At 45.0% G+C, this 115,343-nt stretch carries 92 protein-coding genes, 1 other RNA gene and 1 riboswitch; of the genes, 41 read left to right on the top strand and 52 right to left on the bottom strand.

The window, feature by feature from the left end:
• Positions 1–175: 175 nt before the first annotated feature.
• The gene (fadR, locus tag IRQ95_RS06290; protein WP_194436149.1) at positions 176–1,015 is read right to left on the bottom strand and encodes a fatty acid metabolism transcriptional regulator FadR; all 840 of its coding nucleotides are present in this window, start codon (positions 1,013–1,015) and stop codon (positions 176–178) included.
• 640 nt (positions 1,016–1,655) lie between these two features.
• Between fadR and nhaB the strand changes: the two genes are divergently transcribed.
• Positions 1,656–3,242 carry a Na(+)/H(+) antiporter NhaB gene (gene nhaB, locus IRQ95_RS06295; RefSeq protein ID WP_194436150.1) on the top strand — a complete coding sequence of 529 codons (1,587 nt, stop codon included), beginning with the start codon at positions 1,656–1,658 and terminating at the stop codon, positions 3,240–3,242.
• Between the two features lie 85 nt (positions 3,243–3,327).
• Complete coding sequence (dsbB, locus tag IRQ95_RS06300) at positions 3,328–3,846, top strand: disulfide bond formation protein DsbB (RefSeq protein WP_194436151.1); 519 nt, start codon at positions 3,328–3,330, stop codon at positions 3,844–3,846.
• A 113-nt stretch (positions 3,847–3,959) separates the two neighbouring features.
• Here the strand turns inward: dsbB and IRQ95_RS06305 are convergent, their stop codons facing one another.
• Together IRQ95_RS06305 and IRQ95_RS06310 are read right to left on the bottom strand one after the other, a co-directional pair.
• Positions 3,960–4,538, bottom strand: coding sequence for a DUF1349 domain-containing protein (locus tag IRQ95_RS06305; protein WP_194436152.1), 579 nt, complete (start codon positions 4,536–4,538; stop codon positions 3,960–3,962).
• Between the two features lie 9 nt (positions 4,539–4,547).
• Positions 4,548–5,075, bottom strand: a complete 528-nt coding sequence (locus tag IRQ95_RS06310) for a phosphoribosyltransferase (RefSeq protein WP_194436153.1) — start codon at positions 5,073–5,075, stop codon at positions 4,548–4,550.
• 173 nt (positions 5,076–5,248) lie between these two features.
• Between IRQ95_RS06310 and IRQ95_RS06315 the strand changes: the two genes are divergently transcribed.
• Positions 5,249–6,139, top strand: a complete 891-nt coding sequence (locus tag IRQ95_RS06315; protein ID WP_194436154.1) for a LysR family transcriptional regulator — start codon at positions 5,249–5,251, stop codon at positions 6,137–6,139.
• Between the two features lie 63 nt (positions 6,140–6,202).
• Here IRQ95_RS06315 and IRQ95_RS06320 read toward each other — a convergent pair whose 3' ends face one another.
• Positions 6,203–9,295 carry a DNA translocase FtsK gene (locus IRQ95_RS06320; RefSeq protein ID WP_194436155.1) on the bottom strand — a complete coding sequence of 1,031 codons (3,093 nt, stop codon included), beginning with the start codon at positions 9,293–9,295 and terminating at the stop codon, positions 6,203–6,205.
• 244 nt (positions 9,296–9,539) lie between these two features.
• A complete protein-coding gene (lrp, locus tag IRQ95_RS06325; protein WP_006710825.1) occupies positions 9,540–10,034 on the bottom strand; it encodes a leucine-responsive transcriptional regulator Lrp in 495 nt (164 codons plus the stop codon).
• Between the two features lie 156 nt (positions 10,035–10,190).
• Here lrp and ald point away from each other — a divergent pair, with 156 nt between their 5' ends.
• Positions 10,191–11,315: an alanine dehydrogenase gene (gene ald / locus IRQ95_RS06330; RefSeq protein WP_194436156.1), complete on the top strand. Its 1,125-nt coding sequence runs from the start codon at positions 10,191–10,193 to the stop codon at positions 11,313–11,315.
• Between the two features lie 473 nt (positions 11,316–11,788).
• On the opposite strand, the gene yfbV is transcribed toward ald, so the two are convergent.
• Positions 11,789–12,241 (bottom strand): terminus macrodomain insulation protein YfbV, encoded by a 453-nt coding sequence (gene yfbV, locus IRQ95_RS06335; RefSeq protein WP_194436157.1) that lies wholly within the window; start codon positions 12,239–12,241, stop codon positions 11,789–11,791.
• A gap of 468 nt (positions 12,242–12,709) precedes the next feature.
• Between yfbV and IRQ95_RS06340 the strand changes: the two genes are divergently transcribed.
• Positions 12,710–13,906 carry an acetate kinase gene (locus tag IRQ95_RS06340; RefSeq protein WP_075648663.1) on the top strand — a complete coding sequence of 399 codons (1,197 nt, stop codon included), beginning with the start codon at positions 12,710–12,712 and terminating at the stop codon, positions 13,904–13,906.
• A 136-nt stretch (positions 13,907–14,042) separates the two neighbouring features.
• Complete coding sequence (gene pta, locus IRQ95_RS06345; RefSeq protein ID WP_075648664.1) at positions 14,043–16,208, top strand: phosphate acetyltransferase; 2,166 nt, start codon at positions 14,043–14,045, stop codon at positions 16,206–16,208.
• 66 nt (positions 16,209–16,274) lie between these two features.
• On the opposite strand, the gene IRQ95_RS06350 is transcribed toward pta, so the two are convergent.
• Positions 16,275–17,549 carry an MgtC/SapB family protein gene (locus IRQ95_RS06350; protein WP_194436158.1) on the bottom strand — a complete coding sequence of 425 codons (1,275 nt, stop codon included), beginning with the start codon at positions 17,547–17,549 and terminating at the stop codon, positions 16,275–16,277.
• Between the two features lie 201 nt (positions 17,550–17,750).
• Here IRQ95_RS06350 and IRQ95_RS06355 point away from each other — a divergent pair, with 201 nt between their 5' ends.
• Complete coding sequence (locus IRQ95_RS06355; RefSeq protein ID WP_114766885.1) at positions 17,751–18,002, top strand: DUF3081 domain-containing protein; 252 nt, start codon at positions 17,751–17,753, stop codon at positions 18,000–18,002.
• Between the two features lie 89 nt (positions 18,003–18,091).
• On the opposite strand, the gene IRQ95_RS06360 is transcribed toward IRQ95_RS06355, so the two are convergent.
• Genes IRQ95_RS06360 through IRQ95_RS06370 form a run of 3 tightly spaced genes read right to left on the bottom strand, consistent with a single transcriptional unit; the run spans position 18,092 to position 22,010 of the window.
• Positions 18,092–18,937, bottom strand: a complete 846-nt coding sequence (locus tag IRQ95_RS06360) for a DmsC/YnfH family molybdoenzyme membrane anchor subunit (RefSeq protein WP_194436159.1) — start codon at positions 18,935–18,937, stop codon at positions 18,092–18,094.
• A 1-nt stretch (position 18,938) separates the two neighbouring features.
• Positions 18,939–19,553 (bottom strand): DMSO/selenate family reductase complex B subunit, encoded by a 615-nt coding sequence (locus tag IRQ95_RS06365; protein ID WP_075648668.1) that lies wholly within the window; start codon positions 19,551–19,553, stop codon positions 18,939–18,941.
• 9 nt (positions 19,554–19,562) lie between these two features.
• Entirely contained in the window at positions 19,563–22,010 is a 2,448-nt protein-coding gene (locus IRQ95_RS06370) for a DmsA/YnfE/YnfF family dimethyl sulfoxide reductase (RefSeq protein WP_194436160.1), read from the bottom strand.
• Positions 22,011–22,318: 308 nt separating this feature from the next.
• Between IRQ95_RS06370 and IRQ95_RS06375 the strand changes: the two genes are divergently transcribed.
• Positions 22,319–22,903, top strand: coding sequence for a molecular chaperone TorD family protein (locus tag IRQ95_RS06375; protein WP_194436161.1), 585 nt, complete (start codon positions 22,319–22,321; stop codon positions 22,901–22,903).
• On the top strand, positions 22,903–23,439 hold the full coding sequence (gene napF, locus IRQ95_RS06380) for a ferredoxin-type protein NapF (RefSeq protein ID WP_194436162.1): 537 nt from the start codon (positions 22,903–22,905) through the stop codon (positions 23,437–23,439). The genes IRQ95_RS06375 and napF overlap by 1 nt, the downstream gene beginning before the upstream one ends.
• 270 nt (positions 23,440–23,709) lie before the next feature.
• Here the strand turns inward: napF and IRQ95_RS06385 are convergent, their stop codons facing one another.
• Positions 23,710–26,757, bottom strand: coding sequence for an efflux RND transporter permease subunit (locus IRQ95_RS06385; protein WP_194436163.1), 3,048 nt, complete (start codon positions 26,755–26,757; stop codon positions 23,710–23,712).
• Positions 26,757–27,866 (bottom strand): efflux RND transporter periplasmic adaptor subunit, encoded by a 1,110-nt coding sequence (locus tag IRQ95_RS06390; protein WP_194436164.1) that lies wholly within the window; start codon positions 27,864–27,866, stop codon positions 26,757–26,759. The genes IRQ95_RS06385 and IRQ95_RS06390 overlap by 1 nt, the downstream gene beginning before the upstream one ends.
• A 175-nt stretch (positions 27,867–28,041) precedes the next feature.
• Here IRQ95_RS06390 and IRQ95_RS06395 point away from each other — a divergent pair, with 175 nt between their 5' ends.
• On the top strand, positions 28,042–28,641 hold the full coding sequence (locus IRQ95_RS06395; protein WP_194436165.1) for a TetR/AcrR family transcriptional regulator: 600 nt from the start codon (positions 28,042–28,044) through the stop codon (positions 28,639–28,641).
• 85 nt (positions 28,642–28,726) lie between these two features.
• Here IRQ95_RS06395 and IRQ95_RS06400 read toward each other — a convergent pair whose 3' ends face one another.
• The 14 genes from IRQ95_RS06400 to IRQ95_RS06465 all read right to left on the bottom strand — a co-directional run bounded on the left by IRQ95_RS06400 (position 28,727) and on the right by IRQ95_RS06465 (position 48,142).
• The gene (locus tag IRQ95_RS06400; RefSeq protein ID WP_194436166.1) at positions 28,727–35,584 is read right to left on the bottom strand and encodes a GEVED domain-containing protein; all 6,858 of its coding nucleotides are present in this window, start codon (positions 35,582–35,584) and stop codon (positions 28,727–28,729) included.
• The gene (locus tag IRQ95_RS06405) at positions 35,581–35,970 is read right to left on the bottom strand and encodes an MSHA biogenesis protein MshP (RefSeq protein WP_194436167.1); all 390 of its coding nucleotides are present in this window, start codon (positions 35,968–35,970) and stop codon (positions 35,581–35,583) included. Before IRQ95_RS06405 ends, IRQ95_RS06400 begins: the two co-directional genes overlap by 4 nt.
• Positions 35,945–36,745 carry a PilW family protein gene (locus IRQ95_RS06410; protein WP_194436168.1) on the bottom strand — a complete coding sequence of 267 codons (801 nt, stop codon included), beginning with the start codon at positions 36,743–36,745 and terminating at the stop codon, positions 35,945–35,947. The genes IRQ95_RS06405 and IRQ95_RS06410 overlap by 26 nt, the downstream gene beginning before the upstream one ends.
• Entirely contained in the window at positions 36,745–37,269 is a 525-nt protein-coding gene (locus tag IRQ95_RS06415) for a type IV pilus modification PilV family protein (RefSeq protein ID WP_194436169.1), read from the bottom strand. Before IRQ95_RS06415 ends, IRQ95_RS06410 begins: the two co-directional genes overlap by 1 nt.
• Positions 37,256–37,756: a pilus assembly FimT family protein gene (locus IRQ95_RS06420; RefSeq protein WP_194436170.1), complete on the bottom strand. Its 501-nt coding sequence runs from the start codon at positions 37,754–37,756 to the stop codon at positions 37,256–37,258. The genes IRQ95_RS06415 and IRQ95_RS06420 overlap by 14 nt, the downstream gene beginning before the upstream one ends.
• Before the next feature lie 232 nt (positions 37,757–37,988).
• Positions 37,989–38,933 (bottom strand): glutathione S-transferase family protein, encoded by a 945-nt coding sequence (locus tag IRQ95_RS06425; protein WP_194436171.1) that lies wholly within the window; start codon positions 38,931–38,933, stop codon positions 37,989–37,991.
• Between the two features lie 131 nt (positions 38,934–39,064).
• Positions 39,065–40,099, bottom strand: coding sequence for a histone deacetylase family protein (locus IRQ95_RS06430; RefSeq protein ID WP_075648681.1), 1,035 nt, complete (start codon positions 40,097–40,099; stop codon positions 39,065–39,067).
• Positions 40,099–41,127, bottom strand: coding sequence for an ABC transporter substrate-binding protein (locus IRQ95_RS06435; RefSeq protein WP_194436172.1), 1,029 nt, complete (start codon positions 41,125–41,127; stop codon positions 40,099–40,101). The genes IRQ95_RS06430 and IRQ95_RS06435 overlap by 1 nt, the downstream gene beginning before the upstream one ends.
• A 206-nt stretch (positions 41,128–41,333) precedes the next feature.
• Positions 41,334–42,326 (bottom strand): murein tripeptide/oligopeptide ABC transporter ATP binding protein OppF, encoded by a 993-nt coding sequence (oppF, locus tag IRQ95_RS06440; protein WP_284438299.1) that lies wholly within the window; start codon positions 42,324–42,326, stop codon positions 41,334–41,336.
• Entirely contained in the window at positions 42,323–43,294 is a 972-nt protein-coding gene (locus IRQ95_RS06445) for an ABC transporter ATP-binding protein (protein ID WP_267254496.1), read from the bottom strand. Before IRQ95_RS06445 ends, oppF begins: the two co-directional genes overlap by 4 nt.
• A 26-nt stretch (positions 43,295–43,320) precedes the next feature.
• Positions 43,321–44,223 (bottom strand): oligopeptide ABC transporter permease OppC, encoded by a 903-nt coding sequence (gene oppC / locus IRQ95_RS06450; RefSeq protein WP_194436174.1) that lies wholly within the window; start codon positions 44,221–44,223, stop codon positions 43,321–43,323.
• Between the two features lie 15 nt (positions 44,224–44,238).
• Positions 44,239–45,159, bottom strand: coding sequence for an oligopeptide ABC transporter permease OppB (gene oppB, locus IRQ95_RS06455; RefSeq protein WP_194436175.1), 921 nt, complete (start codon positions 45,157–45,159; stop codon positions 44,239–44,241).
• A 103-nt stretch (positions 45,160–45,262) separates the two neighbouring features.
• Positions 45,263–46,885 (bottom strand): ABC transporter substrate-binding protein, encoded by a 1,623-nt coding sequence (locus IRQ95_RS06460; protein ID WP_194436176.1) that lies wholly within the window; start codon positions 46,883–46,885, stop codon positions 45,263–45,265.
• Between the two features lie 537 nt (positions 46,886–47,422).
• Positions 47,423–48,142 (bottom strand): SDR family oxidoreductase, encoded by a 720-nt coding sequence (locus IRQ95_RS06465; protein WP_194436177.1) that lies wholly within the window; start codon positions 48,140–48,142, stop codon positions 47,423–47,425.
• A gap of 158 nt (positions 48,143–48,300) precedes the next feature.
• On the opposite strand from IRQ95_RS06465, the gene IRQ95_RS06470 reads away from it, so the two are divergent.
• The 5 genes from IRQ95_RS06470 (at position 48,301) to IRQ95_RS06490 (ending at position 60,966) form a co-directional block, all read left to right on the top strand.
• The gene (locus IRQ95_RS06470; RefSeq protein ID WP_194436178.1) at positions 48,301–49,200 is read left to right on the top strand and encodes a LysR family transcriptional regulator; all 900 of its coding nucleotides are present in this window, start codon (positions 48,301–48,303) and stop codon (positions 49,198–49,200) included.
• Between the two features lie 298 nt (positions 49,201–49,498).
• Positions 49,499–52,942 (top strand): ATP-binding protein, encoded by a 3,444-nt coding sequence (locus tag IRQ95_RS06475; RefSeq protein WP_194436179.1) that lies wholly within the window; start codon positions 49,499–49,501, stop codon positions 52,940–52,942.
• Positions 52,943–52,944: 2 nt separating this feature from the next.
• Complete coding sequence (locus IRQ95_RS06480; protein WP_194436180.1) at positions 52,945–54,681, top strand: EAL domain-containing protein; 1,737 nt, start codon at positions 52,945–52,947, stop codon at positions 54,679–54,681.
• Entirely contained in the window at positions 54,682–56,307 is a 1,626-nt protein-coding gene (locus IRQ95_RS06485) for a response regulator (protein WP_194436181.1), read from the top strand.
• Between the two features lie 228 nt (positions 56,308–56,535).
• Positions 56,536–60,966 carry an SslE/AcfD family lipoprotein zinc metalloprotease gene (locus IRQ95_RS06490; protein WP_194436182.1) on the top strand — a complete coding sequence of 1,477 codons (4,431 nt, stop codon included), beginning with the start codon at positions 56,536–56,538 and terminating at the stop codon, positions 60,964–60,966.
• A gap of 67 nt (positions 60,967–61,033) precedes the next feature.
• Here the strand turns inward: IRQ95_RS06490 and IRQ95_RS06495 are convergent, their stop codons facing one another.
• The 4 genes from IRQ95_RS06495 to IRQ95_RS06510 form a co-directional block, all read right to left on the bottom strand.
• On the bottom strand, positions 61,034–61,669 hold the full coding sequence (locus IRQ95_RS06495) for an HD domain-containing protein (protein WP_194436183.1): 636 nt from the start codon (positions 61,667–61,669) through the stop codon (positions 61,034–61,036).
• A complete protein-coding gene (locus IRQ95_RS06500; RefSeq protein ID WP_194436184.1) occupies positions 61,669–62,124 on the bottom strand; it encodes a GNAT family N-acetyltransferase in 456 nt (151 codons plus the stop codon). Before IRQ95_RS06500 ends, IRQ95_RS06495 begins: the two co-directional genes overlap by 1 nt.
• Positions 62,125–62,271: 147 nt before the next feature.
• A complete protein-coding gene (locus tag IRQ95_RS06505; RefSeq protein WP_228481322.1) occupies positions 62,272–63,531 on the bottom strand; it encodes an SLC5/6 family protein in 1,260 nt (419 codons plus the stop codon).
• Positions 63,532–64,408: 877 nt separating this feature from the next.
• Positions 64,409–65,707, bottom strand: a complete 1,299-nt coding sequence (locus IRQ95_RS06510) for an L-cysteine desulfidase family protein (RefSeq protein WP_194436186.1) — start codon at positions 65,705–65,707, stop codon at positions 64,409–64,411.
• Positions 65,708–66,002: 295 nt separating this feature from the next.
• Here IRQ95_RS06510 and IRQ95_RS06515 point away from each other — a divergent pair, with 295 nt between their 5' ends.
• Positions 66,003–66,479 carry an Lrp/AsnC family transcriptional regulator gene (locus tag IRQ95_RS06515; RefSeq protein ID WP_194436187.1) on the top strand — a complete coding sequence of 159 codons (477 nt, stop codon included), beginning with the start codon at positions 66,003–66,005 and terminating at the stop codon, positions 66,477–66,479.
• Between the two features lie 126 nt (positions 66,480–66,605).
• Here IRQ95_RS06515 and ffs read toward each other — a convergent pair.
• The 3 genes from ffs to IRQ95_RS06530 all read right to left on the bottom strand — a co-directional run bounded on the left by ffs (position 66,606) and on the right by IRQ95_RS06530 (position 69,774).
• Positions 66,606–66,702, bottom strand: an RNA gene (ffs, locus tag IRQ95_RS06520) — signal recognition particle sRNA small type.
• A 177-nt stretch (positions 66,703–66,879) separates the two neighbouring features.
• The gene (locus tag IRQ95_RS06525; protein WP_228481323.1) at positions 66,880–68,796 is read right to left on the bottom strand and encodes a GGDEF domain-containing protein; all 1,917 of its coding nucleotides are present in this window, start codon (positions 68,794–68,796) and stop codon (positions 66,880–66,882) included.
• 237 nt (positions 68,797–69,033) lie between these two features.
• Positions 69,034–69,774, bottom strand: coding sequence for a VP0952 family biofilm-associated protein (locus IRQ95_RS06530; RefSeq protein WP_194436189.1), 741 nt, complete (start codon positions 69,772–69,774; stop codon positions 69,034–69,036).
• Between the two features lie 166 nt (positions 69,775–69,940).
• Between IRQ95_RS06530 and IRQ95_RS06535 the strand changes: the two genes are divergently transcribed.
• Positions 69,941–70,243 carry a DNA base-flipping protein gene (locus IRQ95_RS06535; RefSeq protein ID WP_194436190.1) on the top strand — a complete coding sequence of 101 codons (303 nt, stop codon included), beginning with the start codon at positions 69,941–69,943 and terminating at the stop codon, positions 70,241–70,243.
• Between the two features lie 63 nt (positions 70,244–70,306).
• On the opposite strand, the gene IRQ95_RS06540 is transcribed toward IRQ95_RS06535, so the two are convergent.
• The gene (locus IRQ95_RS06540; protein ID WP_075648702.1) at positions 70,307–70,732 is read right to left on the bottom strand and encodes a YbaY family lipoprotein; all 426 of its coding nucleotides are present in this window, start codon (positions 70,730–70,732) and stop codon (positions 70,307–70,309) included.
• A 261-nt stretch (positions 70,733–70,993) separates the two neighbouring features.
• On the opposite strand from IRQ95_RS06540, the gene tesB reads away from it, so the two are divergent.
• Complete coding sequence (gene tesB, locus IRQ95_RS06545) at positions 70,994–71,854, top strand: acyl-CoA thioesterase II (protein ID WP_194436191.1); 861 nt, start codon at positions 70,994–70,996, stop codon at positions 71,852–71,854.
• 207 nt (positions 71,855–72,061) lie between these two features.
• Positions 72,062–73,126 carry a PLP-dependent cysteine synthase family protein gene (locus tag IRQ95_RS06550; RefSeq protein WP_194436192.1) on the top strand — a complete coding sequence of 355 codons (1,065 nt, stop codon included), beginning with the start codon at positions 72,062–72,064 and terminating at the stop codon, positions 73,124–73,126.
• A 56-nt stretch (positions 73,127–73,182) separates the two neighbouring features.
• On the opposite strand, the gene IRQ95_RS06555 is transcribed toward IRQ95_RS06550, so the two are convergent.
• Positions 73,183–73,500 carry a DUF1244 domain-containing protein gene (locus tag IRQ95_RS06555; RefSeq protein ID WP_194436193.1) on the bottom strand — a complete coding sequence of 106 codons (318 nt, stop codon included), beginning with the start codon at positions 73,498–73,500 and terminating at the stop codon, positions 73,183–73,185.
• Between the two features lie 125 nt (positions 73,501–73,625).
• On the bottom strand, positions 73,626–74,501 hold the full coding sequence (locus tag IRQ95_RS06560) for a Tim44 domain-containing protein (protein ID WP_194436194.1): 876 nt from the start codon (positions 74,499–74,501) through the stop codon (positions 73,626–73,628).
• 209 nt (positions 74,502–74,710) lie between these two features.
• Between IRQ95_RS06560 and IRQ95_RS06565 the strand changes: the two genes are divergently transcribed.
• The 3 genes from IRQ95_RS06565 to IRQ95_RS06575 all read left to right on the top strand — a co-directional run bounded on the left by IRQ95_RS06565 (position 74,711) and on the right by IRQ95_RS06575 (position 78,266).
• Entirely contained in the window at positions 74,711–75,301 is a 591-nt protein-coding gene (locus IRQ95_RS06565) for a TetR/AcrR family transcriptional regulator (RefSeq protein ID WP_194436195.1), read from the top strand.
• A 16-nt stretch (positions 75,302–75,317) separates the two neighbouring features.
• Positions 75,318–77,192 (top strand): MFS transporter, encoded by a 1,875-nt coding sequence (locus tag IRQ95_RS06570; protein WP_194436196.1) that lies wholly within the window; start codon positions 75,318–75,320, stop codon positions 77,190–77,192.
• A 150-nt stretch (positions 77,193–77,342) separates the two neighbouring features.
• Entirely contained in the window at positions 77,343–78,266 is a 924-nt protein-coding gene (locus tag IRQ95_RS06575) for a YeiH family protein (RefSeq protein ID WP_228481317.1), read from the top strand.
• A gap of 52 nt (positions 78,267–78,318) precedes the next feature.
• On the opposite strand, the gene IRQ95_RS06580 is transcribed toward IRQ95_RS06575, so the two are convergent.
• From IRQ95_RS06580 to IRQ95_RS06610, 7 genes are all read right to left on the bottom strand, one after another.
• On the bottom strand, positions 78,319–78,492 hold the full coding sequence (locus IRQ95_RS06580) for a hypothetical protein (protein WP_167521309.1): 174 nt from the start codon (positions 78,490–78,492) through the stop codon (positions 78,319–78,321).
• Between the two features lie 79 nt (positions 78,493–78,571).
• Entirely contained in the window at positions 78,572–79,996 is a 1,425-nt protein-coding gene (gene menE, locus IRQ95_RS06585) for an o-succinylbenzoate--CoA ligase (RefSeq protein WP_194436197.1), read from the bottom strand.
• A gap of 25 nt (positions 79,997–80,021) precedes the next feature.
• Positions 80,022–81,008, bottom strand: a complete 987-nt coding sequence (gene menC / locus IRQ95_RS06590; RefSeq protein ID WP_194436198.1) for an o-succinylbenzoate synthase — start codon at positions 81,006–81,008, stop codon at positions 80,022–80,024.
• A 180-nt stretch (positions 81,009–81,188) separates the two neighbouring features.
• Positions 81,189–82,055 (bottom strand): 1,4-dihydroxy-2-naphthoyl-CoA synthase, encoded by an 867-nt coding sequence (menB, locus tag IRQ95_RS06595; RefSeq protein ID WP_194436199.1) that lies wholly within the window; start codon positions 82,053–82,055, stop codon positions 81,189–81,191.
• Between the two features lie 17 nt (positions 82,056–82,072).
• A complete protein-coding gene (menH, locus tag IRQ95_RS06600) occupies positions 82,073–82,867 on the bottom strand; it encodes a 2-succinyl-6-hydroxy-2,4-cyclohexadiene-1-carboxylate synthase (RefSeq protein WP_194436200.1) in 795 nt (264 codons plus the stop codon).
• Positions 82,854–84,545, bottom strand: coding sequence for a 2-succinyl-5-enolpyruvyl-6-hydroxy-3-cyclohexene-1-carboxylic-acid synthase (gene menD, locus IRQ95_RS06605; protein WP_194436201.1), 1,692 nt, complete (start codon positions 84,543–84,545; stop codon positions 82,854–82,856). Before menD ends, menH begins: the two co-directional genes overlap by 14 nt.
• Complete coding sequence (locus IRQ95_RS06610) at positions 84,545–85,855, bottom strand: isochorismate synthase (protein WP_194436274.1); 1,311 nt, start codon at positions 85,853–85,855, stop codon at positions 84,545–84,547. Before IRQ95_RS06610 ends, menD begins: the two co-directional genes overlap by 1 nt.
• 346 nt (positions 85,856–86,201) lie before the next feature.
• On the opposite strand from IRQ95_RS06610, the gene IRQ95_RS06615 reads away from it, so the two are divergent.
• The 3 genes from IRQ95_RS06615 (at position 86,202) to IRQ95_RS06625 (ending at position 89,488) form a co-directional block, all read left to right on the top strand.
• On the top strand, positions 86,202–87,416 hold the full coding sequence (locus IRQ95_RS06615) for a pyridoxal phosphate-dependent aminotransferase (RefSeq protein WP_075648715.1): 1,215 nt from the start codon (positions 86,202–86,204) through the stop codon (positions 87,414–87,416).
• Between the two features lie 97 nt (positions 87,417–87,513).
• A complete protein-coding gene (gene yfbR, locus IRQ95_RS06620; protein WP_075648716.1) occupies positions 87,514–88,098 on the top strand; it encodes a 5'-deoxynucleotidase in 585 nt (194 codons plus the stop codon).
• A gap of 73 nt (positions 88,099–88,171) precedes the next feature.
• Positions 88,172–89,488 (top strand): anti-phage deoxyguanosine triphosphatase, encoded by a 1,317-nt coding sequence (locus IRQ95_RS06625; RefSeq protein ID WP_194436202.1) that lies wholly within the window; start codon positions 88,172–88,174, stop codon positions 89,486–89,488.
• A 73-nt stretch (positions 89,489–89,561) separates the two neighbouring features.
• On the opposite strand, the gene IRQ95_RS06630 is transcribed toward IRQ95_RS06625, so the two are convergent.
• Positions 89,562–90,581, bottom strand: coding sequence for an adenosine deaminase (locus tag IRQ95_RS06630; RefSeq protein WP_194436203.1), 1,020 nt, complete (start codon positions 90,579–90,581; stop codon positions 89,562–89,564).
• A gap of 83 nt (positions 90,582–90,664) precedes the next feature.
• A riboswitch (purine riboswitch) is annotated at positions 90,665–90,764 on the bottom strand.
• A gap of 63 nt (positions 90,765–90,827) precedes the next feature.
• Positions 90,828–91,433 carry a tRNA-uridine aminocarboxypropyltransferase gene (locus IRQ95_RS06635; protein WP_194436204.1) on the bottom strand — a complete coding sequence of 202 codons (606 nt, stop codon included), beginning with the start codon at positions 91,431–91,433 and terminating at the stop codon, positions 90,828–90,830.
• 3 nt (positions 91,434–91,436) lie between these two features.
• Here IRQ95_RS06635 and rrtA point away from each other — a divergent pair, with 3 nt between their 5' ends.
• From rrtA to IRQ95_RS06690, 11 genes are all read left to right on the top strand, one after another.
• Complete coding sequence (gene rrtA, locus IRQ95_RS06640; RefSeq protein ID WP_348541586.1) at positions 91,437–91,985, top strand: rhombosortase; 549 nt, start codon at positions 91,437–91,439, stop codon at positions 91,983–91,985.
• 169 nt (positions 91,986–92,154) lie between these two features.
• Positions 92,155–92,946, top strand: a complete 792-nt coding sequence (gene agaR / locus IRQ95_RS06645) for a transcriptional repressor AgaR (protein WP_194436206.1) — start codon at positions 92,155–92,157, stop codon at positions 92,944–92,946.
• A gap of 425 nt (positions 92,947–93,371) precedes the next feature.
• Positions 93,372–94,148, top strand: a complete 777-nt coding sequence (agaR, locus tag IRQ95_RS06650) for a transcriptional repressor AgaR (RefSeq protein WP_194436207.1) — start codon at positions 93,372–93,374, stop codon at positions 94,146–94,148.
• 8 nt (positions 94,149–94,156) lie between these two features.
• Positions 94,157–95,467 carry a D-tagatose-bisphosphate aldolase, class II, non-catalytic subunit gene (locus tag IRQ95_RS06655; protein ID WP_194436208.1) on the top strand — a complete coding sequence of 437 codons (1,311 nt, stop codon included), beginning with the start codon at positions 94,157–94,159 and terminating at the stop codon, positions 95,465–95,467.
• Entirely contained in the window at positions 95,464–96,621 is a 1,158-nt protein-coding gene (locus IRQ95_RS06660) for an SIS domain-containing protein (protein ID WP_194436209.1), read from the top strand. The genes IRQ95_RS06655 and IRQ95_RS06660 overlap by 4 nt, the downstream gene beginning before the upstream one ends.
• Before the next feature lie 20 nt (positions 96,622–96,641).
• Positions 96,642–97,115: a PTS N-acetylgalactosamine transporter subunit IIB gene (gene agaV / locus IRQ95_RS06665; protein WP_194436210.1), complete on the top strand. Its 474-nt coding sequence runs from the start codon at positions 96,642–96,644 to the stop codon at positions 97,113–97,115.
• Positions 97,116–97,132: 17 nt separating this feature from the next.
• The gene (gene agaW, locus IRQ95_RS06670) at positions 97,133–97,909 is read left to right on the top strand and encodes a PTS N-acetylgalactosamine transporter subunit IIC (RefSeq protein ID WP_194436211.1); all 777 of its coding nucleotides are present in this window, start codon (positions 97,133–97,135) and stop codon (positions 97,907–97,909) included.
• A complete protein-coding gene (agaE, locus tag IRQ95_RS06675; protein WP_194436212.1) occupies positions 97,899–98,783 on the top strand; it encodes a PTS N-acetylgalactosamine transporter subunit IID in 885 nt (294 codons plus the stop codon). The genes agaW and agaE overlap by 11 nt, the downstream gene beginning before the upstream one ends.
• 69 nt (positions 98,784–98,852) lie before the next feature.
• Positions 98,853–99,293, top strand: coding sequence for a PTS galactosamine/N-acetylgalactosamine transporter subunit IIA (gene agaF / locus IRQ95_RS06680; protein ID WP_194436213.1), 441 nt, complete (start codon positions 98,853–98,855; stop codon positions 99,291–99,293).
• Positions 99,283–100,488: an N-acetylglucosamine-6-phosphate deacetylase gene (nagA, locus tag IRQ95_RS06685; RefSeq protein ID WP_194436214.1), complete on the top strand. Its 1,206-nt coding sequence runs from the start codon at positions 99,283–99,285 to the stop codon at positions 100,486–100,488. The genes agaF and nagA overlap by 11 nt, the downstream gene beginning before the upstream one ends.
• Entirely contained in the window at positions 100,479–101,333 is an 855-nt protein-coding gene (locus IRQ95_RS06690; protein ID WP_194436215.1) for a tagatose bisphosphate family class II aldolase, read from the top strand. Before nagA ends, IRQ95_RS06690 begins: the two co-directional genes overlap by 10 nt.
• An 87-nt stretch (positions 101,334–101,420) precedes the next feature.
• Here the strand turns inward: IRQ95_RS06690 and IRQ95_RS06695 are convergent, their stop codons facing one another.
• Entirely contained in the window at positions 101,421–102,128 is a 708-nt protein-coding gene (locus IRQ95_RS06695) for a flavin reductase family protein (RefSeq protein WP_194436216.1), read from the bottom strand.
• A 54-nt stretch (positions 102,129–102,182) separates the two neighbouring features.
• Complete coding sequence (locus tag IRQ95_RS06700; protein ID WP_194436217.1) at positions 102,183–102,683, bottom strand: fasciclin domain-containing protein; 501 nt, start codon at positions 102,681–102,683, stop codon at positions 102,183–102,185.
• Positions 102,684–102,829: 146 nt separating this feature from the next.
• Here IRQ95_RS06700 and IRQ95_RS06705 point away from each other — a divergent pair, with 146 nt between their 5' ends.
• On the top strand, positions 102,830–103,135 hold the full coding sequence (locus tag IRQ95_RS06705; protein ID WP_194436218.1) for a DUF6482 family protein: 306 nt from the start codon (positions 102,830–102,832) through the stop codon (positions 103,133–103,135).
• 90 nt (positions 103,136–103,225) lie between these two features.
• Here IRQ95_RS06705 and sohB read toward each other — a convergent pair whose 3' ends face one another.
• Positions 103,226–104,287 (bottom strand): protease SohB, encoded by a 1,062-nt coding sequence (gene sohB, locus IRQ95_RS06710; protein ID WP_194436219.1) that lies wholly within the window; start codon positions 104,285–104,287, stop codon positions 103,226–103,228.
• 354 nt (positions 104,288–104,641) lie between these two features.
• Between sohB and IRQ95_RS06715 the strand changes: the two genes are divergently transcribed.
• From IRQ95_RS06715 to IRQ95_RS06730, 4 genes are all read left to right on the top strand, one after another.
• A complete protein-coding gene (locus tag IRQ95_RS06715; protein WP_075648723.1) occupies positions 104,642–105,385 on the top strand; it encodes a YciK family oxidoreductase in 744 nt (247 codons plus the stop codon).
• Positions 105,386–105,506: 121 nt separating this feature from the next.
• Positions 105,507–106,184, top strand: a complete 678-nt coding sequence (gene imuA / locus IRQ95_RS06720; RefSeq protein ID WP_194436220.1) for a translesion DNA synthesis-associated protein ImuA — start codon at positions 105,507–105,509, stop codon at positions 106,182–106,184.
• Positions 106,185–106,187: 3 nt separating this feature from the next.
• The gene (locus IRQ95_RS06725; RefSeq protein ID WP_194436221.1) at positions 106,188–107,606 is read left to right on the top strand and encodes a Y-family DNA polymerase; all 1,419 of its coding nucleotides are present in this window, start codon (positions 106,188–106,190) and stop codon (positions 107,604–107,606) included.
• A gap of 14 nt (positions 107,607–107,620) precedes the next feature.
• Entirely contained in the window at positions 107,621–110,695 is a 3,075-nt protein-coding gene (locus IRQ95_RS06730; RefSeq protein ID WP_194436222.1) for an error-prone DNA polymerase, read from the top strand.
• A gap of 240 nt (positions 110,696–110,935) precedes the next feature.
• Here the strand turns inward: IRQ95_RS06730 and IRQ95_RS06735 are convergent, their stop codons facing one another.
• The 4 genes from IRQ95_RS06735 to cydH all read right to left on the bottom strand — a co-directional run bounded on the left by IRQ95_RS06735 (position 110,936) and on the right by cydH (position 114,715).
• A complete protein-coding gene (locus IRQ95_RS06735; RefSeq protein WP_194436223.1) occupies positions 110,936–111,886 on the bottom strand; it encodes a chemotaxis protein CheV in 951 nt (316 codons plus the stop codon).
• A gap of 95 nt (positions 111,887–111,981) precedes the next feature.
• Positions 111,982–113,199, bottom strand: coding sequence for a sugar metabolism global transcriptional regulator Mlc (gene mlc / locus IRQ95_RS06740; protein ID WP_194436224.1), 1,218 nt, complete (start codon positions 113,197–113,199; stop codon positions 111,982–111,984).
• A 256-nt stretch (positions 113,200–113,455) separates the two neighbouring features.
• The gene (locus IRQ95_RS06745; RefSeq protein ID WP_194436225.1) at positions 113,456–114,610 is read right to left on the bottom strand and encodes a patatin-like phospholipase family protein; all 1,155 of its coding nucleotides are present in this window, start codon (positions 114,608–114,610) and stop codon (positions 113,456–113,458) included.
• Positions 114,611–114,622: 12 nt separating this feature from the next.
• Complete coding sequence (cydH, locus tag IRQ95_RS06750; RefSeq protein WP_139312220.1) at positions 114,623–114,715, bottom strand: cytochrome bd-I oxidase subunit CydH; 93 nt, start codon at positions 114,713–114,715, stop codon at positions 114,623–114,625.
• Positions 114,716–115,343 lie beyond the last annotated feature (628 nt).

The raw sequence follows: 115,343 nt of genomic DNA on the forward strand, positions 1-115,343 counted from the left end.
TGTTCCATCGTTACCATTTCCAGTTCGTATTGTTGCGGAGTCGGTTCTTGAAGCATATCGGAGTATCCATATTTCGATACTCCTATTAGATCAAAGGTCTAGCTCAAAAGCTAGACCTTTGTCAGCAGTCTGACGCCCATCAAATGATGGGCGTTTTGTTTATTTGATTAACCGATTAGCTGTCATCTTCAGTGAAGTTAGTTGGCAAGGTGGTTTTCATTTGCTGCCAAATTTGACCACTTTCAATACCATAGTGACGCACTAACACTGGAATGCTCTCACGGTTACCCGACTCACACACTTCAAGTAGGTTACGGTAGAACTGTAATGCAAGCTCACGCGCTTCAGGGTTAGAGAAGTAGTAACTACCTACTCGATCATACAGTTTTCTTAAGCCATTAAAGATCAAGCCATAGATTTGGTTACCCGAATGGAAAGCTAGGCGCTGAAACAGCATGTAATCATATAAATTGAAGGTTTTTGCAATCAAGATCTGTTCGCGCTTAAGCGGATCTTTCTCGCCATCATCTTTGATTTGCTGCTTTATTTTCTCCGCAAAAGGCGAAGACTGCATAAATTGTTCCCACGACTCGGCGTTAACGAGGGCTTCACAAGAATCAATCACACTCTTGATTGTACGCTCCGAGCTCTCTTTATTGGCTTTAAATGCGTAACGCATAAAGATAGGGCTGATATTTGTACGTGCTGCAAGCAAATCTTCAACAATAGAAGTCGCGTTGTCGGCATCGAGTGTCATTAAGGTATCTAGAATATGTAAACCTGATGTTTCCATGAACTGGTTTACCTTAGTTGGCTTTCCGTGCTGAATAGTCAGCCAGCCATCTCTCGCTAAACGTTGCAGTACTTCACGTAGCGTTGTACGTGTCACACCAATCAGCTCTGAAAGCTCGCGTTCAGCCGGAAGAATGGAACCTGGAGGGAAGCGCCCTTTCCAAATACTCTCAATAATGTATTTTTCTGCAAATCCTGCAGGGCTCTTTGCCTTGATGACCATTAAAATGCGTCCAATATTCTATTTATTAGGGGGTTCAGAATTACTCATCATACCACTAGTTATTACTTATCGGAAACAAGCTGATAGTAAAGTTCTCGCAAAATAAATATAGAGTAATAACACTAATTTTATTCTCAAGAGTGTGGCCTATCCCCTATCAGAAAAGCATCAAAAAAGTGCAGTTTACTTACGTTTTTGCAATCAAAGTTCCCGTCAATGCTGAGCCAAACAGGTAATCTAAGTTTTCAAAACTCACAAACTTTGTGGGTGAATTGTGCTAAAAATGTAATATATAACTGTTTTATTCTTTACTTTCGCTTTATGTGAGAATCAAAATGGATTTTTTTACAACTCCAATGTTATGTTTACGTAACTTTGATCGCGTTTTGAAGATAAAAGCATCGAGTATTCAGTCAATAACGAGTTATTCATTGACTACATGGTACTGTGGAGTAGAGTAGCGCACAAAGTATAAATGAGTGCTTGTCATTCTCAGGGAGTGACTTGGCAAGACTACATCACAATTACCGATTGTTGTTTTCCCAGGTTACTGTTGCTTCGGATATTTATTCATTTTTCCGATATAAGGATTTATACGCAAGCAATGTTTCGTCGTAACCATCAATAGAGTAGTTGTATTATGCCAATGTCTCTCGGAAATGCATTTATCAAGAACTTTCTTGGTAAAGCGCCAGACTGGTACAAAGTCTTAATCATCGCTTTCCTCATCATCAACCCAGTTGTTTTCTTTTTCGTCGACCCGTTCGTCGCAGGCTGGTTGTTAGTTGCGGAGTTTATTTTCACCCTAGCTATGGCACTGAAGTGCTACCCACTACAACCGGGTGGTCTACTTGCCATTGAAGCTGTCGCCATTGGGATGACCACGCCAGGGCAAGTGAAACATGAACTCGTAGCAAATATTGAAGTACTACTTCTACTTGTCTTTATGGTTGCTGGTATCTACTTCATGAAGAACCTGCTGCTGTTTATCTTCACCAAGATACTGCTAGGCATCCGCTCTAAAGTTCTACTATCAATGGCATTCTGCTTTGCTGCAGCATTCCTTTCAGCCTTCCTAGACGCCCTAACCGTAATTGCGGTTGTTATCAGCGTTGCAGTCGGTTTCTACGCGATTTACCACAAAGTGGCTTCGGGTAACCCGATCGGCGACCATGACCACAACAATGATGAAACCATTTCAGAACTGACTCGTGATGATTTAGAGAGCTACCGCGCTTTCCTACGTTCATTACTAATGCACGCTGGTGTTGGTACAGCTCTTGGCGGTGTAACGACTATGGTCGGTGAGCCACAAAACCTAATCATTGCAGACCAAGCTGGTTGGTTATTTGGTGAATTCCTGATCCGTATGGCACCTGTCACATTGCCAGTCTTTTTCTGCGGTATCATCACTTGTGCTTTAGTTGAAAAGTTCAAAGTGTGTGGCTATGGCGCTGAACTGCCTGATGCAGTACGCCAAATCCTAGTTGATTTCGATACAGAAGAGCGTAAAACGCGCACGAATCAAGATGTTGCTAAACTTTGGGTTCAAGGCGCAATTGCAGTATTCCTAATTGTTGCGTTAGCGATGCACTTAGCGGCAGTTGGTCTAATCGGCCTTGCGGTAATCATCTTGGCGACATCATTTACTGGCGTTATCGAAGAGCATTCTATGGGCAAAGCATTTGAAGAAGCCCTGCCGTTTACTGCGCTTCTTGCTGTTTTCTTTGCCATTGTAGCGGTAATTATCGACCAACAGCTATTCAAACCAGTTATTGACGCGGTACTTGCAGTCGAAGACAAAGGCACTCAGCTTGCGATGTTCTACGTAGCAAACGGCCTACTTTCAATGGTATCGGACAACGTATTCGTAGGCACGGTATACATCAATGAAGTAAAAACTGCATTGATTGATGGCGTTATCACTCGCGAACAGTTCGACCTGCTAGCGGTAGCAATCAACACAGGTACGAACCTACCTTCGGTTGCAACGCCTAACGGACAAGCTGCATTCTTGTTCCTACTGACTTCTGCACTTGCGCCATTGATTCGTCTATCTTATGGTCGCATGGTGATCATGGCTCTACCATACACGATTGTACTTGCACTCGTTGGTTTGGCAGGCATAGTGTTCTTCCTTGAACCAGCAACTGCGTGGTTCTATGACATGGGCTGGATTGAGCCGCATGTTGGTGGTGTTATTGAAGCTGTTTCAGGCGGCCATTAATATTTCTACTTGATTAGGAAACTAATCCAAGCTAAAAAGCTCTGAACAATCAGAGCTTTTTTTATTTCTGAACAAGGACAGAATTTTGAACTTTCTAGCAACGTTAAAGAGCTTTTCACAAAGCCGTCTTTCATGGGCTATTTTACTTGGCTTCATCATCTTCTTTGAAGCGTGTGCCCTATTCTTCCAGCACGTTATGGAACTGCCACCTTGTGTCATGTGTATTTACGAACGTGTCGCGATGATGGGTATCGGTGGCGCGGCAATTATTGGTCTGATTGCGCCACAAAATGGCGTAGTGCGCTGGGTAGGCTTGGCTGCATGGGGTTATAGCGCTTATCGCGGCCTAGAACTCGCTCTAGAGCACGTTGACTATCAATTTAACCCATCACCATTCGCAACCTGCGATCTGTTTGTACGCTTCCCTGAGTGGGCTCCTCTTAACAAATGGGCACCTTGGATGTTTGAAGCTTACGGCGACTGCTCGAAAATCGTATGGCAATTCTTAACGCTTTCAATGCCACAATGGTTAGTGGTGATTTTTGCCGCTAACTTAGTTGCATTGGCGGTGATCGTTGTGTCGCAATTGGTAAAAAGCAAATAGTGTATACACGAAATTCTTAAACGATAGGCGTGAGCCAGTAAAAGCTTTCGTTTAGCAAAATACAAAGGGTTGGCAAATGCCAACCCTTTCTGTTCAGTACATGATACTTTTAATTAGCTACCATCTCTAAAGTTGCCGACAGTATTAGGTCCCAACTGGATGTGATTGAATTCCATGTTCGCACCTTCAACAAAAGGCGCCTGAGCCGCAATACCGACTTTCAATTTATCTCGCCAGTTGATGGGAAACTTCCTCACAAATCGCCAAACTTGCCCATCGAGACTGTAATGAAAAACAATCACATCTCCTTGCCTTATCACCCTCAAATAACAATTAGCATCAACTAAACATTCGTTATTGGTATCGTCAGACCATACATTCGTCACAACTGAAACAATGGCAATGCTATCGTCTGCGCACCGCTCAATACAGAGTTTTGCCCAGTGTTCAGCGTCGCTTCTTATCATCAACGCCCCTGCATCATATCGACCAACTAACTCGCAATTTACTTGAGCTTGAAAACAGAAATCACCTTCAACTTCGGTAAAATAGAAGCACGCGTTGTCCGCAATCGTTGAATTATAAGAACGAATGAAATCGCTCTTGCCATGTGGGGCGACTTTAAGCCCAATATTATCGAATTCAGACCATTGCGGGGGATTCAACCAACGAAAAGAGTACTTGTTGTCCATCACAGAGACCTATTCAACACGCAATTTGGAAACAAAAGGAACATTTCTTAATCTATCTTTCCAAGGCAGACCGTAACCCACCAATAGATCATCGTTTTCCATCACATATGCGTGGTACTGAGTCACCGGAATATCGACGCGACCGGGTTTGACAAACAGTGTCGCGATGGATAGAGATTTTAAATCGAACTCTTGCTGCAAAAAGTGAGCGATACGTTTCATGGTGCCACCAGATTCAATCGCATCATCAACCAAAATAACATTGCACCCAGCTAAGGAGATATTTTGGTGAAATACGATCTCAGAACTGTTGTTTCTATCTCCAGGAGTATGAGGGCAAGAGATGTAATCCATGCAGATATCAAATGTCAGTTCACGCACTAAATCGGCAGTAAACAGTATTCCACCAGGTACCACACTGACGATCACCGCATCCTGACCAGCAAAACGTTGATTTAACTGCAGAGCAACTTGACTAACACCTAACTTGATTTGCTCCTGACTCAGAACCAAATCGCCAATATATTGCTTACTCATCTCTGTTCCTTTTCACCATCGTTTATTACAGTGATTGCCAAACGCAATCGTCAAGATCATCTCACGATAGAGATATCGTCAAACATGGCATCACTACTTGTTCGCTGACATATTGCCTCAGTGAAGAGATATAAATAAAATAGATTTATTGTATTTTAATATCTAATTTTTCGATGCTAATTCACCTTGCTAGTCACTTACCCTATTTCTCTGCCGTCGCAAAACATCTGAGTTTTTCAAATGCCGCAGATGAGTTGTCGATCTCGCAATCCTCCGTCAGCTATCAGATTAAGAGCTTAGAAGACAAGCTTGGCTTTAAATTATTTCTGCGAGGGCAAGGAAGCAAAGTAGAATTAACGTCGAAAGGAATGGCGCTATACCAAGAATACGCATCTCTCGAACGTAACTTCAATCAAGTTCTCGCCGATACGCAATTGAGTAATACACGAACTCACTTAGAAATGACCGCCCCTCTAGACTTAGGCATTAAATTGCTTACGCCAGCGCTGTCAAAACTCGAAGCGGATCAGTTGATTGTGAACCTCGATTTAACCGATGAAGTCATTGAGCTTAAGCGAAGTCGTTTTGACTTCTCAATACGCAATAAAACCGATGAAAGTGGGCTAGAGTATATCCCTCTAGTGTCGTTAAAAAACATCTTGGTATGCAGTCGTCACTATTCAAATAGCAATCAGATTTTTGCTTTCGAACATATCAATGCCAATCACCGCTTAATCGTCAGAAACCCACTCAGAAGTAATACTTGGGAACAACTGTTTCAGCAATATGGACAGAGTTTCCACCAGCATAACAATATGCAGGTGATCAATAACAGCTTTGGAATTTATCAAGCCATCGTAGCCGATACGGGTATCGCCATATTGCCTGAGTACTTTGTTGATGAAACCAATCATCAACAACTTTATATCTTTGACGAGCCACTTAACGAAACCCAGTTTTATCTAGCTTTTCAACCTTCTTATGTCGCCAAGAGATGGGCAGATCGCATCAAGAGCACTATTTTAAACTCGATAGAAAATCGAAAGCGTTTTGTCTTCCAATAAAAAAACGCAGGAAATTCCTGCGTTTTTCTTGTTACCAAATTGGACAACTGGTACTGGTTTTGATTAGTTCATATCCCGACCAGGAGCCGGGGCCAGTACTTCACGGTTACCGTTATGTCCTGGTGCACTTACAATACCTTGAGCTTCGAGTTGCTCTACAATACGAGCCGCACGGTTGTAACCAATCTTAAAGCGGCGTTGCACACCGGATACTGAGCCTCTGCGCGACTGCACCACGTGCTCTACCACTTGGTCAAACAATGGATCAACGTCTTCGTCTGCTTCCATCGTCTCACCCGGCAGTAAGCTCTCAGGGCCTTGATCACCGCTGATAATCTCTTCGATGTAGTTCGGCTTACCACGTGCTTTCCAGTTGTTTACCACAGCGTGTACATCATCGTCAGATGCAAATGCACCGTGCACACGAATGGTATGACTTGAGCCCGGCGGTAAGTAAAGCATATCACCCATACCAAGTAGCGATTCAGCGCCACCTTGATCAAGAATAGTACGAGAGTCAGTCTTAGTTGATACCGTAAACGCAACACGAGTTGGAATGTTGGCTTTGATCAGACCAGTGATTACGTCAACTGAAGGGCGCTGTGTCGCAAGAATTAAGTGAATACCTGCTGCACGCGCTTTTTGCGCTAAACGTGCAATCAGCTCTTCCACTTTCTTGCCCACTACCATCATCAAGTCGGCAAATTCATCGACAACAACAACGATGTATGGCAGTTTTTCAAGTAATGGCGCTTCAGGGTCCATACTGTCACCCGGCTGCCATAATGGATCGTGAATAGGATGTCCCGCTTCTGCTGCCATCTTCAACTTATCGTTAAAGCCTTTAATGTTACGTACACCTAGCGCCGACATTAGCTTATAGCGACGCTCCATCTCGCCCACACACCAACGCAGTGCATTAGACGCATCTTTCATGTCAGTTACCACTTCCGCAAGCAGATGCGGAATACCTTCATAAATGGAAAGTTCCAACATTTTCGGGTCGATCATGATAAAGCGCAGATCTTCTGGTGATGCTTTATACAGCATACTCAAGATCATCACGTTCACACCCACCGACTTACCTGAACCTGTGGTACCCGCAACCAATACGTGTGGCATTTTCGCGATATCAGCAATCACGGCTTCACCCGCAATGTCTTGACCTAATACAACCGTTGTTGGCGACTTAGCATCAATAAAGGTTTGGCTACCCACAACATCAGAGAAGTAGACCGTTTGACGGCTCATATTCGGTAACTCAAGACCGACATAAGGTTTACCAGGGATAACCTCTACGACACGTACTGCCATCGCGGAAAGCGAACGCGCTAAATCCATCGATAAGCTAGAAATACGACTGACCTTAACACCCGGTGCCAAATCAAGCTCAAAACGCGTGATCACAGGACCAGGGAAAATATCCACGACTGTCGCTTGGATTTTGTAGTCAGCCAGTTTCGACTCAACTAAACGTGCAATCGCTTCAAGTGCGTCACGATCGATAAAGTTCTCGCGCTTCTCCGGATGGTAAAGTAGATCAAGCGTTGGCAACGGCTCGGTTGGTTTAGGCAGGTTAACTTCTTGCTGTACCAAGAATGGGTTCTGCTGAGCAACCACTTTTGCCTGTGCGTCGGCCACGATTGACTGGAACGCTGCAACATCTTGATCACTGTCTTGATCAATCTCTTCGATAAACGACTCTTGCTCAACGACTGGTGCAATGGGTGCTTGCTGATATGACACTTCTGAAACCGTATCAGGTTCAACTGACGGCAACTCTTGCGCTGCCTGTTGGACAAACTCCTGTTGAGTTTCATCTTCGGCGACATCAAATGAACTAATTACAGGTTCAACATGCGAGCTATCTGGCTCTACTTGCTGACTAATTTGCTCTAACGTTGCAGAATCGATCAGCGGTTGAACCTCTTCCTCTGTATTATTCCATGGCAGATCATCCATTAAATCAACTGCCGCAGGTTTATCTTCAACTGGCGTGTGTTGCTCATGAAGTTGTGACAGTGGCGCTTGCTCGTCTACAACGGTGGTTGAAGCAGGCTCATTTTGCCAGTCAGTAAAATTCTGCTCTGCCATATCGTTTGAATTAAGTGCATCTTCTTCTAACTGCTCGATGGTTGCATCTAACTGACGAGTACGTTCAATCTGATTACTTGGTTCTGGGGCAATCTCTGGTGCCGCTGCTACCACTGGTTCAACATAAACAGGTGTTGTCGCCATGACTTCTGCCACAGGTTCAGATTCAACGTGTAAGTTGCTTGGCTCACTCACTACGTTGTGAACTTGCACGTCAGAGTTGGCTACCTGTGCGTTAACTGTATGAGTGGCACTGGTCGCAGCGCTGGCTGTCGCGCTCTCCGGCATATGGATGTTATAACGTCTTGGTTTTGCTGCGACTTGTGGCGCTTCCTCGTTATTTGAAATCATCGGGCTTCGCGGCTGCTCGTAATCTTCCGCCGCTTTTAGCTCAGGCTCCATAAGTTCATCACGCTCACCACGGATCGCGTTCACAGCACGCGTAAAGACTTTAATCGCTAATTCACCTAACGTATCGACGATATTCAACCAAGAGATACCGGTCAGCAATGTAAAACCAGCACCCCATAGAAAGAGCAATACTAAGGTTGTACCAAGTACATTAAGCGTTGGTAACGCTATACTAGTCAGGACGTCACCAATCACGCCACCTGACGAAAAATACCAAATGTCATCAAAGTTGATATCAGCTAAACCGCAACTGGTTAAGATAAGAACCGTCAAACCGAGGAGACGAGTACCCCAAAGCATTAAATCTAATGCTTCATCTTCGCCGCGTTTGCGTAAAAACACCCACGCAACACTCGTAATGATAACCGGTAAGCTATACGCCAGAGAGCCAAAGCTAAAGAACAAGGTATCAGCAAGCCAAGCGCCTGTTGCACCTCCTAGGTTAGCGATATCACCTGCCCATGCCGTTTGCGACCATGAAGGGTCAGCAGGATTAAACGAGAGTAACGCTATCGAAAGGAATAGAGACCCCAGAAATACGATGATCAAGCTGCACTCTTGAATACGCTCAGGCCCTGTCAGTCGAGCTGGTTGAGACTCTTCTCCAGTCTTGATTATTGTTTCGATTTTATTGCTGTTCTTCTTGAACATAACCAACTTATCTTTAATAGAAAAAAAATAGTCCGAGTGGCAGCGCCACTCGGACTATAGATTTAACCATATCAAGGTCAAAAACCCAATTGTCTAACGTCAGAATATGGGAAGGATTTTGCTCTAACGTACTTTTTAATCAGGTCAGAATGAGCCCAAGCCACAAAAGAGCCGAATTAGCACACCTTTCAATCCCTTTACGCTAATTCAAAATTGAGAGGCGACTCACTCTCAACCTCGCTGACTATCGTGTTTTTATAACCAATTGGTTGGTTTGCTTCACTTCTTCCATTACTACATATGTACGGGTGTCGTTAACACCTGGCAAGCGCAGTAGTGTATCGCCTAACAGTTTACGGTATGCACCCATATCCGCTACGCGAGTCTTTAATAAATAGTCAAAATCACCAGAAACTAAGTGACATTCTTGGATATCATCCAGCTTCTGCACCGCTGTATTGAACTGTTCAAATACGTCTGGCGCACCGCGATTCAACGTAATTTCAACAAATACTAAAAGTGATGCATCTAGGTATTGCGGGTTAAGAAGAGCTGTATAGCCCGTGATGTAACCTTGACGCTCAAGTCGACGCACACGCTCCAAACAAGGCGTTGGTGATAGCCCCACGCGTTTTGAGAGTTCAACGTTTGAAATACGACCATCTTTCTGTAACTCGTTCAGAATATTACGGTCAATGCGGTCTAGATCCTTGGACGGCTTCTTATTGTTGTCTGCCATTTTTTATTCCACCTTATTACTTCCTTGCAAATATATATACTACATCTTTTAAATATTTAGCAACAAATGTTAAACATTTGCTTTTATACTAGATATTAACTCGACAATACTACCCCACACATAGTCATTACAACCAAAATATAATGAGGAGTCAGGATGATCATTGGCGTACCTAAAGAAATCAAAAACCATGAGTACCGAGTTGGCATGATCCCAGCCAGCGTTCGCGAGCTAGTATCTCAAGGTCACCAAGTTGTCGTTGAAACCCAAGCCGGGGCAGGCATCGGATTCTCCGACGATGATTACATCGCTGTAGGCGCATCCATTCTTCCTACTGCTGCTGACGTTTTTTCGCAAGCAGAAATGATTGTTAAGGTTAAAGAACCTCAAGCTATCGAGCGTTCAATGCTCCGAGAAGGACAGATTTTATTTACTTATCTGCACCTAGCACCAGATTTTCCACAAACTGATGAGCTAATCAAGAGCAAAGCTGTCTGTATAGCCTATGAGACTGTAACAGATAATATGGGTCGCCTGCCACTTTTAGCACCAATGTCTGAAGTTGCAGGTCGAATGTCAATTCAAGCCGGAGCGCAAACATTAGAAAAATCTCATGGAGGGCGAGGCCTTCTGCTAGGTGGGGTTCCGGGCGTTGAGCCAGCGAAAATCGTCGTTATCGGCGGTGGCGTGGTTGGTGCTAATGCAGCCCGTATGGCAGTAGGTTTACGTGCCGATGTAACAATTCTTGATAGAAATATTGATACTCTTCGCAAATTAGACGAAGAATTCCAAGGCAGAGCAAAAGTTGTGTACTCAACTGAAGATGCGATTGAAAAACATGTAGTTGAAGCTGATCTCGTTATTGGCGCAGTGCTCATCCCAGGTGCAGCAGCGCCTAAACTGGTCACTAAAGCTCATATTGCCAAGATGAAAACAGGGGCTGCGGTGGTCGACGTTGCGATCGACCAAGGCGGCTGTTTTGAGACATCGCACGCAACAACTCATGCAGACCCTACTTATATCGTTGATGACGTCGTTCACTACTGTGTGGCGAACATGCCAGGCGCGGTAGCACGAACCTCTACATTTGCACTTAATAACGCCACATTACCTTACATCGTCAAGCTGGCAAACAAAGGCTACCGCCAAGCTTTACTAGAAGATAAAGGTTTCTTAGAGGGCCTAAACGTTATTCACGGTAAAGTGACTTGTAAGGAAGTTGCAGAAGCGTTTGAACTTGAATACCTTGCTCCAGAAGATGCGATAGCATTGCATAGTTAAAAAGCGAAACGCCTCGCTTCATTGCGAGGCTTGGGATCCGGGAACGCAAAACAAGAATGTTTTGCTATGGATTACGGATTACGGAACGTTAAGCGCGGTTGCGCTTAACTACGGAAACGAGAACGCAGCGAGTTATCTCGCTGCTACGGATAAAAAATCGTAACTCCAACCGTTTTATTTGTTCTTGTTTTTCTCGCAACGTTCTATGACTCAGCACTTGGTGCTAAGCGCTCCCGTATCCCGAACTAAAAAGGTCGGCAAATGCCACCCCTTCCGTTTGTGCGTGTTTTTCTCGCAGCCTAGCGTTCTGTGGCTCGTCACTTGGTGCTGAGCGTTCCCGCATCGCAAACTAAAAAAGGTCGGCAATGCCGACCCTTTCATTTGTTCGTATTTTTCTCGCAGCGCAGCGTTCCGTAGCTCAGCACTTGTTGCTGAGCGTTCCCGCATCCCGACTCCCGAAGCAACGCGTCGCGTTAGAACCATCTCTCTAGCGACGTTTTATCTAACTGGCGAAATGCACGATTCAGAAGCTGTGCAAGCTCTTTATAGCGTGGACGTGATTTCATTGGTTCTAGTGCAAAACCACTTTCAACTATTTTTTGATGTAACTCTCGATACCACCCTGCCAGTGCTGGCGGGAGCTGAGTGTTAGAACGATTACCCAACCACCACATACCTTGTATTGGCATACTAATCGCGAACAATGCGACGATCACCGCTTGAGGCAAGCCTTGGTAGTTAGTAAAAGCCATTTGCGTTAACACGCTGATGGCCGCGACTGCTGGCATCACTTTCATGCCAAAGCGTGTCGCTTTGATGATACGTTGCTCTGGGAATAGTGGAGCAAGTTCTTTGCGCATCGGCCAAGTATCCATGTACTTTTGTCCGTCACGCAAACTGTGAACGATACCGACTTTATTATTCATAATACTCTCTCACTTCCAAATCAGGGCGTTCGAACTAAAAAAGAGTTGAAAGATTCAACTAATCGCGTAAAAATTTGACTAAAGTTAATATTCTTTCAAAATTTTTTTGTTATATTGCTTTATTATCGCTATCCTTTGCAGACCCTCAATCTCATTGTTGCTCTTATTTACAATTTAGGCAACTCTGAGAGACATCTGCAAGGATTGCACAAGTTGATTGCTTGGTAAAGCAACCTCTTTTTATATACGGATTTAAAAGTTATTTAGTCACAAGTAGTACGCAGTTGATAATAGACTCGGCTATTCTTGTGATAATTTTCATCCTAACTGATTTTGATATCTACGGTGATGAGAGCGAAGCCTAGCTCCAAAAGGAGGTTCACAGCGTTAGTTGTGAGCCTTTTTCCAATGAGTTCGCTTTGTGTTTTATTGCCCACGATATTTCAGACGATAAACAGGTAGTCATACATGTCTAAGCTAGTATTAGTTTTAAACTGTGGTAGTTCTTCTCTTAAATTTGCTGTTGTTGATGCAGAAACTGGTGCTGAGCACCTAACCGGTCTTGCTGAGTGTCTTGGTCTACCAGAAGCTCGTATGAAATGGAAACTTGATGGCAAGCACGAAGCTCAACTAGGCGAAGGCGCAGCTCACGTAGAAGCACTATCTTTCATGGTAGAAACTATTCTTGCTTCTAAGCCTGAGCTTAAAGCTAACCTAGGCGCTATCGGTCACCGTATCGTACACGGTGGCGAGCAGTTCACTCAATCTGCACTTATTACTGATGAAGTTCTAAAGGGTATTCAAGACGCTGCGACTTTCGCACCTCTTCACAACCCTGCGCACCTTATCGGTATCGAAGCTGCGAAAGTAAACTTCCCTGGCCTACAAAACGTTGCTGTATTTGACACTGCGTTCCACCAAACTATGCCTGAAGAGTCTTACCTATACGCTCTACCGTACAACCTGTACAAAGAGCACGGCATCCGTCGTTACGGCATGCACGGTACTTCTCACCTATTCATCACGCGTGAAGTTGCAGGTCTACTAAACAAGCCAGTTGAAGAAGTTAACATCATCAACTGTCACCTAGGCAACGGCGCATCTGTATGTGCTATCAAGAACGGTCAATCTGTAGATACTTCTATGGGTCTAACTCCTCTTGAAGGTCTAGTAATGGGTACTCGTTGTGGCGATATCGACCCTGCGATCATCTTCCACCTACACGACGCACTAGGTTACTCTGTAGAGCAAATCAACAACATGCTAACTAAAGAGTCTGGCCTACAAGGTCTAACTGAAGTGACTTCAGACTGTCGTTTCGTTGAAGACAACTACGGTCAAAAAGAAGAAGCAACTCGTGCAATGGACGTGTTCTGTCACCGTCTAGCTAAATACGTAGCAGGTTACACAGCTTCTCTAGAAGGTCGTCTAGACGCAATCACTTTCACTGGCGGTATCGGCGAAAACTCTGGCCCAATCCGTGAAATGGTTCTTAACCGTCTAGCTATCTTCGGTATCGAAGTAGACAGCGAAGCAAACCTTAAAGCGCGTTTCGGTGGTGAAGGCACGATCACTACTGCAAACAGCCGCATCCCAGCAATGGTTATCTCTACTAACGAAGAGCTAGTTATCGCTGAAGACACTGCACGTCTAGCAGGTCTGTAATTGACTCCACTGGCTAGCCTTTGGGCTGGCCAGTATTTTCTAAAAATAGAAATTTAGGGGCTCAACTCCTATTCCATGAACTCTTCAAGGAATACGTAATTGAGCTTTTAATCCAATAATGTAAGGTAATTAGTCGATGTCTCGTACTATTATGCTTATCCCTACTAGCGCTGGTGTTGGTCTTACTAGTGTTAGCATGGGTGTTCTTCGCACTATGGAGCGCAAGGGCGTTAAAGTTTCTTTCTACAAGCCTATCGCACAGCCACGTTCTGGCGGCGATCAGCCTGATCTAACTTCTACTATCGTTGGCGCAAACAGCGATATGCAGATCGGCACTCCAATGCAAATGTCTGTTGCTGAAAGCCTAATCGGTAACGACAACATGGATGAGCTTCTAGAAACTATCGTTGAACGTTACAACCAAATCAACAAAGATGCGGACGTAACACTTATCGAAGGTCTAGTACCAACTCGTAAGCACCCATTTGCAAACCAAGTGAACGCTGAAATCGCGGCAACTCTTGGCGCAGAGATCGTACTTGTTGCGACTCCTGGTCTAGATAACCCAGCTCAGCTGAAAGAACGTATCGAAGTAGCATGTTCTAACTTCGGTGGTACTAAGAACAAAAACATCTCTGGTGTAATCATCAACAAGCTTAACGCTCCTGTTGACGAAGCTGGCCGTACTCGTCCAGATCTATCAGAAATGTTTGACGATGCAGACAGCGCACAAACTAACGAAATGAAAGTGATGGAAATCTTCAACACTTCTCCAATTCGTGTACTTGGTTGTGTGCCTTGGTCAATCGATCTAATCGCAACTCGCGCGATCGACATGGCTCAACACCTAAATGCTGACATCATCAACGCTGGTGACATCGCGACTCGTCGCATCAAGAGCATCACGTTCTGTGCACGTTCACTACCAAACATGATTGAGCACTTCAAACCAGGCTCTCTACTTGTTACTTCTGCTGACCGTCCTGACGTTATCGTTGCAGCGGCACTAGCAGCAATGAACGGCGTAGAAATCGGCGCAATCCTATTGACTGGCGGTTACGACATCCCTCAAGAAATTGAAGGTCTATGTAAACCAGCATTCGATACTGGCCTACCTATCTTCAAAGCACAAGGTAACACTTGGCAGACTTCGCTGAACCTGCAAAGCTTCAGCATCGAAGTTCCAGCTGACGATAAAGAGCGTATCGAGTTCATCAACGATCACGTTGCAGGTCACATCGACGGCAACTGGATCGAGTCTATGACTGAAGGCACTCAGAAGTCTCGTCGTCTAAGCCCACCAGCATTCCGTTACCAGCTAACTGAATTCGCTCGTAAAGCGGCTAAACGCATCGTTCTTCCTGAAGGTGACGAGCCACGTACAGTTAAAGCTGCGGCTATCTGTGCTGAGCGCGGCATCGCGGAATGTGTGCTTCTAGGTAACCCAGACGAAATCCGTCGCGTTGCTGCGCAACAAGGCGTTGAGCTAGGTGCTGGCGTAACTATCATCAACTCTGATGAAGTACGTGAAAACTACGTTGCTCGTCTAGTTGAGCTACGTGGCTCTAAAGGTATGACTGAAGTAGTGGCTCGTGAGAAACTACAAGATTCAGTATTCCTAGGCACAATGATGCTTGAGAACGACGAAGTTGACGGCCTAGTTTCTGGTGCTGTTCACACAACTGCGAACACTATCGTTCCTCCGTTCCAAATCATCAAGACTGCGCCTGATGCGTCAATCGTATCTTCTGTGTTCTTCATGCTACTACCTGACCAAGTACTGGTTTACGGTGACTGTGCGATCAACCCAGATCCAACAGCTGAACAGCTTGCTGAAATCGCTATCCAATCTGCTGACTCTGCAGCAGCATTCGGTATCGAACCACGCGTAGCAATGATCTCTTACTCTACTGGTGAATCTGGTAAGGGTGCAGACGTTGATAAAGTACGTGAAGCAACTAAACTAGCTCAAGAGAAACGTCCTGACCTAATCATCGACGGTCCTCTACAGTACGACGCAGCAATCATGGAAAACGTAGCAGCTTCTAAAGCTCCTAACTCTCCAGTAGCTGGTAAAGCAACTGTATTCGTATTCCCAGACCTAAACACTGGTAACACGACTTACAAAGCGGTACAACGCTCAGCAGACCTAGTTTCTATCGGTCCAATGCTGCAAGGTATGCGCAAGCCAGTTAACGACCTGTCTCGTGGCGCTCTAGTAGACGATATCGTGTACACAGTAGCACTAACTGCGATCCAAGCAGATCAAGCTGAACAAGCTCGTGAAAAAGCAGTTAACTAATTAACGCGCTTTTCGATATTCAAACCCTCGCCTCGGCGAGGGTTTTTTATTGCCTGTTATTCTCACTCAAGCCATCACAACCAGCACAGCTCCACCTGAAAGCACGCAACCAATCATAACCGGTGCGACTTTTGACCATAGCGCTTTGTTGCCGATACTGACTACCATCCCCATTTTGACAATGGTATTGACTGAAGCGGCAATAAAAATACCCAGTGCCGCAGTCTGCACGCTCAATGTTTGTGTACTTTGTCGTCCTAGTGCAAGCGAGATAGCATCCACATCGGTAATGCCTGAAAGCGCGGCCAAAATCAAAGTACCCGCGTTACCAAACCAATCCGACAATGCGTGGCTTAACAACATGATCACCGCCAGCACCACGCCAAAGAATAGCGCTGATTGAAGCGCCAACGGGTTGGTTTTCTGATTTGGCTGTTCAACGGTTTCAATCTTACTGCTGCGCCAAATCCACCAAGCCGGCAAATAGAGCGCCACCATCATCACTAAGACAATCGGCCACAGTATTTTAACCAATTGTGGATTCAGCACCGACAAAACAATCAATAAACGCGGAAACATGGTGCCGCAACTGAGCAAGATACCGCTGGCGAGTAGCGGGCTAATATTGGCTTGTTCTCGCGACAAGTGAGAAAACTGCAGAGTCAATGCCGTCGAGGAGCTGAGCCCGGCAAACACCGAGGTGAATAGAATGCCTCGTTTAGCGCCACCAATCTTAATCGCGAAATAACCAACGAAAGAGATACTGGCGATCAATACCACCATCCACCATATCTCATAGGGATTGAGGGCATTCCACGGACCATAGGTTTGATTGGGCAATAACGGCAGTAATACGATTGAGATAAGTAATAAACGGAGCGCAGCATCAAGTTCGTACTCTTGCAGCTTTTGCAGTGCTTGGTGCAATTCTTTCTTGTTATCGAGGACGACAGCCGTGATCACCGCTGCCGCTGCGGCTAAAACCGCTTCGCCTGACACCGCTAATGTGCCAAGGACGAATGTGACAATTAAGCTCACCACACCAGTAATACTAATATCTTCACTTTTCTTCTGTTGGATAACAAAAGCAATGCAAGCCAGTATCACCAAAGCGATAAGAGCAAAGCCAATCAGTAACGGAGAGTAATGAGCCGCGAGGATACCCACTAGACCGCCTAGTAGCCCGACCAAGGAGAATGTGCGAATGCCAGCAACTCGACTACCCTCAACACTATTACGCATCACCCAGCCACGCTGAGTACCAACGATAGCGCCAAGTAGCAAGGCGATAAACAGATTCCAAATAGTATGCTCTTGAGCAACGAAATTCGTTAGTTCCATAATTCACCTCGCGTCAGCAAAATGATTGATGTTGATGACAAATCTAACCACTCACAAGATTCATTTTACTCTGGTATACGTATTTAACTGTGAATTAATCAGTAGATTGCCAATCGTAGCTACACCAGTTACTCGATTTGATTGGCGCGTCACTCAATTATTGACCACACTAATAGTGTGTGTTTTAGCGAGGAGATCGAAATGAAAAACGAGCTAGATCCGACCAAAGTATTGCAAGCCTATGAGTGTGTAATGAATAACGGCACACCGACTGAATTTGGCAAGATATATGAGGGGGTCGAAGCCTTCTCAGACTATGACGGCTATAATGTTTATTTGCGTGGTAACGGCGTTGAACTAAAGGTTGGGTTCCACAATACCTACCATCTTGACTACGATCAGGAGCACCTTAAAGAGAGCTTTCTCAAGAAACTTTCGTTGCTCGCCAAATAGGCTCTCAACCGATCATTCCAGACAAAAAGCCCCGCATCTGATGGCGGGGCTTTGTTTAGTGTTCGCTTTAATGGCTAAACACCCAGTATCTACATACCTGCTGTCATGTGCATGCCGTAAAACACGCCACGACCAATCAGTTCAGACACCACGATCAATGCAAATGCAATCGCCATTGGCGCAGCAGTAATCGGTGTGCGGCGCACGACTGGCAATAACCATAACGCGATACCTGCTGATAGCAGCGCTAAACGAGTGGTTTGTAGCGAGCTGTAATCTGGCACAACGGATAGTGCCGCAGCAACGCTAGTTTCAATCGCACCTAGATGCGCGGTTAATTGCATTACCAAGATCGCCACGGCAAACAGGCCAATCAAGCCCATCACAGGCAGTACTTTATCAGCCGCTGAGTTGTCGTGGTTTGCAACAGACAGTAGCAACTGAGCCAGAGCCGTACCGCTGACTAGCATGGTAACGACAAACGCCGCTGGTGTGAGTGATGTGTACCAAGTTGGTACGGTATCAATCATATACACCATTGCCATTGCGTACATAAACACAACGCCAACCACCATTGCACCAATCATCAGCGCTTTGCGAATCGCTTCGCTGCCTTTGTCTAGCACAGACAGTAGCCAGAACAGACCGCCCAACGCGAAGAATACGCTGCCTGATGCGATTTCATTCGATAGCCAAGAGCTGCCAACCATGTTTAACGCATTCATTGCGCGCAGTGGGCTACCCAAGTGCATGATAGAAGCAAGGAAACCCAAGCCCATCACCGCCCAAAGGCCGAACATCGCTTTATGCAGGCGCTCTTCAGCACCAGTTGAAAGCTGCTTGGTCAAAAGCATCGTCGCTAATACTAAAAACGCACCTACAGAGGTTTGTGCCAATACCGTGAAAACGATAAGTGGCCATTCATGCCATGCCATATTACACCTCCTTCGGGTTAGCCAAGAAGCCTGTGGTGTCTCCACAAGGACGTGCATGGCGGTTTGGTTTAATCACGATATTTGGTTGAGTCAGTGACGCTGGCGGTAGCGGCGCGACTTCGGCATTGGTGCCGTATTTCGCACGCAGCTCATCGATAGGACCAAACTCCAATGCACGCAGTGGACAAGAATCCACACATACTGGGTTCAAACCTTCAGCGACACGCTCGTAACAGCCATCACACTTAGTCATGTGACCTTTTTCTTTGTTGTACTGAGGAGCGCCGTAAGGACACGCCATTGAGCAGTACTGACAACCGATACACTTATCGGTATCAACTACGACAAAGCCATCTTCACGCTTGTGCATGGCACCACTTGGGCACACTTTAGTACACGCTGGGTTGCTACAGTGGTTACACGCAACCGACACGTAGTAAGAGAACACATCTTGGCGCCAAGTGCCGTTATCTTCTACCCAGTTACCACCTGCGTATTCATATACACGACGGTAGTTACGACCTACATCTAGGTCTTTGTTGTCTTTACAAGAAAGCTGACACGTTTTACAACCGGTACACTTGCTTGAATCAATATAAAAGCCGTATTGTTTCATGGTTTAACCTTATGCCTTCTTCACCAGTTGAACTTCTACTAAGTTGGTATGCTGAGGGTTACCCTTAGCCAGCGGACTTGGACGATGAGTCGTCAACACGTTAATACAGCCGCCTTTATCCACCTTGTTCTTATCTGGTGCGTACCATGCACCCTCGCCTAGCGCGACTACACCTGGCATCATACGTGGCGTCACTTTCGCTGGGATATGCACTTCACCGCGTTCGTTGAAGATACGGATCAAATCACCATTTTCGATACCACGCTGCTGCGCATCCAGTGGGTTTAGCCACATTTCTTGACGCGCCGCTTCCTTGATGATGTCAACGTTACCGTAGGTTGAGTGACAACGTGCCTTATAGTGGAAACCAGTCAATTGCAATGGGAATTGATCACGCTTCTTCGAGTCCCAACCGTCAAAGGTCGACACATAGATTGGCAGCGGGTGAATCACTTCATCTTCTTGCAGTTCCCAAGTCGCCGCGATGTTCGCTAGACGTTCTGAGTAGATCTCAATCTTGCCAGAAGGCGTACCCAATGGATTGTTTTCAGGATCTTCACGGAATGCTTTGTAAGCCACGTAGTGACCGTTTGGATCGCGACGCTTGTAGATACCAAGCTTGCGCATGGTTTCAAAATCCGGCAGCGTAGGATCTTGCTCGCGAGTCAATGCGTAAAGGTGACGTAGCCAACCTTCTTGATCGCGACCTTCGGTAAACTGCTCACCGACACCCATGCGTTTCGAAATCTCAGAACAGATCTCGTAGATACCTTTCGCTTCAAACTGCGGCTCAATCGCTTTATCGGCAAAGATAAAGTAAGGCATGTTCGCTGCTTTTGTATCCATACAGAAGTCAGCTTGCTCTGATGTAGTTAAGTCAGGCAGTACGATATCAGCGTATTTCGCCGATGAAGTCATGTGGTTATCAATCACCACAATTAACTCACACGCTTTGTCATCTTGCAGGATTTCATGCGTCTTATTGATATCAGAATGCTGGTTGATGATGCAGTTACCTGCGTAGTTCCAAATCATCTTGATTGGTACGCTCAACTGCTCAACGCCACGGATACCATCGCGTGTTGCCGTCATTTCAGGACCGCGCACAATAGCATCTGTCCATAGGAACATCGGAATCGACGCTTTCACTGGGTTCTTTAAGGTTGGGAAACGCACAAATGGGATGTTGTAATCCGATTCACGAGCACCAGTACCACCACCATTGATACCTACGTTACCGGTAAGTAGTGCAAGCATAGCGATGGCACGTGCCGCGATTTCACCGTTCGCAGTACGCTGTAGACCCCAGCCTTGTAATACTGCACAAGGTTTGGTTGAGCCAATCTCACGCGCTGTTTTGATGATGGTATCCACTGGGATACCAGTGATTTGCGCAGCCCACTCAGGTGTCTTCGCAATACCATCAGGACCTTGACCTAGAATGTACGACTTGTAATCGCTTTTCGCTGGTGCTGACGCTGGTAGCGTTTTCTCATCGTAACCAACACAGTATTTATCCAAGAAAGGCTGATCAACTAGGTCTTCCGTGATCATCACGTAAGCCATCGCTGCGATAAATGCCGCATCGGTACCTGGACGAATTGGAATCCACTCGTCTTCACGACCGCCTGCGGTGTCGGTGTAACGAGGGTCAATCATGATCATGCGAGCTTTTGAACGCTCTTTAGATTCCATCAAATGGTGAATAAGACCGCCACCTGACATACGCGTTTCTGCTGGGTTGTTACCAAACTGAACAATTAGCTTAGTGTTCTCAAGATCTGAGAATGAGTTGCCGTAAGCCCAACCGCCACCGTACGTGTAATCAAGACCTACCGTGATTTGCGCCGTTGAGTAGTCACCGTAGTGGTTTAGGTAACCACCGCTTAGGTTCATCATACGCGCGATCAGCGAGCTACCTGGAGGCCAAGACTTTGTTACTGTGCCACCAAGCGTACCTGTACCGTAGTTAAGGTAGATTGCTTCGTTACCGTGCTCTTTGATGATGCGCTTCATATTATTAGCGATTTCATCGTACGCTTCTTCCCAACTGATGCGTTTGAATTTACCTTCACCACGCTTACCTACGCGCTTCATTGGGTACTTCAAACGGTCTGGGTTATAAACGCGACGGCGCATTGAGCGGCCACGTAGACATGCGCGCACTTGGTGGTTACCGTACACATCGTCACCGGTGTTATCGGTTTCCACCCACTTAATTTCGCCATCAACAACATGCATACGTAGCGGACAACGGCTACCGCAGTTTACGGTACATGCACTCCAAACTACTTTTTCTTCGATCGCTTCATTAGTGGCAGCAGCAACAGGGCTTGACTTAAAAGGGAGTGAAATTGCGCTGGCCGTCGCAGCCAGTCCACCGACGGCTGTCGAAGACTTGATAAAATCACGTCTCGTAAAGCCACCGGTCATTAATGCTTTCAGTGTATTTTTCATAGGACAACTTCTCATTGGTTGTGAGAAAAGACTCTGTGGTCTTTTGCAGTCCCCCTTTTACCCCTTAAGCAGTAAGGTTAATATTGCGCTCAATCAACATTTTTTCCGTGCGACTCAAAATCTCACCCATCCAGTTTCATAAATGAGATCTTGGTCATATTTTTGAACTAGTTAACATAATTTGAAATATTTAATCGAAATGGTTCGCATTATTAAATGAATACTATTGCATTTAATTTTTGACTAAACGCATTTATTTCAGATTTTGAAGCGGGTATGCTCGGCAAAAACCTAACGCAGTTTTATTTATGCCATACGAAATTACGCTTTTTCGCCTATTAGGCGGTCTATTTTACTACTCTCCTCACTCTGAAGATGGTCAAAACATCTTAAATGCATTTGCGACACAAGATGACGAGTTATTAACAAATCTTGCAAAACTCGTGAAGGACGTTGCCAATGACACTCTAGAAGCCGACTACTTCAATTTGTTGCAAGGTAGCGGTGATATGCCTTGCCCACCATGGGGCTCGGTATACTTAGATAAAGAGAATGCGCTATTTGGTTCTTCAACCATTGAGTATCGTGAATTTACCCGCCAACTCGGTATGGAATGCGATACGGGTTTGCGTGAACCAGAAGATCATATCGGCTTAATGCTCATGCTGGTGTCACTGCTACTTGAGCAAGATAAGCGTGCAGAAGCAAACCAACTGATTAGCCAGCACTTAATGCCATTCGCGCCAATCATGCTAACTGGCATGCAAAAGCACGCCGACACGGAGTTTTATCGCCAATTGGCTGCATTCACTTTTGCTTGGCTCAATTTCTACTGCGAAGAACAGCAATTGCAAAGCGCAGAACGCCGCAATTATTGGCAAGAGGCAGAGTAATGAAACCAGACAGTATCGAACTAGCTATTGAGCTTAATGAAATGAACAGCAGTCGCCGTGGTTTCTTTCGTGCTGTCTCACGAGGCGTGACACAATCGATTGAAGAACCGCAGGCGGTGATTAACGCTTCTCGCCCTCTCGGAGCAGTTGAAGAAGAGTTATTTAATCGCCTATGCAATCAATGTGGTGATTGTGTCACCGCATGCCCGCAAGGCGTGCTAAGCATGCAAGCAAATGGTCCAATCATGGATCTTAGCCTCAATCACTGTAACTTTTGTACTGAGTGTATTGCCGTTTGCCCTACTCAAGCATTGAATATGCTAAACACGACAGATACTGGTTGGCGACCGACATTCAGCCAAAGCTGTAACGCCCGCCTGTTTGATAACTGCCAAGAGTGTGTCGATGATTGCCCTAAACAAGCGCTGACACTGCTCGATAACGACACACCAACACTTAACGATCACTGCAATGGTTGTGGCGAGTGCCTTGCCAGTTGCTATATTGGCGCGATCACCCTAGTCGAAAAACGCTAAGCCAGCGTTTCCACTTATACCAATCAGGATAAGCAAGTGGTCAGCTAATTGCGCAAGGAAAATCACTTAGAACTAGGCGCAGATTGCCGCTAACTAGTTATTCTAATTGCAAAATCTGCAACAACGTTATCAGCGATTTTAATCAGCAAGAATGATCAAAGACTTATGCTGATTGGTATTAGCTTTGCTTCGGCTAAATAACAAATATCAGATAAGAAAAAGCCACCGCAAATGCGGTGGCTTCTCTTTTTCCGTCTGTCCCGATAAGGTTTATTGCTCTACTTTGACTCTAAAAAAGAGAGCATAAAATAACGGAATGACCACCAAAGTGAGGATGGTTGCGAATAGCAAACCAAACATAATGGTGACCGCCATACTCTTAAAGAACGGGTCAATAAGTAGCGGAGCCACACCCAAGATGGTCGTCAATGCCCCCAGTAGAACTGGGCGCGCGCGGCTCGTCGCCGCATCGATAATCGCAAAGTACGGCAGTTTACCTTGCGCTATCTCAACATCGGCTTGATCCACTAGCACGATGGCATTTTTCACCATCATACCGATCAAGCTGAGGAAGCCTAAAATTGCCATAAACTCAAATGGCGTTTGGAATACAATCAAGCCAACGGTCACGCCAATCACTGCTAGTGGTGCTGTTAGCCAAATCACCAACGGCTGGCGAATCGCGTTAAACATAAAGATCACCGACAAAATCATCGCCGCAAAACCGTATGGCGCTGAGATCACTAGGCCTTCATTGGCATCTTTAGATGCTTTGTATTCACCGTACCAAATCAGCTCATAACCTGGTGGCAACTCAATCGCCTCAATCTTGTCACGTACATTATTGAACGCATCTGCAGTCAACACTCCGGGTGCCGGGTCAGCTTGTACCAAAATCGTTGGCATACGGTCGATACGACGTAAAATCGCGTCTTGCCATACCACATCGACGGAATCAACTAACTGACTGACTGGGATGAAACCACCAGCGGTAGCGCTATATGCTTCGGTGTTTTCAACCGCACGCTGATGATCACGCTCATTTTCTGGTGCTCGCACGACGATTGGGATCAAATCATCACCCTCGCGGTATACACCAACATTACGACCAGACAACGTTTGTGCAATGGCTTGGTTAATCTCTTGCGTAGTCAAACCAAAGCGCTGCGCTTTTTCTGCTGAATAAACCGGACGCAACACTGGCACTTGCTGGCGCCAATCATCTTGAATCGCGATCAGGTTACTGTCAGCGTGCATAATCGCTTTAGCTTGCTCCGCAAGTTGACGTAGCACTTGGCTATCAGGGCCTTTAAAACCGGCTTCAATCTTCTTACCGCCCCCGCGACCTAGCATGAATTTCCATACTTTGATCGACGCTTCTGGGTATTTCACTGACAACTCATCTTGCAGTTCAACCAATAATGGCGCGATTTTCTTGTAGTCATCAATATCAATCAGTAGCTGACCATAGCTGGTGTTACGCGCTTCTGGTGCGTAAGTCAGCATAAAACGTAGACCGCCGCCACCGATAAAACTGGTGATATTGGTGATGCCTTCTTTCGCTTTTACGTCTTTCTCAATCGCCGCGATATAACGCTCAGTACGGCTGATATCCGAGCCTTGCGGCAAGTAGACATCGACAACAAATTGCGGACGCTGAGAGTCCGGCATAAAGCCCGGTGGCACGTAACGCAGACCATAAATAGCCGCAACCATCAAACCAAAGATCGCCACTAAGCTAATCATGCGATTACGTAGTACCCAAGCGAGCAACGCTTTGTACATGGTCATCATACGACCCGGCTTAATCTCGCCTTTGGTCGCTTTCACTTTCAGGAAGTCAAAGCAGAGCATTGGTGTCACTGTCACCGCAAACACCCAGCTTAAGAACATTGAGTAAAGGATTACCCAAAATAGCGAGCCGGCGTATTCACCCATATCCGAAGGAGATAGACCAATCGCACTGAACGCAAAGATACCTACAACCGTACCACCCAGTAGCGGCCACTTAGTTGCATCCACCACTTCAGAAACAATCGTTTCTTTGTCTTCGTCTGGGTTTTGCTGCAAACGCACCAAAATGCCATCTGTCACTACAATGGCGTTGTCCACCAGCATACCGAGCGCAATAATCAGAGCACCCAGCGAGATACGCTGCATAGCAATATCTTCAATGAACATAATGCACAAGGTGCCAGCAACGGTTAGTAGCAACACGAAGCCGATAATCACCCCTGAACGTACACCCATAAACATCAACAGCACGATAAATACGATCGCCACTGCGGCAATCAAGTTATCGATAAAGTTCGCCACCGATGCACGTACTGAATCCGACTGAATTGAAATTTCATGCAGTTCCATACCGAGTGGGCGCTGAGCATCTAATTCGGCTAAACGCGCTTTAACCGCGTCGCCCATCTCAACCACGTTACCACCGGTCACGTTTGAGATACCAAAACCGACCGCGCGCTGACCGTTATAACGCATCAACATGCTCGCAGGCTCTTGGTAACCACGTGTTACGTTAGCAATATCGCCAAGACGCATGACTTGGTTGTCTTGTCCTACACCAATTTGCAGGTTACGTAAGTCATCAAATGAACGAATGTTCGAGCTTGGGATCACCGGTATACGCATATCTCGCGTATCGATTGAGCCAGCAACTGTGACTACGTTTTGCTTTTGTAGTACTTGGAAAACTTGTTGTGCAGAAACCCCAAAGCTTGCCAAACGCTCACTCGAAATCTCGACAAAAATTGTCTCTTGCTGCTCGGCCAAAGTGGCGGTCTTTGCGACACCCGGCACCAACACCAATTCGCGGCGCAAGGTATCAACGTAATCTTGTAACTGCTTATCGGTGAAACCTTCGCCCGTCACGGCATAAAACAGCGCGTATACATCAGCAAAGTCATCATTGACGATCGAAGGACCTGCCCCTGGAGGCAATTGCCGCTGCGCATCGGAGACTTTGCGGCGTAGCTTATCCCATACCTGCTGCAGATCCGCTGAGCTCTTGGCAAATTCCAGCTTGATCTCTACCGTTACCTCGGACATGCCCTGCTTAGAAACCGACTTCACTTCCTTGAGTTCTTGCAGCGATTGCACTGCCCCCTCAATCACATCGGTCACTTCATCAGACACTTCTTGCGCCGTTGCGCCCGCATAAGGCGTGTTGATCACCGCCTGACGGATAACAAACTCAGGGTCCTCAAATCGACCCAATTTTAGGTAGCTGATGTAGCCACCTAGCAAGATTAGCGCAATCAATACCCAAACGCTGGTGCGCTTGGCAATCGTATAACGAGCTAAGTTCATTATTGAGCTCCGTTGTTACCATTGGTCATAGGACGGATTTCCATGCCTTCCTGCAAACTCGACATACCGGCAATCACTACCTGCTCGCCCGCTTTTAAGTTGTCTTTAATCACCACGCGATCGCGACTTAACGCCCCGACTTCTACGTAACGTTTCTCGACTTTATTGCCTGAACCGACAACCCATACATACTGTTTACCTTGGTTATCAGGGATAACCGCAATAATTGGTAGCGTGATGGTTGTCGCGAGCGCTTGATCTTCTACTTCCGCAGGAATCACTTTTGCCGTCATACCCGGTAACACTCGATAGCCATCAAGGTTCTCAAAGCCGAGTACAACCGCATAGGTTTGGCTGACAGGATCAGCCTGAGTCGCGTAGGTTCTTAACTTAAGATCAAACAAATGGTTAGGAATCGCGCTCACTTCAGCTTTGGCTTCTGTTCCCGCAACAGACGACAACATCACGCTATCAGGGATGTAAATCACCACCTCTAGATCATCAAGATCATGCAGAATAAACACCGGTGCATTAGCTTGAACTTGGACAAAGTTATCAACAAATCGGCGACCAATAATGCCATCAAATGGGGCTTTAATTTCGGTGTAATCTAGCTGACGCTGAGCTTCATCACGACGGTTTTTAGCTAGATTGTAGCGAGTGGTAATTTCATCAAGTTGGCTTTTCGAGATCGCTTTGCTCTTCTCGTAAATCGCTTTAGCGCGCTGGTATTCCACTTCAACGTTCGACAGTTCAAGCTTTGCTGATGCCAAAGCTGTTTGGGCATCACGTGAGTCTAAACGCGCCAATACTTGGCCTTTGATCACACGATCGCCTTCATTGACTAATAACTCATTGATCAGACCGCCAACGCGGAATGACAAATCCGCCCTTTCTGCGGCTCGAACCACACCATTAAAACTGAGGCTGTCACTACGGCTTGCCGCAACAACTTCTGTCAAAGCAGGTTTTACAACTGGGGCAGTTTCGGTAGGCACAGTCGCCTCTTCACCACAGCCAACTAATGATAAACTAGCAACAGATAAACCAATCGCTAGCGCGAGTTTATTCAATGCAATTTTTGCAGATGATTTGTGCGCCTGTTTCACAGTAATCTCCAATTGGGACCTGACATATTGACCCGATATATAAACGAGAAGACAAAGCAAAAACTAAGTCTATTTTTGCGGATTCTATTTCAGCTTTTCAAAAAAGTAAACTCATAAGTTTACCTACCAATAAAGTGTTGTTACACTAATGCTATAGAATACTAGGAGTACCAACATGACACGCTCGGAACAGAAGCGAATCGCAATTATTGACGCTGCAAAACAAGAATTTATAGAAAATGGATTTTTAGCCGCGAATATGAATAACATTAGTACGGCAGCGGAAGTTTCGAAGCGCACTTTGTACCGACATTTTGAAAGTAAAGAACTGCTGTTTGAAGCAGTACTTGCTGAAATCCAAGAGAACAGTATCCGCAATCGCGATTATCCATTTGATCCAAATCTCCCTATGGACGAACAGCTTAAAAAAGTGACGTACTTAGAGATCGATGTCATGTATCAAACCTACGGTATAGCCCTTTCTCGCACTATTATTATGGAATTCTTCCGTCAGCCTGAGCTCGCCAAAAGCATGACGCAAAAGCTATATCGAACGCGTGCGGTGAGCCACTGGTTTGAGCAAGCATTGGCGGCAAATAAACTTCAAGCGTCGGATGTGAATACCATAACCAATGTCTATGTCAGTATTTTCCAAGGCCTCTTGTTTTGGCCACAAGTACTCGATTTACTGCCTCTGCCAGAAGGCGAACTGCTCGATCAAAAGGTGGATACGATTGTAACTACCGTTTTACGTGCTTTTGCCCCACAGAATTAATCGAATATACCCAGTAACCTCAAGGTGCTTGGGTATAGCCCAGACCTTCCAGTTAGCAAAAAGCCCCATCAGGGGCTTTTTGCAGTTAGTTATAGCGCTCTTTAATGTAAATCACATTGTTCGAACCACCCGACACACCAAACGTTGCGAGTGCTTTCGGTGGCTGCCAAAAACTACTTGGCTGATTACATTGACTTGGAATCGCCGTGCTGACATCGCTATCAATCTCCCAGCAATACCCCAACCATTTTTCCACACCCTCACTGAATGTCATCGGAACCACCGCATGGCCTGGCGCATTGGCACCAACGTCGACCCTACCTTTACCATCACTAATGTTGTTAATTTCCATCGAACCTGACATCAATACGGGTTTAGCCTCTCCAGTAACCGCTGACTCAGTAACAATATCTGCCGCATCAGGCAATTGAGCCTCACCTGAGCTGCCAATCTGAGTAGATTGGTCCCAATCATTTAATTCAAATCGGTTGTTGTTCCAGTACTGAGTTTCGATTGCCATTGGCATCAATTGATCAATGGGTCCCGAGGCATTTTCAATCACTAAACGACCAAAGCGAACATCAATCGGCTCACCGAGCGAAATATCCTTTGCTGCAAAGTCTTCACTAGTATCGCCTTGTTCATAAATCGGTATAGCAACGCTCGAAATGTTATCTTCAACGTTCGCGTTCAACACCACATTAGACAATTCTTGCTTGCAAACGACATCGCGGTAGAACTGATTTGGCTGACGATCCAACTGCCACTCACCCTCACTCCAGTGACCAATGAACACATCCGATTCCATATCGTCATCAACCAATAAGACTTGATTGCATGCGGGTAACTCACCGCTACCATAATCAAAACTCAAACTTGCAAGAGCTGGATTCTCAGCCTGTTTAAGTATTGAACCATCGTAAAAACTTAAGCGGCTATCATTGGCACTTTTTGCCTCTAGCATAAAGCTGACATCCACATCAGGCTTACCAAAATAGGTCCAAGGCTCACCGGCATGATTCATTGGAACCTGATAACGGCGCGTCATTAAATAGTGATCAGGATAAAAATATCCCACAACATCATGATTGGCTAAATCGCTCACCTTGCTAGTATCAAGGAAACTATCGAGGCCAACTTTGCCACGGAAGCTGTCGACAACCCAAGTCGTTCTCAATGAACCGACGTTGTCGTACTCAAAGCGGTTAAGCAGTAGCCCTTGATTGAAAGTACGTTCAAATCCATTCGGCGTGGAGAGTTTCGGTACCGCGCTCACTTGACTCTCAGGAACCGTAATTGCCGCACTATAGCCCTTGCCACCCGCTGAAAGTTGCGCGTCAAAGTTTTGCGTTATCTCACCGGTTTTATTCACCCCGGCCACTTCCACCATAAATGGCGCCCCCGCAGAAACAAAAGCGGTCGAGCCTTGTTGACTGATCACGCTAGTATCATCGGCTTTATAGTTCTGACGCACAACAAGTGCATAAGGGGTGAAGACTTCTTCAAACGTTGCACTCTTCTCTTCACCTTCTGTTGGCGTGTACTTCGCCGATAGGATCATTTCACCCGCTTCAGAGTATTTCGCTGGCAATACTTCACTTACGCCATTGGAAAAAGAGATTGTGCGTTTTTCACCAGCCGCTTTAAGTGCCGCACCTTTTAGTGCTAAATTGCCCAACTCCTTTTCTGTGCCTTTGTCGAAACCGAAGGTAAAGGTTTTGTCCCCTTGGTAATCCGGATCGACACTACACTGAACTTGGTCTGCTAACGCGACTTTCCGAACCAACTGAATCTGAAACTCTTCTCCGGCTTTGTAGTACTTCGGTGCTTGATACGGCGTTATTTTGAACCCTTCTTTGGTAAAACGCGCACCGGCACTTGCCGACCCAATATCAATCGCATGGGCGGTTAGAACGATATCTTTAAGCTCGGAATCGGTTGCGACCCAAATCGAACGAGTTAGGTTGCTACCTTTACTGAACAAAATGGTTTTACCCGCATTGCAGTGAGTTTGAGAACTTGCATTGCCTCGCTCAAACACAGAGGCGTTGAACCAACAACCTGCTGGCGGATTGTTAAAGTTGAGCTCGACATTGATATCTTCCGATAGCTGATCACCATCAACATCTAATTTAACCTGATACTCTGCCGCCTCACAGGTAAGCGGTGAACTTGGCGCACTGACTTGTACCCCCTTAACCGGATTGCCTATTTCAAAGCTATGGTCTTCCACTTCGCCCGAACCCGCTTCACCATAAGGGCTGGTCACCAGTTCATGGGCATAACGAACGCGAATATAACCGCGACTAGCAAAGCTAGTTGGAGTTGAAGGAACAACCATTGGTCTACTTAGATCAAGTCTATTCCACTGCGCGTTATTGCCCCAGTTAACCCAAGCTGACGCTTGGCCACCACCACGTTTATCCAGATCTATCTTGTACGATCGACCAGGAATTAGTGGCTCTTTCGCCAAATTAACTGCGCTATTTGACGCACTATCTCGGATAGTGACACCATCATCGGATAGATCTGATGCAGCTTCAACATCATGCCCAGGACCAATATCAGCCGACCAACTGTCACCCAACTTTACAAACTCAGATGAGCCTAAGTGACGCGCCGGATTACCATTTTCAAGTATTTCCGGTACATCACCATAATCAGCATGAATCGCACAGCCACCCGCATCATTACTCGACGTTGAACGGTCACCCCCCTTTAGCTCGAAACGTATTTCTTGCTTAGCAATATCAATCGAATAGAGTGCCGTGGTTGGTGTTTCTTGCTCAAAACTGTCACGCTCACCATTTTGATCCAAATCATGAATACCACCATTGGTCATGGCAAACATGATGCCCCCTTTATTGATGCCTAAACCACCGACACCTAACTTTCCGTCGCTGTCCGCTACCGGCCATACAGGATTAGCGACATCGTTATTAGAGTTAAGCTTTAAAGTCAGCGGTAAACGACGATAGCTGCCAGCAGGTTCTGATTGGGAGACATCCTTTATCGCGATACGATACAGCGCTCGTAGATCTCTCGACAATGCATAAACGTATCCGCTATCCGTATCTTTTAGGTTAAAAGCAAAATCGGCACTCCATGGCGTGCTTTGACCAATCGGAATATCAAGCTGAATGGTATCGAATAACCCCGTGGCCAAATCAATCCTTACCAGCGTATGCCACGAGCCTCTACCTATCACCATGTAACGGCCATCTGGCGTTACATCACCTGAGTTAGCAGAGCCGAGGCGGCGTTGGCCATCAGTGGCATTCTTTTTGGTATCTAAAACATCATTTTGATTAAATTTATAGTACTTACCATTTCTATCTCTAATGACGACGTTATCGCGCGCAGATCGAATTGCTGATAAATGAATAAACTCAGCTGCGGGTGAACGACGTTGATCGGCGACGAACAGGTGCATTTCGCAACCCGAACGACTGCCGTAGGCACAGCTATATTGACTATCAGAACCAACGCCATAAGTCAGGCCATCACTTTGACTTAAGCCAACCACTTTTATTTCATCAGTCGCCAGTGAAGAGTTGATTGGCTCAATGCTTAATTCGCCGCCACTTGCTACCCATTTAGCATATTGATATGCACCATTTTTGTCTGGTGCTTTTACTTGAACAAAGCCGTCACATCGGCCTGGCTCTGGCATCAAATCATGGTTGATGATATAGACTAAATGGTCTTCAACCTCACCATCTTCTGAATCTTGATTCGATTGAGATAACGCGATACGCAAAAAAGTTTGGTTGATACGAGATGCCCAATCTTTACTGCCTGTCCAACTTAAAGTCACCAATTGGGACGTCGGTTTTGATTGAATAGTGAGTGGCGTCGCGAGCTCATCATTATCCATCTTTCCGTTGCCATCGAAATCTATCCAAGCTTTTAATAAAGCGGGTTTTCCCGTTGAATTAAAGACAGTGATATCACTAATCTCAACATCTTGATAACGAGTAACCATAACAGGCCCACTAAATGTTAACTCATCACTAAATCCATGCTGGTCGTCACCTTTGGCATATTCTGAACTTTGAGCGATACGCTCTACGTCGGGCGCTTCATCGCCAATATAGAGATTCGGCACGACGTGATAGCCCACATCAAGCTCTTGACTGTAACGACTCGGTAAATCACCGTAATCATAACCAATTTCACAACCAAATTTGGCATTATCAAGGATGTTACCAGCAGAACTTGTTAACGGTTTATTGGCTTTAAAAGCAATACGAGTGACGAACTGATCTGCAGGAACCGTGTAAACACCGGTATGGTTGACCCATCGATCTTGCCCATCAATAGTCTGGTCGACGACGAGATCACTGTTCGGGCTACCAAATAACAACGATATTTGATCGTTCTCTCGACTATTGGGAACCGTGCGGTTGGAGTAATCAAAAGACCAGCGAATCTTATCTCCCGGCTTGGTCACAATATCTTGGTACATCATGGTTGGGTTATAGACGTTAATCTCAGCCACATGCTCTGTACCATCGAAAGATGCGCGGTTCACATAATAGTTGTATCGGTTAAATTCGATATGGTTTCGGCGCGCTTGTGGTGGCGTATAATCTTGTGGATTAGCTTTGGGATCGAGCTGCTGCACAGACCAACCGGCAACCGAGCTTTCCGGTGTATCCCAACTGTTATGATCGCGCTCTGTGTAAAAGTGCTCAAACGAGCCGTTTTGCAGCCCAGCTTCACAGCCGGCTACCTCCAATGACGGTGCAGCAAGCCAAACTTGGTAGTCTTCAACTTCTCCATCAGGTGCGAGTCCCGTCGGTTCAGTAATCGCGTCTCTGTCCGTGGAATAACGCACGCGCAAGAAGCTCTCGCCATGTACATCATAAGCAGAAAGATAAATATTATTGATTAGGTTATCGCCTTTATTTACCGCTACTCCATCAACAATTTTTTCCGATACGAATTGACGGTTTCGCTCAAACCCTTGCCAACTGCCATCTTGATTTTTATCTAACCAAATAGAGACATAACCGGCTTTAGAAGCTCTTACACCAATCTGATTAGCAACGCGCTGTTCACGACCATTTGGATCTAGATATCCCGTCATCAACACTCGCATTGATGATTGATTGACACCACTGGTATTGGGATTGATCGTGATGCCATCATCCTCTTCTTCTGCCGTCGCATAGCGAGATGGCTGACCATCGGGTTCCGTGTCAACGTGAAATGCGCAATCATTCGCTCCCAAAGGCAGAAGGCAGGTATCCGCTACGACAACGTGACGGGCCCCATTATCGCTTTTAAGTACTGGATAACGAGCCTCATCCCAGCCAGTAAGTAGATCTTGATTTGGCGCATCACCATAGTCATAGTTGCCACCGCCACCAGCGGTCACAGTTTGACCCATTTCTGAAGTGTTACCACATTTATCGATGGTAATGGACGTAATTAGATCCCCTTCTTTGAAGCGAGAAGTATCCAAACGACAACCATCAATCTGGCCACTGTTGTCTAAACGGCAACTTCCTAAAAACGCCGTACCTTCAAGGGTGTGATTACTCGCTTTACCGTCGGCTTTATAGAGCTCCACCGTGAGATCATCGAGATTCTGATCACACAAAGCATAGTGAGCGTTGATATCATTAAGTGTTACGCTACCCTCCGCGGTGCCTTGGGTTGAAACACTTTGTAAGATTGGATAGTCAATACCACGGTTACTGATAGAACCCGACCAAAGGTATTGCTGATCATTCGGAGAATGGTGACCAATCATTTGCGTCATGCGCAAGTCAATCGCCAAACCACTTGTATTAGAGAAAGTATTTTGACTAATTCGGTTGTTAAAGCCTTCGTAAATTCGCACAGCGGAAGCAACAGGGTAAGCATTGCCTGCGATCTCTCCACCCGTACCGGTGTCATAAAACGCGTTATTTTCTATCGTGTTATTTGAACCGCTATAGACAAACAGTGCGGCGTCCTCGAATGGCGCCGTTTCATAGTTAACGGTATCATTGAATATATTACGCGAGATAGTGTTGTCATCACTCCTTTCAAGTTTGAGGCCTGAATCTCGAGTATGGTTGAAGCTATTGTCAACAATTTCAATCTTGTCACTTCTATTCAAATAAATAGCGTCAACAAAGTAACTCCAATTAATTCCAGCAACGCGAATATTGTCGCTATTCGCTATTTCAATACCAAATTCATCATCTAACGGGTTCGTGCGGCCATTACGAATGTTCAACGGGCGGCCATTACCAAGCAAAACCCTCGCATCAATATAAGTACGACTGACGTCATCAACATGCAGAGGTGATTGCAATACAATGTCATTCACTTGATTCTTGAATATGGCGTTGTCGACACCAAAGGTATGGTGCTCTTGACGCAGGTACTCTTTACGAATGTAAGTGTTGTGACGACCTGTGGTTAAGTGCGCTGTATTGATCAGAAACTGGCGCAGTGTACCCACACCAGAGTCATGATGGTTACTCACTACGCTGTAGCTAAAACCGATACTGGCATCAACATCATGCCCTCTAACGACCACTTCACGCTCATACTTCTCACTCACCGATGGATAAACACGCACAGGTAAACATGGGTTGCAATCACCACGCTCCGAGTACAGATCACCATCTAAGTCTTGCGACCCAGTGCCGCGCCCCGGTAAATCCAGTCGGTAAGTCCCATTAGGAATGTCATCAAAATCAAAATAACCATCATGTCCGGTAGAAGTGACATAAACGTAATGAGGGGACGTTGTTCGCGTCAATCGAACTTTTATTGACTTACGAGACATCGCCGACATCCCATAAGCTGGGTTGAACTCATGAGGAACGCCACCATAATTGTAGTGTTCAAATACAAAGCCTCGCACGTCACCATCACTATCCGCCAATGTACTCGATGAAAAAAGCAACGCTAAAACAAATAAAATCCAACTGTTTTTCATGGCCTTACCTCTACTTCAAATCGACGGCTAACACGATACGCTTGCTCGGAGCATATTGCGGTGGATGTGACGACCGTTGCATCACCATTTGGCACACATGACGCCTCTATTTTGCAACTTGGAAACGCAGCAAGATGATAGCTTGGCAGACAAGTATTCGAACGAGCTCCTTCTACAGGCACTAACTCATAAACCAGACGTTCAGCGAGAGAACGAGACGCCCAATAGGCTCTGGTGCTCAAAATCTCGTAGGTGTTGGCTTGGGCTGATTGCTTATTCATATTGATCAACTGCGCGGCAAAGAACGTCCCGATTACCATCACAAAAAGAATGACGATTAAGGCACTGCCCTGCTGAGTTTTACTGGCCATTGAGAACTTGCGCATTTTGCATAAACTCCACAGATTCTTTGCCATTATTGACCACCAGTGAAAATCGTAGATTCACGGTACTTGAGTAGGTTCCATTGAATCCAAGCGAAAAAACATCTTGTGCTTGCATCAATCCTTTCGCCATTGGCACCGAAGGCCGAGAATTTGCCACTCCAAGGCCAGCAAAAGAAAGGTCATAACTCGGGAAGTAACTCAGCTGCCCATTTTTCACGCACATCTGGCGAGCAAAAGGTTGATAGATAAACAATCGATTGGATGGTGTTAGGGGTAGGCGTGTTAGCCCTTCCTTAACCGTGATGGAATTGTTGCTATAAGACTTAAGCGTATAGATTTGTCTTTCCTGATTTGCACCGGAATAAAGATCAGTTGCAGCACGTGGATAGATGCTGACTAAACAGGGTTTATTCGGATCATTCAAGCATACCGATAATTCATTACCCAATGGGTGCGCTAAAGGAAACTCTGTTTCAGTGGCATTACTATTAAGTACCACTTGCTCCGGTACAAACTCACCAACATAAAGTAGAGGAAGGTATTCAAGGCAACTACCACTGTCCAATACTCTTGGGCTAAGTGGCACTGTATTCGCAAGTTCTCTAGCAAAGCGTGCCAGCGCAAAACGAGCTTCTTCTAATGCTTCCAAACGATACTTATTTTCTACAAATATCGAACTGCTCAGCAAACCGAAATTCATTAGCCCTATTGAGACAATACCTAAGATGGTAATGCTCACCACCATTTCAATCAGAGTAAACCCTTTGATTTTCATCAGTAGTTACTCCGAAACGCATTGAAAACTAGGGGCTCACCGTTTACACCACGCTGAATAGCAACGGTCACTTTTTTCATCGGTGTAGGCGCACTATTTTCAGGTAACGCTTCAAAATCATCATTGGCATAGCGCACCGTTACCGTGGCAAGAAAGCCATCAAATGGCCCACTGGTACCCAAGCCAAAGTCAGCAATCGACAAAGCTTGCCCTTTTGTATCGTAATCGTCGAAATCATCACGAGCAGTCTCACCAATCTCTAGACCTAATTGCGCAGTGCAGGCTAAGGCAACACTTCCACACCGCTCAACGTGACTGATGTTCACTTCATCAAACTCTCGCGAGTACATTTCTTGTAATAACCAAGTCGCCACTTGTGAAGCGCGTTGCTGTGTGAGTGCATCTGCAGTTTGCTTGGATGCGGGGGCAAGTAGAGACGAAAAAGCCAACATCAAAAAGCCTGCGAGGGTGATGGCCATAACGTTCTCAATCAGAGTGAAGCCTTTGACTTTAGTCACAACCATCAACGTAGCCCTCGTTGTAAATCACTATTTCTTTATTGCTACCTTGCAGGTTATCAATATTGATCTTGATAGTTTGCGTGCCAGTACCATCCGAAGTGATACTGCGGCCTAATGAGTCAAACGTCACTTGTTGTGCTGCAAAACGAATACCACGCTTTACATCGGCATCGCTAATTTCGACCAAATTGCTGCATCGAGAACCTACGCAATCCAGTGATTGATTAAGGGCCAGAGTATCGTTTTTCCACTCAATATTGGTTGGGTTCACAATCACCATATAAGGTGAAGTAGAAGTCACATCGTTCATCGCTTGTGTTTGCACACGACGAATCGCTGATTTAGCGGCAGCACAATACGCTGGTACGGTAAAACCAGAAAAAGAGGGGAATTTCGTGTACGCAACAACCCCCAATACAGAAAGCAGGATAACGGTTGCGACCAACTCCACTAGAGTAAAACCAGCGTGGTAACGCTTAGATGGCAGCATGAGCAAGCAATTGAGTTTTTTGGTATTTTAATTAGTCTTTTCGTCTCAATTGTAACTCTATTAAAAAACACTTACATGTTATTTTTGGAAAGGATTCACATTTTAAAGATATTTCATTCATTAAATAAACAAAATTGTGGTTTGAGTAATGTTTTCAAATTGTTAAAAGAATTGAAGGCATATTTTTTAGTGGTAAACAAAAGCCTCGCAATGGCGAGGCTTTCTAGTCAATTTAAATGTGGTTTCTTTGATGGGGTGAATCTAGGTCCAACTCAGGACCGAGAGGGACCACTTGAGTTGGGTTGATACCGGTATGGCTAAAGTAATAGTGGCGTTTAATATGATAGAAATCGGTTGTCTGACGGATCCCTTCTATTTGATAGAGCTCTTTTAAGTAACCTTGCAAGTGGAGATAATCCGCAATTCGCTGCTTATTGCATTTAAAATGCCCAACATAAACGGCGTCAAAACGCACTAACGTGGTGAACAAACGCCAGTCAGCTTCGGTAATTTCATTACCTGCAAGAAAACGATGGGTCTCAAGATGACGCTCTACTCTATCCAATGCCGCAAACAAGTTTTCATAGGCTTCTTCATACGCTTCTTGAGAAGTGGCAAAACCGCAGCGGTAAACGCCATTGTTAATGTTAGGGTAGATAAAGTCGTTCCACTCATCGATTAGCGAACGCAAGTGCTCAGGGTAAAAATCAAGATTATTATCCGTCAGTTGGTTGAACTCACTGTTGAACATACGAATAATTTCAGAAGACTCATTGCTGACGATTGTGTTGTGCTTTTTATCCCACAAGACCGGCACCGTGACTCTACCAGTGTAATCGCCTTTCGCTTGAGTATAAATTTGATGCAGGCGCTTGTGACCAAACAGTGGTTCAGGTAAGCCCATTTGCCAGCCTTCAGCAAGCATATCAGGACACACTACTGTCACATCAATATGCTCTTCAAGCCCCTTAAGGGAGCGAAAAATCAAAGTGCGGTGTGCCCACGGGCAAGCTAAAGAAACGTAGAGGTGATAGCGCCCACTCTCAGGCTGAAACTTGGCATCTGGTTTATTTTCAATCCAATCACGAAAACCCGCGTCTTCACGCACAAACTTGCCACCACTGGTTTTCGTTTCATACCAAACATCGTGCCATACGCCGTCAACTAACTTGCCCATAACCGTCTCCCCTTAAGTGTTTTGATTAGTATAAAGGCTAGCGTGTGCGAGTTAAGCAGAATAAGTTGCACAACACATTCAAAATTTTCTAACGAAACAAAAAAACGCCCAACAAAGTGGGCGTTTCAATATCAGCTCATAAAGCCATCAAGCACGGCAACCGTATTATAACCGAGGTCATCAACAGCATAGCCACCTTCAAACACAAAGAGTGTTGGGATGCCTAATTGCCCCAATTGGGTACCAATTGCTTGGTAATCCGCACGTTTTAGCTTGAAGTAGCTAATTGGGTCATGCTCGTAAGTATCCATCCCCAAAGAAATGACTAATGCCTGAGCACCAAAAGCTTTGATCTTGTTCAATGCTGTGTGCAAAGCAGGCTCATAAAGCGACCAGTCTGTTTTGCCTTGTGGCAATGGTAAGTTAAGGTTGTAGCCTTTACCTTTCCCCTCGCCTACTTCATCAGCAAAACCTAAATAGTGCGGGTAGTCGTAATCTGGGTCACCGTGAATCGAAACAAACAGCACATCATCACGATCATAAAAGATGCTTTGCGTACCATTACCGTGGTGGTAATCCAAATCTAGAATCGCCACTTTATCTTTACCATTGCGACGTAAAGACTCTGCCGCAATTGCAGCATTGTTGATGTAGCAATAACCACCCATCATGTCAGGAGCAGCGTGGTGACCCGGTGGACGACACAGCGCAAAAGCAGAGTGCTCGCCGTTAATCAGCAGCTCAGCACCGGTTAATGCGCAATCAGATGCGGCTTCAATCGCTTGCCAACTGGTTTTGGTGATCGCAGCGGTCATGTCAAAGCTGTAATAACCTAGCTTGCCTTCAATATCCTTTGGAATGCGATGGCGCAGGTAACGCGGGCTCACGAAACAGTAAGGAGAAGCATCATGTTCACTACCAAAGCGCTCTTCCCACTCAGACCATGCCGACTGTAAAAACTCAACATAATCTTCAGTATGTACCCATTGCATCGGGCGCGTGCCATAACTTTTCGGTTCACACACCGTAAAGCCACCATGCTCTTGCAAAGCATTCAGTACCATATCTGCACGCTCTGGCTTTTCGAAACACGGTGTTGGTTCACCTGACAGGAACTCATACTTAACGCGATGAAGACGTTGTTTTTCGGTATAAATGACTTTCACTATTTCTTTAGCTCCATCCAGTAGCGCTCGTATTGGCTTACCGCCTCACCAACGCTACCTAAAAATTGACCTTTTTGTTTTACGTCTGCCGGTGGGAAAATGATTTGGCTATCACGAATTTGTGGTGGCAAAAACTCTAGCGCCTGCAGGTTCGGTACTGCATAACCAATCTCTTTTACGATAGTGGCTTGGTTTTCTGGCTCAAGCAAAAAGTTAATAAACTGATAAGCCGCTTGTTTGTTCTCTGCGTGCTTTGGAATGACAATATTGTCCATCCAGAAGATGGCCCCTTCAGAAGGATATACGAAACGAATTGAAGGGTTTTCGTTTTGTGCTCGGTATGCCGTACCATTCCACTGCATGCCCACATTCACTTCACCGGTGACCAGCGGTACATGCGGCGCATCTGAGTTGAATACGGTTACATTCGGTTTGATTTTCTGTAAACGTTCGAAAGCCTGTTTCAGTTCTGCGGCATCTTGAGAGTTTACACTATGACCATCAATCATCAGTGCCATGCCCATCACGTCACGAACATCATCGGTAAGCAATAATTGCCCAGCGTACTCGCTGTTCCAAAGATCTGCCCAGCTTTTTAAGTGGCTACCCTCAATAACATCCGCATTATACGCAATCGCAGTACTGCCCCACATGTATGGTAGTGAGTAGTTATTATTAGGGTCAAAACTTTGGTTCAAGATAGTCGAATCTAACTCGGCAAACTGCTTGATTTTGGATTTATCAAGTTTGTGCAACAAGCCATCATTCGCAAGCTTACTCACGTAGTAAGTCGATGGGACCACCACATCAAAACCCTTACCATTAAGCAATTTTAGCTTAGCGTACATGGTTTCGTTACTTTCAAAAGTTGCGTAGTTGACTTTAATACCCGTTTGCTCGGTAAAGTCTTCGATAATCGATTGAGGTAGGTATTCAGACCAGTTGTAAACATTCAGAGTGGTTGAAGCAAATACTGGAGATGATGCGATAAGGCCAAAAGCGGCTACTGAAACAAGTGATTTTTTCATTTTACGTTAACATACTATCAATGTGTCATGACGCAGGATTACGCCGAGCAGCATTAGATAGTATGCAAACGATTAATTCAACAAAACGATGGTGAATCTGTCTGATATTAATCAATTTTTATTGCAATTCGTCTATAAAGCTAGCAAATAAAAAAAGCGCGGCTTATGAATCAACCGCGCTCTGGCCTGTCACAGGCTGAATAAGATTAAATGCTGACGTTTAAGCAAGATACTGCATGAACATCAGAGCCTTGGATAGTCGGTTTAGTTTGTGCGCAAGATTGCGTCGCTTCAGGGCAACGAGTGCGGAATACACAACCAGAAGGTGGATTAATTGGTGATGGCAAATCGCCCTCCAACATCTGAATCGTCTTCTTACGCTCAATCGCCGGGTCAGGAATTGGCACCGCAGACATCAACGCACGCGTATATGGATGTTTAGGATCCGCAAATAACGCTTCCGATTCACCTAGCTCAACTGCATTGCCCAAGTACATCACCAATACACGATCCGAAATATGCTTAACCACTGACAAATCGTGAGCAATAAAGACCAAAGATAGACCTAGCTCTTTTTGCAGTTCTTTAAGTAAGTTAACCACTTGAGCTTGAATCGATACATCAAGAGCAGATACCGGTTCATCACAAATGATCATCTTAGGTTTTAAGATCAACGCGCGCGCAATACCAATACGCTGACACTGGCCACCAGAGAATTCGTGTGGGTAGCGGTTAATCACGTTCGGTAGTAGGCCCACCTTGGTCATCATCTCTTTAACACGATCTTTCACTTCTTGCTTAGAAAGCTCTGGGTAAAAAGTCTCCAAAGGTTCAGCAATGATATCGCCTACCGTCATACGTGGGTTCAATGATGCCAACGGGTCTTGGAAGATCATTTGAATCTCTTTACGAGTTTCACGGCGTTGAACGTCCTTCATTTTGGTTAGGTCTTGACCTAACCAAACAACTTCACCATCCGTTGCTTCAACCAGACCAATAATCGCGCGTGCAAACGTTGACTTGCCACAACCCGACTCGCCAACCACACCTAGAGTCTCGCCTTCAAATAGGCGCACGTTCACACCATCTACCGCTTTAAGGTTTGATGGTTTGCTCCAAGGCCAAGCAGACTTAGCGGCAATGCTAAAGTGAACTTTCAGCTCTTTTACATCTAGCAGTAATTTTTTATCGATACTCATTTGCTCCAAGCCTCCCATTCAGAAAAACAAGCACGTTGGCGACCATCACCAAATGGCAACAGAGTTGGCGCTTCACGCTTACAACGATCCAAGGCACGATGACAGCGCTCTTGGTATGGGCAACCAGGTGGCAAACGCAATAGGTTTGGTGGGTTGCCTGGAATGGTAGGTAGAATTTCACCTTCGGTATCCAAACGAGGAATCGCTTTTAATAAACCTTCCGCGTAAGGGTGGCTTGGTTTGTAGAAAATTTCGTCTACTGTGCCGTACTCCATGGTACGTCCAGCATACATCACAAGTACTTTGTCACATGAGCCCGCAACCACACCCAAATCGTGAGTGATCATGATGATAGCCGTGTTGAATTCGCGTTTTAGCTCATTCAACAAATCCATAATTTGCGCCTGAACGGTAACATCTAGTGCGGTGGTTGGTTCATCTGCAATCAGCAGTTTCGGGCGACATAACAGCGCCATCGCGATCATTACACGCTGACGCATACCGCCTGAAAACTCATGCGGGTACATAGTGATACGCTTACGCGCTTCTGGAATTTTTACCGCTTCCAGCATGCGCACTGACTCTTCAAATGCTTCTGCTTTACCCATGCCTTTGTGCAGCATTAACACTTCCATTAGCTGATCACTAACTTTCATGTATGGGTTTAACGAAGTCATTGGGTCTTGGAAGATCATCGCAATCTGTTCAGCACGAACTTTGTTGAGTTCTTTTTCCGGCAGATTGAGGATCTCTTTACCTTCAAACTTAGCGCTACCAGAGATCTTACCGTTTTTAGCCAGCAGACCCATGATAGAGAAAACCGTTTGTGATTTACCTGAACCTGACTCACCAACGATACCTAAAGTTTCGCCTTGGTTTAGAGAGAAATTCAAATCGTTTACTGCGGTTACGATCCCATCTTGAGTGGTGAATTCGACGCGCAGATCTTTGACATCTAATAAGCTCATCATTGCTTCCTTAATCTTTATTTTAATTATCTGTCTTTTGGATCAAGCGCATCGCGCAAGCCGTCACCTACATAGTTGAAGCAGAATAGCGTCACAACCATAAACAGAGCAGGGAAAGCCAACTGCCAGATTGCTACTTCCATTGTCTGTGCACCTTCTTGTAAAAGCGCGCCCCAACTTGTCATAGGCTCTTGAACACCAAGACCAAGGAATGAAAGGAAAGATTCAGTCAAAATCATACTTGGAATAAGCAGCGTTGAGTAAACCGCAACAATACCCAATACGTTTGGCACGATATGACGAGTGATGATCTTCCAATTACTTACACCAGAAACGTGTGCCGCTTCGATAAACTCTTTGCTGCGTAAGCTGAGTGTTTGACCACGTACAATACGCGCCATATCTAGCCATGCAATCGCACCGATTGCGACGAAAATCAGTACGATATTACGACCGAAGAACGTCACTAGCACGATAACTAAGAACATAAACGGTACAGCGTATAATATCTCTAGAATACGCATCATAATGCGGTCAACTTTACCGCCGATAAAGCCAGAAGCCGCACCGTAAAGCGTACCAATCAATACCGCTACTAACGCGCCCATTACGCCAACCATCAATGAAATACGACCACCAATGAGAGTACGTACGTACAAGTCGCGACCAAGCGAATCGGTACCAAACCAGTGTTCAGCATTTGGGCCTACGTGCATTGCGTACCAATCAGTATCATCAAAAGCATACGGCGCCACCATTGGCAGAAAAATCACAGCCAATGTCATAAGCGTTAGAATAAACAAGCTCACCATCGCCGCTTTATTGCGCATAAAACGGATGCGTGCATCTTGCCACAAACTACGACCTTCGATTTCTAGGTTCTCTGAGAATTTCTCGATCGCTTCAAGGTTTTCTTTTTTCGTTAACATAACCATACGTCCCTGTTAGTAGCGAATCTTCGGATCGATCATAGCTAGTAAGATATCAACGACAGCGTTGAACAAGATGAATAGGAAACCAATCAAAATGGTTACACCCATTACTAGCGAGTAGTCGCGGTTAAAGGCAGCGTTAACAAACAGCTTACCAATACCAGGCAGACCGAAAATGGTCTCGACCACAACCGAACCGGTGATGATGCCAACAAAGGCTGGGCCCATGTATGACACAACAGGAAGCAAAGCAGGCTTTAGTGCATGTTTAATAACGATGTAACGGTAACTTAATCCCTTAGCTCGAGCAGTACGAATGAAGTTACTGTTCAACGTTTCGATCATTGAGCCTCGCGTGATACGAGCAAACGTAGCCACGTAGAGTAGCGACATCGCGATAACGGGCAAAATCAGATACTGCCATGAACCATCAAGCCAACCACCCGCGGGCAGCCACTTTAAGTTAAGCGAGAAAATATAGATGAGTGCCGGAGCCAGCACGAATGAAGGCAACACTACCCCGAGCATTGCGGTCGACATAACGGCGTAATCAATCCAGGTATTTTGCCTTAATGCCGCTATAGTCCCGACGGTTACCCCTAAGATAACAGTAAAGATAAATGCGATTGCACCCACTTTAGCAGAAACCGGCAGCGCCACTGAGATTAACTCATTTACCGAGTAATCTAAGTATTTGAATGACGGTCCAAAGTCACCTTGGATAACATTGGTTAAGTATGTGAAGTATTGCTCTGACACTGGCTTATCTAAGCCGTATTTGGCTTCGATATTCGCCATTACTTCAGGTGGTAAAGGACGCTCGCTCGAAAACGGATTACCCGGAGCGAAACGCATGAGAAAGAAAGATACGGTGATCAAAACCAACATCGTTGGGATCGCCTCAAATATCCTTTTAGCGATGAATTTAAGCATAAACTCACTCTTTCAGTCTGTGACAATTAAATATAAGAAGACCCTACGCGTGATTTCTCACGCGCAGCGTCATTATTGTTATAGTTCTATTTGTTTCGAGTCATTACTCGATAATGTATAGATCTTTAGAGTAGATTTTCTCTTCTGGGTTGTTAGCTGGGAAGCCACCAACTTTTGGAGAAAGCAGACGTGATTTCACGTATTGGTAAATAGGCGCGATTGGCATATCTTTCGCCATCAATTTCTCAGCTTCTGCATACAGCGCAGTACGCTCTGCTTCAGACTTAGAAGTGATCGCTTTTTCCATTAGATCATCGTACGCTTTGCTGTCGTAGTGGATACCACCTGTCGTGTTACCACTCTTCATTAGTGTTAGGAAAGAAGACGCTTCATTGTAATCGCCACACCAACCCGCACGAGCCACTTGGAAGTCACCTGAGTCTTTCGTTGATAGGTATGTTTTCCACTCTTGGTTCTCAAGCGTTACGTTCACACCTAGAGATTTCTTCCACATAGAACCTAGCGCAACCGCTACTTTCTTGTGGTTTTCTGATGTGTTGTATAGTAGAGAGAAGTTAAGTGGGTTATCTTTGCCGTAGCCAGCTTCTTCAAGCAAACGTTGAGCTTCCGCATTACGTTCTTTTTGCGACATTTTGCCGTACATCGGCATTTCTGGCTCAAATCCCGCCGTAATTTCAGGCGTCAAGAAGTAAGCTGGTTTTTGACCTTGGCCCATGATCGCGTTCGCAACGATGTTGCGGTCAATCGTGTATGAGATTGCTTGACGCACACGAACATCATCAAACGGCGCTTTCTTAGTATTAAATAGGTAGTAGTAAGTACATAGGTTGCCTACTACTGATACTGATTCTGGATGCTCTTTGGTTAGACGCTTGTAGTGCTCTAACGGTAGTTCGTTAGTAAAATCAATCTCACCCGCTAGGAAGCGGTTCATTTCCGATACTTGGTTTTCGATCGGCAAGAATGTCACTTTATTTAGAACAGTCTTATCATCATTCCAGTATTGACCGTTACGCTTAAGAACAAGACGCTCGTTTACAACCCACTTATCTACAACAAACGCACCGTTACCAACGAAGTTTTCTGGTTTTGTCCATTGATCACCATACTTTTCAACTGTCGCCTTGTGCACTGGTTTAGTTGTAGTGTGTCCCATCATCATTACGAAGTAAGGCACTGCAGAATCTAGTTCTACCACTAAGGTGCGGTCATCTAGTGCTTTCACACCCAATGTAGACTTGTCTGCTTCACCAGCGATGATCGCTTTAGCGTTCTTCATCTTGGTGTATTCCATATACCAAGAGTAAGGAGACGCGGTATTCGGATCAACTGCACGTTGGAAGCTGTAAACGAAATCTTCCGCGACAACAGGATCGCCATTAGACCATTTCGCATCTTCACGTAGGTAGAAAGTAAAAGTTTTGTTGTCAGAAGTTTCCCAACGCTCAGCAACACCAGGAATAGTATTACCATCAGCGTCTTGGCTCACCAGACCTTCTAGAAGATCACGAATAACATGTGATTCAGGTACACCTTGAGATTTGTGCGGGTCGATTGTCGCAACTTCAGTACCATTACCGCGAACGAGTTCTTGTTTATCGGCTAGTTTAACGCCAGCTGGAACTTCAGCGGCTAGAGTTGCAGTAGAGGCCATTGCCAGACCAGCACCTAGAAGAAGGGCTTGAGTGATTTTATTCTTATACATGCGTAAAACTCCAAGTTTTTTATTTGCATCCATGACTACTCTGTATGATTACTGAACGGCAGTGATTTAAAGTGACCTCGCTCACATTGTCAGCAGATTACTCTAAAAATATACAGATGTTGCGCACACATTATCAATCATCGAAGTGATTTGCCATTAAAATGTATTAAAAAAAAGAATAATTCTTCCCTTTTGATTAATAAACAGCAAATAAATCCAACAATGATTAAATAGATAACATAATTAATGGCGATTAGTTAAACGGATAGCTTTAACTGCCAATTAATCTAAAAAGTTAACTTTTGCTAGCACGTTATACCACATATAGGAATAATTAATTAACATTACCCTTACAACAAAGTACAGACATAACAGAATCAACAAGAATAGATTTTGCAATTGCGAAACGCATCACACGATAGATAAGTACCCTAAAACCCTCACCAGACCTCATCCCGAAACTTCGAATATTTAACATGCTTAAAAAACAAACAACCCCCTACAAAGAGGGGGTTGTGACTTATAAACAACGTATCATTAAGGTTGTTGACGAGTAGGCGCAATGACGATTTCTCTCACACACACACCTTGTGGTTGGTTATAAGCATATTCAACTGCTCGAGCGATATCATCAGAGGCTAATACTCCGCCCATGTCCTCTTTCCAGTCATTGTAACCAGATTTAATTGCATCAGATGAAGTGTGAGACAACAATTCAGTTTCAACTGCACCAGGGGCAATCGTCGTCACACGCACATCAAAATTAGCCACTTCTTCACGTACATTTTCAGAGATGGCATGTACTGCAAATTTAGTTCCGCAGTAGGCAGCATGGTTAGGGAACGTCTTACGACCCGCAACGGAACTGATGTTGATGATAGTACCGCTACGACGCTCCTTCATTGGCGCAAGAACAGCTTGCATACCGTTCATTAAACCAATCACATTGACATCGAACATACGCTTCCATTCGGAAGGATCTTGGACATCAAGTTCACTGAGTAGCATCACGCCAGCATTATTAACGATACAGTCAGTAGGACCGTATTGCTGTTCAGCTTTTGCAATCGCCGCTTCAAAAGATGCCTTATCTAGTACGTCTACTTTTTCACATAGCGTGTTCTCTAGATTAAGCGCTTGTAGACGTTCTACACGGCGAGCAATCAACAATAAAGGATGACCGGCTGCATTTAGACGACGTGCAATCGCCTCACCAATACCTGAACTTGCACCTGTGATAACAACTAATTTTTTCATGGTTCTCTCCAATCATTATTTGCTTAGCCGAAGCGATACTGCGGCGATAGGTAGATGTTACTGAGCGATTGATAGTTGATATATAGCATTTAAGTTCAAACACTGTTGCACAGCAGCAACAATCTGCCATACTTCATAAAAATTTCTGAGACTTAGCAATGCTAAACAATGTAAATCTAGCAGATATTCGCTCCTTCGTTTTGATCGCCAAACTTGGTAACTTCACCAAAGCCGCAGAAGCGCTGGAAGTGTCGCGTTCGCATGTTTCTCGCCAAATTAGTGCGCTTGAAAAACAGATGGGCGTAACTCTACTTACACGTACCACCCGCACTTTACGTCTGACGCAAGCTGGACAACATTTCTTTCATCAATGCGAATCCGCTTTACAACTGATTGACCAAGCTTTGGTCGCTGCCGTCGATGATACAAAGAAAGTACAAGGCTTAATTCGAGTCAATTGCGTCGGAGGATATTTAGGTGAAGAATTGGTGGCGCAAGCAATCGCTGAATTCATGCAGATTTACCCTCAAATCACCGTCGATCTCGATTTCTCTAGTCCGAGGATCGATTTAATTGAAGATCAATTTGATGTTGCGTTTCGTATGGGAGATCTCGAAGATGCGGGATTTATCGCCAGACGCCTTATGACCATCGAAATGGTGACGCTTGCCAGTCCCGAATACGTAAAAAAATACGGAGAACCCACCCATCCACGCGAACTCGCCGATCATCGCTCGCTTACTGGCTCAGTCACTAAGTGGAGTTTTGTTAGCGCGCTCGAGCCGAGCAAACACTACGATATTCATGTAAAAGGAAAGCTAACTTGTAAAAATGGCCGCGCACTGATCAAAGCGTGTCAGCTTGGCAATGGCCTTATTCGTGTGCCCAAAGTGTACTGCGAGGCCGAAATCAATCGTGGAGAACTCATTCCCGTCATGCCACTATGGCGTATAAATAGCGTGCCTTTTTCTGCTATTTTCCATAAAGACCGTTATCAACCTAAGCGCATACGTGTGTTTATTGACTTCATTTCAGAATGGTTTCAACATCTGTCTTAAAAATCGAGCAAAATATTACCAGCTCAAAATATTTTCCCTAATCCAAAACCTCACTACAACAACACTTAAGTAAGAAATTTCCTACAACATAAATTATTGAAATTAATGGGTTTTATATAGGTTTATATTTTTTTTTGACACTGCCAATAATGCTGATAAAATCGCCGCCTCATTTCCTACCAGAAACAGCTCGCCAGTGCCTATATTTGTATTAACCCTACTTGTTTTCTTTAATACAATTTTTATTTCAGCTAATAGTTTTGCGTCCGCAACACAACCTCAAGAATTGGTTGTTGGTATGCCCTCTGAAAAGTGGGCTCCGTATTGGGGGGGCGTCAATAATCCTTCTGGGCTCTATCACTCTTTGATGAGTGGCCTAGCTGAAAGCATGGGCACTAAACTCGTTTATCGAGGATACGACTCGTTTGATGATATCTATCAAGCTCTCGATGCACATCAGATCGATGCCGCTTTCGGCTTTGTAAAAACCAAATCGAGAAAAAAACACTTCGCGTTTAGCCGCTCTCTTATCTCATTGAAAAAAATTATTTGGCTGCGTGACAAAGCGCTATCTGATTTGCCGTTTTCAGAATGGGAATGGGTTTGTGTGGAAGGCGGACTTGATTGCGATGTAGCAAAACACTTAGGCGCTAAAAAAATCACCTCGTCGCACAATATCAGCTTACTTGCTCAATTGGTAAAGCAAGGTGAGGCTGATGCGACCCTGACTACTGTCATGGAAGTTGAGCAGTATATTAATGACCCCATTCTCTCCAATGGTAAGGTCATCTTAGATAGGAATATTGGCAAAGTAGATATTGGTGTCATGTTAGCCAAGGACCGTCCGGAGCTCAAAGCATCAATAAATCAAGTTATAGACGAGAATAACCTCGCGTTCAAAGCGGCAAAATTATCGAATATTCATCTACTCAATGAGCAAGCTCAATGGAAGCTCTTGCAAAACCAGCAGCAGAGCAAGACCATTCGCTATACCATCGCGTCCAAAGCATACCCATTATCATATTTGGAACCGAACACCGGGCAAGTAAAAGGTTATGTCCACGATCTGCTTCAACTATTAGAAAAGAAAACACTATTCAACTTTGAATACGTACCGGCCAACGGTCGTAATGTTGAGCAGATGCTTGCTGAAGGCATTGTTGATCTGTTACCTGGCCACTATATGCATCATGTAGACAAGAGTTTATTGCTCGCAACGACACCCTATACATCAACTGAGTACGGTTTATTAGAAACCCGAGAAGACTATTCAACGCGTCGACTCGCGATTCTGGACCCGACCAGCGTACTGTGCAATTTTATCGACAATATTCGTATTTATGAACCAGTTACTGTTTTCACCAATACAAAAGAGCTTCTGCAAGCACTCAACAATGGTGAGGTCACTCACGCGCTGGTCGATAAGACAATCATAGATAACTATCTAAATCATGCTAGAGAGCAATTTTTCCGCTTGGTAGAAAAGCCGCGCTATATGGATTTCAGCACACCTTTAACTATGGTTGTGCGCAAAGATTCTGAATTACTGCACAATATGCTATCTCGAATGGTATCGATCATCACGCCTACTGAAATCGAGATACTAAAAGATCATCATAATAAAGTGGTCATTCACTATGGTTATGACAAAGCAACCGTTAACTCATATCTAATGGGAATTGTTGCACTGTCCACTCTATTATTTGGTGGCACTGTCTTGCTCTTTTACATTCTGGCAGGACATTTAAAGCGCAGTAAAAATATCAACAAGCTATCGCAAAATGAAATAAGTTGGCTTTCTACGCTACTAGACAATATGCCTAGTATGATTTTGATCACCAACAACAACGGCAAAGTAGTTTTTACCAACCAAGAATATAATCGAGAGCTAGAAAATTGCCACTGCCCACAAAAACAAAATGATAACAACGAATGCTATTTCGCCGCAGCTGCGATGAATCAACACAGTGCTTCCATCTTTCAATTTCCAGATTGTGAGTGCTCGTTGTCCAATCGCTATTTTCAAATTCGTCATCAAACCATCACTCATCCGCAGCATGGTTCTACCCACTATATGACAGTGATCGATGATGTAAGTGAAGACAAAAAGAAAGAGGAATTGTTGCAGCAGTCTAACTTGCGAGCGATGAAGGCAGTTGAAGCACAAAGCGAGTTTTTAGCGGTAGTGAGCCATGAACTAAGAACGCCTATTGCGGCCATGTTAGGCCTAATGGAATTGCTACAACTTAACTTACGTGAACCTCAAGATATTGAATTACTCAAAAGTACCATTCAATCGGCTCATCGTTTAAAGAGTCAAGTTAATGAAATACTTGATTTTTCTAAAATTGAAGCAAGTCAATTGCAGATAGATATTCGTCGCCACAATATCTATGAAGAGTTGTGCCCTACTCTGCGTAGTTATGAAACATCCGCACAGTTAAAAGGCTTGGATTTCATCTTTTATTGGCAGCCTAGCTCGATAGTAGAAGCTAACTTCGATTCACTGCGTATCAATCAGATAATCGGAAACTTGCTGTCTAATGCACTGAAGTTCACCGAAAAAGGTCGAATCGAAGTGAACATTTCAACCGATGAACAACAACTTACTCTATCAGTTAAAGATAGCGGCTGTGGTATGACACCAACTCAGCTAAGCAGTGTTTTTAAACCTTTTGTGCAGGCAAATAAAGGGGTTTCTCGACGTTATGGTGGCACGGGCCTGGGTATGAGCATCACCAAAAATTTGGTCAAGCTTATGGATGGTGACATTGAGATATACAGTGAACTTGCCATTGGAACGACCGTTATTGTTACCATTCCCTTGGTTAGCCATCACGTGGAACATGATATTAGTCTCTGCGATGACATCAAACATCCAATTGCATTGCAATGGTTATCTTTGTGGCGTGGTGAATCCTATATACAGGATTCAAAACACCCAACATCGGAGAGTAACATTTATCCTGATAAGCTCTACCAACAGGCTATAGCAACTGAGCACAGCGAAAATGGCTCAGTCACATTGGCGATTGCAAACACTACTGGCAAAGTGCTGGTTGCCGATGATGATGTCATCAATCAGATGCTTATACGCAAGCAACTCACCTTGCTTGGGGTCGAGTTTACTATTGTCGATAATGGCCGAGCAGCTTATGACTGCCTGCAACGACCGAATAACCAAATAGCTATTGTGATCACTGATTGTCATATGCCTGATATGGATGGTTTTGAATTAACTCAAGAAATCAGGAATCAGCAATCATTGCTTCGTTTATTGCCTATTATTGGATGCACTGCAGAAGATTCTCGTGTTGTCGCTGAAAAAGCTAAGAGAAGCGGAATGAATGATGTATTGTATAAACCTTATGCGCTAGAAGATCTGCGACAAGTTCTCCTGCAATACATCACGCGCAACGATAGCGCCAAACTAGTTGAAGAACACATTAATTGGCTATACGAACACAGTGAAGCCGAACAATCTGAGATGGCCACTGTCGTACTAGACTCTTTTGCACAAGAAGTGTTGTTACTAAGCGAACAAAATAAAGATACCAATGCCTTGATTCATCGCATTAAAGGTTCTGCGGCATTATTGGAAATGGAAACACTGAAAACACTAACAATTCAGTATGAAAACACGTCTGATACGACAGTACGAGACGCAATAAAACTTGATGTAATTGCTGAGTTGATTGCAATTCAAAACACCATCACTTTATGGCTTAATAAAAGGCAATAAGCATGAGAATATTAATTATTGAAGACGACATTATTCAAGCTACAAAGCTTAAATTGTCTCTCATTGCCTTAGGTTATAATCAAATCGCTATCGCACGCGATGCCAAAACTGCATTGGAAGTCTGTCAAGACGAGCAGATCGAATTTGTAATATGCGATATTAACCTTCCTGATATGGATGGTATACAGGTTCTATCCAACTTGTCAGCAATCTCAACCAATCTTGGCATTGCAATTCACAGCGCAGTAAAAGAAGATGTCATAGAACTAACCAGCAATATGTGTATTGCCGCTGGTTTTAAGTTTGTTGCGACCATACACAAACCTCACACAATCGAATCACTTAAAACTATTTTTGCCCAATATAACGATGGTATTGAACCATCTACAGAAGACGCGCAGCATATTAAACTCACTGAAGAAGAAGTGTTTAGCGCTTTTGAGCAAAGCTGGTTTGCTAACTATTATCAACCTCAGTTCGACGCAAAGACGAAACAAATTGTGGGTGTTGAAGCACTTATTCGCTGTATCCACCCTAGGTATGGTGTTCTGACGCCGGTCAGCTTCCTCGACACAATCCACCAGCTTGATATGTCTGACCGTTTGTTCTGGCTGGTTGCAGAAAAAGCCATCTCGGCAATTTCATTGCTCAATTGCGATATTAACTTGTCGATAAACTTGAGCCAGTCCAACTTTGAACAAGATATGTGTGATGAATTAATCGCACTATGTCATAACTACAACTTTAAACCGTCGCGTTTAATCCTCGAATTAACCGAACACGAGGCCTATTCGTACAGTCGAAACTCTCTCGCCAACCTCGCGCGATTGCGTATGCATGGCATCTGTTTATCTATTGATGATTTTGGGACTGGGCACGCTTCGCTAAGCCAATTAAGTCTACTGCCATTTACAGAACTAAAAATTGACCGTAGTTTCATCAAAAATGTTACGACTGATTACCGCAACCAACAGCTCGCAGCCATGTGTATTCAGCTAGCAAATGCGCTCGGCCTAAATTGTGTCGTCGAAGGCATTGAAGATGAAGAAACCCTGCAATATTTAATTACTCTTGGTGTCGACTACTATCAAGGCTACCACGCGTGTAAACCACTTCCAATCGCCGCTTTATGGGAGTATGTGGGCCAAACAGCACAAACCCAAACGCAAAATATAGCCAACAGCCAGCACAACGCCATTGTCTTGAGCCCGAACTCAGCGTCTTCTAATGCCATCAGCAAGACGATGGCTAAAGATGGGCTATTCGCAAAAATCGACACATGGAAATCAATTGATAGCCTCGTTCATCACGACAGGATTCAATCAATTACCCTGCTCGTGATCGATATGGACTTTATCGAAATTCCACTCAGTGAATTGTTTGCGCTATTAAACTCAACCAACTTTGTTGGATCAGTGTGCTTACTTGAGGGTAACAACGCAGTAAAAGAAATTATCAACAATAACTACTATTGCTTTGTCGCCAGTAAAAACCCTCGATATATCAAAACGATTGCCGCAACCCTTCTGGATAGAGATAAAGCGAGCATTCAAAAGATTTATCAGTTGCTATCAACCCAAGAAATCAATGTAGCGAATCTACTCTTGTCGGGTTATAACAACAAAAAAGTCGCTACCACACTTGAGATCAGCGAAAAAACGGTGAGCACTTATAAAAATCGTATTTTCAAGAAATTGGAAATACAGTCTGTCGTAGAGTTGGCGCAATTTAGTAAGTAAATGAATTCGTTTTCTAGTTTAAGAGTATTGATCGTCGATGATGCTTCGATCGTTGTCGTGACCCTAAAAAGTATGCTGATCAAAATCGGTTTTAATGACCGCTTGATCAGCTATTGTTCAACCGCGCGAGCGAGCATCCAACTGGCTAGACAAGAGCCGTACGATCTTATTTTATGTGATTACAACTTAGGTCGCGGCATGAATGGTAAACAGGTGTTCGAAGAAATGAAACACCATGGATTACTGCATGACAAATCTGTCTTTGTTCTTATCACTGGCGAGAGCTCTGCCACCGTCGTACATTCAATCGTAGAACTTAAACCTGACGACTATCTGCTGAAACCCTTTAATGTGATGTCGTTGAAAGAGCGTGTGACGTCGGCAATAAACCGTAAACACACGCTGTATAAACTCTACAAAATGCAGTCAAAGCACCAGTTTGAGGAAGGGCTAGCGTTGTGTGATGAGATACTCCCCTTCTATCCAGAGTATCATTTCACAATTGCTCGCTTTAAAGGTGAATTCTTAAATCGCCTCGATTTGCACGACGAATCCAAAAAACTGTATGAGAGTATTCTTGCCCGTAAAAACCATGATTGGGCTACCATTGGTTTAGCAAATTCGCTGATGCACCTCGGTGAAAAGAAAACAGCACAAAACATGATCAACAAAATGTTAGCATCGAAGCCGAATAGTACGGTGTTACGCACTGCGGCGGCTAACCTTAGTCTGATCAATAATGAAATCCCAACCGCTATTCGCCACTTCGAGCTTGCGAGTAAGATGGTGCGCGGCAATTCAGATCGTGAATTAGTAATATGTAATCTATGTATCGCTGTTGGCGATTACCAAAATGCCCTTGAGCGCTATCGCATTTACATGGAGATCAACAAAGAGACTTACCGAAATACCGTTTTCGCAAAGCTAAACCTGATCCGTGTCATTCTCTACTCATGCCATAATTGCGCAGCCGAAGAAAAAGTTGCACGTCTCAATGAAGCGAAGAGTTTATACAATCATATTTCTGGTTTGAAAGAGGCGAATAAACTTCAAGCAGAACTCGACCTTATTTTGGCGCACATCGCCCTTGAAGAGCAGCAGTATCGTTTGGCTATTAGCAAACTCAATCAGGTACACCGACAGTTTGACTTAGCGCATTTCTATCCATTTAACCAGTTTGCGTGGCTACTTAATCAAATGAGCTTTGATACTGAATTTAACAAGCTCATACCAAAATGCAGTGAAAGCATTAAGCGGCAGCAAAACGAACACATCTACGCCAGTCAGATGACCATGCTCAAACAATTACAGCAGGCCAACACTGAAAAACTGCAGTGGCTGGAGAGTAAGCACAAGTATATTCAAGCTAACAAGATGACCCTCACTGAGTTGCTTAAAATATACGTTGAAATAAACAACCGTTGTCCGTTTTTACAAACGGTAAGTATGAGTATCGTCAAACTACTGGCCAAGCGCCTGCCACGAGATGCTGACATCAACACGCTCAAACGTGTCGTTACGCAATGCGACTCAGTACTCCGTCAACTGATGGATGCCGACGAACTAGAGAAGGCAAACTACGATAATCTCTACCATTCTATTATGGAAAACTTGAGTCAAGACTAAGTCCCTGCGGGGACTTTTTTGTAACTTTCAATTCTATCGAGTCCAACCTTGAACCTGCGTTCAAATAACCAACAAAACATCTCAAAATATGTAGGATTACCCTGACAAAAAACACCTAATTCGATTAATCAAATTAATAGTTACAACAATTAATATCAATTAGTTAAGTGCGTGCTACAGCTATAAAATTCCAATAAATTTAATAAGTTAAAGCAAAGCAGTTTCTGAATGAAGATCAAATTTATTGTAAGTGTAATGTCAGTTGCACTTATGGCGGGATGCAATGACGACAGCCTACATATAACATCTCAATTTCCTTCCGAACCGGAAATCCCCACTGAGCCTGACATCCCCACTGAGCCTGAAGTTCCCGGAGTTCCTGAAGTAGTCATTCCTACCCATTTCAGCTCTAAATTAAGCGTAGGTGGACAAATTATATCTGGTGACGTTGCTTGTAACGGCGAAGTGCTGGGCGAAGAGGCTCAAATTACATTAGCTTATGGCGATGACATTAGCTGTTATTTTGGCAATGTTGAATTAGCGAGCTTTCCACCATTTGTTTATGAAAGAGGCTCAGACTCAAAGACGATGACTATTGACGGAAAGCATGTACGTAATGCTCATGCGGTTCTGCGTAAAGTCAGCACCTGTCCAAGTGAAAATCGCATCTGCCTAGAAGAGATCAACAGCATCGATATTGCTGATATTTATAAAAATCTGGGCGACGAGAACGCAGTTAAAGAATTTCTAACACCGCAACCAGAAGAAAATGCGGGCAAAGCACCGTCGTCTCATGTTGACGATACTGTCATTCCTGAAGTATCAACCGGCACAAATGACGATAAGTTTGGCCAAGAAGGTGCATTCGTTTCAGCCAATGTTGAAGAAAACCTCGCTTACAAGCCAAGTTCTGAAAGTTCTTTACCAACACTCGCCACACTAACCGATATCAGCGGAAAAAAACCGATCGCTGGTGTTCAATTCTATACACGTAGCAAACGTGGTACGACAGACGAAAACGGTCAATTTGAGTTTGTATGGGGTGAAGAGATCACTTTTGGTATCGATACTTTTACCTTTGGTAAAGTGAAAGGTAACCAAGTCAACTACAAGCTAACCGATGTAACGGGTAATACAGTTGTTCAACAAAACATTCAACAACTTGCTGAACGATATGATACGGACTCGTCACCAGAAACGATAACTTTTGGACCTAAAGTTCATGAAGTATTTGCCTTATATCCTAACGTTATCAATGAAATAATTAACCTAACGCTACCAAATGGTGCGGATCTACTTGATGATAAAGGCAACCCAACCGACTTCAAAACGCCAGATGAATTCGCTGCACAATTTGACTCAGGTTTAGCGGCACTCATTGATGCAGAGCTCAACAAAGCTTCAAGCTACCAGTTTAGCCGCATGTTTGATCAGTCAAAAACAGTTTCGATGCAATCTGGCGGGTATGTAACTGATACCCTTACCGCTCTATACAATCAGGTTGACCAATTCCACGTATTCCATGACACCTATTCTTGGTATGGCGCAAGTGGTACGGCCCGTGGACAGCGCGCGCTCAACCTATCTAACCGTGCTTTTCCAATAATGATGGCTCGCAATGACAACAGTCACTGGCTAGGGTTTGGCGAGGAAGCGGCTTGGACTCGTGGTTCAGGTAAAGATCAAAAAGCTTACTTTGTTGATGCCACCGTTCTTGATAGCACCTCAACTATCGAGCTTGAACGCCCGATGCAGCTGGCAAAGGACAATGTGACTTTTAACCTACCTTTCGTTGCAAGTGGCGAAATTGGTTCAGGTAAAATCGTCTATATGGGTAACTCTATGTACCCAAGTGTCATCTCTTGTCCGGACAACTACTGGGCAGGTGCAGAGCTAAGCATTAACGGCGAAGAACAGACCTGTAACTACAAAGGTACATTAGAAGAGCAAACCGCTGATAGCCGCAATGATGATGATTCGATGGCGACTTTCTTCGCCAATATGTTCAATTGGTTCGACACCGACTACAAAAATAAAACCATTGCTTCGAATATTGAGCTTGGTTATGCGTTTGAAACATGGAAAGCAGATAAAACTTATCCATTTTTCGTTAGCCCGAGTTTTGGTTTCAGCAATTACGAATATTACTCAAGCGGCCAATTTGGTGATTTGATCCCTGAAACGACACCAATTTTGCTTTTACAAGGTTATGAGCAGTTAACCAGCGGCTATGATACCAAAGCGACCATGGCGAATATTGATAAACCGATTCTAACGCCAGAAGACATTAGCGACTTGATTCGCTACGTTAGCAATGGCGGTAATGTTTTGGTGATGGAAGCCATTGGTCCTCGCAACCCAGAGCCAATCGCTCGACTATTTGATTCTGCCGGTATGGCGGTTGGTGAGAGTAATACCGTTTTCACTCGCCAAGCTTATTGTGGTTCTAGTTACTACTGTCATGGCGATATCGCGCCTAACGTTCACGCACAATTAACTGGCGGACTGGTCGTATACGAACGCTATGCAGATACCTCAAAAATCACAATTGAGGAGAACGCTGAAGGCAAAGGGACCGTAGTATGGCCTGGCCCTGTCGATATGCCAACATTGGAAATCCCTCGCTTTAAAGATGCAAACAACGAAGCGAAAGGGGAATACGCGTTTTTTGCCGTAAACAGTGAAGAAGAAAAACTTGCGGCTATTGCAAAGATAAAAAAAGAGTTCCCTCAAGCGCCTGTATGTAAAGACCCGTATCAATACGAAGTTAACTGTATTGAATACCGTGAGGGTCATGGCATTCAAACTCGCGGTAACTACCAGCGTCCAGACTTCACTCGTTATCCTATGAACCAAGAAGTAGTGGCTGCGATGGTTAAAGCCGCTAACCTTGGCGACAACATCACGGCGCTTTACAACCATGAGTTGTACTACCGCACCAAGTCACAGCAAGGTGAACGCTTACCGAGTTCAGAGCTAAATGCCGTATACGACAACCTATCGATTTGGTTGTGGAATAATGAAAACTACAGATACGACAATACTGTTGCGCATGATGAGCTAGGTTTCCAAACGTTAGTTCAATTCCTAAACTGCTATACCAGCAATGCTCATCAAGAAGGTGCTAATGTCGCATGTCCTGATGAACTCGGACAGTCTTTAGTGGATAACCATCTAATCCATGTGAACGGCGAGCTAAACCCAAGCTACCCGCTCAATTACATGGAGAAGCCATTGACACGTATCATGCTGGGTCGTTCTTACTGGGATCACGATATTGTTGTCGATACTACCGTATATCCTGGTCGTCCTAAGCTAACAGGCTCATCGGCTAATGCTACGATTCAGACATATCGTAACCCTGTGACGTTTGCCGCCAACAACCGCCAAGCGACAGGCCTTTGGGCTCCACAACTGGAAAACGTTACTGTCACTGGCGGTACTGCAGGCACTATTACAGTCGCTCTAGTTGATGACCTTACAGGACGTAACAATCACGAACTTGCGCTTAACCGTCCACCTCGTGTAGAAAAAAGTTTCGATTACAATGGTTCGTCGCTAACGTTTAAAGTTCCTTATGGTGGTTTAATCTACATTTCTCCTGCCGCTAGCCAAGAGCAGGCGAACGTTACATACCAGTTTGATAATGTAGTAAAAGGATCGTACTGGAAAAACGACGAGTGGTTGCATGGCTATAATGTCGACGTTCCGCTAGCAGATATTGATACTGGCCATTTTATCTACACCACTCCGGTTAAAAATGCACAAAATGCAGAAAACGTTAAACGTTTCGTGTTAGACATTAACCGCTTTGCGAATGCAGCGAGTGATTTTTATGGCCGCGATCAAGACGAACTGATTGGTGAACACCGCCGATTCACTAGCCCTAGCGTACTACCTGAACACCGTCATCACTTCGTCAATGATCGCCAGATCTCTATTGGTGCCGCTCACTCAGGTTACCCAGTGCAGAGCTCATCATTCAACGTAAACGCAACAACCATTCCAACCAATCCAGTAAATGATTGGCTGCTGTGGCATGAAGTTGGACATAACCTAGCAGCAGCACCATTTAGTGTTGCAGGCTCAACGGAAGTGACCAACAATATTCTTGCACTTTACATGCAGGAATTACGCGAAGATCTGCCAGAAATGACACGTATCAAGCTTGATATTCAGAAAATGGACACTTGGATGTCAATGCACGGAAAACATGCTTGGAGTGAGGCTGATGCTGGTATCCGTTTGGTAATGTTTGGTCAGTTAAAACTGTGGGCTGACGACCACTTCGATATCGATAAATGGTACACCGCTGACGCACTGCCTAAAGTGTTTAATACAGAGAAACAAGGCTGGAATCTATTTAAGTTAATGCACCGTATGGCTCGTGGTGAAACATTTGCTGAAGATGCCAACTACTGTACTCAGCAAGCTACAGGCTTAAATGCGAGCGATACGCTGATGGTCTGTGCGTCATACGCATCAGGCTATGACTTGCGTGATTTCTTCTTGCAGTGGAACCCAGGCGAAGTGAAAGCAGATATGCCAAACGGTGAAAGTGACTATAGCGGTGGTATCACTGCGCAAGGTTTGGATTTACTGACTGAACTTAAGTTACCTATTACGACTAAGTCCGCACTAAGTTACACCAGTTTGTAAAACAATCACCACCTTCCTAGGCGGTGGTTTAGAGCTAACAATAAAAAGGCTACCTCGGTAGCCTTTTCTAAATCTCCCTACCCAATTGCTCTAGAAACCCCTGCATAAACTCAGTGCGCTTTTCCGCCTCAACTCGAGCAGACTCTGTGCGCATGGTCTCTTTCAGTTTGAACAATTTGGTGTAGAAATGATCAATGGTGAACTGTCGATCATCAGGCTGGCGATTATGGCAAAACGGGTTTTCTGCTTGATACAACTCCACACCTAAACTCGTGCTCACCTGAATGCAGCGAATCACACCAATGGCACCTAATGCATCCAGCCTATCTGCATCTTGAACAATCTTGGCTTCTAATGTGTTAGGCTCAACTTGAGCACTAAAACTGTGCGCGACGATCGCATGGTGGATATCGTTTAACAGTACTTCTGGATAGTGAATACTGCGGAGCAACTCGATCGCTTTATCAGCCGCAAACAATGAGCTCTTGGCACGATCTGGATGATGTTTCGCCACTACAACGCAGTCATGCAAATAAGCCGCTGGCAGTACGATCGCCAAGTTGGCCCCTTCAAGGCTGCAAAGCTGTTTCGCCGTTTTTACTACACGTTGAATATGCGCTAAATCATGCGCAGAATCTTGCACCATTTCATCCTTAACGAACTGCACAAGCTGTTGTTCTAGGTGAGCATAATCAATCGCCATCACTGCTCCTCAAGATTCAAATAAAGGCGCAACATATCTTGGTGTTGAATACCATTTTCAAAAATCGCTTCTGGGTAGTTATCCAAGAAATAATTTTTCAGCACGCAATCAATACGAAAACCCAAGCGTTGGTAATAGGTTAACTGATAGCCAAATGTCCCTGTCCCTAACTCGAGCCTTTTGATGCCTTTATCTGCCATCTGTGCTATCGCATACCTCAATAACTGAGTGCCAATGCCTTGCTGCTGCTTACTGGGAGCGACGGACACATTAAAAATCTCTACTACCCCATCACGGACTGGTTTCATTACACAAGCGGCAAATACCTCGTTTTGCTCTTTGGCGACAAAACACCAGCTGTCACGTAAATATGAGCTGATACTCTGCTCGCTAGGGTCGGCCTCTAGTAGTAACTCAAGCGGTACCTGGCTTGACTCGTATTGTAAAAATTTCACGTTAATTCCTAGACTTAGTGCGACTGATTAATCCGCGACTTGGCGCTGATATCGCTTACTCTATCAGTGGTTTCAGGAATTGACGAGACAAAAAAAGCGGCTCATATGAGCCGCTTTGCCTCTACTACTGTTAATTCTTTAACGTCATTACATGAACGCTAGTAACGGAGAGATACATAGTAAGATACCCGTTACGATAATTAAGTTTGTCGCAGCACCTTTGTACTTATGTAGTTGAGGTACTTTGTGCACAAGGTAAGCTGGGATTAAACAACCAACCATACCAAAGATTGGGCTACAAATTGAAGTAAACGATAGAATCGGCGCGTTCAGTGCAATTGCAGACCATGCGAGTAGAATGATAAACACAGTTACTAGTTTGTTTACCAACTCTTTGTTGATTTGAGATTCATCACGAGTACGTAGCAAGATGTTCATTGCTAGGCCACGACATGCTTCTTGGAACGCTAGGAACACGCCAAAGAACGATGTCACTACCGCAAAGATGTTAATAACAATACCTGCTACCGTTGCCCAGCTACCAGGGAAGTAATGCGCAATGATTGCTAGTGCCGAAATGTTCTTGTTCATTGCTTCAGTTGCTTGCTCTTGGCTAATCGCAAAAGTAAATGACACTGCGAAGAAGAACACGATTACAAACAGAATAGCGAAAGCGATTTTCATTGCACGTTCTGCTTTGTAACGCGCTACTTCAATTGATTTCTCGTGTGAACGGTAAGAGATCACCATTGGGCTAAGCGACTGAATAAACAGAATAGAGGTTAGCGTGAATGGTAGAGTAATGATTGCATTCTTAAGCATTGGACCAAAGTCACCAATAGCTGGAATGTTTGCCATGTCCCAACGAGCGACAAGAAGTACACCCATTACTGCAACAAGAGAAAGTACTGTCACAGCCATAAAGCCTGACAATTTAAATAGTAACTTCTCACCTTTTGAGCCGATAAACGCCAGCACACAAATAAGGGCTAAACCATAAAATACATTATCGTTTAAGTGGCCTTCAGTCACACCAAATGAGTGTAGGTATGAAGCACTATCATTGGTTACCGCTAGTGAGTAAACCAAAACCCAGATTACCAACATTAAGAAGTAAAGCACGCCCAGTACCACACCCCAGTTTTTCCCCAAGTAACCTTCAATTACGCCTGGGTAGTCAGTACATTTTTTTGATTCAGCTAAGGTATTAATAAAAAGTTTTTGAAATAGGTACATGGCTGGGTAGCCAATAACCGAAGAAAGGAGAAATACCCATAGACCCATTACACCAACTTGAACTGGCAAAAATACGATACCAGCACCAATCGCCATACCGATACTCATCACCACCCAACCAATATCGACATTATCGAACTTAATCGCTTTTTGCCATTCTTGTTTGGTCATATTTGCACGTTCGTATGGTTGTCTGGTGTCTTTGGTGCTGCTGGTAGGGACAGCTTGTACAGTTTCACTCATAATATTGTTCCATTAGATTAATTTTGTTATTGGTATCCGCAGACACTTCACAGCGTCCGTCTCGATTTAGGTAGGAGCATACTCGAGCTTTTATAGAAATTGTTTATTAAAAATATCACGAAACAGGGCTAAGATAGGAAAAAATTCTTTAAAACCACAATCTAATCAAGGTCTTTTTTTTGTGCTGATTTAGATCAATTGACGAAGAACTAAAAGGCTTGAAAAGCTTGATCGACTTCACTTTCCTACATTTTTTATGTGCTAGATTTGATATCATCCATACGAGATGCGCTTCACAGTTTTGTTAATTCAGAGCTCAGCATAAACCCAGAAAATGTAAAAAATGACAATTACAGATCAAAACTAAAATTAAGTGTGTATTTTTACAATTTATTTTTAATTAAAAACAGAAATTCCAACTCATATTAATAAATAAATAAAACCCTACTCCCCCCTAGAAATGGAAACAATTCTTTCAATCATGCTAAGTTTGACCGATAAGAGCAGATTCTTAAACAAAAGCACAATGAGAATCAAAGTACTTCAACTGAGAAGCACTTTTATTATGTGTTAATTTAGATAGGTGAGCAGAGAGTGAACAATGGTCTTATAAAGCCGATAAGCTGATATATCGCGAGATTAACCCTAAGAATGCAATTGTCGGTGGGTATTAAAGGGTAAGCCGAAAAAATTAGCTGGAAAAAGCTGAGAATAAATAGAAAGGGAGTGCTCTAATAAATAAAAAAACCAAGCTTTAAACTATTGGGGAATAGCAAAGCTTGGCTTAAGACAAAAGTTTACTCGATTACTTTTGCATCATGATATCAAGGATCTGTACATCCGTTTGAGTCATCGAACCATTTGCCAAAGCAGAGAGGTTCATGATTGAATGATCAACATCATTTGCCACGATACCTTCGTTTCCGGTCACACGGATCCCATCAATCGCCATCAATGCCGCTTTAACCGCTGAACTCGCAGAAGAAGACACTTTCATAGCACAAGACGTTTTTGCGCCATCACAGATCACGCCCGCAACGTCACCAATCATGCTACAGATCGACGCACTCACTTTCTCAAAGTCACCACCAAGCAGATAAGTAATTGCCGCAGCAGACCCCATAGAAGCCGTAGTCGCACCGCAAAGAGCTGACAGCTTATTCTGGTAACTCTTAACGTAAATCGCCATCAAATGAGAAAGCATTAGTGCACGAATAGTTTGCTCTTCCGTTGCTTTTAAGAACTCAGCACTCGCCACTACTGGCATGGTTGCAGCAATACCTTGATTACCAGAACCTGAGTTACTCATTGCTGGTTTCATTGCACCGTCCATACGTGCATCTGATGCTGCAGAAGTACGTACTAACACCTCAGTCAGAAGCCCGCCTGACAATAAACCACGCTGCTCATTCTTACGGAATGTGGCACCAATTTCTAAGCCGTAATTGCCTGCAAGACCTTCTTCAGACAATTCTGTGTTCAATACTTTAGCCTGCTCAATAAATCGAATGTCATCTAAATCCGCATTCATTGCGAAATCATAAACATCTTGAGCGGTTGCTTCTGCAAATGGGTTTGTGCTTACCGCTTCTTCACTTTTTTCTTGCGGTTCAGCTTTAAAGATAGTGATGCCATCTTCTTCAATTGCCACAATATTAGTGTGACCATCAGCAATAATCACCGCTACACTGCGATCTTGATAAAACACCGTCACTTTAGCGTAAAGAATGTTAGCAACATCAGCTACACCTACTGCAACTTGTTTGTTTTCTAGCATCTGTTTTGCAATAGCCACATCGTCAGCAGTAACATTTTTAAGTACTTCAAGATTTGCAGTGTGGTCACCCGCAACCGCGCCGATAGCCGCTGCCATGTTAAGACCGACAGAACCTGTTCCTGGAATACCTACACCCATACCGTTTTTCATTAGGTTGGCAGAAACGCTTGCTTCTATGTTAACTGAGCTGGCTTCAGGTTTAATACCCAGTCTATCAATTGCAATTGCAGTCGCTAACGCGACAGAGACAGGCTCAGTACAACCTAATGCAGGGACTACTTCACGGTTGATCACATCAATAAATAATGGCCATAAGTGTTGTTTCATGTATTGGCTCGCTTCAAATAATAGTTATAGCTTTGGGTCAGAGGGACCTCGATTTGGTTCTATTCTAATCCAATATCCGAAGAATGTTTTTTCAAATTATTCTTTAAATAGCAATAAAAAGAGAAAATTTTTCTATACCAAAAGGCATAAATCATAAAGAATTTGATCTAAAATACCCTAGCAAACCCAGTAATAATGGGGAACAAGAGAATGTGAGATAGATCACATCAAATTCTCCATAATTGTAAAATAAGAGTAAAAATTGCTAGGTAAATTTTGATAACAATGTGAGGAAATGGTGGGAGAACAAGTAAAACTAGACAAGGTAGATCGCCTATTGCTGGCAGCCTTGCAAGAAGACGCAACAATGCCACTTAATGAATTAGCGAAAACCGTTAATTTAACCACAACGCCCTGCTGGAAGCGCTTGAAGCGCCTTGAAGAAGAAGGGGTCATAACAAAACGAGTTGCACTATTAGATCCTGAAAAGATTGGGGTTAACTTTACAGCATTTGTTCAAGTAAAGACTTGCGACCATTCTCATGCTTGGTATGAAAAGTTCGTGCTTGCCGTCTTTGAGATGCCTGAAGTCATGGACTTCTACCGCATGGCTGGCGAATACGATTATATGATGCGAGTGCAAGTGGAAGACATGGCGGCTTTTGACCGCTTCTACAAGCAATTGGTAAACCAAGTAGAAGGGCTAACTAACGTAACGTCAACATTCGCGATGGAATCGCTAAAATTCACCACGGTATTGCCTCTAAAGTAAACTGAGACAAACGATGGTTGGGGTGCTTCTAATCTAAGGAACTGCGCCCCTTCAATATTTCAGACAATTGATGAGCACCAGATAGCAAAAAGCCGCTTACAAGAAGCGGCTTTTCTAAATTGGGTGGAGACCCAGCCACATCCCGGCACACAAGTCACCCGCTGCGGCTGCTTCCTTCCGGACCTGACCGAGTTCACGAGCTATTGTTGCGGGAGGACCAGGCCTCCATAGTTCATCTCTGTATAACCAGAGAGTGAGGGGATTATCTGGTATCACTGCGGGCATTGCAAGCCCAACAGCCAATAAAAATAGTCTTTTCAAACTAAACGGTCAGCATTTGACCTAATACGATGATAAATCATGCAAATATCGACATTACCTCGTAAAACACTCGAGTTCATTAATCACAAGCCACTAATTCTTTATGTATGCTTTGCGACTCTAAAAAACGGGCTTTACGTTTATTCGAATACATTGAGAGGTCGGCTTCGTGCATCACTTCTTCTAGAGACATGCTCTCGCCTCGAGGTTTCGAAACCCCAAAAGCAACCGAAATATCTAAGCAAATATCGTTGCGTAAAGAACTAAACTTGATTTTTTGTAAGTGGAGCAACGCGTGACTCAAATCAACACCATTCACCACACCGACTAAAATAAACTCGTCACCGCCTATTCGATAACTTTGCCCCGACCAATAACGCATAATCTTGGCGGCGATCTCTTTCAGTACTTGGTCACCAATTTCATGACCGTAAGTATCATTAATTGGCTTAAACTTATTTACGTCTAGATAGATTAAGGTAGCTTCGCGCGGAACACCTTTACTGTAGCGATTTTTGAGTGCACGTCGGTTTTTGAGTTTAGTTAAATTGTCAGTATTTGACTGCTGGTTTAGGTAGAAGCTCACCAACAACGAGGCAATCAAAGCCAACATAAAAATAATAAAGCTCAAACGCGCCAGTCTTTGTTCACTCTGTAAAGTCGCTTTCCAGTCGGGCAAGATATAGTGGTTGTTGATGATACGCTCAAGATCCAACATAGTGATCGCTTGCGAAAAAAGTGGAGCCAAAATGGCGCCCTGCGCATTCTTGGGGAACCCGATGGCAATCTCTGTATAGTAAAACTCCCCTATCAGCTGGTCCTCAACGATTGGCAGCAACGTTTTAGACTCTCTCAATACTTTATTGAAGCTTGAACGAGCGATGACTAGGTAGTCTACTTCCTTGCGTAACAGAGCGTTTACTCGCTCAGCGTCATTTGCATAGGTAAACAATTTCTTTTGAGGCAGCATTTCTGCCAATACTTCGTGATAGATATCGTTTTTAATTACACCAATTCGCTCCACGATGAGCTCAGACACATTGCTATAAACGTTATCTTTGTAGCCTTCTCGCTTAATCACAACCCCAGTAGAAGTATAATAAGGCTCGCTGTAATATCCGATATCTTTTCGAGGTTCCGATATCGCAATTGGTGACAGAATATCTATCTGTTGTGCTGCAAAATCGTTAAACATCGATGCCCATGTTTCTTCAGCATCACTCACCAACTCACAGTTCAATTGTAAAATATCACAGGCAGAAAAAAGAACTTCAGGAGTCACTCCTGTCACTTCACCATTATTATGGTAAGTCGCATATTGGCCTACATGTTCAATCTTTACTTTTAATGGCTGAGCTCTATCGATTCCCGCTTTTGTAACCATATTACGGAGGGATTCGCTGCGCAGTTGAAATTGATAGTCTTCGACCGACTGCCTTAACGCTTTCTGCATTCGGCCTGAATGGATAAATTTTTCGAATTGTGCCAACTGTTCACGATGCAAATTTTTAGTCGCAATCAGAGAAACCGGCTTAATAGAAATATGATTATTGAGTAGCTGAGCATCAAATCCCGCTATCAGCATAGGTTTGAGTTGATTGATCGCATCGACCACGCCATCAACCTTGCCCTCTTCTAGCAAACGACGGGCTTCGAGGTGACCTGAATACTCAATCAACTCTACGTCAGGGTAATTTTTGACAATCAAATCACCGTAGATAGTACCAAGTGGCACCCCGACGCTGTCTACTGAATCGAGAGTGACCCCGTTTATGCTATAAAGGTAGGTATATTCGATATTGGTTGGACTTGAGTAATCAAAACGCTCTGCACGTTGATCGGTATAAGTAACATTAGCGGCAAAGTCACTCTCTCCTGTTTCAACTGCGGTCAATATGTCATTGAAACTCGGATAATAAATGTAATCGATAGATAAATTAAACTCAGTCGCAATGGAATTAAACAGCGTCCTAGTAACGATGTCGTCGGCTTCCATACCCACACTGATACGTTCCTTCGCAAACACTGGGACCATTAAAAAAAGTGACGCGATCAAGAGAATTATAGTTCGAAACAACCTTTACCTAACCATTTAACTGAGTGAATACGCTCTGTTGGCAAATAACCATTTTATTCAATCCATTGAAAAAGGCTTTTACCATATTATTTGACTATTTATGCGCCAATTGTGTCATAAAGTTGTCACTAACAACAAATACTAAAGCAACACCATTCATATTTCTTCGTTGTACTCGACACTTTTAAGTATGTAATCCGTTATCCAAGCAGTTCCTAGCAAACAAAGCCAAACAACAAAAACAGGGTTGGGTACATCAACTTGTGGGCTTATGACTAGTGCAGCAAAACCAACGGTGGGCAGAGTCCAACATAAGAGCTTGCCCCATTTAAAACTTTTGACTTTAAGAAGGTTTTCGAGCGTCGACATAATGCCGATAGCAGAGAGTGCAAACAAAATCCCGTAAGTAAACTGCGCGACCCAAAGAGGCAATAACAAGACAAGAACCCACCAACGATGCTCTTTACCTGGTTTCCAATGGCTTGCCGACCACCAAATAAAAATCACAGCGAGAGTCTGAAAACCAGTCATCACTGCTGACCCTTCCAGTTTTCCTGCCGTTTGAGTCGACATAATCCCAACTTGCAGAGTCACGACGATCAACGCAGAAATCGCCACTGCAACCATATTTGAGCGCTTAGAAAAGATTACCATCAGTAACGGAAAAAGAATCCAGACACTGACTGATAAAGTGATAGGCTGGTGAGGCAACGTGAGACCATAGGCCAGCACGGAAACAAAGAAAACAGCTGAAGCAAAACTGCGCTTTTGAATTAACCACAATGCTGGGACTAACACTGCGACTAGAGGGATCTCTCCCTCACTAACGCCAAGCACTCTAGCGCACACCACTGCCAGTAGCGCTGCAATAAAAAACTGTAGGGTAGAAAACAACATTCCCGCTCCTTATTCCTTCCTGGAATTATCGAAATCGGTGATTTGGTTTAAAATGCAATCATTGCAAAAAAGTGTCGAAGCATCCCTTTGCTCTTTCGACTAATTAAACCACGGCGTAATACCAAGTTGTCTCAACAATCAGAAAAACTTGGATACAGGATTAAGTATGGATCAGTTTTTAGCGCAAATCTTTGCAGTAATTCACCAAATTCCCGAAGGGAAAGTAACCAGTTACGGTGAAATTGCCAAAATGGCCGGATATCCGGGGTATGCGCGTCATGTAGGAAAAGCGTTAGGGAACCTTCCTGAGGGTTCGAAACTGCCTTGGCATCGAGTGTTAAACAGTCAGGGAAAAATATCGCTTAAAGGTCATGACCTTAATAGGCAACGAGCAAAATTGCTTGCAGAGGCTATCGAGTGCAGTGAGCAAGGGAAAGTAAACTTGAGAAAATACAAATGGCAGCCTTAAGCTGCCATTTATTGCACTACGCAAAAGGTGCTTAGTCTCATCAACTCAGATGATTGACAAAAACTAGCGACCTACGCCAACTAGCATCAAATCACGATGCTGAGTTTTTGCTTCATCTGTGATCACTGGGTAAACCGTGTCAGTAGTGAAGCGCAATTTACCATTCACCTCAATACGTGCACTTACCGCGTAAGTGTGACCCGGTTGGATCGTGTCTGCGTCATAGTTTAGCGTAAACGCGAAAGGAATTTGCTTACCTTCGGTTTCCATTACCTGCTCAGCAACCAATTTAGCTGGCGCATCAGCCAATGAAATATCTTGTAGACGTACTGTCACAACCGCATTTTCAGGCAACATAATGCGTTCACGGTAAGCAACTGTGCCTGTTACCGATTGCTGCATTTGAACTTGTGATGTTGGCTCACTTTGACAACCCATTAAAACTGCTCCGAACAGAACCGACGACATCAACATCAGTGCTTTTTTCATAATGCCTCACTATGAGATTTAATACATACCAATCAACGCAACGTTCTGAACGCTTACTTATCCCGATTGGTAATAAGATGGAATACGGGAAAATTATAGTCGTGATTGTGCATAGTGTCATGAGGATTTGCACACTCTTAACCAATTCTTGACTGTGTCAGTTTTCTCTAGCTATTTACCAAACAACTTGATGCTAACGTCACTTTCGCTATAGGCTAATGTTAAGAGTAATAGTAAATAAACTGATTGGATAACAACATCATGAGTAAACCACTAAACGAGCTACTAAGCTTGCTGCAGTTGGAAAAATTAGAAGAGGGATTGTTCCGTGGACAGAGTGAAAACCTCGGATTACCTCAAGTCTACGGTGGTCAGGTGATTGGACAAGCTTTGTCTGCAGCCCGTTACACTGTGGCTTCTGATCGCACGGTTCACTCTTTTCATAGCTACTTCCTCTACCCTGGCGATCCTGAAAAGCCGATTATTTATGATGTAGAAAACTTACGTGATGGACGCAGCTTTAGTACTCGACGTGTAAAAGCGATTCAAAATGGGCGCCCGATTTTTTATCTTACCGCCTCTTATCATGGTGAAGCGCCTGGGTTTGAGCATCAAAACACCATGCCGAATATACCTGGACCAGAAAATTTTGCCTCTGAATCTCAACTGGCAGAGAAAATTGCGCACTTTTTACCAGAAAAGCTGCAAAAGACTTTCTGCGGTGAGAAGCCAATCGAAATGCGTCCGGTCACCGTGGTTAACCCACTTAAACCAGAAAAAACCGAACCTAAGCAATACCTATGGATGAAAGCCAATGGCGAACTGCCTGATAATCAGCTCATTCATCAATACCTACTGGGTTACGCATCCGACTGGGGTTTCCTAATCACAGCACTTCACCCACACGGTGTTTCTCTGCTCACACCAAAACTGCAAGTCGCCACCATTGACCACTCAATCTGGTTCCACCGCCCATTTAAGATGGATGAATGGTTGCTCTACGTGATTGATAGCCCAACCGCAAGCAACACCCGTGGTCTTGTGCGTGGCGAAATCTACAATCGCCAGGGTGATTTAGTGGCAACGGCAGTACAAGAAGGTGTGATGCGTTTTACCGATTAACGTATCTCGTTGCTGTTCTTATGGCGTAGAAATCTTGTTAAAACCTACGCCACTTCCACGAACATCGGATACTATAGAAAAAACCACCAATCAATCGTGAATAAATAGGAAAAATTTCCACAACCCACACGAAATAAAGTAAATAAAGAAAACACATTCCCCTCATTTATAGTTAAATTATTGTAAAACGATTCGAGGAGAAAGTTCATGTTAAGCCGAAGAGAATGGACAAATAACGCAGTCCGAAAAATCGAAGCCGACTATCAACGTTCAGCTGACACGCATTTAATTAAGCTCGACTTACCATGTGTGCACGGTATTGATATCTATCTTAAAGATGAAAGTACTCATCCTACAGGTTCGCTTAAACACCGTTTAGCTCGTTCCCTATTTCTCTATGCTTTGAGTAATGGTTGGGTTGGTCCTAAAACCACCATCATTGAATCTTCTTCTGGCAGTACGGCTGTTTCTGAAGCCTATTTTGCGCGCTTACTCGGCTTACCTTTTATCGCTGTAGTGCCAAAACATACCGCTCGAAAAAAAATTGAACAAATTGAGTTCTATGGCGGTAAGGCGCATTTTGTCGAGCGTTCAGATCAGATTTATGCCGAGTCGCGTCGATTGGCCAAAGAGCTTGATGGTCACTATATGGACCAATTTACCTATGCGGAGCGCGCGACAGACTGGCGTGGCAACAACAACATTGCGGACTCTATCTTCAATCAAATGAAACTTGAAGACCATCCTATCCCTCAGTGGATCGTAATGAGCCCAGGAACAGGCGGAACATCCGCAACCATCGGCCGCTTTATTCGCTATCAGCAATACGACACTAAGCTGTGTGTTGTTGACCCAGACAACTCAGTGTTCTTCGATTACTACCAATCAGGTGATACGTCTCTTACATCCGACAAAGGCAGTAAAATAGAAGGCATTGGTCGTCCCCGTGTTGAACCCAGCTTTATTGCAGGCGTGGTTGATGAAATGCGCAAAATACCTGATGCCGCCTCTGTCGCAACCGCGCAATGGTTGGAGACTAAACTCGGTCGTAAAGTGGGTGCATCGACTGGTACGAACGTCTTTGGCGCTCTGCAATTAGCATGCGAAATGAAGCAGAGGGGAGAAACAGGCTCTATTGTGACCCTATTGTGTGATAGCGGCGAACGATACTTAGATACGTACTACAACCCAGCTTGGGTCGCGGAAAACATCGGTGATCTTGAACCATATCGCCTCAAATTGGCCGAGTTTGAATCACAAGCTCGTTTGTAAGTCGATGAATTAAAAATGGGTATCGGCTGATACCCATTTCTTTTATCTAATCTAGATTACTTCTTCTGACGCGCTTCAAACGCAGCCAACTGCTCTGGTGTCGCTGCAGGCTGATGATTTTGCTTCCACTCATCATAAGTCATGCCATATACGCGCTCGCGAGCATCATCAATATCAAGCTCTAAACCTTGATTTTCTGCTTCCGCTTTGTACCACTTACTGAAACAGTTACGGCAGAAGCCCGCCAAAATCATTAGGTCTATGTTCTGAACGTCTTTATTTTCGTCAAGATGAGACAACAGTTTGCGAAATACTGCCGCATCGAGTTTGTCCTGTTGCTCTTGAGATAGTTTTTTATGTTTGAATTCAGCCACTTTACTTTCCTTATTATTGATTTTACTTCACTTAGTATACGCTAACTAACGGATAAAAAAACGCCCAAGCAAACAGCTCAGGCGCTTTCAATTTTACTTAAGGTGATGTCCTGTTAAGTCAACAATTAACCTTGAATACCGACAATTAGCCATGGTGCATTTGGCGTGGTTAAATCACGCTCTAAGTGCCAGATATCAGTAATGTCTTCTTCGATACCTTCCGCTGCATCACGGTAACGACCACTGAATTGCAAGCTCAGTTGAGCTTTGCTTGCATCGTAGTCTGCACGTACGATTTCTGCATCAACGTACATTACATCGGTGTGCTGGTCACCATCTAGTTTGGCGCGTTCTTCTTTTAAATCGGCAAACAAGCTTGGTGACACGTATTCTTCAATCGTGTCTAGTTGGTTATGGTTCCATGCACCTTGGATTGTACGGTAGTGCTCACGAGAGCCATTAACGAAAGCCGCTTGGTCAAAACCCGGTGGGTAGTTATGTGGAACATCGCTTTGTGCACCAAAACCGCCAAAGCCACCTTGGTTTACGTTTTGTGGTTGCTCAAAGTTGTGTACGTTTGGTTGCTCAAACTTAGGCGCAGAACCACCGTAAGCATGCTGCTGACGCTGATGGTTAATGCTGCCCTGCTTGGAAGCAAGTAACGCACGCATGAGCTTGAAGATAACAAAAGCAATCAAACCCATGATCAAGATATCCATAAACTGGATACCTTCAAACGCGCCACCGAAGAATGCGGCTAATAGACCACCAGCTAGCAAACCGCCTAAAATACCACCCATCAAGCCTTTCTTGCTTGATGCTGGCTTAGCGCCTTGCTCTTTACCGATGGTATTGGTGTTCTGTTGCTGCTGCTTTGGCGCTGGCGCCGTCTTGAAGCTTTTACCAAAAGACTTACCACCACCGAACTTTTTAGCTTCCGCTACAGGCGTGATGGCTACTGAAACCATCAATAACGCCACTAGAGAAAAAAGTCGTTTCATGTGTTTCCTTTAGGGTACTGGACTGAGTATTTTACCCACTCGCATTAGTTTTTAGTTAGGATCTTAATCTTAGCTGTATAGATACAAGAAAGATAGATTCCGCAACTGGAATCATGTATCAGAATATTGCAAATTTGTCGCTTGTCTAGTTGACGCTCAAAAAACACCTCCATAGAATATTGAACAACGTTCATTATTACCTTTTTATTATGGCTAGAAGAAACGACCATACAAGAGAGCAACTGGTCGCACTAACGCTAAACGCAGTGAAACAATTTCTCAATGAGAACTCTCACCACGAACTAAGCTTGCGCAAAATTGCCCAAATGATTGGCTATGTACCAAGTACCTTGGTTAACGTATTCGGCAACTATAACCTGCTACTCCTACACGTTGTCGCGCAGACTTTAGATGAGTTGTCTGCTGAAGCAAAGGCCGTGGTATCACAATGCTCAGATCCATCTCAAGCGCTGTATGAATTAGCGTATTGCTATCATGACTTCGCCCAAAAGCATCCTTATCGTTGGCAGCTAATCTTTGAACACAATATGAATGGTGAGCCACTTCCTGAATGGCAAGATACGCGCATCAACAATATGACTGGCATGCTAGAAGAGTTGCTAAGGCAGCAAGCGCCTACACGCTCTGAAAATGAAGTATTGCAAGCCAGTCGTGTACTTTGGGCGGGTGTACATGGTATTACCTTGTTAAGTGTTGATGACAAATTCTTTGCCGCTGAGCCTATTGATGGCAAAGAGCTCATCGAAAACCTGTTATCGAACTATTTGAAAAATTGGTAACACATAAGGAAATGTAATGCCCCATCAAAGCCAAACGTCTCTGCTGAAACAGCGACGTTTTCTGCCCTATTTCATTACCCAGTTTTTTGGGGCATTCAATGACAACATATTTAAAAACGTACTGTTGCTGTTTGTCGCCTTCGCTGGCGCCAACGCATTGCCGGTGTCTAGCAACCTATTTATTAACTTAGCCGCAGGTCTGTTTATTCTGCCCTTCTTCTTGTTTTCAGCCTCTGCGGGTATTTTGGCTGATAAATATGAGAAATCATGGTTTATTCGCAAGGTAAAGCTAGCTGAAATCGCAATAATGACGTTAGGCGCGATTGGCTTTATCACTCAGAGCTACGGGATTTTACTGTTTTTGCTGTTTTTAATGGGCACACAATCTGCGTTTTTCGGCCCTGTAAAATATGCTCTACTGCCGCAGCAACTCAAACCGAATGAGCTTGTACCTGGTAATGCTCTGGTCGAAACCGGTACTTTCTTGGCCATTCTGATTGGTACTCTTGGTGCAGGCGTTATTGCTTCTAGTGAAAATGCCAACTACGTCGCCGCCGCTTGTGTGGTGTTATTTGCGTTATTTGGTTATGCGTCAAGCCGTCATATTCCGCAAGCGCCAGCCTCTGCACCTGACATCAAATTCCGCTGGCAACCAATTAAACATACCAAACAAACGCTTGCGATAGCGAAAGCCGACCGCGTGGTCTTTCAATCATTAATGGCCATCAGTTGGTTCTGGTTTTTAGGTGCGGCTTACTTAACCCAATTTCCTAACTTCACTAAAATTTACCTAAACGGCAACGAAAGTGCGGTTTCATTTCTGTTGGCGTTGTTTTCTATCGGTATCGCTGTTGGCTCTCTTGCCTGTGACAAACTGTCCAATCATCGTATCGAAGTAGGTATCGTACCGATTGGTAGTTTTGGTATTACGATTTTTGGCTGGTTAATGGCAAGTTCCATTCCTAGCACTTTACCGCAATTTGAAAACTTCACTCAGTTCATCAGCCATCAAGAGTTGTGGCCCGTATTTGCTTACCTGCTACTGCTAGGTGCCTCTGGGGGGGTGTTTATTGTGCCACTCTACGCACTCATGCAGCAGCGCGCGAAAGTCTCTCAGCGTGCCCAAGTGGTTGCTGCGTTGAATATTTACAACTCGTTATTTATGGTGGGTAGTGCTGTATTGGGAATCGTCTGCCTCTCAGTTTTAGAGCTAACCATTCCACAACTGTTCCTGTTACTCGCTGCTCTTAATTTACTTGTCGCCTGTTACCTGTTTATTCAGGTGCCAATTTTTGTTGTACGATTCTTAGTCTGGATGATCACCCATTCTATCTATCGTGTTAAGCATAAAAACTTACACAATTTACCGGAAAAAGGCGGCGCGCTCATCGTCTGTAACCACGTCAGCTATATGGATGCCTTGTTGCTTAGTGCAGTTTGTCCGCGTTTGATCCGTTTCGTGATGGAAGAAGATTACGCCAATCTGCCCCCGCTGCGCCGCTTTTTAAAACGCGCAGGCGTGATCCCAATCTCCGCTGAACGTCGCAATACCATTCGCCGTGCCTTTAACGAGGTGGAACAAGCGCTAAGTGAAGGTCATATCGTATGTATTTTCCCAGAAGGTAGATTGACCGCCGATGGCGAGATGAACGAATTTATGCGCGGTATGGATATCGTATTACGCCGTAGTCCAGTACCTGTGATTCCGATGGCGATCAAGGGTTTATGGGGTAGCTATTTCAGCCGTTACAAAGGCAGTGCATGTAAAGGTCGTCCGTCACGCTTCTGGTCTAGAATTGAAATCGAAGCCGGTGAACCAGTAAATCCACAAGATGCTAACACCCAACTGATGCACAAGAAGGTTGCAGAGCTACGCGGAGAGTGGCGTTAGGCTGTCTCACTTCGCACTTGTTCAATTTAATTGAACCAATGTTCAAAACATTCAAACTTACTGATCTCAATGAGTCAGATAGAATGCCATCCTTTATGCATGCGAGACCGTATTGTCTCGCATGCTCTCCCATTTTGAATACATAAAATAATGACTATCAATAAACGTACTGTCCCGTTTTTTGCCTCACTTGCAGTGTGTTTAACCCCTTGGGTTACTTCACCAACGGCGCTTGTGATCGGCTTTCTGCTTGCTTCACTAAGTTTAGTGCCAGAGCAATTCGACCTAACTAAAATTACCAAAAAACTCCTTGCCTACTCTATTGTCGGTCTCGGTTTTGGTATCCAGTTCGAACAAGCACTCGCGGTGACGTCAAATGGTATCGGCATCATTATCACCACTATAGTTGGCACACTTGTTATCGGCTGGTGGTTAACAAAATTGCTTGGACTTGAACAAAAACTGGGTTACTTAATTTCAGCAGGTACTGCGATTTGTGGGGGTAGCGCTATTGCAGCGGTATCGCCAGCAATCAAAGCAAAAGACGAAGATATTGGTTTAGCACTGGCAACAGTATTTGTACTCAACTCTCTGGCGCTGTTTATCTTCCCAGTGATTGGTCACGCACTCGGACTCGATCAACAAACCTTTGGTACTTGGGCGGCGATTGCTATACACGATACATCATCAGTGGTGGGCGCAGCCTCTGCGTACGGTGAGGAAGCACTAACTACGGCGACAACACTCAAACTTGCTCGCGCTTTGTGGATCATCCCTGTAGCGTTTGTCAGCGCGTTTATCTTCCGTAATGACTCAAAGAAAATCACTATTCCTTACTTCATCTTATTCTACTGCGCGGCCATTGCGTTCAGTGATTTATTGCCACAGTTTGAAGCGGTGTACAACGTGATTTTTGACATTTCAAAACGAGCGTTGGTGATCTGCTTATTCTTGATTGGTTGTGGGATTTCGGTAACGAAATTAAAAGCGGCTGGGCTGAAACCATTGCTGTTTGGTGTGACGTTGTGGGTATTGATTTCTACCAGCTCACTGGCTTGGCTGACGCTGGCTTAATCAACTCATTTGAGTGACGCGCAACAGACCTGAAGAGCAAAGAACCTGACGTTCAAAGCTCTTCAGGCTCTATGACTAATTTGCTTTTCTTCTCTTTGCGATACAGCACGACCAGTGCAATCACGGCTATAAATCCAGCTAACTCAGCCAGTGCGCGATACAATCCCTCGGTTTGCGTCGCAATAGCAATTTGCAATAGTGCAAAAGCAATCAAGGCTAACTTCATCTCTATATATCCATATAACGACAATCCAAAAATGATTATGAATTATCGTTATAAGGTTGAGAAATTCAGTTTTGCTCTATCAAATAACTGTAAAGTCAGTATTCGCTGTCACCCACTCTTTAAGATCCCTACGAGAAACTTTAATACCGCCGCTGAATAAGCAGTTAGGTAAGGCAAGATAATGCTTAGGATGCTTAAATTTTACCAGTCGCGATGCTAACCATTGGCCAAAATCAAGCAGTTCAAGAGGCTGTGAAGATTGCACAAAAGCAATTGGGCGTGCACCAAATTCAGCATCCTCAATCGGTACAATCAGTGCCTGTTGTATATCCGGATGCGCATTCAACGCCTGCTCTATCTCCTCACAATGAATATTCTCGCCGCCAGAGATAAATTGATTATCAGCTCGTCCTTTAATGACCAACTCGTGTTTGACACTCCAGATACCAAGATCTTTACTGTCAAACCATCCCTGCTCATCTTTGATTGGCGTAATCGAACCCTGTCGGTAGTAACCGCTGGCTAATGTATCGCCACCAATAAAAATTCGCCCTTCACGTAACTCAACTTTGCGTCCTTTTAAGGTTTTGCCCGCGCTGTAGTCGGCGTCAATTTGCTTTGCCGTCACCGTGGAAGCGGCTTCCGTCATACCATAACCCAGCCACGTTTCGATGCCTTGTTTCGCCGCTTGTTGACTCAATGAAAGAGGGACATGACTGCCACCAAGTAACACGTGGGTTAATGAAAGTGGCTGACCGGATTCAAGTAAACGGCTAAGTTGAGTAGCCACCAAAGAGGCATGAGTCACTCCATCAATATCACTGAGCAGATCGCCACTGCCCACCTTTAAGCACGCGCCAGAGTGAAGCCAACGATAAATGATCGCTAGCCCAGAAACGTGGTACATAGGTAAACTCAAAAGCCAAGTATCCTGCGCGTTAAACTTAAACACATCGAGCAATCCACTGGCTGAGGCGAAGTGTTGTTGATGGCAATGCGCCACCGCTTTCGGAGTACCTGTTGAACCAGAGGTAAAGATAATCGAAGCCAAAGCAGAATCTTGGTAACCACCATCACCTAGCTCTGCTTGATGTTGGTTTTGATGTTGCTTGAATCGGTTCAGTTCGACAGTTTTTATTGCCTCTAACTCAAGCAATGCTGGCGCCTCAGCTAACCAAACTAGTGGTAATTGTTGCGCAGAGTATAAGGTGCGTAGCTTACCCTGTAGGCTAGCGCTTGGCTGCGGCATAGTGATCGCACACACCGCGCCTAACTCCATACAAGCGAGGTAAAGAAAAACCAACTCAGGGCTATTTTTAGCTACGCAAGTGAGCACATCACCTTTAGTCAACCCATGTTGCTGCAATAGGTGAACATAGCTTTGCACCGTTTGCTCAAGTGCTTGCCAAGAGTAGTCACGCTCGGTTGTGGTGAGCGCTAAACAGTCTGGGCTCTTACGAGCCCAGTGTTGAAGTGGAGAAATGGTGTTTGTTGCTACTTTCATTATCGAAGGAATTACGTTTATCCAGCTAAGCTTGCCAAATCAATGCTTGGTCAGAAAGCTTACGCAGTGGAAGCGGAGACTCTGGCCAAGGCGTTTCAAGTTGCTCTGTAAACAAACCGATCGTGTCTAGCCCTGGAACTTCATCAGGTAATTGCCATTTCGCTAAACGAGCGAGTTGCGTCAAACCTAAGCTCGACTCAATACTTGAACTGATCACCGCTTTGATGCCCAACGCTTTGGCGCGCGCAATCAAATCAAGACAAAGCTGCACAGAGCCTATCAACGTCGGTTTGATGATAATGGTTTTAACACCATTGAAGTCATCAAGTTTGAAGTCCGGCTTACGTACCGCATGTTGCAATGTTTCATCCCACGCGATGGCAATACCAGTACTGATAGCAAAAGAGAAACTATCGCCCGGCACTTCGCATGGATCTTCAATAAATTCGATACGTTGACGAAAAGATGGCGTAATGTAACTGGCAAATTTCAGTGCTTTTTCTTTGGTCCATGCACGGTTAGCATCAAGGCGTAGATTTAAGTCTGGAATCGATTCAAGGAACAAGTTCGCGACCATGCCGTCACGAATTGGCTCGTATAAGCCAACTTTGATTTTGGCGACTTTTTTACCTTCCATCGCCATCAGTTTTGGCAATAGTTCATCTGGGTCGCCGCTGCATAGTGGAGCAGAGCGATAAATGCCTTCTAGCGGTAGGCCATCTTCTAGCTCGAGTAACGCCATCGAGAAACCAAATGCCACCGAAGGTGCCAGTAATTCATAATCAGGCTGGTTGCCTTGTTTCCAGCTCGTGAGCTGTTCGACGATTTGCGTGTAAGCCTCGTCCATGGTTTCCGTGCTGAAACCCGGTAATGGTGCAATTTCCCCTCGCCCTACTCGACCATTGTCGTGCAGTTCGATGACAAACCCTTCACGTTCTTTTAAGCGGTTGTCGCGCAGGATCACGCCACTGTCCATTGGTAATGCGTAGCGATACAGTTTGGCAGATCTCATACCAATCTTTCCCTTGTGTTCTTTATTATTGTTTTATTCGTTAACGCGTTTGTCGCGTCAAATTCGAGACTGACTTGTACGCCATTGCAGTGAGAGCAAGGAACAGGCGCGCAGTTTGCAAACGCAAATGAGCACCTGTGACACAGCTATCGCAATAATGGCGATCAAGTCTGTTTTGAATTATGGGTTGCGAGGAAACTTATTAAAGTCCGGACGACGCTTCTCATTGAATGCGTTACGACCTTCCTGACCTTCATCCGTCATGTAGAACATCATGGTCGCATTACCCGCTAGCTCTTGCAGACCCGCTTGACCATCACAATCCGCGTTTAGCGCTGCTTTTAAGCAACGTAGCGCCATTGGGCTGTGTTGTAGCGTTTCACGGCACCAGCGAACCGTCTCTTTCTCAAGATCTTCCAGTGGCACTACTGTGTTGACTAGACCCATATCCAATGCTTCTTGCGCATTGTAGAAACGGCATAGGAACCAAATTTCACGAGCTTTCTTCTGGCCGACGATACGAGCCATGTAAGAAGCGCCCCAACCACCATCAAATGAACCCACTTTAGGGCCCGTTTGACCGAACTGTGCGTTTTCAGCCGCGATAGTCAGATCGCACATCATGTGAAGTACATGACCGCCACCGACTGCCCAACCTGCTACCGATGCGATAACTGGCTTTGGACAAGTACGAATTTGGCGTTGGAAATCCAATACGTTTAGGTGGTGAGTACCGCCTTCATCACGGTAGCCGCCGTAGTCGCCACGAATCTTCTGGTCACCACCAGAACAGAATGCATCTTCGCCAAGACCAGTTAGAATAATCACACCCACCTGCTCGTCGTAACGTGCATCAGCAAGAGCATTGATCATCTCTTTTACTGTTTGTGGACGGAACGCATTGCGAACTTGAGGACGTGCAATCGTGATCTTCGCGATACCATCTTCTGATTTGTGGTATTGAATATCTTCATATTCACCGCTGCAGTCATTCCAGTTTACTGGTGCGTATAGTTCTTCTTCTGAAATACCTACTGTTTTAGCCATGGTGATTCCTGTTGTTGTTAATCACTCGCCTTCGCGAGTTTGAATTGATTTATTATTTCGACAGCAAATGCTTGAGGGTGTTCATGATGAACGTTATGCCCCGCCTCTGCTATCTGGCTGAAAGATAAGCCACTTAGTTTAGCTAGCTGACTAAACTTGCTGTCTTTCTCACCGCAAATATAGTGTATGTCGATTCCGGTTGTGCTCAGTTCCGGTAAGAGCCACGGCTGCTTGGCAAGCGATGTTGCCATCAGCATTCGACTAATCGCAGGGCCTAGATTAGCACTGCGCTTAGCGATCAAGGTTTGTCTTTGCTCATGATTTAATGAACTAAATACCGCCTGTTGATACCAATCGGCTAAAACCCGCTCAATTGGTTGCACGTCAAAGCGCTCCGCCCAAGCTTGATCTTTTTTTTGACGAGCCTTTTGCTCCTCAAGCGTACGCAAACCGAAGTTTCCACCTTCAATAATCGCCTTGATTAGGTTTAGTTCATGAAAATGGTTTTTGGCAATGCCGTACATAACAATTCGGCCACCCAGTGAATAACCAATTAATATAATTGGATGCCCGGCTGGCACGATGGCTTTTATTGTCTGAGTAACTTGCTGACAAACCTGGTCAAAGCCATCACATGATTTGGATTGACTTTCACCATGTCCGGGAAGATCGAGCGTGAGAATTGGGAATTGATTAAGATGCTGAATGCAAGCTTGCCAATCATCACCACTGCCCAACAAACCATGCAAAAACACCAAGACTGGTGTCTCTGCACTCTGATTTATTGGGCGGTGGTAACTATAAGCTAGCATGAAGGTCTTGGATAACCGCTTTAATATGTTGTGATGCTTGCTCTGGAGCCGTTTGTACCTCTACCAGTAAACAGCCTCTACCCTGAGTCAAATGTTGCTCGACGACTGTTTGGTACTCGGCAAGTGTATTGGCTAAGCAATACTCCAGTTTAAACTGTTGAGCAACCGCAGCAAATTGGTAGCCATGCGGCATTTGATAAAGGCTCTGTTTTTGTGCTTGCGGTACAGGCAACAAATCAAAAATTGCACCACCATCGTTATTGGTAACCACAATCACACAAGGCGTGGTTTGATGGGTAAACAACGCCAGTGAGTTAAGGTCATACAACAGTGAAGTGTCACCAATATAGAGCACACTTGGCTTATCTTTAATGCGCACGGTGCCTGACGCAGTCGCCACCAAACCATCAATGCCTGAGGCTCCGCGATTAGAGTAGACTTCGCTGTCTAACTGACCAAACATGTCGACCATGCGCACAAACAAACTATTACCAAGGAATACGTGAGTATCATTAGGCAAACTCGTCAGCGAAGTCGCAAGCGCTAGCTCGGTTAATTGCGTCGTTTGTCCTGTTTGCTTAGCGACCGATTGCAACACACACTCAGTAAATGTTTTGCCTGCCGCAGCCCAATTATCGGTTGAGTGAATTGGCGTTAATAACGCGTGCTCAAGCCAATCGGTAATGTTGCAAGCATGGTGCACTTGCATCAAATGGTCTTGGTTATTGCGCGCGAGGCTATCACTCACGTAGTGATATTCCACTTCCGCCTGCGCTAACCATTGATTAAAGCGCTTAGAGACAATTCTCGAGCCAATTTGCACAACCAAGTCCACTTGATTGATCAACGCTTTACCCGCTTCTGTTTGCAGCCAAGCATCATAGTACGCCCAATCACTGCTCGCCCCCGACTGCGGGTCGCATAAAACCGGCCACGCCAACTTCTCAGCTAGCTGTTTCGCCAGTTCAGCTTGTGACTTAGATACGCTACCGACCATGATCAAACCTTTGCGCCCCTGCCACTCGGACAGTTCAAAGGCTAGGCTTGTCATTGCAAAACTCTGCTGGCTATAGTGCTTGCCACTGCGTTGCCACTTAGCCACTGAGTCTAGGTAATCTTGATAGATTGATTTGGGCTGATCGGAATAAAGCGGCTCTGGGAAGGCGCAGTTAATGTGCACGGCACTGCCTTCACGAGCTTGCTTGTGCATCACTTCATCGATGGACGTTAATAACCAACGTAGGGAAACTTGTTCTGAGGGGCTTGGTAAAGCAAGTTCAGCACACACATGGCTCGAATAGATGCCCTGCTGGACTATCGCTTGGTTGGCACCACAACCAACCAGCTCAACTGGTCGGTCGGCAGTCAGTACCACCAGCTTTTCACCGGTTAACTTTGCTTCAGCAATCGCAGGTAAAAGATTCGCCACCGCAGTGCCTGATGTGACCACCACTGCAACGGGTTTTTGGCTGGCTTTTGCCATACCAAGTGCCAAAAAGCCTAATCCACGCTCATCAAAATGGGTGTGCAGCGTCAACTTATCATTGGCATCGGCTTCTAAAGTGAGTGGCGTAGAACGAGAGCCCGGCGCAACACAGATATGTTCAACGCCAAAGCGAGTTAATTCTTCGAGTAAGGTTTGGCACCAAATTCGATTAAGTACAGCTTGGTTATGCATTACGAAGCCACTCCAAGTGGCGGATGATCAGAAATCAGTGATAGCAGCGTCGCCATTTTCTTATCCAGCTCTTGCCATTCATGCTCTGCAATTGAACCCGGGACAATACCTGCACCGGCGTAAAGAGAAATCTCTTCATCAACCACTTGAGCGCTGCGAATTGCCACGCAGAACTCCGCACGTTCAAGGCTAATAAAGCCCATAGAGCCTGCATACCAGCTGCGCTCAAAAGGTTCATATTGCTGAATAAATTGCATCGATTCTCGGCGTGGCAGACCCGCTACCGCCGCAGTTGGCTGCAAAGCACCAAGCAATTGCACCCCATTTACGCCTTCATTAAGGTGAGCGTGAATACTGCGTTTTAAATGCTGCACTTTGCGCAAGCGTACCAAGCGCGCTTCCGGCTCAACTTCAACCAAATCAGAATAGGGTTTGAGGCGATCAATAATATCGTCAACCACATACTGATTCTCATTGAGGTTTTTACTGTCTTGCGTCAACCAGTTAGCCAGCGCCATATCATGGCTAGCGTTGTCGCCACGGCCAATCGTGCCGGCGAGCGCTTCGGTATAAAGGTCTTTACCCTGACGGAAATACAACCGCTCAGGCGTTGAGCCAATAAAGCTATGACGCGCATTTTGCGCCAGCATAAAGTGAAAACTGTGTTGGTTATGCTCAGAGCTGGATTTAAGCAGTTGCGAAGCGCAGATCGGCGTGTGTAGCTCTAATGTTGTGCGACGTGCCAACACCACCTTTTTGAACTCATCAGCTTCAATACCCGCCAACACTTTTTCCACCAACGCATGCCATTCTGGTTCAGTCGGTGTGTGTTCGATATGGTTAATATGCGCCGATAGCGGCAAAAGCTTAGGCACCTCACAGCGCAGTTGCTGTAAGCTTTTAAGTATTCGTGGTTTCGCACCTTCGACAAGGTTGACCACTAGCGACCAAGTTTGTTCTTCACGAACTAACTCGATTTGTGGCAAAAAGAAAAATGATGCAGGGCAATCAGGGTTTTTCGCACTTTGACCGTCGAATGAGCGTCCGCCCCAAATCTTTTGCTCGCCAGATAGGTAAGCATAAGCAGGCGCGGGGTCATCAAAAGTGCGCAGTTGCCCTAATGCGACGGCTTCTTCACGCGTATCGCGTGATTGCCAGTAAAACTTAGGGAAAATAGGCTGAGCTTGCAACCAATCAATGAAAGCAAAATCAGGCTTGTACTCCAGAACTTGAACCAGACGAGTGACCTCGTCTTTTGCATCCTTTACTCGTTCAATCAGTTCGGTAATGGCTTGCTGAAAATATGACAAATAAACCTCGTTCACTGGAGATTTCGGATCGATACCCGATACTGTTAAGCTGTAGCGTGCTTGGCAGCCTCTCGAAAAGGTCTGCATAGACGTCTATCTATGCACAAAAACGCTTATCGACAGCCATCAATGACAACTCAATGCTATCTGGGTCTAACAAATTAATTGAGTAATGTATTTCTACCGCGACCCCAAATCAAGGATGTACTCAATCTTTTACAGAATCCTGTGATAACACACATACCTAGCGCAATGAAAAAAAGCGACTTTTACAGATTTTAATTCTACCAAAGGTTATTTTGGTGTAATTTAGTAAAGGATTTTAATTATTTTTAGGTTTTACACAATGCAAAATATCGGGATGTCATCAAAACTTGATAATGTCTGCTACGACATTAGAGGACCAGTACTCAAACATGCTAAGCGCATGGAGGAAGAAGGGCATAAAATACTAAAGCTAAATATTGGTAACCCGGCCCCATTTGGTTTCGACGCCCCTGATGAAATTCTAGTTGATGTAATCCGAAACTTGCCAACTTCACAAGGTTACTGTGATTCAAAAGGTATCTACTCTGCACGTAAAGCTGTGGTTCAGCATTACCAGAAGAAAGGTATCCGCTCACTAGACGTAGAAGATGTTTACATCGGTAACGGCGCATCTGAGCTGATCGTAATGTCGATGCAAGCGCTACTGAACAATGGCGATGAAATGCTGGTACCGTCACCGGATTACCCACTATGGACAGCGTCGGTGGCGCTTTCTGGTGGTAAAGCGGTGCATTACATGTGTGATGAAGAAGCAGATTGGTATCCAGATCTTGACGATATCAAAAGCAAAATCACGCCAAAAACGCGCGGTATCGTACTGATCAACCCAAACAACCCAACAGGTGCGGTGTACAGCCGTGATTTCCTATTGGAAGTGATTGAAATCGCTCGCCAACATAAGCTGATCATTTTTGCTGACGAAATCTACGATAAAGTCCTTTACGATGGCGCGACACACACCTCAGTTGCCACACTGACTGAAGATGTACTTGTGGTTACCTTCAACGGTCTGTCAAAAGCGTACCGCGTATGTGGTTTCCGTGGCGGCTGGATGTTCCTAACCGGTCCTAAGCAGTACGCGCAAGGTTACATTGCGGGTCTTGAGATGCTCTCTTCTATGCGTCTGTGTGCCAACGTACCGATGCAACATGCGATTCAAACTGCGCTGGGTGGCTACCAAAGTATCAATGAACTGATCCTGCCTGGTGGTCGTCTGCTTGAACAGCGTGACCGTGCATGGGAACTGATCAACCAAGTTCCTGGCGTATCTTGTGTGAAACCAAAAGGTGCCATGTACCTATTCCCGAAAATTGATACTAAGAAGTACAAAATCCATGATGACCAAAAAATGGTGTTGGACTTCCTGATCCAAGAAAAGGTACTGCTAGTACAAGGCACTGGCTTTAACTGGCCTAAACCTGACCACTTCCGTATCGTAACATTGCCACACGTAGAAGATCTGGAAACGGCGATTGGTCGCTTTGAGCGATTCTTGTCTACCTACAGCCAATAACGGCAGTAGCCAAACAGCGCTAAGTTACTTATTCTTAAAGGCACTCATTGAGTGCCTTTTTTCTATCTCAACGCCTTTAAGTAGTAAGGGAAGTACTATGCAAGAGAGCCATTTTTTCGCCCACCTCGCCCGTATGAAGTTGATCCAACGCTGGCCGCTGATGCGTTCGGTTTCAAGCGAAAACATCTCCGAACACAGCCTACAAGTTGCCTTTGTCGCTCATGCGCTCGCGCTGATAAAAAACAAAAAATTTGGCGGTAAGCTTAATCCAGAACGAATCGCCATACTCGGTATGTATCACGATACCAGTGAGGTTTTGACCGGCGATTTACCCACCCCTGTCAAATACTACAATCCAGAAATTGCCAAGGAATACAAAAAAATTGAAGCGGCGGCGGAGCAACGTTTGCTGTCGATGTTACCCGAGGAGTTTCAGCAAGATTTTGCCCCATATCTTCTCAGCCATTCCGCCCATCAAGAAGATGCCGACATCGTAAAGCAAGCTGACACCATTTGCGCCTATTTGAAGTGTTTAGAGGAACTAAGCGCAGGTAATCACGAATATGCGTTGGCAAAAAAGCGCTTAGATGTAACGCTTAAAGAACGCCACAGCCCAGAGATGGAATATTTCCTTAATACCTTTGCGCCAAGCTTTGAACTCTCACTCGATGAAATCAGCTAACCCATACAAAGATTATTATTTGCACTGACCTAAGGATGGGTGTACGGTTAGAAAAAACATCGGAGATGTGACTATGACGTTTGAAATCAGTCCCTTATGGCAACAACGTCATGACGACGAACATAAGATTCGTCGCGATGACCACCGTAGCCCTTTTCAACGCGATCGGGCGCGTATTCTCCACTCAGCGGCATTTCGTCGCTTGCAAGCCAAAACACAGATTCACGGCACCAGTGCCGATGACTTTCACCGCACTCGCCTCACCCACTCGCTCGAAGCGGCGCAGATTGGCACCGGCATTGTCGCTCAACTCAAAAAGAAACAGCCTGAGTTTCGCGACTTATTGCCTTCCGATAGTCTGATTGATTCACTCTGTCTTGCCCACGATATCGGTCACCCACCCTATGGGCATGGTGGTGAGGTAGCGCTCAACTATATGATGCGTGACCACGGCGGTTTTGAAGGTAACGCACAGACATTTCGTATCGTGACCCAACTTGAGCCTTATACCGAACACTTTGGCATGAACTTGGTGAGACGAACTTTGCTCGGCCTAATGAAATACCCGGCACTAATTAGTGCCACTCAATCTGCACAACGCCCTGAGCCCGTATCTCATCAAAGGAAATTGCGCGCCAAAGATTGGTCGCCAGCAAAAGGGATTTACGATTGTGACGGTGATTTGTTTAACTGGGTACTTGAGCCATTGGGCGAAGAAGAAAAAGTGCTATTTTCTCAAATGCGCTTAGAAAACCTCGAGCGCCACCAGCACCAAAAGACGCGTTTCAAATCACTCGACTGCTCCATCATGGAGCTAGCAGATGATATTGCCTATGGGGTACACGATTTAGAAGATGCGATAGTACTTGGTATGGTAACCCGCCATCAATGGCATGAAGCGGCAGCCAGTCAACTGGCAGAGTGCGGCGCTCCGTGGGTTGAAGAACATATCAAATCGCTTAGCGAAATGCTGTTCTCCGAGGTTCATCATAAGCGCAAAGATGCGATTGGCGGTATAGTCAATGCTTTGCTGACCAGTATCTCAATCAAACCCATTGATGCGCCATTCCACACTCATCTGCTTGCTTTTAATGCGGTGCTTGAGCCGAATATGGCAAACGCGCTGGAAGTCCTTAAGCGCTTTGTCAGCCAATACGTTATCCAAGCGCCCCATGTCCAAGTGATGGAATACAAAGGGCAGCAAATCATCATGGATATCTTTGAAGCGCTCAGCGCCGATCCTGAACGTTTACTGCCACTCGAAATTCGCAATAGTTGGCAAGCATTAGAGTGTGAAAGCCAAGGCATGCGTATTATTGCCGACTACATCTCGTCAATGACCGATGGCCACGCTAAGCGCCTACATCAGCAGTTGTTCTCATCCCACTAGCCACTGAAGTTCCATGGCCAGCTTTACGGCTGGCTATGTCATTCTATACCCAAGTAACTTAGGTATAATTCGCTTAACGTGCAGAGTTATTCTGCATATATGCGTCTAACTTCGCTGAAAGTACATCCTTCTCTACTTGTGAGATAAAGCTTGCTTCAATCGCATTTTGAGTAAACTGTGCCAGCTCCGCTTCGGTTAACGCGTGGCTATTCGCCACCGCTAAGAAGTTATCTGTCATATAACCGCCAAAGTAGGCTGGATCGTCTGAGTTAATCGTTACTTTTACCCCTTGGCGCAATAACTCGACAATGTTGTGTTGCTCCATTTTTTCGAACACTTTGAGCTTTGTATTGGATAGCGGGCACACGGTTAATGGCATTGAGATTTCAGCCAGTTCAGAGACCAATACCGCATCGTCAGAACAGCGCACCCCATGGTCTACGCGAGAGACATTGAGTAGCTCTAAGCTGTCGTAAATATTGCTCACCGGTCCCTCTTCACCCGCGTGAGCCACCGTCAAGAAACCTTCTTCACGCGCTTTAGCAAACACACGCATAAACTTCTCCGGCGGATGACCTAGTTCCGATGAATCTAAACCAATACCAATGATTTTGTCTTTGTGTGGCAGTGCCTGTTCAAGAGTGGTAAACGCACTCTCTTCATTAAGATGACGTAAAAAGCACATAATCAAACGGCTGGTGATACCAAGCTGTTGCTCGGCATCTTGCAATGCGCGATCAATACCATTAACCACGGTCGCGAACTCAATGCCACGCGCGGTGTGGGTTTGCGGATCAAAAAAGATCTCAGTATGGATCACGTTGTCTTGGTTGCAATGAAGCATGTATGCCCACGTCAGATCGTAAAAATCTTGCTCACTGATCAGAACGTTAGCACCTTGATAATAGATATCGAGGAAAGATTGCAGATTGGTAAACTCGTAAGCGGCTTTGACTTCTTCAGGCGTAGCAAACGGCAATTGGATATTGTTGCGCTGCGCGAGCGAAAACATCATTTCTGGCTCTAATGAACCTTCAATGTGTAAGTGAAGTTCAACTTTTGGCAGTTGCTGGATAAATTGAGTTTGATTCACGCTTGTCTCCCCATTCAAAAAATAGATTGGTGTTTAACAAGCACTTTTCTCGCAAGAATTTTAGACAATACAAAGAGAAAAGCGCCATGCACTTAACTCTTCGTAATCTGAAGTTTTCGGCTTCAGGTAGAGACTCCCGCACCCTATCAGCGGGATTATACGAAGCACCGCTCGCAATTGACTGTTAATTAGGCAATTTATCAACGGTTTCGATGAATTATAGATAGCGTTGACGTAACTGACAAGTTACTTACTAGGATAATTCTTCTCAAACACCCCTTGTGGCATCTGTTCAATTTGAAATTGAATCATGTTGTCAAACGTACTGAGTAGCGGAGTAAAGTCACGCTCTGGCTCTAACAATGTCAGTATATGAAAGCCGGCTTCCACCGTGGATAACGCATTATCACTTGGAGCTTTGCGAATGCGATAATTGCCTTTCAGTTCGGTCGGTAAACGTAGCAATGGCAATGCCTGCAAATTGTTCGAAAGCTGCCACATTTTGTAGGCTTTTTTCCAAGTACCATCGAGTAAGATCACTCGCATTTTGGGTTGCTGATGCAATAGCTCCGCTTGCGCCTCTTGTGAGGTTTCGCCGGGATATAAGACAAAATGTGCGACATCTTGCTGCGATAATAACTGATTGAGCTCAGCGTGCTGAGAGAAGTCTTCACCGACAAAGTGGTGGCTGTGGGGCAATGAAAGCGTCAAAATACGCGCCGTACCCATTGGACGTTTCGCTTCTGACGGATGTTGTAGGATGATTAACTCAACATTCGATGTTAGGCTTTGTATCCATTGACAAATACACGCTTTGAGTGACTTTCCGCATTGAGAACAATATCGAGACATTATGTGCCGTTAATCTTACTGTTAGTAGTGGTGAGTTTAATCTGTTTAACCCTACAAATCCCGCACCTGTCCGCATTAGCTGAATGGCGCATCGATTCTATCGAGCAGGGAGAGTGGTGGCGCATCCTATCAGGAAACTTCACACATACCAACCTCACTCATCTGGCGATGAACATCGTCGCCCTATGGATCATTGCCTTTATCTTTCGACCGAGTGCTGTGAGCTACGCAATTTTATTAATCACTGTTAGCTTAAGTGTTGGCGTTGGAACTTTGTTTACCACGATACAAGGTTACGTAGGCCTATCCGGCACACTGCATGGGCTGTTTGCTTTTTATGCATTAAAAGAAGCATTACAAGGAAGAAAGAGCAGTTGGCTGCTGGTTGCTGGCGTGATGATAAAAGTGCTCTGGGAAGTGTTTATGGGCTCCCCTCTTTCCACGGCTGATATGATTCACGCCAGAGTCGCGGTTGAGGCGCACCTTTGTGGCGTATTGTCTGGGTTAGCCATCGCTTGTGTTTGTTGCTCATTTGATAAAAATGCTGCTTAACTCGCAGCCATGTTTCGTTTTATTATGTTTTAAAACCGAAAGGTTGTTAATCTGAATGCTTTCGTTGTTTTAATAAAGGGCAGTTTGTCTGATTCAACCTTGCCATCGTTTATTATGCTAAGACGTGTTTACATCATCGACGTCAACTGAGTTTATAGAGATAAACCCTATGACTACCACAGCCCAAAGGCGTGAAGAAATCCTACAGTACATTCAAACTCACCAAAAAGGTGAAGTGAACTATTTTGCCGAACTTTATAATGTTTCAGAAGTGACCATTCGTAATGACCTCAACTATCTGGAAAAGAAAGGCTGCGTCACTCGCTGTTATGGTGGAGCTTTACTCAATAATCAGTTTGCCTTCGAACGGCCGTTGATAGATAAAAAGCAAATCAATTGCGATGTCAAAGCAAAGCTGGGGGAATATGCGGCATCTCTGGTGCAAAACGGTGACAAAATCATCCTAGATTCAGGCTCAACCACTGAGCAAATCGCTTATCACCTTAACCCAAAGCATAACCTGATTGTTATGACTAACGGCATTAATATCGCCTATCATCTTGCTAACCAGGACAATATTGAGGTCATGGTAAGTGGAGGAGTCATGCGCAAAAACTCTTATTCGGTCCATGGCGTGGGTGGTGAAGAGTTTCTTGCTGGCTTTCGCTTCAATAAACTTTTCTTAGGTGTTGATGGCTTTGATAAAGTCGCAGGAATTACAACCCCGCACCAAGGTGAAGCCGACATTAATCGCAAGATGGTTGAATCAGCGCAAACTGTCATTGCAGTGACTGACTCATCAAAGTTCAACCGCCAAAGCTTTTGCTTAATCGCAAGACCAGAGCAGCTCAACGTGTTAATCACTGACGATGGCATTCCCCAAGATTATGTTGATCAACTGACCGATATGGGCGTCGATGTACATATCGTTGATCTCCTGTCAAACGAAAGTCAGCACTAACGCCATTGCTCAAATAACCAACAGTTACACTTTCAGTCACCCTTTCGTTCGTAAGAGCAACCCATTTCGGTTGCTCTTTTTTTTGCTTAATTAGGTAACACAATTGAGCAGAAGATCTATTTATGTGATCTGCGTCGATTTGTATATCGAAACCCCCTAACTTCACTTTCGTTTCACTCCTCTTTCACTCTTTCGTTTACCAATCCCCCACTACCACTGATTTTCTCCACAAAATAAGCATCATAAACTGAAAGAAAAACCTTTCACTTCATCAAAAACGAAAGGCTAAACAGGCCAAAACCGAAAGGAAACTGTTTGTGATCTACCTTTCATTTTTCCCGCCACTTTCCTGATTTAATGCAAATCAAAAGAAATCGAAACATTTTATTCCTTAAATTGAAATGTAACGAAAGGGAAATTGGTAAATGACCAGTGCAGAACGAAGACAGCAAATTATGGCGCATATTCGCAGCCATGGTTCAGGCAAAGTAGATGAGTTTACTCAGCAATACAATGTCTCCGCTGTCACGATTCGTCATGATCTCAACTTACTGGAAAAGCAAGGTTGCGTATTTCGTTGCTACGGCGGCGCGACACTAAACCCGAACTTCGCTTTCGAACAACCATTGCACCGTAAGGACCAACTTAATCGCAGTGCCAAGCAGTACATCGCAGAAGCTGCAGCCAAGTTAGTAAATGACGGAGATACCATCATTTTGGATTCAGGCACAACCATAGGTTTGATGCCGCAATATCTCAGTAATAAACGGCATTTAGTTGTCATGACTAATGCATTAAATACCGCTTACCAGTTGAGCAACAATGAGAACGTAGACCTACACGTAGTCGGTGGCAACTTACGCCGCGCATCGTGCTCATTGACCGGTCATCAAGGTGAGCAACAAGTTCGGGCTTATCTATTCGACAAACTATTTTTAGGCGTCGATGGCTTTGACCTACAGGCGGGTATTACTACGCCAGACAATCATGAAGCGCAAATGAATCGTGCGATGTGCGAAGTCGCTCGCCAAGTGATTGCCGTAACTGACTCAAGCAAATTTGGACGTAAGAGTTTTTGCATGATTCGAGCTGCCAACCAAATTGATGTGTTGGTCACCGACAGCAATATTCCACACACCATCCACCAAGCATTAACGGAAATGGGTGTGGCCGTCATTCTTGCCGATCAAACTGTAAATTAGGATTAGAAATGAAAGCGTTACTTTCTCTTATCGAACAACATAAACAAGGCCAAGCAACGGGCATTTATTCTGTTTGCTCTGCGCATCCCCTTGTTCTTGAAGCCGCAATTAAACAAGCGGCTCAAGACAATCAGCTTGTGTTGATCGAAGCAACGTCAAACCAAGTCAACCAATTTGGCGGCTATACAGGCATGACGCCAAAAGACTTTGCAGAGCATGTGTTTGCGCTTGCTGAACGTCTAAATTTCCCAGCTGAAAACATTGTTTTAGGTGGCGACCACTTAGGCCCTAACTGTTGGCAGAACCTACCTGCTGCTCAAGCGATGGACTACTCAGAGCAAATGATTAACGACTACGTTATCGCAGGCTTTAAGAAAATCCACCTTGACTGCTCAATGTCTTGTGCCGATGACCAAACGCCACTAAGCGAAGAAGTCATGGCGGAGCGTGCGGCGAGATTATGTCTGGTTGCTGAGAATGCATGGAAAATCTCTGGTGGTGAAGCGCCAGTTTACGTTGTCGGAACTGAAGTTCCAACGCCTGGTGGCGCACTTGAATCACTTGAAGAAGAAGGTATTGAAGTCACCAAGCCAGAGGAAGCGATTGCTACATTAGAAGCTCACCACCAAGCATTCAGCGATATGGGCTTAGGCTATGTATGGCCGCGCGTGGTTGGCCTTGTCGTTCAACCTGGGGTTGAGTTTGATCACCACAGTGTTCACCACTACGAAAGCCAAGCGGCACAATCATTAAGCAAACTTATCGAGAGCCAACCTAACCTTGTGTTTGAAGCGCATTCGACTGATTACCAAAATCCAACCGCTTACCATGAACTAGTGCGTGACCACTTCGCAATTTTGAAAGTTGGCCCAGCACTAACATTTGCTCTACGTGAGGCACTTTATGGCCTAGACCGAGCTGAAAAAGAATGGCTAGGCACTCATCATGCTTCGCACCTACGCGACACAATTGAACAAGTGATGCATGAACAACCTAATTACTGGCGTTCACACTACTCAAGCAAAGGACATCAACAATACCTTGATTGTAGCTATAGCTTGAGTGATCGCATTCGTTACTACTGGACTCATCCAGAAGTGAAAGCGGCTCAGCAAGCTCTGTTTGACAACTTAACAGCTAACCCGCTGCCAGTGACACTCCTTAGCCAATATCTTCCAAACCAGGCTAAGGCTATTTCTCAACACCAAATTCAGAATCAGCCCGCTGAGATCGTTATGCACAAGATTATGGAAGTAACCGAAGTTTATTCCGAGGCTTGTTACGCAAACACAGTGGCTAGCAAGGAGACTATCAAATGAGTTCGTTTTTAGGCTATGAACTGCCGTGGCTAGAACAGCACAACGGTGTTCACACTGCACAAGAAATCAGTCACCAACCACGTTTGTGGCGTGCACTGTCTGACATCCTAGTACAACAAAACGATGCTGTGAGTGCCTTCCTTAACCCGCTTCTTGCGCGTTCAGACCTACGCATCATTCTAACTGGTGCTGGTACTTCAGCATTCGTTGGTGATGCAGCGGCCCCGTTTGTAAGTGCTGGTCTAGGTTTCCGTGTAGAGTCAATTCCAACCACAGATTTGGTATCGAACCCGACTCAATATCTAGACCCAAGCCAACCAACGCTGCTTGTCTCTTACGCTCGCTCAGGCAACAGCCCTGAGAGTGTGGCTGCAGTTGCGTTAGTGGACCAACTCGTACCAGATTGCCACCACCTATTTCTGACGTGTAATGCAGAAGGTGCGCTATCTCGCTACGCAGAAACGGCTAGCAACGCTTACTGCATGCTAATGCCTGAAGGCTCAAACGATAAGAGCTTTGCAATGACTTCAAGCTTTAGCTGCATGCTGATGTCAACACTGACTCTACTTGGCGGCAAAGCGCCTGCAGATTGGACTGAGCAGATCGAAGCTACAGCAGCACTTTGTGAAGGCAAACTAGAGCAATGGCAAGCGGCGATTAAAGAGCTTGCAAACCAACCTTACCAACGTCTTATCGTTCTAGGTAGTGGTGGTTTTGCAGGTCTAGCGCGTGAAGCATCACTGAAGTCGCTTGAGCTAAGCGCAGGTAAAGTGATGACCGCGTACGACTCATCACTTGGCTTCCGTCACGGCCCTAAGTTCACTATCGATGATACGGCACTGGTTATTCAATTGTTCTCAAGTGATGCCTACACCCGTCAATACGATCTGGACTTGTTCAACGAAATCCGTCGCGACAAACAAACACTAGCGCACGTAGCGATCACTGAGCAACCACTTAATGAAGAAGCGGTATTTGAGCTAGGCCAACTTGGTCTTGGTGATCAATGGCTGTGCTTCCCATACATCATCTTCTGCCAAATGCTGGCATTTGAAAAATCACTTCAACTTGGTTTTGGCCCGGACAATCCATGCCCAACTGGTGAAGTAAACCGAGTGGTGCAAGGCGTCACTATCTACCCATACAACAAATAATAATTTTAAAGGAAATAATCATGCCAAATATCGTTTTAAGTCGTATTGATGAGCGCCTAGTTCACGGCCAAGTAGGCGTGCAATGGGTAGGTTTTGCAGATGCCAACATTATCGTTGTAGTTAACGATGAAGTAGCAGAAGACACCATTCAACAAAACCTAATGGAAATGGTTATCGCAGATGGTATCGCGATTCGTTTCTGGACGGTGCAAAAGACTATCGAAACTATTCACAAAGCTTCAGATCGTCAACGCATTCTATTGGTTTGTCGTACTCCAAAAGACTTCCGTCAATTGGTAGAAGGCGGCGTGCCAATTAGCAATATCAACGTAGGTAACATGCACTACGCAGAAGGAAAAAACCAAATTGCCAAAACAGTTTCAGTTGATGCTGAGGATGTGGCGGAATTTGAACGACTAAAAGCACTAGGGGTGAAGTGCACCATTCAAGGTGTACCAACTGAAAGTGCAACTGACATCTTTACTCTTATCTAAAAATAAGGACACCAATCATGGAAATAGGACTCTTACAGGCGGTGATGCTCGGCATCCTAGCCTTCTTTGCCGGCCTTGATATGTTCAACGGCCTGACTCACTTCCACCGTCCAGTAGTACTTGGTCCGCTTGTTGGTCTAATTTTAGGCGACTTGCAAACCGGTATTCTGGTAGGTGGTACGCTAGAACTGATCTGGATGGGTCTAGCTCCGCTTGCGGGTGCTCAGCCACCAAACGTAATCATCGGTACTATCGTTGGTACGGCTTTCGCTATCACCACTAAAGTTGAGCCTAATGTCGCGGTTGGTGTCGCAGTACCTTTTGCGGTTGCGGTACAAATGGGTATCACCCTACTGTTCTCGGCAATGTCAGCAGTAATGTCTAAGTGTGATGAGTTTGCACAAAACGCGGATACCGACGGTATCGAACGCGTGAACTACATGGCGCTTGCAGTACTAGGTTCATTCTACTTCCTATGTGCATTCTTACCAGTTTACCTAGGTGCAGAGCACGCTGGAAAAATCGTTGAAGTACTACCAAAAGATCTTATCGATGGTCTAGGCGTAGCGGGCGGCATCATGCCAGCTATCGGTTTCGCAGTACTAATGAAGATCATGATGAAGAATGCTTACATCCCTTACTTCATCCTAGGTTTCGTAGCAGCCGCTTGGGTTCAGCTACCAATCCTTGCGATTGCAGCCGCTGCAACAGCGATGGCAATCATCGACTTTATGCGCAAAACAGAACCAACTCCTGTAACTGCACCAGCTGAGGACTTTGAAGATGGAATCTAATGTAAGCAACGAACTAGACCTTCGTAAACATAACGCTGACGTGCAACCAGCTCCTGGTTTAAATCCAGATGAATACGAAAACAAAGAGATTGGCGCAGAGCTAACCAAAGCGGACATTAACCGCATGGCATGGCGCTCACTACTGCTCCAAGCATCATTCAACTACGAACGTATGCAGGCTTCTGGTTGGCTATACGGCCTACTACCTGCACTGAAGAAGATTCACACCAACAAAGCTGACCTTGCGAAATCTATGCAAGGCCACATGGGCTTCTTCAACACTCACCCATTCCTAGTAACGTTCGTTATGGGTGTGGTACTGGCGATGGAACGTTCTAAACAGAACATCAACAGTATCCAAAGTACCAAAATCGCAGTTGGTGCTCCAATGGGCGGTATCGGTGATGCAATGTTCTGGCTAACCCTACTACCAATCTGTGGTGGTATCGGTGCTGACCTTGCGCTGCAAGGCTCAATCATGGGTGCTGTGTTCTTCTTCGTACTATTTAACGTTGTGCACTTCGGTCTACGTTTTGGTCTAGCACACTACGCATACCGCATGGGTGTGGCGGCAATCCCAGTGATTAAAGCCAACACCAAGAAAGTCGGTCATGCAGCTTCAATGGTTGGTATGACGGTAATCGGCGCGCTTGTAGCAACGTATGTTCGCCTATCAACCACTGCTGAAATTACGGCGGGTGATGCGGTAGTCAAACTACAAGCTGACGTTATCGACAAGCTAATGCCTGCGTTCCTACCACTGGTTTACACGCTATGTATGTACGCACTAGTTAAACGCGGTTGGAGCCCACTAAAACTTATCGGTATCACTGTAACACTAGGTATCGTTGGTCGCTTCATGGGCTTCCTATAACCCCTACTTTCTCCAAACAATAAAAACGAAAAATGGGGCTGACGAATCAGCCCCAATAAGGAAACAAAAATGATTGCTGTTATTTTATCTGGCCACGGTGGTTTTGCTTCAGGCATCGCAAAAGCGATTTTTCAGGTAATTGGTGAACAACCACAATTCAAATTTATCGACTTTCCAGAAGAGGCAACAACTCCACAACTTGAAGCGCAAATGCGCGAAGCAATCGCAGAAATTGATTCTGGCGAAGGCATTGTATTTCTGACTGACCTATTGGGTGGCACGCCTTTCCGTACAGCTTCACTACTAAGCCAAGAGCGTGACGACATTGAAGTTGTGACAGGCACAAACCTACAAATGGCAGCTGAGATGTTGCTTGAGCGTGATGAGCTCAACCTAATTGAATTCCGTGATCAAGCTTTGGAATGTGGTCATCGCGGAATTACCTCTCTAGCTGCAGAAATGGCAGCAAAATCAACACAGCAAGCAACGGTAGAAGAAGATGGTATCTAATCGACTCTCACCAACTCATCAAAGCTATCGTGCTCAGCGCGTGTTGCACGGTGATACTTGGCTAAACGATGCGCTAGTGACGATCTGTGAAGATGGCACTATCACCGCTATCGAGCCATTTAACCACCAGCAACATAGCGACTTCATCGATTTAGGTGAAGTGAGTCTGCTACCGGGCATGATTGATAGTCATGTTCATGGAGCAAAAGGCTGTGATGTGATGGATGCAAGTCACGATAGCTTAAATACCATGTCGCAATACTTTGCCAGCCTTGGCGTAACAGGCTTTGTAGCAACAACCGTTACTGCTCCTGTTGCCAAGATTCGCTCAGCACTACAACAAGTAGGAAAGAGTATGAAGCAAGGCGTTGATGGCGCAGAAATCCTAGGTGCCTATTTAGAGGGACCTTACTTTACCGAAAAAAACAAAGGTGCACACCCAACAGCGTGGTTCCGTGATTTATCTGTAGAAGAGCTCGACAACTGGATTTCCTACACCGATAACCACCTGATCACTGTCGCCTTAGCACCAGAAAAAACAGGCGCATTAGATGCGATTCGCTACCTACGTAAGCAAGGCATCAAAGTGATGCTTGGGCATACTGATGCGAGTTACGACCAAGTTCAGCAAGCGCTAGACGCTGGAGCAAGCGGCATTGTGCATTGTTACAACGGCATGCGCGGGTTGCATCATCGCGACCCAGGTGTAGTTGGTGCGGGCCTGCTTCATGCCAACAGCTATGTAGAAATGATCGCTGATGGTCATCATGTCCACCCAGCTGCTATTGATGTGGCTCATCGTTGCTGCGGCAATCGCATGACGCTAATCACCGATGCAATGAGTGCGACTGGCATGCCAAACGGTGAGTACATTCTCGGAGAGTACACCGTGCACATGAAAGATGGCGTGGTAACGACAGACACAGGTGGCCTTGCTGGTAGCACTCTCACTTTGCCTCAAGCAGTACAAAACATTCAACAGTGGCTGAACTTGCCACTCGAGCAAGCATGGCTGATGGCGTCTTTGACCCCAGCACAATCTTTAGGCTTGCAAGAACAATTCGGCACTTTAGAAGTAGGCAAACGCGCTTCTATGGTTGCTCTTAAATCAGATTTTTCAATTATTAAAACTTGGGTCAACGGACGCCTTGTATTTAAGGCGCAAGAACCAAGTCAGGAGGCTTTATGTATCTAATTTCTTCTCGTGAAATGCTAAAACGTGCTCAACAAGGTGGCTACGCAGTTCCTGCATTTAACATTCATAACCTAGAAACCGTTCAAGTTATTGTTGAAACAGCATCTGAGATGGGCTCTCCTGTTATTCTTGCGGGTACTCCTGGTACTTATGATTACGCAGGCACTGATTATCTAATCAACATTTGTAAGTCAGCGGCGAAAAAACACAAGATTCCACTAGTACTACACCTTGACCACCACGAAGAACAACAAGACATCTTCAGCAAGGTCAACCAAGGTATTCGCTCTGTAATGATCGATGGTTCACACCATGCTTTTGACCAAAACATCGAAATCGTACGTTCAGTGGTAGATTACTGTAACCGTTTCGACGCAAGTGTTGAGGCTGAACTAGGCCGTTTAGGTGGCCAAGAAGACGACCTAATCGTTGACAGCGCTGACGCGCTAATGACAGATCCTGCATCTGCTGCTGAGTTCGTACGTCGCACTGGTATCGACTCTCTAGCTGTCGCTATCGGTACTGCGCACGGCCTATACAAAGCAGAACCTAAACTCGATTTTGAACGTTTAGAAAAAATCCGCTCTGTTGTTGACATCCCACTAGTACTTCACGGCGCATCAGGTGTGCCAGATGAGATGGTGCGTCGTTGTATTGACCTAGGTATCTGTAAAGTGAACGTCGCAACTGAACTGAAAATTGCTTTTGCTGATGCGGTGAAGACTTACTTCGGTGACCACCCAGATGCTAACGACCCACGTAAGTACATCATCCCTGGCAAAGCAGCGATGAAAGAAGTCGTGATGAGCAAGATTCGCGTTTGTGGCAGTGAAGGCCGCATCTAATCGCGTTTAAACCCTCAAGCAATTCTTCCTGAAAGCTTAAGGTTAACACCCTCCCCCCTATAGTCGGTGTTATTAAAAAGGGAGCCCCTAGTCAAGGCTCCCTTTTTCTATTTTGCATTTGTCCAGCGCTACCCAAGAAGAAGGTTCTCCTTCCAGAGTCAACGGATAGATTAAGGTGTCAGGTTTGGCATAACTTAAACGATGTAGCCGTTCTGTAGTATGGTAACTGTCGAGGCCAGAAATAGTGACAAGCTGCAACGACTCGACGTCTACATAACCATCAGGCATAACGGCTTTTTTCGCAATCCAAACACGCTCAATCTCGCCAATCACAAGCTCAGTTTGATTGGTTGCAATGGTGATGCGTTCAACCAACCTCATGCCCATTTTTAACGTGCTTTGCTGCACAAATGGCGCAGGGAAGTCATCGTCATACTCAGCAGTTAACCCAACCATATCAAACTCCGACTGCGTCTTATCATAGCGAGCAGATGTCTGGTGCGCTTGTTGGGCAATATCAGAAGAGACGGCATTAATCGTGTAATAACCACCACTAATAATGTTTTCTAGAGTATGACGCTCCACGGAGTGAGGACGGGAAATAAAACCAATTAAAGCGGGTGACGAGCCTAAATGGATCACCGAGCTAACAATCGAGAGATTCTCACACCCCTTCGAGTCAACAGTCCCAATCAAGTTAGCGCTTTTATAACCAACCACTGAGTTGATCAATTGCACCCGACCACGTTGATCCATCCCTTCTAAAGCTTGCTGATTAAGTTTGGCTAATCTCATACATTTATAAGCGCGACTCCTCTACTTAGAAGAGCCGCGGGTCATCCTTATTGATTACTTTGGCATAATCACAGTATCAATCACATGAATGACACCATTGCTCGCTTTGACGTCTGTGGCGACTACATTGGCATTATCAACCATCACTTTGTCACCATTAACCTTAATCATCACATCTTGTCCTTGCACTGTAGTAGCTTTATCCAGCTTAACCACGTCAGCAGCCATCACTTTTCCTGGCACAACATGGTAAGTCAAAATTGCTACCAACTTGTCTTTGTTTTCTGGCTTGAGCAACATTTCAACGGTGCCTTCTGGTAGTTTTGCAAACGCGTCATCCGTTGGCGCAAATACCGTAAATGGACCGTCACCTTTCAGTGTTTCAACTAAGCCTGCCGCTTTTACCGCTGCCACCAACGTAGTAAATGAACCATTTTCAACCGCAACATCAACAATGTCTGCTTTCTTCATTCCATGGTCGTGAGCTTGTGCCGATGAGAGCATAACAAGCGTCGCAAACAAGGTGGTCATAGAAACTAAGATGCGTTTTAACATAGATACTTTCCTCTGTAATGAATTCGGAAACGACTGTTTCCATCCAATCGAAGGTGTTCTACGGCAACAAGCTTTTAAGCGATCAATTGATCGTTTCAGCTAAAGTTGAGGTATCTGTTATCAGTTTGCATTCTAAGGAGCAGAAAATGGCAATGTCGCTACACACACTCGAACAGTTTTTCTATCTCGATAAACTGGTTGTTCACTCTTTAGATTTATCACTTTATCAAGTCTCGGTTGAGGTCGATGGAGAGGAGCATTTTATTATCGACGATAAGGGTAAAATGTTACGCGCCTTCTCAATTGTTGAGCTGCAAAAACAGTGTGCCAATCTTAATGCAAAGAAATGGGTATTAAGGCAGCAAAGCGCCTACGACGAAATGGTTGGCGCGCCGATTCGTCAGCAAGACAATACGCTGGAGGTGCCGCTTGGCAACAATAAGCTCTACTAGCCTCAACGAAGTAAAACCATGCCAAACTCGCAATAAAAAACCGCACCTATCCGGCGCGGTTTTGCATAATGTTCAGCAGAGAGCCACTGATTAAACGATTGGTCGTTGACCACGGTCGATCAATTTCATCAACACATTGTCAGCCGCTTCGCCCATTAGAGCCGCAAGCTTCGAGGTGATCTTTTTCTTCTCTACATAGTGAATCGCTAGCACTGTCTTATCTTTACATGCTTCAACGACGATATCGTCAGAAGTTTTAATCTCATCCACTAAACCGAGTGTCAGAGCTTGTGAACCAAACCAGTGTTCACCAGTCGCCACTTTTTCAAGGTCTAAATCTGGGCGACGTTCACGGATAAAGTCTTTAAACAGTACATGAGTCTCTTCAAGCTCTTGCTTGAACTTCTCACGCGCTTTATCGGTGTTTTCGCCAAACATGGTTAGAGTGCGCTTGTACTCACCTGCGGTTAGCTGTTCATACTCAATATCATACTTTTTCAGTACTTTATTAAAGTTAGGCAGCTGAGCAATAACGCCAATTGAACCCACAATGGCAAACGGCGCAGAGACAATTTTATCTGCGATACACGCCATCATATAGCCGCCGCTTGCCGCCACTTTATCTACCGAAATAGTTAAAGGCAGACCCGCAGCTTTAAGGCGATCCAGTTGTGATGACGCCAAACCGTAGCCATGCACCATACCACCGCCGGACTCCAGACGTAGCAACACTTCGTCACCTTCGCGCGCCACAGCCAGAATCGCTGTTACTTCTTCACGCAGAGAAGCGACTTCTTTGGCATCAATGCTGCCTTTGAAATCCAGCACAAACAGGTGCGGCTCACGCTTGCTCTCAAGCTCACCCTCTTTCGCGGCTTTTTTGATCTCTTTGTCGCGCGCTTTGTTCTTCTCTTTTTCGCTCTTTTTCTCTGCCTTATCACGAGCTTTAAGGAAAGCATCGTCATGCAGATGATGTTCTAACTGCTCAACCGTATGTTTGTGTTGCTCAGTTAGGTTGGTGATTTCCAATTCACCTTTTGCAGCACCGCTTCTGCCACCAGCACTTTTAGCAATAATTAAAATCGCTACTAATGCGACTACTACTGTCACAATCTTGGCTAAAAATAGCCCGTAGTCCAACAAAAATTCCAAGCTGAATATCCTCTCAATGTGCGAATTAGTGTATTGTATACCCAAGTAACCTCAAGGTGCGAGCTTCAGCGAGAATGTCTTGGTTTGTAGGCTAGGCGGTGATGTGAAGATCTAGTGGGTCTAAATCAAACATCACCAACAAAGTATACAAACCAAGACAACTCGCCCTTCGGGAGCGGGCCACTAAACCGATTTTAGCGTCAAATAACTTGGCAATAGAATGCTATTCCACTGCATTATTTTCCTTAAACTCGAATTAGTGACTACGCTCTGAATTCTGTACCTGGAGGTCACTTGGGCATAACCACTTGTCACGAAGACGAAAAGCAGTTCATAACAATAAGGAAGCATAGCGTGGATTATTCAGTTGCTGATAACGCTTTAAAAGATAAAGTCATTCTAATTACTGGTGCTGGAGCTGGCATCGGTAAACAAGCTGCAATCAGCTTTGCCGAGCATGGTGCAACCGTGATCTTACTCGGTCGTACTGTAAAGAAGCTTGAGCAAACTTATGATGAGATTGAGAGTGCTGGCTACCCTCAACCGGCAATCATTCCACTCGATATGAAAGGGGCGACAAAACAGAACTATCTGGATATGGTCGACACCATTGAAAGCCAGTTTGGTCGTTTAGATGGCGTACTGCACAATGCCAGTATTCTCGGCGTGATCAGCCCATTTGATCAAATCGGCGAAGACAGCTTTGACGATGTGATGCAGGTAAACGTCAAAGCACAATTCCTACTGTCACAAGCCTTATTGCCTCTACTGCGCAAATCAGACGACGCACGCATGGTCTTTACCTCATCAACCGTTGGTCATATCGGTCGAGCTTTCTGGGGCACATACGCCATGTCTAAATTTGCGACCGAAGGCATGATGCAAGTACTGGCAGATGAGTTAAGCGATACTAATATCCGAGTTAATGCGATTAACCCAGGTGGTACACGTACTGGCATGCGCGCCAAAGCGTTCCCTGCCGAAGACACCGATTTGCTCAAGACACCAGCGGATATCATGCCGCTCTATCTTTACTTGATGGCGCCAGAAGGCAAACAAGTACATGGGCAATGTATCGACGCCCAACCTAAGAAATAGTTTATTTAAAATCAACGCCTTGCAACTCAGCAAGGCGTTTTTTTATTTCCGCCCTATTGCAGTGATTGCCAGATAAATTATACTGTATAGATATACAGGTATATTTATTCAACAACTGCCTATGTCCGAACTGATTGAACATCTAAAACAGAAGCACTGGCTATGGCAAGGTAATGCCCAAAATCAGCCAACAGAAACCTATTCAACCGGTTTTGCGTTGCTCGATAGCAAGCTGGAAGGCGGCTTTCCTAAGCATGGTGTGATTGAGCTACAAAGCGACTCTGGTATCGGTGAATTACGCTTATTGCTGCCTCACCTACTGGCAAGTAGCGAAGAGCGCATGAGTGTATTTATTCAGCCTCCCGGCTACTTGTGCGCCGAGATGTTAGTGGAACAAGGCTTTGACCTCAACCAAATTTTACTTATCTACCCAGAGACCCCACAACACGCCTTGTGGGCAGCCGAGCAATGTTTAAAAAGTGGCACTTGTAGCAACGTTCTACTGTGGCAATCGGAATTGGAAGTTCACCAAGCACGCCGTTTACAAGTAGCAAGTGAAACCGGTCATTGTCTTCACTTTCTGTTTAAGCAAGCCCAGCAAGATATCTTCTCTCTACCTGTCAGTTTAAGTATGCGCTTAGAGCCGCACCATCATGGCTTAACCATCACCATTACTAAGCGTAAAGGCGGCTGGTCACATGGCTCTTTTGTGCTGGATATGCGCACGCGTTGGTCCCAACTCGCAATCACACAACCAGAACCTGTGGTGATCCCTTTCCCGCTACGCAAACAAGGTTAAACCATGCAGTTGTGGCTTTACCTTCATTTTCCAGCTTTGCAGCTGGATGCCCTGTTTGCCGAACAAAACGATCAAACGAACGTCGATGATCAAGCCATGGTGATCGTCGATGGGCAGCGTTTTCAAATCGTACAGGCGAATCCAATGGCGCTCGAACATGGGATTAAAATTGGCATGGGACTGGGAAGTGCCAGCGCGCTTTGCCACCAGTTGCAAGTCCACCCTTACCAAGTAGAGCAAGAGCGGCAAACCTTGGTTGATATTGCCCAGTGGCTCTATCTCGTCACCTCCGATATCGTTCTCGTGCCACCGCAAGGCATACTACTAAAAGTCAGTGACATGCTCTGCTTATATGGCGGCATTGAACGCTATTGGCAAAGCTTGTCTCAGCACCTTAATCAACTGGGTTACCGTTATAGCTATTCCACCGGATTTTCGCCCTATTCGGCAATTTTACTCGCCAAATCAGCGAAAATGCTTATTTCTAGCGACAACGCGCAGCTATTGGAATGCATTAAAACTTACCCGCTGAGTGCCACTGAACTGGCGAGAAAACAAGTGGCTGCGCTACAACGCGTAGGAGTTAACAACTTAGCCGAGCTACTGAGTCTACCAATGGCGGAATTAGCACGTCGTTTTGATATCGATTTGGTCAACTACGTAGGGCGTCTACTCGGGCAATTTAAGCACCCGCTCGATTTTTATCACCCACCAGAGAAGTTTCACAGCTATCTAGAGCTTTTGTATGAAATTGAAAATATTCAGTGGCTTGAGCGCCCACTGAAAAAACTGTTAGAGCGTTTAGAACTATTTCTCACCCTGCGCAATCATGTCGCTTATGAGTTGCAACTTACGCTGCATCAGCGCGATAAACAGAGTGACACCATCCGCTTTACCTCCGCCTGTGGTGATTATATGGCAAAGCACTGGCTCAAGTTGTGCCAGCTAACTTTAGAATCACTCAAGCTCAAAGCGCCGGTGCAAGGTCTAACCTTAGCGATCGTACGTGGCGGTGCGTTAGAGGCGACCAGCCGCGATATGTTTAATGGTCCACAAGGGCAGCAAACCCCACTGGAATTGATCGGCTTATTGCAAGCCAAACTGGGTAAAGAGAATGTACGCAAAGTCGCGCTTAGCCATGACCCACGGCCAGAGAAAGCGACTCAACTGTGTGACCCAACGCTGCCTATACCAAGCAAACCGCACGTGGCTCGCTGTCGACCAAGTTTTCTGTTACCTACTCCTGAGCCACTACAAGAAAAAGTCTCAATCGTACAAGGTCCTGAGCGCTTTGTGACTGGTTGGTGGGATGGTGATGACATCACGCGAGATTACTTTATTGCCCGTAGCAATACCGGTCGCTGGTTATGGGTGTTTCGCAATCAAGATAAACAGTGGTTTCTCCACGGACAATTTAGTTAACACGGAGTCACCTCATGTCTTATGCCGAGTTATTTTGCCAAACCAATTTCTCTTTTCTCACTGGGGCATCTCATGCAGAAGAGCTGATCCTGCAAGCCGACTTTCTACGCTATCACTCACTGGCGATCACCGATGAATGCTCCGTCGCTGGCGTGGTACGCGCCCACACCGCGATAAAAAACCACCAGCTTGGCGTTAAGCTGATCATTGGCAGTATGTTTTGGCTCAACGGCGAGTGCCAAGTGGTATTACTCTGCCCCAACCGCCAAGCCTATGCTGAGTTGTGCCGTATTATCACCAATGCTCGCCGCCGCAGTGAAAAAGGCGAATATCAACTCTCCGAATGGGATTTGATGTCGATTCGCCACTGCTTAGTGATTTGGCTCCCTACTCATCAAGAGCCGGATCGTAAATGGGGATGGTGGCTCGCTCAGCATCACTCACGCCGTTTATGGCTAGGAGTACAACGTCACTTAAGCAGTGACGACCATGTTTACCTCAGTCATTGCCAGCAGCTCGCTGCAGAGCTGCAACTGCCTGTTACTGCTTGTGGTGGTGTATTAATGCACACCGCTACTCGCTTACCACTGCAACACACTCTTACTGCCATCAAGCACGGTGGCAGTGTGAGTAACCTAAGCGGGCACTTACTGGTTAATACTGAGCGTTCACTACGGAGCATCGATAAGCTCAATAAGCTGTTTAAGCCAGAGTGGTTACAACAAAGTGTGCAGATAGCGAAACGCTGCACCTTCAGCCTCAGTGAGCTTAAGTATGAGTACCCAAGCGAACTGATCCCTGACGGTGAAACACCGATGAGCTACCTGCGTAAACTGGTCGCTTACGGTAAGCAATTGCGTTTTCCTCATGGCGTACCCGAAGACATTGAACAGACCATTGAGAAAGAGCTAGGGCTAATCGAAGAGCTCAACTATCCGTTTTACTTTCTCACTATTCACGACATCGTGATGTTTGCCAAACGCAGTGACATTCTCTACCAAGGACGCGGCTCAGCAGCGAACTCGGTGGTCTGTTATTGCTTGGAAATCACCTCGGTTGATCCAAGGCAAATCTCGGTATTGTTTGAACGCTTTATCAGTAAAGAGCGCGATGAGCCGCCTGATATTGATGTCGATTTTGAACATCAACGCCGTGAAGAAGTGATTCAATACATTTACCAAAAGTATGGTCGTGAGCGAGCCGCCCTCGCCGCGACAGTGATCTCATATCGCTTTAAGAGTGCTGTGCGTGATGTGGGCAAAGCGCTTGGCATTGAAGAAAGTCAACTCGATTACTTTATTAAGAACGTTAATCATCGTGACCGCGCGCAAGGCTGGCAAGCACAAATCGTCCAACTCGGCATTGAACCTAGCTCACTCAAAGGCGAGCAGTTTATCCAATTGGTGAATGAGATCATGGGCTTTCCGCGCCATTTATCCCAGCACGTTGGCGGCTTTGTTATCTCCTCTGGTCCACTTTATGAACTGGTGCCGGTCGAGAACGCCTCAATGACCAATCGCACCGTGATCCAATGGGACAAAGACGATCTTGAAAGCCTCGCTCTGCTTAAGGTCGACGTTTTAGCACTAGGGATGCTCAGCGCCATCCGCAAATGCTTTGCGCTAGTTGAGCGTTTTCATGGTGAAAAACTGTCGATTGCTGAGATCACGCGCCGTCAAGATGATGCGAACGTTTACGGCATGATTCAACGTGCCGATACGGTCGGTGTGTTTCAAATTGAATCTCGCGCACAAATGAGCATGCTGCCAAGATTAAGACCGGCTTGTTATTACGATCTGGTGATTCAAATCGCTATCGTTCGCCCAGGTCCCATTCAGGGTGATATGGTGCACCCTTTTCTTAAGCGCCGCAGCGGTGAAGAGGCAATCAGTTACCCTTCAGAAGAAGTCAAACAAGTGCTAGAACGCACCATGGGGGTGCCAATTTTCCAAGAGCAAGTGATCAAACTGGCGATGGTGGCAGCCGGTTTTAGCGGCGGTGAAGCAGACCAACTGCGCCGCGCAATGGCGGCGTGGAAAAAGAATGGCGACTTAGTTAAATTCCGCACTAAGTTGATTGAAGGTATGCTCAGCCGCGGCTATCAAGCTGAATTTGCTGAACGCATCTTTGACCAAATCCTTGGTTTTGGTGAATATGGCTTCCCTGAAAGTCACTCGGCTTCGTTTGCGGTGCTCGCCTACTGCTCTGCATGGCTTAAATTCTATTATCCTGAGGCATTCTACACCTCACTGCTTAATAGCCTGCCTATGGGCTTCTACAGCGCTTCACAGTTGATTCAAGATGCTAAGCGACATGGGCTGACTATCCTCCCTGTATGCATTAATCATTCACAGTATGATCATCAAGTGGTGAGCACGAGCAATGGATTCGCGATTCGCTTGGGGCTAAGGCAGATTAAAGGACTCAGCACCGAAAGTGTCGAACGATTGCTAAGAGCACGCAGCGCACAAGGTTTTACTCACCCTACCCAGCTAAAACACATTGGTTTGAATCGCAGAGACATCGAACTGCTTGCCTCCGCGAACGCAATGCAGACCATTGCCAATAACCGCTATCAAGCGCGCTGGGCAATGATGGACTCGCTCTCGGATCTGCCGCTATTTCAGCACATCAATGATGAGCAAAATTGCGCACCTATTAGTGCGCCTAGCGATATGCAAACCATGCTGGAAGATTATGCGGCAACTGGAGTGTCACTGAATCAGCACCCCATTACTCTGTTAGATAACGCCGGGGCATTAGGGCGCTTTACTCGTATGACGCAGTTAATCGACAAACCACATCAATCACTGGTGACCGTTATTGGTGTCGTGACTGGCAGACAATCACCGGGAACCGCTGCTGGCGTGACCTTCTTCACCCTCGAAGATGATACTGGCAACATTAATGTCGTGGTTTGGCGGGCCACTGCTCGAGCGCAGCAAAAAGCCTATTTGACCGCTAAGGTTCTACGCGTGAAAGGCATTCTCGAACGTGAAGGCGATGTTACCCATGTGATCGCGGGTAGATTAGAAGATCTCACCGATACGCTGCATGGCTTGCAAACCAAATCGCGTGATTTCCATTAATACCAATCAGGATAAGTAAGTGGTCAGCTAATTTGTGCAACGTAAAGCGCAAGGAAAATCGCTTAGAACTAGGCGCAGATTGCCGCTAACTAGTTATTCTAATTACAAAATCTGCAACAACGTTATCAGCGATTTTAATCAGCAAGAATGATCAAAGACTTATGCTGATTGGTACAATACTCATCACAAGATAGGCGATCAAAAAAGGGAGCCTCAGCTCCCTTCTAACACTTGGTTACGTTAATCCAAACCTAAAACGGTTTTCAAACGGTCTTGTGTCACTTGCACTAACAGATCTGGTTGGAATTTTGAAATAAAGCGGTCACAACCTACTTTCTTCACCATCGCATCGTTAAAGCTGCCGCTCAGTGAAGTATTGAGCACCACGTGCAGATCTTTCATACGTGGGTCTAAGCGCACTTCATGAGTCAGCTTATAACCATCCATTTCCGGCATTTCTGCATCGGTGATCATCAAAAGCAGTTCTTCAGCGACATTCTTACCTTCGTCACTCCAAGACTGCAGCAAGCGCAATGCCTGCAAACCATCACAACACTCAATAATATTTAAACCTAGCTGAGACAGAGTACCTTTTACTTGTGCTCGCGCCGTAGAAGAATCATCAACGATCAGTACATTGCGGCCAATCATTTCACCCGCAAGTTGTTCATCCAAGATACCCTCTGAAATTGACACATCATAATCAATGATTTCAGCGAGCACTTTTTCTACATCAATGATTTCGATGATCTGCTCATCCTCTCCATCTTTAATTCGTGAGATCGCAGTCAGGTAGTTGGAGCGGCCTGCTGTTTTTGGTGGCGGCTGAATATCGCTCCAAGTGGTATTAACGATATTACGCACTTGACCCACTAAGAAGCCTTGCACCGTGCGGTTGTATTCCGTGATGATTAAGTTTTCTTCTTGATTTTCAAGACGCGACGGTGGGAAACCGATCGCTGCACGCAGATCGATAATTGGCACGGAAACGCCACGCAACGAGGCCACGCCAGTAATATTGTAGTGTGCACCAGGTAATTTAGTTAGCGGTGGGACTTTGATTACTTCACGTACTTTAAACACGTTAATCGCAAACAGTTGTCGGCTATTTAAACTAAAAAGTAACAGCTCCAAACGGTTTTCACCAACCAGTTTGGTACGTTGGTCTACAGTGTTTAATACTCCGGTCATATCAAATCTCTAAAGCAGTTATCTGGATTGTGCGATGCCTATATCTCGCTAATCACAGAAACTAGATAACCAGACCGATCAACGAGATAAATTAATTACCCTTCTATCACTTTCATAAGCAATAAGCCATCATATAGTGCCTGTTTTACGAGAGCCGCACCAGTCATTGTTGCTTGTTTATAAAAACGTGACTCTACTAACTCAAGATCTTGATGATAAACGGGCAAACTTTGTTCCCTAATGCACTTTTGAATCGCCGGATAAAGAATCTCTTTAGCTTGGTTAATGGCTCCGCCAATCAGCACCTTTTCCGGGTTAAACAAATTAATCACTAATGCAGCCGCAGAACCTAAGTAACCACCAAGCTTTTCAATCACATCAATCGCTAATGGATCACCATTAACGGCCGCCTCACAGATCTGCTCAACACTCACTTCTTCATACTCAGCGAGAACAGAATGTTCGCCTTTCGCGATGCGTTCTTCGACTTCACTGCGAATCGCTTGCGAGCTCGCCACTGTCTCTAGACAGCCACGGTTACCGCAGTGACAAAGTTTACCTTGCGGATCAATTTGAATATGCCCAAGTTCGCCTATGTTGCCATGACGACCTTGCAACACACGACCATCGAGGATAATCCCCGCACCTAAACCATGGTGAATCGAAATCAGTACTGAGTTTTCGTTACCTTGTGAATGACCAAATAGCTTTTCCGCTAATGCCCATGCACGAGTATCGTTGGCAATAAATACGGGTAAACCGGTCGCTTTATAGATCTCAGGGCCTAAAGCCAAATTTTCCACATTGTAGTGCGGCATTTGCAACACAATACCCTGCTCTGAGTTCACTAAGCCTGGTAACGTGATAGCAATACTAGTCACACGATCAAGCTGATCAGAGTAAGTTTGGAAAAATTCTTCAATCTCGTGTAATAGGCGTGCAAGTACGTCTTCTTGATCAATTTCATGAATATCGATTTTATTATCGATTAACACGTCACCACCAAGCTCGTGCAAAGCAATCGTCAAGTAACCACGACCAAGTCGCATAGAAAGAAATTGCCAACCTTCGTTATTCACTTGCAAACCAACGGCAGGACGACCACGACTAGTTGCCTCCTGAACAGTGGTTTCATGTACTAGGTGAGCATCGATCAACTCTCGGGTAATTTTAGTAATACTTGCCGGTGCAAGTTCGCTCTCTTTCGACAAGTCGATGCGAGATATCGGGCCTTTTTGATCAATGAGTTTATATACACGGCCAGCATTGACCTGCTTGATATGATCAATGTGGCCTGGGTGAGCCATGTACATAAGAGAAACTCCGAGAATCAACAACTAATTAATTTTTTTACTTTGCGAAGTAATTGTGAAGCGCCTTGGTAGATTGCCGTGACAAGCATCACGTATAAGACTAATTGTTTGTGTCCCCTGTCATATCATCTAGTTATATTTTGCTAGTTGACTGCATTATTTTTCGTTGTGAAAAAAATTAGCAATTAGACGAAGATCACAATGTTAATTCCATATAACTAACAAACATCACAACAATACAGCTTAGAACTCACCGCTATTTGCAGTGGAATGAGAGAGGTTGAGAAGCTAGATTACAGTGGTCAAAGGTTTCCACACAGCGTAGACCGGCATCGATACCAAGCTGGTAATCATGCAGCAATTCTTCACGACTACTCATCAGAGAACTGGATAATAATGGCTGAGAAGGCGCGACTTGTACGATATAGCAATCATCGGGAGGAGAAATAAGAAAATCACGTGTGAGTGAATATGTCTGATAGTGCACCATCAACATATCCATTAGGCTTGAATCAAAACTGTCACCCAGAAGGTGGCTCAAACGGTAAATATCATCAGCCCCAAACAACCAACGGCCGCCATTTAGCGAGGCTATAAAATGCTCTTTTTTTACTTGCTTTGACCGTTGTACTCGTTCACCAAAGAACGAATTCCAATCATTTTTCCACTGCCCCAATTTATGCTGCCAATGCTCTTGAACTAAATTGAGAGAATCTCGATACCATTCAACATCCACGTCTCTACTGACAAGTTGCTCCGGTACAGGGGTATCATCTTCCTCAGTACGAATCACCACAATACATCGTGATCCCTGCCGCCAAGCTTCTTGAACCGGAATCGAGGCCGAAACTCCGCCATCGATGTAATTTCCATGACTGAATGCCACTTCATGTTCATATAGCCGGGGGATCGCACAGGTTGCTATCAGTACTTTTTTCCACTCATCTCCAAGCATTGGCAGGTAACGATCGATCAACCGCGACGAATCTGTCACGGCAGCAAATGCTTGGCGTGAGCCCAGCACGCGACGTCCCATATCCACATCTAATCGATAAGGGTAGTCACAAATCTTATCTAACGCCCAATCAAGCCCTAGATATTGCTTACGGCGAATATAGCTAAATAAGTGAAAAAACTCGGTGGAGGTTGTCAGATCAAGTATGAAAGAACGCCCTATGCCCTTTTGACGACAAAGGAATGCGGAAAGATTAAGTGCACCCGCGGAGGTACCATAAAAACGGTGAAAAGGATCAAAATCAGAAAGAAGGAAGGCATCCAAAACACCAGCGGTGAAGATACCCCGTTGCCCGCCTCCTTGGGCGACCAGGGCGTTAACCCCACTGGTGTATTTAGAGAGTCGATCTATGTCGACCGTACTAGCAGTGTTAGTGATGACACCGCTGTTACTCATTGCAATAATCGCCTAAGCCGTCGCGACAGCAATGACACCGAAGCCGATTAGTACAGCAAAGATCGTTGCGGTAATAATCAAAGCATACTTTAGATTTAGTTCCATAAGCACCTCCATATACGCTTAACAAAAAAATAACACTTGAGTAGAAACCATTCAATTTATGCGCTTTTTTTGTATCCAAATATGACGCCAGTATCACATTTAGATTAGCTCAAATGAAAGAACATGCGTATGTTTTGCACACTAAAAGCGAGAAGTGAGAAGTGAGAATGATAGGCAATACCGCACGTAACAATAAAAAAGCGATCAATCTGCTCAATATATAGTCATAACGCCTACGGATTAAAAAAGTTTATTATCTCGACAAATAAGTACATAGCAGCACATTTACCAGACTATAACTGAACAAAACTCGCACATTAAACCGAAAAAATAGAAAAACAACATATTACCCACCCAAGCAAAACACATTGATAACATTTACAATCTATTGCCATAGCCGAATATTCTCGCTATTGTGACTGCACGCGTAGCTGATAATTTCAGAATTCGCAAACACACATCGCAAATAAAAGAACAATATTCTGAGTTTTCTTCAGGCTCACAACATTTTAATTTATTTTTTTGCCAATTCACGGATGAAGGCGCAAGAAAAAATGTGTGATATTTAGCACATTATCTTTACCCATCCAGAATTAGGCGAGATAGCCTAAGAAAAGCTTCATACCTC

Source organism: Vibrio fluminensis, assembly GCF_015278125.1.
GTDB lineage: Bacteria > Pseudomonadota > Gammaproteobacteria > Enterobacterales > Vibrionaceae > Vibrio > Vibrio fluminensis.

What these genes read in the sequence shown, in the direction of transcription:
- fadR (WP_194436149.1), bottom strand. Translation starts at nt 1,015, where the DNA reads ATGGTCATCAAGGCAAAGAGCCCTGCAGGATTTGCAGAAAAATACATT.
- nhaB (WP_194436150.1), top strand. Translation starts at nt 1,656, where the DNA reads ATGCCAATGTCTCTCGGAAATGCATTTATCAAGAACTTTCTTGGTAAA.
- IRQ95_RS06305 (WP_194436152.1), bottom strand. Translation starts at nt 4,538, where the DNA reads ATGGACAACAAGTACTCTTTTCGTTGGTTGAATCCCCCGCAATGGTCT.
- IRQ95_RS06310 (WP_194436153.1), bottom strand. Translation starts at nt 5,075, where the DNA reads ATGAGTAAGCAATATATTGGCGATTTGGTTCTGAGTCAGGAGCAAATC.
- IRQ95_RS06315 (WP_194436154.1), top strand. Translation starts at nt 5,249, where the DNA reads ATGCTAATTCACCTTGCTAGTCACTTACCCTATTTCTCTGCCGTCGCA.
- IRQ95_RS06320 (WP_194436155.1), bottom strand. Translation starts at nt 9,295, where the DNA reads ATGTTCAAGAAGAACAGCAATAAAATCGAAACAATAATCAAGACTGGA.
- lrp (WP_006710825.1), bottom strand. Translation starts at nt 10,034, where the DNA reads ATGGCAGACAACAATAAGAAGCCGTCCAAGGATCTAGACCGCATTGAC.
- ald (WP_194436156.1), top strand. Translation starts at nt 10,191, where the DNA reads ATGATCATTGGCGTACCTAAAGAAATCAAAAACCATGAGTACCGAGTT.
- yfbV (WP_194436157.1), bottom strand. Translation starts at nt 12,241, where the DNA reads ATGAATAATAAAGTCGGTATCGTTCACAGTTTGCGTGACGGACAAAAG.
- IRQ95_RS06340 (WP_075648663.1), top strand. Translation starts at nt 12,710, where the DNA reads ATGTCTAAGCTAGTATTAGTTTTAAACTGTGGTAGTTCTTCTCTTAAA.
- pta (WP_075648664.1), top strand. Translation starts at nt 14,043, where the DNA reads ATGTCTCGTACTATTATGCTTATCCCTACTAGCGCTGGTGTTGGTCTT.
- IRQ95_RS06350 (WP_194436158.1), bottom strand. Translation starts at nt 17,549, where the DNA reads ATGGAACTAACGAATTTCGTTGCTCAAGAGCATACTATTTGGAATCTG.
- IRQ95_RS06355 (WP_114766885.1), top strand. Translation starts at nt 17,751, where the DNA reads ATGAAAAACGAGCTAGATCCGACCAAAGTATTGCAAGCCTATGAGTGT.
- IRQ95_RS06360 (WP_194436159.1), bottom strand. Translation starts at nt 18,937, where the DNA reads ATGGCATGGCATGAATGGCCACTTATCGTTTTCACGGTATTGGCACAA.
- IRQ95_RS06365 (WP_075648668.1), bottom strand. Translation starts at nt 19,553, where the DNA reads ATGAAACAATACGGCTTTTATATTGATTCAAGCAAGTGTACCGGTTGT.
- IRQ95_RS06370 (WP_194436160.1), bottom strand. Translation starts at nt 22,010, where the DNA reads ATGAAAAATACACTGAAAGCATTAATGACCGGTGGCTTTACGAGACGT.
- IRQ95_RS06375 (WP_194436161.1), top strand. Translation starts at nt 22,319, where the DNA reads ATGCCATACGAAATTACGCTTTTTCGCCTATTAGGCGGTCTATTTTAC.
- napF (WP_194436162.1), top strand. Translation starts at nt 22,903, where the DNA reads ATGAAACCAGACAGTATCGAACTAGCTATTGAGCTTAATGAAATGAAC.
- IRQ95_RS06385 (WP_194436163.1), bottom strand. Translation starts at nt 26,757, where the DNA reads ATGAACTTAGCTCGTTATACGATTGCCAAGCGCACCAGCGTTTGGGTA.
- IRQ95_RS06395 (WP_194436165.1), top strand. Translation starts at nt 28,042, where the DNA reads ATGACACGCTCGGAACAGAAGCGAATCGCAATTATTGACGCTGCAAAA.
- IRQ95_RS06400 (WP_194436166.1), bottom strand. Translation starts at nt 35,584, where the DNA reads ATGAAAAACAGTTGGATTTTATTTGTTTTAGCGTTGCTTTTTTCATCG.
- IRQ95_RS06405 (WP_194436167.1), bottom strand. Translation starts at nt 35,970, where the DNA reads ATGCGCAAGTTCTCAATGGCCAGTAAAACTCAGCAGGGCAGTGCCTTA.
- IRQ95_RS06410 (WP_194436168.1), bottom strand. Translation starts at nt 36,745, where the DNA reads ATGAAAATCAAAGGGTTTACTCTGATTGAAATGGTGGTGAGCATTACC.
- IRQ95_RS06415 (WP_194436169.1), bottom strand. Translation starts at nt 37,269, where the DNA reads ATGGTTGTGACTAAAGTCAAAGGCTTCACTCTGATTGAGAACGTTATG.
- IRQ95_RS06420 (WP_194436170.1), bottom strand. Translation starts at nt 37,756, where the DNA reads ATGCTGCCATCTAAGCGTTACCACGCTGGTTTTACTCTAGTGGAGTTG.
- IRQ95_RS06425 (WP_194436171.1), bottom strand. Translation starts at nt 38,933, where the DNA reads ATGGGCAAGTTAGTTGACGGCGTATGGCACGATGTTTGGTATGAAACG.
- IRQ95_RS06435 (WP_194436172.1), bottom strand. Translation starts at nt 41,127, where the DNA reads ATGAAAAAATCACTTGTTTCAGTAGCCGCTTTTGGCCTTATCGCATCA.
- oppF (WP_284438299.1), bottom strand. Translation starts at nt 42,326, where the DNA reads ATGAGTATCGATAAAAAATTACTGCTAGATGTAAAAGAGCTGAAAGTT.
- IRQ95_RS06445 (WP_267254496.1), bottom strand. Translation starts at nt 43,294, where the DNA reads ATGAGCTTATTAGATGTCAAAGATCTGCGCGTCGAATTCACCACTCAA.
- oppC (WP_194436174.1), bottom strand. Translation starts at nt 44,223, where the DNA reads ATGTTAACGAAAAAAGAAAACCTTGAAGCGATCGAGAAATTCTCAGAG.
- oppB (WP_194436175.1), bottom strand. Translation starts at nt 45,159, where the DNA reads ATGCTTAAATTCATCGCTAAAAGGATATTTGAGGCGATCCCAACGATG.
- IRQ95_RS06460 (WP_194436176.1), bottom strand. Translation starts at nt 46,885, where the DNA reads ATGTATAAGAATAAAATCACTCAAGCCCTTCTTCTAGGTGCTGGTCTG.
- IRQ95_RS06465 (WP_194436177.1), bottom strand. Translation starts at nt 48,142, where the DNA reads ATGAAAAAATTAGTTGTTATCACAGGTGCAAGTTCAGGTATTGGTGAG.
- IRQ95_RS06470 (WP_194436178.1), top strand. Translation starts at nt 48,301, where the DNA reads ATGCTAAACAATGTAAATCTAGCAGATATTCGCTCCTTCGTTTTGATC.
- IRQ95_RS06475 (WP_194436179.1), top strand. Translation starts at nt 49,499, where the DNA reads ATGCCCTCTGAAAAGTGGGCTCCGTATTGGGGGGGCGTCAATAATCCT.
- IRQ95_RS06480 (WP_194436180.1), top strand. Translation starts at nt 52,945, where the DNA reads ATGAGAATATTAATTATTGAAGACGACATTATTCAAGCTACAAAGCTT.
- IRQ95_RS06485 (WP_194436181.1), top strand. Translation starts at nt 54,682, where the DNA reads ATGAATTCGTTTTCTAGTTTAAGAGTATTGATCGTCGATGATGCTTCG.
- IRQ95_RS06490 (WP_194436182.1), top strand. Translation starts at nt 56,536, where the DNA reads ATGAAGATCAAATTTATTGTAAGTGTAATGTCAGTTGCACTTATGGCG.
- IRQ95_RS06495 (WP_194436183.1), bottom strand. Translation starts at nt 61,669, where the DNA reads ATGGCGATTGATTATGCTCACCTAGAACAACAGCTTGTGCAGTTCGTT.
- IRQ95_RS06505 (WP_228481322.1), bottom strand. Translation starts at nt 63,531, where the DNA reads ATGACCAAACAAGAATGGCAAAAAGCGATTAAGTTCGATAATGTCGAT.
- IRQ95_RS06510 (WP_194436186.1), bottom strand. Translation starts at nt 65,707, where the DNA reads ATGAAACAACACTTATGGCCATTATTTATTGATGTGATCAACCGTGAA.
- IRQ95_RS06515 (WP_194436187.1), top strand. Translation starts at nt 66,003, where the DNA reads ATGGTGGGAGAACAAGTAAAACTAGACAAGGTAGATCGCCTATTGCTG.
- IRQ95_RS06525 (WP_228481323.1), bottom strand. Translation starts at nt 68,796, where the DNA reads ATGGAAGCCGACGACATCGTTACTAGGACGCTGTTTAATTCCATTGCG.
- IRQ95_RS06530 (WP_194436189.1), bottom strand. Translation starts at nt 69,774, where the DNA reads ATGTTGTTTTCTACCCTACAGTTTTTTATTGCAGCGCTACTGGCAGTG.
- IRQ95_RS06535 (WP_194436190.1), top strand. Translation starts at nt 69,941, where the DNA reads ATGGATCAGTTTTTAGCGCAAATCTTTGCAGTAATTCACCAAATTCCC.
- IRQ95_RS06540 (WP_075648702.1), bottom strand. Translation starts at nt 70,732, where the DNA reads ATGAAAAAAGCACTGATGTTGATGTCGTCGGTTCTGTTCGGAGCAGTT.
- tesB (WP_194436191.1), top strand. Translation starts at nt 70,994, where the DNA reads ATGAGTAAACCACTAAACGAGCTACTAAGCTTGCTGCAGTTGGAAAAA.
- IRQ95_RS06550 (WP_194436192.1), top strand. Translation starts at nt 72,062, where the DNA reads ATGTTAAGCCGAAGAGAATGGACAAATAACGCAGTCCGAAAAATCGAA.
- IRQ95_RS06560 (WP_194436194.1), bottom strand. Translation starts at nt 74,501, where the DNA reads ATGAAACGACTTTTTTCTCTAGTGGCGTTATTGATGGTTTCAGTAGCC.
- IRQ95_RS06565 (WP_194436195.1), top strand. Translation starts at nt 74,711, where the DNA reads ATGGCTAGAAGAAACGACCATACAAGAGAGCAACTGGTCGCACTAACG.
- IRQ95_RS06570 (WP_194436196.1), top strand. Translation starts at nt 75,318, where the DNA reads ATGCCCCATCAAAGCCAAACGTCTCTGCTGAAACAGCGACGTTTTCTG.
- IRQ95_RS06575 (WP_228481317.1), top strand. Translation starts at nt 77,343, where the DNA reads ATGACTATCAATAAACGTACTGTCCCGTTTTTTGCCTCACTTGCAGTG.
- IRQ95_RS06580 (WP_167521309.1), bottom strand. Translation starts at nt 78,492, where the DNA reads ATGAAGTTAGCCTTGATTGCTTTTGCACTATTGCAAATTGCTATTGCG.
- menE (WP_194436197.1), bottom strand. Translation starts at nt 79,996, where the DNA reads ATGAAAGTAGCAACAAACACCATTTCTCCACTTCAACACTGGGCTCGT.
- menC (WP_194436198.1), bottom strand. Translation starts at nt 81,008, where the DNA reads ATGAGATCTGCCAAACTGTATCGCTACGCATTACCAATGGACAGTGGC.
- menB (WP_194436199.1), bottom strand. Translation starts at nt 82,055, where the DNA reads ATGGCTAAAACAGTAGGTATTTCAGAAGAAGAACTATACGCACCAGTA.
- menH (WP_194436200.1), bottom strand. Translation starts at nt 82,867, where the DNA reads ATGCTAGCTTATAGTTACCACCGCCCAATAAATCAGAGTGCAGAGACA.
- menD (WP_194436201.1), bottom strand. Translation starts at nt 84,545, where the DNA reads ATGCATAACCAAGCTGTACTTAATCGAATTTGGTGCCAAACCTTACTC.
- IRQ95_RS06615 (WP_075648715.1), top strand. Translation starts at nt 86,202, where the DNA reads ATGCAAAATATCGGGATGTCATCAAAACTTGATAATGTCTGCTACGAC.
- yfbR (WP_075648716.1), top strand. Translation starts at nt 87,514, where the DNA reads ATGCAAGAGAGCCATTTTTTCGCCCACCTCGCCCGTATGAAGTTGATC.
- IRQ95_RS06625 (WP_194436202.1), top strand. Translation starts at nt 88,172, where the DNA reads ATGACGTTTGAAATCAGTCCCTTATGGCAACAACGTCATGACGACGAA.
- IRQ95_RS06635 (WP_194436204.1), bottom strand. Translation starts at nt 91,433, where the DNA reads ATGTCTCGATATTGTTCTCAATGCGGAAAGTCACTCAAAGCGTGTATT.
- agaR (WP_194436206.1), top strand. Translation starts at nt 92,155, where the DNA reads ATGACTACCACAGCCCAAAGGCGTGAAGAAATCCTACAGTACATTCAA.
- agaR (WP_194436207.1), top strand. Translation starts at nt 93,372, where the DNA reads ATGACCAGTGCAGAACGAAGACAGCAAATTATGGCGCATATTCGCAGC.
- IRQ95_RS06655 (WP_194436208.1), top strand. Translation starts at nt 94,157, where the DNA reads ATGAAAGCGTTACTTTCTCTTATCGAACAACATAAACAAGGCCAAGCA.
- IRQ95_RS06660 (WP_194436209.1), top strand. Translation starts at nt 95,464, where the DNA reads ATGAGTTCGTTTTTAGGCTATGAACTGCCGTGGCTAGAACAGCACAAC.
- agaV (WP_194436210.1), top strand. Translation starts at nt 96,642, where the DNA reads ATGCCAAATATCGTTTTAAGTCGTATTGATGAGCGCCTAGTTCACGGC.
- agaW (WP_194436211.1), top strand. Translation starts at nt 97,133, where the DNA reads ATGGAAATAGGACTCTTACAGGCGGTGATGCTCGGCATCCTAGCCTTC.
- agaE (WP_194436212.1), top strand. Translation starts at nt 97,899, where the DNA reads ATGGAATCTAATGTAAGCAACGAACTAGACCTTCGTAAACATAACGCT.
- agaF (WP_194436213.1), top strand. Translation starts at nt 98,853, where the DNA reads ATGATTGCTGTTATTTTATCTGGCCACGGTGGTTTTGCTTCAGGCATC.
- nagA (WP_194436214.1), top strand. Translation starts at nt 99,283, where the DNA reads ATGGTATCTAATCGACTCTCACCAACTCATCAAAGCTATCGTGCTCAG.
- IRQ95_RS06690 (WP_194436215.1), top strand. Translation starts at nt 100,479, where the DNA reads ATGTATCTAATTTCTTCTCGTGAAATGCTAAAACGTGCTCAACAAGGT.
- IRQ95_RS06695 (WP_194436216.1), bottom strand. Translation starts at nt 102,128, where the DNA reads ATGAGATTAGCCAAACTTAATCAGCAAGCTTTAGAAGGGATGGATCAA.
- IRQ95_RS06700 (WP_194436217.1), bottom strand. Translation starts at nt 102,683, where the DNA reads ATGTTAAAACGCATCTTAGTTTCTATGACCACCTTGTTTGCGACGCTT.
- IRQ95_RS06705 (WP_194436218.1), top strand. Translation starts at nt 102,830, where the DNA reads ATGGCAATGTCGCTACACACACTCGAACAGTTTTTCTATCTCGATAAA.
- imuA (WP_194436220.1), top strand. Translation starts at nt 105,507, where the DNA reads ATGTCCGAACTGATTGAACATCTAAAACAGAAGCACTGGCTATGGCAA.
- IRQ95_RS06725 (WP_194436221.1), top strand. Translation starts at nt 106,188, where the DNA reads ATGCAGTTGTGGCTTTACCTTCATTTTCCAGCTTTGCAGCTGGATGCC.
- IRQ95_RS06730 (WP_194436222.1), top strand. Translation starts at nt 107,621, where the DNA reads ATGTCTTATGCCGAGTTATTTTGCCAAACCAATTTCTCTTTTCTCACT.
- IRQ95_RS06735 (WP_194436223.1), bottom strand. Translation starts at nt 111,886, where the DNA reads ATGACCGGAGTATTAAACACTGTAGACCAACGTACCAAACTGGTTGGT.
- mlc (WP_194436224.1), bottom strand. Translation starts at nt 113,199, where the DNA reads ATGTACATGGCTCACCCAGGCCACATTGATCATATCAAGCAGGTCAAT.
- IRQ95_RS06745 (WP_194436225.1), bottom strand. Translation starts at nt 114,610, where the DNA reads ATGAGTAACAGCGGTGTCATCACTAACACTGCTAGTACGGTCGACATA.
- cydH (WP_139312220.1), bottom strand. Translation starts at nt 114,715, where the DNA reads ATGGAACTAAATCTAAAGTATGCTTTGATTATTACCGCAACGATCTTT.